Origin of the sequence: Collinsella sp. LCP19S3_C9 (genome assembly GCF_052121575.1) — a bacterium.
Lineage (GTDB): Bacteria > Actinomycetota > Coriobacteriia > Coriobacteriales > Coriobacteriaceae > Collinsella.
Genome location: NZ_JBQKDZ010000001.1, coordinates 113717 through 229059, shown reverse-complemented (window position 1 = coordinate 229059; position 115343 = coordinate 113717). Strand labels below are relative to the sequence as shown.

General features: G+C 59.0%; 87 protein-coding genes (2 of these 87 running past the window's edge). 33 read left to right on the top strand and 54 right to left on the bottom strand.

From position 1 onward, the window contains the following. The 5 genes from ACTQXI_RS00960 to ACTQXI_RS00940 form a co-directional block, all read right to left on the bottom strand. On the bottom strand, window positions 1-958 hold the beginning of the coding sequence (locus ACTQXI_RS00960) for a DUF6020 family protein (protein WP_441548134.1). 1226 nt of this gene lie to the left of the window's left edge; the window shows 958 of its 2184 coding nt (coding positions 1-958); the start codon lies at window positions 956-958; its stop codon lies off the left edge, out of view. A gap of 146 nt (window positions 959-1104) precedes the next feature. Next, the gene (gene lgt / locus ACTQXI_RS00955) at window positions 1105-1926 is read right to left on the bottom strand and encodes a prolipoprotein diacylglyceryl transferase (protein ID WP_441049051.1); all 822 of its coding nucleotides are present in this window, start codon (window positions 1924-1926) and stop codon (window positions 1105-1107) included. Between the two features lie 109 nt (window positions 1927-2035). Beyond that, the gene (locus ACTQXI_RS00950; RefSeq protein ID WP_427718265.1) at window positions 2036-2314 is read right to left on the bottom strand and encodes a NifU family protein; all 279 of its coding nucleotides are present in this window, start codon (window positions 2312-2314) and stop codon (window positions 2036-2038) included. A 188-nt stretch (window positions 2315-2502) separates the two neighbouring features. Beyond that, window positions 2503-3027, bottom strand: a complete 525-nt coding sequence (locus ACTQXI_RS00945) for a deoxycytidylate deaminase (RefSeq protein WP_154514829.1) — start codon at window positions 3025-3027, stop codon at window positions 2503-2505. Window positions 3028-3116: 89 nt separating this feature from the next. Beyond that, a complete protein-coding gene (locus ACTQXI_RS00940) occupies window positions 3117-3968 on the bottom strand; it encodes a type III pantothenate kinase (RefSeq protein ID WP_427795555.1) in 852 nt (283 codons plus the stop codon). A gap of 306 nt (window positions 3969-4274) precedes the next feature. Here ACTQXI_RS00940 and ACTQXI_RS00935 point away from each other — a divergent pair, with 306 nt between their 5' ends. Beyond that, window positions 4275-5975, top strand: a complete 1701-nt coding sequence (locus ACTQXI_RS00935; protein ID WP_441049052.1) for an OPT/YSL family transporter — start codon at window positions 4275-4277, stop codon at window positions 5973-5975. Between the two features lie 209 nt (window positions 5976-6184). Next, complete coding sequence (locus ACTQXI_RS00930; protein WP_441015161.1) at window positions 6185-7324, top strand: DUF389 domain-containing protein; 1140 nt, start codon at window positions 6185-6187, stop codon at window positions 7322-7324. 69 nt (window positions 7325-7393) lie between these two features. Here the strand turns inward: ACTQXI_RS00930 and ACTQXI_RS00925 are convergent, their stop codons facing one another. The 4 genes from ACTQXI_RS00925 to ACTQXI_RS00910 form a co-directional block, all read right to left on the bottom strand. Then, window positions 7394-9130, bottom strand: coding sequence for an aryl-sulfate sulfotransferase (locus tag ACTQXI_RS00925; RefSeq protein WP_441049053.1), 1737 nt, complete (start codon window positions 9128-9130; stop codon window positions 7394-7396). Between the two features lie 304 nt (window positions 9131-9434). After that, window positions 9435-10394 (bottom strand): 3-hydroxyacyl-CoA dehydrogenase, encoded by a 960-nt coding sequence (locus tag ACTQXI_RS00920; protein WP_154514839.1) that lies wholly within the window; start codon window positions 10392-10394, stop codon window positions 9435-9437. Between the two features lie 281 nt (window positions 10395-10675). Further along, the gene (locus ACTQXI_RS00915; protein ID WP_441548133.1) at window positions 10676-15457 is read right to left on the bottom strand and encodes an acyl-CoA dehydratase activase-related protein; all 4782 of its coding nucleotides are present in this window, start codon (window positions 15455-15457) and stop codon (window positions 10676-10678) included. A gap of 11 nt (window positions 15458-15468) precedes the next feature. Further along, window positions 15469-16179, bottom strand: a complete 711-nt coding sequence (locus tag ACTQXI_RS00910; RefSeq protein WP_427728052.1) for a TetR/AcrR family transcriptional regulator — start codon at window positions 16177-16179, stop codon at window positions 15469-15471. 186 nt (window positions 16180-16365) lie between these two features. Here ACTQXI_RS00910 and ACTQXI_RS00905 point away from each other — a divergent pair, with 186 nt between their 5' ends. From ACTQXI_RS00905 to ACTQXI_RS00890, 4 genes are all read left to right on the top strand, one after another. Then, window positions 16366-18513 carry a hypothetical protein gene (locus ACTQXI_RS00905; protein WP_441548132.1) on the top strand — a complete coding sequence of 716 codons (2148 nt, stop codon included), beginning with the start codon at window positions 16366-16368 and terminating at the stop codon, window positions 18511-18513. Window positions 18514-18678: 165 nt separating this feature from the next. Continuing rightward, on the top strand, window positions 18679-20811 hold the full coding sequence (locus ACTQXI_RS00900; protein WP_441548131.1) for a hypothetical protein: 2133 nt from the start codon (window positions 18679-18681) through the stop codon (window positions 20809-20811). Window positions 20812-20813: 2 nt separating this feature from the next. Beyond that, a complete protein-coding gene (locus ACTQXI_RS00895; RefSeq protein ID WP_441548130.1) occupies window positions 20814-21887 on the top strand; it encodes a hypothetical protein in 1074 nt (357 codons plus the stop codon). An 8-nt stretch (window positions 21888-21895) separates the two neighbouring features. Continuing rightward, window positions 21896-22930 carry a hypothetical protein gene (locus ACTQXI_RS00890; protein WP_441548129.1) on the top strand — a complete coding sequence of 345 codons (1035 nt, stop codon included), beginning with the start codon at window positions 21896-21898 and terminating at the stop codon, window positions 22928-22930. A 115-nt stretch (window positions 22931-23045) separates the two neighbouring features. Here ACTQXI_RS00890 and ACTQXI_RS00885 read toward each other — a convergent pair whose 3' ends face one another. The 3 genes from ACTQXI_RS00885 to ACTQXI_RS00875 all read right to left on the bottom strand — a co-directional run bounded on the left by ACTQXI_RS00885 (window position 23046) and on the right by ACTQXI_RS00875 (window position 26643). Further along, on the bottom strand, window positions 23046-24308 hold the full coding sequence (locus ACTQXI_RS00885) for a hypothetical protein (protein WP_441049059.1): 1263 nt from the start codon (window positions 24306-24308) through the stop codon (window positions 23046-23048). Window positions 24309-24704: 396 nt separating this feature from the next. Continuing rightward, a complete protein-coding gene (locus tag ACTQXI_RS00880) occupies window positions 24705-25484 on the bottom strand; it encodes a hypothetical protein (RefSeq protein ID WP_441548128.1) in 780 nt (259 codons plus the stop codon). A 61-nt stretch (window positions 25485-25545) separates the two neighbouring features. Next, window positions 25546-26643: an RtcB family protein gene (locus tag ACTQXI_RS00875; protein WP_441049061.1), complete on the bottom strand. Its 1098-nt coding sequence runs from the start codon at window positions 26641-26643 to the stop codon at window positions 25546-25548. Between the two features lie 276 nt (window positions 26644-26919). Between ACTQXI_RS00875 and ACTQXI_RS00870 the strand changes: the two genes are divergently transcribed. Together ACTQXI_RS00870 and ACTQXI_RS00865 are read left to right on the top strand one after the other, a co-directional pair. Continuing rightward, on the top strand, window positions 26920-27876 hold the full coding sequence (locus ACTQXI_RS00870; protein WP_441548127.1) for a helix-turn-helix transcriptional regulator: 957 nt from the start codon (window positions 26920-26922) through the stop codon (window positions 27874-27876). A 7-nt stretch (window positions 27877-27883) separates the two neighbouring features. After that, window positions 27884-31171, top strand: a complete 3288-nt coding sequence (locus ACTQXI_RS00865; protein ID WP_441548126.1) for an ATP-dependent helicase — start codon at window positions 27884-27886, stop codon at window positions 31169-31171. A gap of 24 nt (window positions 31172-31195) precedes the next feature. Here ACTQXI_RS00865 and ACTQXI_RS00860 read toward each other — a convergent pair whose 3' ends face one another. From ACTQXI_RS00860 to ACTQXI_RS00840, 5 genes are all read right to left on the bottom strand, one after another. Beyond that, entirely contained in the window at window positions 31196-32053 is an 858-nt protein-coding gene (locus ACTQXI_RS00860; protein WP_441049064.1) for an HAD-IIB family hydrolase, read from the bottom strand. Window positions 32054-32137: 84 nt separating this feature from the next. Continuing rightward, window positions 32138-32476 carry a P-II family nitrogen regulator gene (locus ACTQXI_RS00855; RefSeq protein ID WP_441049065.1) on the bottom strand — a complete coding sequence of 113 codons (339 nt, stop codon included), beginning with the start codon at window positions 32474-32476 and terminating at the stop codon, window positions 32138-32140. Between the two features lie 152 nt (window positions 32477-32628). Next, window positions 32629-33906 (bottom strand): ammonium transporter, encoded by a 1278-nt coding sequence (locus tag ACTQXI_RS00850; RefSeq protein WP_441049066.1) that lies wholly within the window; start codon window positions 33904-33906, stop codon window positions 32629-32631. Between the two features lie 198 nt (window positions 33907-34104). Continuing rightward, window positions 34105-35124, bottom strand: coding sequence for a putative ABC transporter permease (locus ACTQXI_RS00845; RefSeq protein ID WP_427795541.1), 1020 nt, complete (start codon window positions 35122-35124; stop codon window positions 34105-34107). Between the two features lie 3 nt (window positions 35125-35127). Further along, window positions 35128-35664: an HD domain-containing protein gene (locus tag ACTQXI_RS00840; protein ID WP_441049067.1), complete on the bottom strand. Its 537-nt coding sequence runs from the start codon at window positions 35662-35664 to the stop codon at window positions 35128-35130. Between the two features lie 227 nt (window positions 35665-35891). Here ACTQXI_RS00840 and ACTQXI_RS00835 point away from each other — a divergent pair, with 227 nt between their 5' ends. The 6 genes from ACTQXI_RS00835 to ACTQXI_RS00810 all read left to right on the top strand — a co-directional run bounded on the left by ACTQXI_RS00835 (window position 35892) and on the right by ACTQXI_RS00810 (window position 42538). Next, entirely contained in the window at window positions 35892-37673 is a 1782-nt protein-coding gene (locus ACTQXI_RS00835; RefSeq protein WP_441049068.1) for a 1-deoxy-D-xylulose-5-phosphate synthase, read from the top strand. A 543-nt stretch (window positions 37674-38216) separates the two neighbouring features. Next, on the top strand, window positions 38217-39212 hold the full coding sequence (locus ACTQXI_RS00830; protein WP_427718227.1) for a glutamate ABC transporter substrate-binding protein: 996 nt from the start codon (window positions 38217-38219) through the stop codon (window positions 39210-39212). Window positions 39213-39350: 138 nt separating this feature from the next. Beyond that, entirely contained in the window at window positions 39351-40010 is a 660-nt protein-coding gene (locus ACTQXI_RS00825) for an amino acid ABC transporter permease (RefSeq protein WP_441015196.1), read from the top strand. Continuing rightward, a complete protein-coding gene (locus ACTQXI_RS00820) occupies window positions 40007-40840 on the top strand; it encodes an amino acid ABC transporter permease (protein WP_022094658.1) in 834 nt (277 codons plus the stop codon). Before ACTQXI_RS00825 ends, ACTQXI_RS00820 begins: the two co-directional genes overlap by 4 nt. 36 nt (window positions 40841-40876) lie before the next feature. Beyond that, on the top strand, window positions 40877-41641 hold the full coding sequence (locus tag ACTQXI_RS00815; protein ID WP_117840240.1) for an amino acid ABC transporter ATP-binding protein: 765 nt from the start codon (window positions 40877-40879) through the stop codon (window positions 41639-41641). An 87-nt stretch (window positions 41642-41728) separates the two neighbouring features. Next, window positions 41729-42538, top strand: a complete 810-nt coding sequence (locus tag ACTQXI_RS00810; protein WP_427728070.1) for a gamma-glutamyl-gamma-aminobutyrate hydrolase family protein — start codon at window positions 41729-41731, stop codon at window positions 42536-42538. A 71-nt stretch (window positions 42539-42609) separates the two neighbouring features. Here ACTQXI_RS00810 and ACTQXI_RS00805 read toward each other — a convergent pair whose 3' ends face one another. Beyond that, on the bottom strand, window positions 42610-44490 hold the full coding sequence (locus ACTQXI_RS00805) for a diguanylate cyclase (protein ID WP_441049069.1): 1881 nt from the start codon (window positions 44488-44490) through the stop codon (window positions 42610-42612). A gap of 211 nt (window positions 44491-44701) precedes the next feature. After that, window positions 44702-45499, bottom strand: coding sequence for an alpha/beta fold hydrolase (locus ACTQXI_RS00800; protein ID WP_441049070.1), 798 nt, complete (start codon window positions 45497-45499; stop codon window positions 44702-44704). Between the two features lie 236 nt (window positions 45500-45735). Here ACTQXI_RS00800 and ACTQXI_RS00795 point away from each other — a divergent pair, with 236 nt between their 5' ends. From ACTQXI_RS00795 to ACTQXI_RS00785, 3 genes are all read left to right on the top strand, one after another. After that, window positions 45736-46512, top strand: coding sequence for a radical SAM protein (locus ACTQXI_RS00795; RefSeq protein ID WP_441049071.1), 777 nt, complete (start codon window positions 45736-45738; stop codon window positions 46510-46512). 169 nt (window positions 46513-46681) lie between these two features. Further along, a complete protein-coding gene (gene map, locus ACTQXI_RS00790) occupies window positions 46682-47569 on the top strand; it encodes a type I methionyl aminopeptidase (protein WP_441049072.1) in 888 nt (295 codons plus the stop codon). A 123-nt stretch (window positions 47570-47692) separates the two neighbouring features. Beyond that, entirely contained in the window at window positions 47693-48634 is a 942-nt protein-coding gene (locus ACTQXI_RS00785) for a D-2-hydroxyacid dehydrogenase (RefSeq protein WP_441049073.1), read from the top strand. Window positions 48635-48919: 285 nt separating this feature from the next. Here ACTQXI_RS00785 and ACTQXI_RS00780 read toward each other — a convergent pair whose 3' ends face one another. Continuing rightward, the gene (locus tag ACTQXI_RS00780) at window positions 48920-50305 is read right to left on the bottom strand and encodes a M18 family aminopeptidase (protein ID WP_427793650.1); all 1386 of its coding nucleotides are present in this window, start codon (window positions 50303-50305) and stop codon (window positions 48920-48922) included. 161 nt (window positions 50306-50466) lie between these two features. Here ACTQXI_RS00780 and ACTQXI_RS00775 point away from each other — a divergent pair, with 161 nt between their 5' ends. Both ACTQXI_RS00775 and ACTQXI_RS00770 read left to right on the top strand, forming a co-directional pair. Next, a complete protein-coding gene (locus ACTQXI_RS00775; protein WP_441015206.1) occupies window positions 50467-51552 on the top strand; it encodes a carcinine hydrolase/isopenicillin-N N-acyltransferase family protein in 1086 nt (361 codons plus the stop codon). A gap of 140 nt (window positions 51553-51692) precedes the next feature. After that, window positions 51693-52772 carry a 6-phosphofructokinase gene (locus ACTQXI_RS00770; protein ID WP_154514896.1) on the top strand — a complete coding sequence of 360 codons (1080 nt, stop codon included), beginning with the start codon at window positions 51693-51695 and terminating at the stop codon, window positions 52770-52772. 513 nt (window positions 52773-53285) lie between these two features. Here ACTQXI_RS00770 and ACTQXI_RS00765 read toward each other — a convergent pair. Together ACTQXI_RS00765 and ACTQXI_RS00760 are read right to left on the bottom strand one after the other, a co-directional pair. Next, window positions 53286-56051, bottom strand: a complete 2766-nt coding sequence (locus tag ACTQXI_RS00765) for an FtsX-like permease family protein (protein WP_441049074.1) — start codon at window positions 56049-56051, stop codon at window positions 53286-53288. 5 nt (window positions 56052-56056) lie between these two features. Further along, on the bottom strand, window positions 56057-56758 hold the full coding sequence (locus tag ACTQXI_RS00760) for an ABC transporter ATP-binding protein (protein ID WP_427718202.1): 702 nt from the start codon (window positions 56756-56758) through the stop codon (window positions 56057-56059). 315 nt (window positions 56759-57073) lie between these two features. Between ACTQXI_RS00760 and ACTQXI_RS00755 the strand changes: the two genes are divergently transcribed. Next, complete coding sequence (locus ACTQXI_RS00755) at window positions 57074-58309, top strand: chloride channel protein (protein WP_441049075.1); 1236 nt, start codon at window positions 57074-57076, stop codon at window positions 58307-58309. Window positions 58310-58515: 206 nt separating this feature from the next. Here the strand turns inward: ACTQXI_RS00755 and ACTQXI_RS00750 are convergent, their stop codons facing one another. The 3 genes from ACTQXI_RS00750 to ACTQXI_RS00740 all read right to left on the bottom strand — a co-directional run bounded on the left by ACTQXI_RS00750 (window position 58516) and on the right by ACTQXI_RS00740 (window position 62425). Continuing rightward, the gene (locus ACTQXI_RS00750; RefSeq protein ID WP_441049076.1) at window positions 58516-59094 is read right to left on the bottom strand and encodes a methylated-DNA--[protein]-cysteine S-methyltransferase; all 579 of its coding nucleotides are present in this window, start codon (window positions 59092-59094) and stop codon (window positions 58516-58518) included. A 696-nt stretch (window positions 59095-59790) separates the two neighbouring features. Continuing rightward, window positions 59791-60816: an aspartate-semialdehyde dehydrogenase gene (locus tag ACTQXI_RS00745; protein WP_154514908.1), complete on the bottom strand. Its 1026-nt coding sequence runs from the start codon at window positions 60814-60816 to the stop codon at window positions 59791-59793. 220 nt (window positions 60817-61036) lie between these two features. Beyond that, window positions 61037-62425, bottom strand: a complete 1389-nt coding sequence (locus tag ACTQXI_RS00740) for an aspartate kinase (RefSeq protein ID WP_441548125.1) — start codon at window positions 62423-62425, stop codon at window positions 61037-61039. 103 nt (window positions 62426-62528) lie between these two features. On the opposite strand from ACTQXI_RS00740, the gene thrC reads away from it, so the two are divergent. Both thrC and thrB read left to right on the top strand, forming a co-directional pair. Further along, entirely contained in the window at window positions 62529-64046 is a 1518-nt protein-coding gene (gene thrC / locus ACTQXI_RS00735) for a threonine synthase (protein ID WP_441049351.1), read from the top strand. 203 nt (window positions 64047-64249) lie between these two features. Then, entirely contained in the window at window positions 64250-65131 is an 882-nt protein-coding gene (gene thrB / locus ACTQXI_RS00730; protein ID WP_154514914.1) for a homoserine kinase, read from the top strand. Between the two features lie 395 nt (window positions 65132-65526). Here thrB and ACTQXI_RS00725 read toward each other — a convergent pair whose 3' ends face one another. From ACTQXI_RS00725 to ACTQXI_RS00655, 15 genes are all read right to left on the bottom strand, one after another. Beyond that, window positions 65527-66159 carry a helix-turn-helix transcriptional regulator gene (locus tag ACTQXI_RS00725; protein WP_441048671.1) on the bottom strand — a complete coding sequence of 211 codons (633 nt, stop codon included), beginning with the start codon at window positions 66157-66159 and terminating at the stop codon, window positions 65527-65529. Between the two features lie 31 nt (window positions 66160-66190). Next, window positions 66191-66886 (bottom strand): DUF3990 domain-containing protein, encoded by a 696-nt coding sequence (locus tag ACTQXI_RS00720; RefSeq protein ID WP_441548124.1) that lies wholly within the window; start codon window positions 66884-66886, stop codon window positions 66191-66193. An 87-nt stretch (window positions 66887-66973) separates the two neighbouring features. Next, complete coding sequence (yihA, locus tag ACTQXI_RS00715) at window positions 66974-67564, bottom strand: ribosome biogenesis GTP-binding protein YihA/YsxC (RefSeq protein ID WP_055252447.1); 591 nt, start codon at window positions 67562-67564, stop codon at window positions 66974-66976. Between the two features lie 42 nt (window positions 67565-67606). Then, window positions 67607-68344 (bottom strand): 5'-methylthioadenosine/S-adenosylhomocysteine nucleosidase, encoded by a 738-nt coding sequence (gene mtnN, locus ACTQXI_RS00710; protein WP_441548123.1) that lies wholly within the window; start codon window positions 68342-68344, stop codon window positions 67607-67609. Between the two features lie 79 nt (window positions 68345-68423). Further along, window positions 68424-69257, bottom strand: a complete 834-nt coding sequence (locus ACTQXI_RS00705; protein WP_441548122.1) for a serine hydrolase — start codon at window positions 69255-69257, stop codon at window positions 68424-68426. A 512-nt stretch (window positions 69258-69769) separates the two neighbouring features. Further along, window positions 69770-70588 (bottom strand): pyruvate formate-lyase-activating protein, encoded by an 819-nt coding sequence (gene pflA / locus ACTQXI_RS00700; RefSeq protein WP_427748367.1) that lies wholly within the window; start codon window positions 70586-70588, stop codon window positions 69770-69772. A 186-nt stretch (window positions 70589-70774) separates the two neighbouring features. Further along, the gene (locus ACTQXI_RS00695; RefSeq protein ID WP_441048675.1) at window positions 70775-71629 is read right to left on the bottom strand and encodes a DegV family protein; all 855 of its coding nucleotides are present in this window, start codon (window positions 71627-71629) and stop codon (window positions 70775-70777) included. 277 nt (window positions 71630-71906) lie between these two features. Next, the gene (locus tag ACTQXI_RS00690; RefSeq protein ID WP_441048676.1) at window positions 71907-73349 is read right to left on the bottom strand and encodes a glycoside hydrolase family 32 protein; all 1443 of its coding nucleotides are present in this window, start codon (window positions 73347-73349) and stop codon (window positions 71907-71909) included. Between the two features lie 101 nt (window positions 73350-73450). Next, window positions 73451-74902, bottom strand: coding sequence for a PTS transporter subunit EIIC (locus tag ACTQXI_RS00685; protein ID WP_040358954.1), 1452 nt, complete (start codon window positions 74900-74902; stop codon window positions 73451-73453). Window positions 74903-74947: 45 nt separating this feature from the next. Further along, window positions 74948-76330 carry a family 43 glycosylhydrolase gene (locus ACTQXI_RS00680; RefSeq protein WP_148346449.1) on the bottom strand — a complete coding sequence of 461 codons (1383 nt, stop codon included), beginning with the start codon at window positions 76328-76330 and terminating at the stop codon, window positions 74948-74950. 184 nt (window positions 76331-76514) lie between these two features. Beyond that, the gene (locus ACTQXI_RS00675; protein ID WP_050766109.1) at window positions 76515-77525 is read right to left on the bottom strand and encodes a LacI family DNA-binding transcriptional regulator; all 1011 of its coding nucleotides are present in this window, start codon (window positions 77523-77525) and stop codon (window positions 76515-76517) included. A 300-nt stretch (window positions 77526-77825) separates the two neighbouring features. Next, entirely contained in the window at window positions 77826-78077 is a 252-nt protein-coding gene (gene grcA3 / locus ACTQXI_RS00670) for an autonomous glycyl radical cofactor GrcA3 (protein WP_055252439.1), read from the bottom strand. 85 nt (window positions 78078-78162) lie between these two features. Continuing rightward, window positions 78163-80214: a formate C-acetyltransferase gene (pflB, locus tag ACTQXI_RS00665; protein ID WP_427718174.1), complete on the bottom strand. Its 2052-nt coding sequence runs from the start codon at window positions 80212-80214 to the stop codon at window positions 78163-78165. Between the two features lie 468 nt (window positions 80215-80682). Beyond that, window positions 80683-81705, bottom strand: a complete 1023-nt coding sequence (locus ACTQXI_RS00660; RefSeq protein ID WP_441040829.1) for a 2-keto-3-deoxygluconate permease — start codon at window positions 81703-81705, stop codon at window positions 80683-80685. A gap of 108 nt (window positions 81706-81813) precedes the next feature. After that, window positions 81814-82563: an SDR family NAD(P)-dependent oxidoreductase gene (locus ACTQXI_RS00655; protein ID WP_427728112.1), complete on the bottom strand. Its 750-nt coding sequence runs from the start codon at window positions 82561-82563 to the stop codon at window positions 81814-81816. A gap of 250 nt (window positions 82564-82813) precedes the next feature. Here ACTQXI_RS00655 and ACTQXI_RS00650 point away from each other — a divergent pair, with 250 nt between their 5' ends. The 4 genes from ACTQXI_RS00650 to ACTQXI_RS00635 all read left to right on the top strand — a co-directional run bounded on the left by ACTQXI_RS00650 (window position 82814) and on the right by ACTQXI_RS00635 (window position 88819). Further along, a complete protein-coding gene (locus ACTQXI_RS00650; RefSeq protein ID WP_154514934.1) occupies window positions 82814-83263 on the top strand; it encodes a MarR family winged helix-turn-helix transcriptional regulator in 450 nt (149 codons plus the stop codon). After that, the gene (locus ACTQXI_RS00645) at window positions 83260-85626 is read left to right on the top strand and encodes an ABC transporter ATP-binding protein (protein ID WP_441048678.1); all 2367 of its coding nucleotides are present in this window, start codon (window positions 83260-83262) and stop codon (window positions 85624-85626) included. The genes ACTQXI_RS00650 and ACTQXI_RS00645 overlap by 4 nt, the downstream gene beginning before the upstream one ends. Next, window positions 85626-87482: an ABC transporter ATP-binding protein gene (locus ACTQXI_RS00640; protein WP_441048679.1), complete on the top strand. Its 1857-nt coding sequence runs from the start codon at window positions 85626-85628 to the stop codon at window positions 87480-87482. The genes ACTQXI_RS00645 and ACTQXI_RS00640 overlap by 1 nt, the downstream gene beginning before the upstream one ends. Before the next feature lie 305 nt (window positions 87483-87787). Next, complete coding sequence (locus ACTQXI_RS00635; protein ID WP_427794434.1) at window positions 87788-88819, top strand: 3-deoxy-7-phosphoheptulonate synthase; 1032 nt, start codon at window positions 87788-87790, stop codon at window positions 88817-88819. A 462-nt stretch (window positions 88820-89281) separates the two neighbouring features. Here ACTQXI_RS00635 and ACTQXI_RS00630 read toward each other — a convergent pair whose 3' ends face one another. The 3 genes from ACTQXI_RS00630 to ACTQXI_RS00620 form a co-directional block, all read right to left on the bottom strand. After that, window positions 89282-90487 (bottom strand): agmatine deiminase family protein, encoded by a 1206-nt coding sequence (locus ACTQXI_RS00630; protein WP_441048680.1) that lies wholly within the window; start codon window positions 90485-90487, stop codon window positions 89282-89284. Between the two features lie 225 nt (window positions 90488-90712). Further along, complete coding sequence (locus ACTQXI_RS00625) at window positions 90713-92917, bottom strand: FtsX-like permease family protein (protein ID WP_441548121.1); 2205 nt, start codon at window positions 92915-92917, stop codon at window positions 90713-90715. Then, entirely contained in the window at window positions 92907-93692 is a 786-nt protein-coding gene (locus ACTQXI_RS00620; protein ID WP_441048682.1) for an ABC transporter ATP-binding protein, read from the bottom strand. The genes ACTQXI_RS00625 and ACTQXI_RS00620 overlap by 11 nt, the downstream gene beginning before the upstream one ends. A gap of 262 nt (window positions 93693-93954) precedes the next feature. On the opposite strand from ACTQXI_RS00620, the gene vsr reads away from it, so the two are divergent. Further along, complete coding sequence (gene vsr / locus ACTQXI_RS00615; protein ID WP_441048683.1) at window positions 93955-94944, top strand: DNA mismatch endonuclease Vsr; 990 nt, start codon at window positions 93955-93957, stop codon at window positions 94942-94944. A 696-nt stretch (window positions 94945-95640) separates the two neighbouring features. On the opposite strand, the gene ACTQXI_RS00610 is transcribed toward vsr, so the two are convergent. After that, window positions 95641-96498, bottom strand: coding sequence for a class II fructose-bisphosphate aldolase (locus ACTQXI_RS00610; protein ID WP_022095149.1), 858 nt, complete (start codon window positions 96496-96498; stop codon window positions 95641-95643). A 334-nt stretch (window positions 96499-96832) separates the two neighbouring features. On the opposite strand from ACTQXI_RS00610, the gene ACTQXI_RS00605 reads away from it, so the two are divergent. After that, window positions 96833-97636, top strand: a complete 804-nt coding sequence (locus tag ACTQXI_RS00605) for a DeoR/GlpR family DNA-binding transcription regulator (RefSeq protein ID WP_441048684.1) — start codon at window positions 96833-96835, stop codon at window positions 97634-97636. A 65-nt stretch (window positions 97637-97701) separates the two neighbouring features. On the opposite strand, the gene ACTQXI_RS00600 is transcribed toward ACTQXI_RS00605, so the two are convergent. Continuing rightward, window positions 97702-98862 carry an FprA family A-type flavoprotein gene (locus ACTQXI_RS00600; protein ID WP_427793971.1) on the bottom strand — a complete coding sequence of 387 codons (1161 nt, stop codon included), beginning with the start codon at window positions 98860-98862 and terminating at the stop codon, window positions 97702-97704. 129 nt (window positions 98863-98991) lie between these two features. Further along, complete coding sequence (locus ACTQXI_RS00595) at window positions 98992-99978, bottom strand: LacI family DNA-binding transcriptional regulator (RefSeq protein WP_441048729.1); 987 nt, start codon at window positions 99976-99978, stop codon at window positions 98992-98994. A 383-nt stretch (window positions 99979-100361) separates the two neighbouring features. On the opposite strand from ACTQXI_RS00595, the gene ACTQXI_RS00590 reads away from it, so the two are divergent. Next, on the top strand, window positions 100362-101567 hold the full coding sequence (locus ACTQXI_RS00590) for a galactokinase (protein ID WP_441048685.1): 1206 nt from the start codon (window positions 100362-100364) through the stop codon (window positions 101565-101567). Beyond that, window positions 101558-103186 carry a UDP-glucose--hexose-1-phosphate uridylyltransferase gene (locus ACTQXI_RS00585; protein ID WP_441048686.1) on the top strand — a complete coding sequence of 543 codons (1629 nt, stop codon included), beginning with the start codon at window positions 101558-101560 and terminating at the stop codon, window positions 103184-103186. Before ACTQXI_RS00590 ends, ACTQXI_RS00585 begins: the two co-directional genes overlap by 10 nt. 269 nt (window positions 103187-103455) lie before the next feature. Here ACTQXI_RS00585 and ACTQXI_RS00580 read toward each other — a convergent pair whose 3' ends face one another. The 7 genes from ACTQXI_RS00580 to ACTQXI_RS00550 all read right to left on the bottom strand — a co-directional run bounded on the left by ACTQXI_RS00580 (window position 103456) and on the right by ACTQXI_RS00550 (window position 110014). Then, window positions 103456-104391 carry a hexose kinase gene (locus tag ACTQXI_RS00580; RefSeq protein WP_427793974.1) on the bottom strand — a complete coding sequence of 312 codons (936 nt, stop codon included), beginning with the start codon at window positions 104389-104391 and terminating at the stop codon, window positions 103456-103458. A 56-nt stretch (window positions 104392-104447) separates the two neighbouring features. Next, window positions 104448-105329, bottom strand: a complete 882-nt coding sequence (locus ACTQXI_RS00575) for an aldose 1-epimerase family protein (protein ID WP_427748000.1) — start codon at window positions 105327-105329, stop codon at window positions 104448-104450. 378 nt (window positions 105330-105707) lie between these two features. After that, window positions 105708-106232, bottom strand: a complete 525-nt coding sequence (gene lacB, locus ACTQXI_RS00570) for a galactose-6-phosphate isomerase subunit LacB (protein WP_346981957.1) — start codon at window positions 106230-106232, stop codon at window positions 105708-105710. Window positions 106233-106295: 63 nt separating this feature from the next. Next, window positions 106296-106724, bottom strand: a complete 429-nt coding sequence (lacA, locus tag ACTQXI_RS00565) for a galactose-6-phosphate isomerase subunit LacA (protein WP_006234830.1) — start codon at window positions 106722-106724, stop codon at window positions 106296-106298. A 310-nt stretch (window positions 106725-107034) separates the two neighbouring features. Next, entirely contained in the window at window positions 107035-108045 is a 1011-nt protein-coding gene (locus ACTQXI_RS00560) for a hypothetical protein (RefSeq protein ID WP_441048687.1), read from the bottom strand. A 411-nt stretch (window positions 108046-108456) separates the two neighbouring features. Beyond that, entirely contained in the window at window positions 108457-108795 is a 339-nt protein-coding gene (locus ACTQXI_RS00555) for a PTS lactose/cellobiose transporter subunit IIA (protein ID WP_006234827.1), read from the bottom strand. A 214-nt stretch (window positions 108796-109009) separates the two neighbouring features. After that, complete coding sequence (locus ACTQXI_RS00550; RefSeq protein ID WP_441048688.1) at window positions 109010-110014, bottom strand: LacI family DNA-binding transcriptional regulator; 1005 nt, start codon at window positions 110012-110014, stop codon at window positions 109010-109012. 357 nt (window positions 110015-110371) lie between these two features. On the opposite strand from ACTQXI_RS00550, the gene ACTQXI_RS00545 reads away from it, so the two are divergent. Next, a complete protein-coding gene (locus tag ACTQXI_RS00545) occupies window positions 110372-112147 on the top strand; it encodes a PTS lactose transporter subunit IIBC (protein ID WP_427718986.1) in 1776 nt (591 codons plus the stop codon). A gap of 66 nt (window positions 112148-112213) precedes the next feature. After that, on the top strand, window positions 112214-113653 hold the full coding sequence (gene lacG, locus ACTQXI_RS00540; RefSeq protein WP_154514977.1) for a 6-phospho-beta-galactosidase: 1440 nt from the start codon (window positions 112214-112216) through the stop codon (window positions 113651-113653). Window positions 113654-114011: 358 nt separating this feature from the next. Here lacG and ACTQXI_RS00535 read toward each other — a convergent pair whose 3' ends face one another. Continuing rightward, entirely contained in the window at window positions 114012-115013 is a 1002-nt protein-coding gene (locus ACTQXI_RS00535) for a LacI family DNA-binding transcriptional regulator (protein ID WP_441048730.1), read from the bottom strand. 283 nt (window positions 115014-115296) lie between these two features. Here ACTQXI_RS00535 and ACTQXI_RS00530 point away from each other — a divergent pair, with 283 nt between their 5' ends. Further along, window positions 115297-115343, top strand: the beginning of a protein-coding gene (locus ACTQXI_RS00530; protein ID WP_441048689.1) for a PTS lactose transporter subunit IIBC. It continues 1711 nt past the right edge of the window; the window shows 47 of its 1758 coding nt (coding positions 1-47); it begins with the start codon at window positions 115297-115299; the stop codon falls past the right edge of the window.

Sequence of the window (115343 nt, the reverse complement as noted above, 5' to 3'; positions counted from 1 at the left end):
GCAAGATGACGCCGCGGACCGGCAGGCTCACGCCCAGCTTGCGCAGCGACGATATGGAATAGGCCACGCAGGCGGCCGTGATGACAAATTGGGCGCAGGTGTAGATGGCAAGACCCGCATTGGCGCTATTGAATAGCGAAAGCCCCAGTTGCACACACAAGCCGATGATGGCCGTGTGTACCACCGGATGATGGCCGTTGAGCAGCGCGTTGGGGTTAAGCAGGCGCAGGTAGTCGCTCGTGCCGTTGGGGTAGTTGAACCATTGGCGGATCTGCGCGCCCGTATCTCCCATAAAGAGGCCGGGCAGCGAGGCGATAAGCGTGGGCGCCCAGACAATCATGAGTACAAGAAACGGCCCAACAAAAGGATGGACCGAGAGCACGGCGTGGGTAACACGCCACACGCGGCCAAAATGCGCCTCCGAAAACGGAATGCGGCGAGAACTCAACCAATCCAAAAACTCAAAAGCCAGATAGAAGGCCACAATCGCCAGAAGCATCCAGCCCGCGCCGCCAATCCAGGCGCAGATAACGCGCGCCTTGTCGCCCAGCACAATCTCGGCCGAATCGGTGAGGTCGTAACTGCGGCCGAACACCATGCAGACGGCAAAGAATAGCGACGGCAGCACGACCGAGGGGCGCCAAGCGTCACCGCGGCCAAAGAACACATAGCGAAACGGCAGCGTGAGCAGGCAGGCCAGCGCGAGCAGCATCACAGCGTCGGTATGGCCGGCAAATGAGAGGAGTACCTCGTAGCACACGTAAAGCATGCCCGAGGCCTTTGGATCGATCGCCAAGACCGCGTTGCTCGACACCGGGGCGGGATCGATGGAAAACGCCGTGGTCGCCAGCAGGGCGAGCAAAAATGCGACGAGCGTCTGCTTGGCGGGATAGCGCTTAAACCAAACGATGCGGGCGGCGTCGCGCGCAGCCGTTGTGGAGAGATCGGAATCCTTCACAGTCCGAAAAGCCTTTCTAGAAACCTGCCAAAAAGGGACAGGTTTATTTTGGCAGGTTTTATCTGGGGAAACGTTACGGTTCTGTCATCGTTGCCTGGCAAAATCGCCACAAAGGTGCCTGTTCCCTTTGTGGTGGTATATGGTGGTTAGGCGTCGAGATAGATGCGCTGGGGACGGTTGCGGCGGAGGGCAAAAATGATGAGCGCCAGGCCCGCAATCACGAGTGGCAGACTCAGCAGCTGACCCATGGTGATGACGCCGCCCAGCAGATAGCCCAGCTGGGCATCGGGCACGCGCACAAACTCAATGAGGAAGCGGACGATGCCGTACCCCATCACGAACACGCCCATAAACGCACCCTGGGGCAGCAGCGGTTTTTTGCGGCTGAGCACCTGCAGAATGCAGAAGAGCACAATGCCCTCGAGAAATGCCTCGTAGAGCTGGGATGGATGGCGCGGTATATCGCCCGCGGTGCCGCCAAAGATCACGCCCCAGGGCAAATCGGTCGGCTTGCCCCACAGCTCGCCGTTGACAAAGTTGGCGCAGCGCCCCAGGCACAGGGCCAGCGGAGCACCGATAACGGCAAGGTCGGCGATGGTCCAGGCGTCGAGCTTGTACATGCGGCACACGAGCACGCCGCCGATGATGCCGCCCACCAGGCCGCCATGGAAACTCATGCCGCCTTCGTTGGTGGCAAAGATCTCGAGCGGATGCGCCCAGTAGTAGCCGTCACCGTAAAAGATGACGTAGAACAGACGGGCGCCAATGATGAGGCCAAAGACCACACCAACCACGACACTCATCAGGTCGTCGACCGTAATGTCAAAACCCCAACGACGCTGCGTGCGGTACATGACGACCGCCGTGAGCAGAGCTCCGACCACATAGGCCAAGCCGTACCAGTAGATGGTGATGGGCCCCGCCGAAATGGCGACAGGATCAAGCATATGGTAGAGGTCGTTGAGCATATCGGTCCCCCTGTTCCCTACATACAAATGCGGCCGCGGGCCTTTCGCTCGCAGCCGCACATTTGGGCATGACGTCTATGCGGAGCACATCGCCCGCAGCTTTCGCTTCTCAGAACGGCGCATACTCGTCGTACAGATCCTCGACCTCGCCGGAGGCATTGACCTGCTCGACACGCGTAACGCCGGGCACGTGCTCCTTGAGGATACGCTCGACGCCCATGGAAAGCGTCAGAGCGCTCATGGGGCAACCGGCGCAGGCGCCCTGGAGCTCCAGCTTGACGACGCCCTCGTCATCAACGCCCATATACTCCATGTCGCCGCCGTCGGCCTGCAGGTTGGGGCGAATCTCTTCAAGAACCTTCTTAAGCAGCTCTTCGTTAACAGCCACAGGGGCTCCTTTCTCACAATAACGCGGGCGCGCCCGCGGACAGAGCTATGTTACTACAGCCATGTACCCGCTCGCGAGCCGTCCATGCGCGCGGACACGACTTTCACGAGCAGTTAATTTGACAGTCAATTTGGAACGGGGCTTAATTAGCCGCTTTTGCCAACGCCCGGCGCTCGTACACGCTGCCGCTACTGCTGCGTTTGTTCCCCGGTACCAATGTGGACATCGACGATAACCTGGCGGAAGCTAATGCCACAGGAGTCGAGAATGCGGCGACTGATGCGGCCGTCGTCGGTGTCGGCGTACTTATTGTCCAGATAGACAACCTCGCCCACACCTACCTGCGCCAGGATTTTGGCACAGTCGTGGCATGGGAACAGCGTGACGTAGACCGTGGAACCCTCAAGGTCCTTGAGCGAGCCGCGGTAGTTGAGCACGGCGTTGGCCTCGGCATGAACTACGTAGTTATGCTTGTCCTGCAGCGGGTCATCGCTCGTGCCCCACGGGAAAAAGTCGTCGTTGAGCGCCGAGGGCGTACCGTTGTAGCCCACCGAAAGAATGCGGTGGTTGGTGCTGGCGATGCACGCGCCCACCTGCGTATTAGGATCCTTGCTGCGGCGCTGCGCGGCGATGGCCACGCTCATAAAGAACTCGTCCCAGCTAATAACGTCGCGGCGCTTGCCCGACGCGGTTTGATGAAGATCGTCCGACATGGCAGACACCTCCGAAATCGAAATAGTTTGGCCCATTGTAGCAGGTGAAAGGTGGGACTGTTTCCTCCCCCCCGCCGACGTTCTTGGCTTTATGCGCGGCGAGGCTTTTGGTTGATGCGGTACAGCTCGGCGAGACCCCGCAGCGTCAGCGCGTCGTCTACCGTCAGGCTGTGGCCGACCAACGCCGCGAGCGCCTCGGCATCGTCGCCGGTGATGACAATGGGCACGGTGCCCTCGCCTGCCGCCTTGGTCGAGCGCATCTCGGCAAGCACCATGTCGAGCATGCCGTCGATACGGGCCACCTCGCCCAAGACCACGCCCGAGCGCATGGCCTCGCGCGTGTTGCGACCGATCACATGCGTGGGTGCCGAGGGCTCGACTTGCGGCAGGCGCGCCGCAGCGGCCGAGAGCGAGCGAGCGCCGAGCGCCAGCCCCGGCGCGATAACACCGCCGACAAAGGTTCCGCGTGCATCGATGACCTCGATATTGGTCGTAGTGCCCAGGTCGATCACGATGCACGGAGAGCCGTAGACGGCACGGGCCGCCACGGCGTCGGCGATGCGATCGGGACCGATCTCGGCCGGGTCGTCGTAGTGCACGGGCATGCCGGTCTTAAGTCCCGGCCCCACGGTGAGCACGCGCCCCGTGCAGGTACGGGAAAGTGCCGCCTTCCACGGGCGCTCGAGCGCCGGCACCACGCAGCTCAGCACTGCTGCCGCGGGAACGAGCACACCAGGCATGCCCGCATCGGCTGCCAGTGCGCCCATGACCCGCGCGAGCCTCATGCGCGCCTCATCGGCCGTAATGCTCGGCGGCGTCGTGATCTCGCACGTCGCAAGCGGGCATTCCTGCGCCGCGGCCGAATCCTCGGCAAACAGACCAAAGCGAATGAACGTGTTGCCCACATCGACCGTCAATATATATGCGCACCCATTAAGCATCGTCGGCGCTCCTTTCGTCTGCCCAGCAGTATATCGCCTACCCGAACCAGCCATCCCAGGTAGTCATTTTGGGACGGGGCTATTTTAGCTACCCCAATATGTCGGTTGATATTTGCCCCAATCCCAGATAATTCGTCGACTGTCAAAGGGTAGCTAAAATAGCCCCGTCCCAAAATGACTACCTTGCCGCTATACTGATGCGCGGTCGTGCGCGAGCTCACGCGGCGGCCCTTGGTAACCCGACTTCCCGCGCCGTATCCGTAGCGGCGCTTTCGGGGGAAGCGGATATACGCAAAGGAGTTCTATATGGGCAATCCCTCGAACCGCACTTCTATGCGCGGTCAACTTACGCTGCGCGGCGTCGTCATCGGCGTCCTTGGCTGCGTGATTATCACGGCAAGCTCGGCCTACACGGCCCTCAAGATGGGCGCCCTCCCCTGGCCGATCATTTTCGCTGCCGTCATCTCGTTGTTCTTCCTTAAGCTCATGGGCAATGCCAGCCTCAACGAGGCCAACGTTACCCACACCATCATGTCCGCGGGTGCCATGGTCGCCGGCGGCCTGGCGTTTACCATCCCGGGCGCCTGGATGCTGGGCTATGCCGACCAGATCAGCTGGCTCGACATGTTTATCGTGGCGCTCGCCGGCACCATTTTGGGCCTTCTGGCAACGGCGCTCATCCACCGTCACTTTATCGTGGACGCCGTGCTGGAGTTTCCCACCGGCAACGCCGCAGCCCAGACCCTGCGTGCTACCGAGGCCGGCGGCAAGACCGGCAAGCAGCTCTTTGGCTCCATGGCCATCGCAGGCATCTATAGCGTGCTGCGCGACGCCCTGGGCGTGGTGCCCAGCATGCTGTGCACGCTCAATATCCCCGGCGTGACCTTTGCCATCTACAACTCGCCCATGCTGCTGTCCATCGGCTTTTTGGTGGGCTTTGCCCCCGTCGCCTTCTGGTTTGCCGGCGCGCTGCTGGGCAACTTTGGCATTATCGTCGGCGGCACCGCTGCCGGCCTGTTCGATATTGTGACCGCGCAGGGTATCGTCAAGTCCTTAGGTATGGGCCTTATGATGGGCTTTGGCGTCGCCGTCGTCCTTAAAGACATCCTGCCGCAGGTCGCCGGTATCGTTCGCGGTCTTGCCGCCGACAGCTCCACCGACACCGACGAGCAGTCGCTCATCTCGGGCTCGCTTAAGCTCGACGCCGGCATCATCGGCCTGGGCACCGCCGCCATCGCCGTGATCATCGCCATCGCGCTCGACCTTGGCCCCGTCCCAGCCGTCATCGTCACGCTGTTCACCTTTGTCACCACCATCATGAGTGCGCAGAGCTGCGGCCAGACGGGTATCGACCCCATGGAGATCTTTGGCCTCATCGTCATGCTCATCGTAGCGGCCTTCGCGCAGCTTGCGCAGGTCAAGCTGTTCTTTATCGCCGGCATCGTGGCCGTGGCTTGCGGCCTTGCGGGCGACGTCATGAACGACTTTAAGGCCGGCGCCGTGCTGGGCACCAACCCGCGCGCACAGTGGATCGGCCAGGCCATCGGCGGCATCGTGGGCGCACTGGTCGCTGCCGCCGTCATGGTCGCGCTCGTCACCGCCTATGGTCCGGACGCCTTTGGTCCCGACAAGAGCTTTGTGGCCGCGCAGGCAAGCGTAGTCGCCACCATGGTCTCGGGCATCCCGAGCGTGCCGTGGTTCGCAGGCGGTTTTATCGCCGGCATCGTCATGTATTGGCTCGGCATTCCGGCCATGATGATCGGTCTGGGCGTGTACCTGCCGTTCTACATGTCGCTCACGGCCTTCTTGGGCTCCTGCGCCAAGCTCGCCTACGACAAGTGGGCAGCCCACCGCGACGCCGCCGGTCTTTCGGGCAAAGAGAAGGCTTCCAAGGATGCTGCCTTCCAGGAGCAGGGCCTGGTCGTCGCAAGCGGCCTGTTGGGAGGCGAGTCCGTCGTTGGCGTTATCCTGGCGTTTGTCTCCGTCGGCCTGAGTCTGCTGGGCTAAACCCAACAACAATGTACCCGTACAGAGCGCGGGGCCGGAGACCATCCGGCCCCGCGCTCTGTATCTGTCGAAACACTCGGCCGCAACCGCATTTGACGTCCCCCTTACCTGCTCGTCTAAGTTTCACGTCAAGATGACCGCCCCGCCCGCCACGGTGTAGAGTACATGCTGCGAGCGCACCCGCGTTCCTGCGGCAATACGAGGTGGACATGGAACTCGACAAACAACAGATCAAGCGACTACGCAAACGCCATCACCGGCGCCACGGCATTCGACCTGCCCATAGTGAGGCCCTGGAGAACACCGGCCGCTTCCTAAAGCGCGCATTCAACATTCGCGAGGGTCGCGCACCCTATCACGTGATTCGCAAGCGCTTTGTAAACGGGGCGCGGCTGACCGGCTCGCACTTATGCATCCTCATCATCGCCATGCTCATCGCGAGCATCGGCCTCGATATCGACTCGGACATTGCCATCGTGGGCGCCATGCTCATCTGCCCACTCATGGGATCGGTCCTTGCCATGGCATATGGCATCGCCACGCTCGACCGCGAGATTGCCGTCGAGGCCGTCGCCGGCCTCGCGCTACAGATGGCCTTTTGTCTGATCACGTCCACGCTGTATTTTAAGCTCTCGCCCCTTGGCACCACCACGGCCGCCATCATCGACAACTCGACGCCCACTGTGTGGGACCTTGCTGTCGCGCTCGCGGGCGGCTTTGCGGGCGGGCTGGGCAACTCGCGTGACCAGGAACCTGCCACGCTTATCGCCGGCGTGGCCGTGGCGACCGCGCTCATGCCGCCCCTGTGCGCGGCGGGCTATGGCATCGCCATTGCAAGCGGGTCACTGTTTCTCTCGGCGCTTTATGAGTTTGGCATCAACGTGGTCTTTATCGCACTGGCTGCCGAAGCCGTGCTGCTTCTTTTGCGCGTGCCGCTCAAGCGCGACCTGAACGGCGACGGTATTGTGACTGCTGAAGAAAACGCCGAGGTCAACGAGCTATCGCGCAAGGTGCGCCGCCGCATCATCGTGGGCACGGTGATCTTTGCCATCCCCTGCATTATTATGACGGCGGGGTCTATTGGCTCGGCGCAGGCCGGCGTGCAAGACGGCTACGGCGTCACTGAAACCACGCGCGAACTTGCGGCGGTGCTGCCGGGCTTTAAGGATTACACCGTCGCCGTCGAGACCTCGGCTACCGAGGGCGACAAGGAGGGCGTTGTCGAGCGCCAGACTGTCGCTCGCGTAACGACAAGCGAGACGCTCGGGGCGCACGACCGCCGTGTTGCCCGCAAGCTCATCGACCTCAACGTACCCGAACTCGATCGCGTGGAGTTTGACGTGAAGTGATGCGGAACGTGAGGTAGGCCCGGTACGAGCGTGCGCAGCCGCGGGGCACAGGCACAGCCAAGCGCAGCGCTACAGCTCGTACTTGTACACGCGGTAGATGTACTTCTCGGCTTCCATCTCGTACGTGGCAATGGGCAGTCCATAGCGATCGTACTCGGCAAAGGTCTTGGCTATGCCCGATGCCACAAGCATGCTATTCGAATCGCCGACGCGCTGCGCACTACTTACGTAACCTGAGAACGGCACTGCGATCTGGTCCACAAGCTCGTAGGTGCGCGCGGTCTCGTCCACCGTAAAAATGCGCCCAAACGAATGCGTTCCCTTGCTGTAGTCGGTCACGACCGCAGCGCCCAGCTGGCCCCAGTCGAACTTGGGATAGCTCTCGGCAGCACCAAAGTTGTTGTCGTATAGCAGCACCTGGTAGCGACCAGTCGCGGTCGTCTCGTCGTTTGGCAGATAGGTCACACTATGCTGGCCTGCGTTGAGCGAAAAATCGCCTTGAGCCTGCAGCAACTTGTCCTCAAAGCCCGAGCCGGCCCAAAACTCTGGCGAGCCCATAAGCCAATCGACCGTAGGCGTACCGTAGATATCCGTGAGCTTGATGACCGTTGAGGTCTCGCGCGAGCTGAGCAAAACGGTGCCGCCGCCGAGCCACTGGATCGTGTTGATGTGAATCCAATCCAGGTCGCCGTCCGAGGCAACCTTGGCGCTTGCCTTGAGGTCGGGGAACATATCGCCCAGGTCCACGACGAGAGAGACGTCACCTGTTGTTATGTCGACCTTAATGATGAGGTCCTCTACATTAACGCGATCGTCCTTATCTTTTTTGGCAGCCGCGCGATCGACGTCCAAATCGGCTTCGGAGCCGGCGTGACTCGCCAGCACCAGCAGGTTGCCATCGTCATCGAAAGCGTAGTCGTGGTGTAGCTCGTAGTCGCCCGTGCTCCAGACGTTTACCACCTGGCCGATGGCGTTGATCTGGGCCATCTTGGTAGTCGAGACGCTCATGATCATGCTGCCGTCGCCCGGGAACAGCAGGCGGTGGCTGCGGTAGCCGACAATCGGCACCTCGCCGCGAATCTGGCCGTCGTTGTCGTAGAGGTACATAAAGTCGAGCTTGGACGAGTCGTTGCCCAAGATGGTAAAGAGACCATCGGCAAGCGGCGTATTGGACTCCCCCGACGTAACGGCAAGCTGCTCTTCTTCCTCGCCTTTGAGAGCCGGCGTCTTGACCGTGAACGTCGAGGTGCGGCTGATACCATCTTGTGCCGTGCAAGTGATGGTTACCGTGTTTTTGTGGTTGGGAATGAGGCCGATGACCTTGAACTCGTGTTCCGTGGCCGGCGCGTCGCCGCCGTGGGGCGTATGGGAAAACGCGGCGACCTTGGGCGTGTCACCAGTCTTTTTGCGACCGGCGACCTTGTAGGAGACGGTTACGGAATCCGTTGTCGCAAAGCGAACGTAGCAGCTCAGGGTATCGGTGCCAAAGGGATCCTGCGCTATAAATGGAGTGGTCTCGTTGTAGCCGCCGTCAGCGTACTCGGTATCGAGCCGCCCCTTAATGGCCGCCTGCTTCTCGACGTCGTAGGTCGCGACAATCTGCTTGTGGAGTTTCTTTTGCTCGTCAGTGAGCTCGTTGCTCGAAGTAGATGCGGCGCCCGTGCCGGCCCCGCCGACCGAGCAGCCCATGAGCCCTGTCCCGGCAAGCGCCAGCGTGCCCGCCGCACCCGCAAGAGCCGCTCGGCGCGAAAACAGCCTGCTGTCCTTGTCACTCAATTCCATATCGTTACCGTCTTTGAATACCATTGTTGTTCCCTCATATACCACGGCGTTTTCCCAGCCCTGTCTAATTATGACTCGCAGTTTAACAAACGCCCCTTAATGCAAGTTAAAGCTTGTAGCGATACGGAAACGCGGGGCGCGAAGGGAATCCGCAACCCTTCCGCTCCCAAGTGATCAATCGGAGCGGCCGCGATGGTGCTCGATCCAGTCCACGGCAAAGTCGACAAGTTCGCGTTGGCGCATAAAGCGGATTGTCCCGTTGCCGAGCGGCGCTGCGGCGCACTGACACTGCAAATGATACGTTTCTCAATGTTGCCGAGGAATCTTTTTAGTACTTGAAGAAGCCCTCGCCCGAGCTTTCGCCCAGCTTGCCTTCGTCGAGCATCTGCTTGAGGACGGATGCCATGGCCTTAAAGTTGTAGGGCATCATCATCTTTTTGAGCAGCGGGCTCACCAAGCCCGGCACCTTCTGATACTGCATGACGATGTTGTAGGCCGTCTGGATACCCACGGTGTCGAACACGCGGAACGGGCCCTTGGGCGCGCCAGTGCCGCGCGTCCATGCGAGGTCGATGCTCTTGGGGTCGCTGACGCCCGAGACGTACAGGTCAAGGCCCGACAGCAGCCACGGTACCAGCATGGAATTGAGCAGATAGCCGTTCTTTTCCTTGTTGACGGGCAGGGCAAGCATACGGATATCGCTGGCAAAGTCGACGAGCTCATCGAAATAGCGCTTGTCGGTCTGGTCCTGAGCCATGACCTCGGTCATGTTGTTCTTCCAGATGGAGTTGGCAAAGTGCAGCGACAGGTACTTCTCGGGGCGGCCAGTGTACTTGGCAAAGGTGCTCGGCAGCAGCGTGGAGGAGTTCGTCACGACAACGGTCTTTTGCGGGAGAACCGGGGCGAGCTTCTTGTAGAAGTCGATCTTTGCCTGGGTGTCCTCGGCCATCGACTCGATAACCAGATCGGCGTCGGCCACTGCCTTGGCAAGATCGAGCTCTAGCTTGAGTGTGGAGTAGGCACGCTCGACGGCGGCGAGCGCCGCCTCCTTATCGAAGGGCTGGTCGCTATCGGCGATACCGGCACACCACTCGCCCGTGCCGTCCGCCATGCCCTCGATAGCCGCGATGTACTCCTCGCGCACATGATCGATCTTGGGCTGAGTGCGGCCGATGCTGCCCTCGCTGCGCAGCCAGATCGTCACATCGAAGCCGCAGTAGGCAGCCTGAAAGGCAATCTGGCTTCCCAACACGCCGCCACCGGCAACACAAACGGTCTTGTAGCTCATAGGAACAGTCCTCTCTTACGTAATTCCATGGATGTGTATTTATTCAACCGTAAGGATGACACGCGCTAGAGGTGGGTTCCATAAACGGACGGTAATTTGCGGCGAACGGCTACATATGTTCATTATCTCAGGGTTCCAAGGGCGATTTTTGGTGCCACTGACACGTAGCTTTCGGAAGAGGTGATAGTTGGGGCGTTTACGCAGCATACGTCCAGCAAAAACGGGTGGTAGCCGATACGGCTACCACCCGTTTGTCTCATATCTAGCACATAGCAGGCCAACTACTTCTTAATGCCACGTCCCAGACGCTTGGCGACCGATGCAACGGCCTCCTCGCTGGCCGAGCCACAGCTCACGCAGCCATCATGGGCACGCATCTGGCCAGTGACCTCGTCCATCGCGAGCGGCGCCACCTTCTCGAGCTTAAAGCCCTTACCGGTGCGCATGTTTTCCTTGGCCACGCTGATCATGAGCTTAATGCGGTTGAGCTGGTTGACCTCGGACGCGCCGGGGTCGTAGTCCACCGCGACAATGTTGCTCTCGGGGTGCTGACGGCGCAGCTCCTTGATCACGGCCTTGCCCACCACGTGGTTAGGCAGGCACGCAAAGGGCTGCGTGCAGATGATGTTGGGCGCGCCATGGTCAATCAGGTCGAGCATCTCGGCCGTGAGCAGCCAGCCTTCGCCCATGTTGTTGCAAACCGAAAGCACCGTACGGGCCTTGTCCGCCATGGTGCCGATGCGCTCGGGCGCCTCAAAGCGGCGGGACTTTTGGAGCAGCTCCTCCACCGGCGTACGCATCCAGTCCACGAGCTTGATGAGCGCCTGCATACCAGCGCGCGTGGTTGCAGAGCTTCCGAGCTCATCCTTCTGCAGCTCGGCGTTGCTCATAGAGTACAGGAAGAAGTCGAGCAGGCCCGGCACCACGGCCTCGCAGCCCTCGCGCTCGATAACGTCGACCACGTGGTTGTTGGCTGTAGGGTGGAACTTGACCAAGATCTCGCCGACCACGCCCACGCGCGGCTTGGTGCCCTCACCCACGAGCGGCATGGTGTCGAACGCGCGGATGGCCTCGCGGCACAGCTTGGTGTAGTTGTGGCGGTTGAACTTGGGCGCCAGCTTGCGGGCGCGCGCCATGTACTCCTCGTAGAGTGCGTTGGCGGCACCGGGCGTAGCCTCGTATGGACGACAGCGATAAAGCATCTGCATCATCACGTCGCCAAAGAGCACCGCGTAGACTGCCTGCTTAAGCAGCGCCGGCGTAATCTTAAAGCCGGGGTTGTCCTCACCGAGCGCCACCGCCGAAAGCGAGATCACCGGGATCTCGGGGTGGCCGCTCTCGCGCAGGGCCTTGCGGATGAGTGCGATGTAGTTGGTGGCACGGCAGCCGCCGCCGGTCTGGCTGATAACCACGGCCGTCTTGGACAGGTCGTACCGGCCGCTCTCGATGGCCTCCATAATCTGGCCGGTCACCAAAATGGACGGATAGCAAATGTCATTGTTCACATAGCGCAGGCCGGCCTCGACGGCGTCGTGATCGGTCGAGGGCAGCAGCTCCAAGTTGTAGCCGGCACCGCGGAACACCTCTTTGACCAGGTCAAAGTGGATCGGCGCCATCTGCGGGCACAGGATGGTGTAGCCCTCCTCGCGCATCTGCTCGGTAAAGGGCACCTTGGGCCACGCGGTCGATGCGCTCTCGCGCTGAGCCTCGAACGTGTACTTGCGGCTCGCGAATGCGGGGGCATCCGTGGAGGGAGCCACCGGCGCGGCATCGCCCTGCTCGTAGGTCTCGCCCGCGGCCGCGGCCTCGGCCAAGCGCTCGGCCTCCTGGTCCTTAAGCGCGGCCATGAGCGAGCGGATGCGGATGCGCGCGGCGCCCAGGTTGGACACCTCGTCGATCTTGAGCACGGTGTAGATCTTGCCGCTGGCCTCCAGAATCTCCTGCACCTGATCGGTAGTCAGAGCGTCCAGGCCGCAGCCGAAAGAGTTGAGCTGGATCAGGTCCAGGTCGTTGCGCATCGTCACAAAACGGGCGACGGCGTACAGGCGGCTGTGGTACATCCACTGGTCGACGACGCGGATGGGGCGCTCGGGCTTCACCAGGTGCGCAAGCGAATCCTCGGTAAAGACCGCAAAGCCAAAGCTCGAGATAAGCTCGGGCAGGGCGTGGTTGATCTCGGGGTCGTTGTGGTAGGGGCGACCGGCGAGCACGATGCCGTGACCGCCATGGTCCTCGACCCACTTAAGGGTCTCCTCGCCCATGGTCTGGATGTCCTCGTGGAAGCGTGCATCGGCCTCAAAGGCAGCGTTGACGGCGGCATCGACCTCGGAGCGCGTGATCTTGGGACCGCGCACGCGGCCGCGACCAGCTTGCGCATCGGCCACGCGGTCGACGGCGAGCACCTGGTACAGACGGCGCTTGAGCTCGGTCTTGTCGTGATAGGGCACAAACGGGTACAGGAACTCGATATTCTGCTCACGGATCTCGTCGATGTTGAGCGCCAGCGCCGTGGGGTAGCTCATGACGATGGGGCAGTTGTAACAGTTGCCGGCGGTCGGATCCTCCTTGCGCTCCCAGCGCACGCACGGCATCCAGATAAAGTCGACATCGCGGTCGATAAGGTTCATCACGTGGCCGTGGCTCATCTTGGCCGGATAGCACACGCTCTCGGACGGCATGGACTCGATGCCCGCCTGGTAGGTCTTCTTGCTCGACTGGTCGGACAGCTGCACGCTAAAGCCCAAGCGCGTAAAGAACGCGTGCCAGAAGGGGTAGTTCTCGTACATGTTGAGTGCGCGCGGGATACCCACGGTGCCGCGCGGGGCCTCGTCGGGGCTCAGCACCTCGCGATTAAAGAGCAACTCGTTTTTCTTTTTGAAGAGGTTAGGGGCCTCGGTCTTTTGCTTTTTGTGGCCGGCGCCCTTCTCGCAGCGGTTGCCGGTAATGAAGCGCCTGCCGCCGCCAAAGTCGTTGACGGTGAGCTGGCAGTTGTTGGAGCAACGGCCGCAGCGGACGTGCTTTTGCGTCACAGTGAGGTGCGCGATGTCCTCGGCCGAAAGGATGGTCGAGGTGCCGTCGGCGCCAGCGCGATCACGGGCGAGCAAGGCCGCACCATAGGCGCCCATGCAGCCGGCGATGTCGGGACGCACGGCGTGAACGCCGGTGAGCTGCTCAAACGCGCGCAGCGTGGCATCGGACATAAAGGTGCCGCCCTGGACGATCACCTGGCTTCCGATCTCCTTGGGATCGCGCAGCTTAATGACCTTGAACAGGGCATTCTTAATGACGGAATAGGACAGACCGGCCGCGATGTCGCCCACCGTGGCGCCTTCCTTTTGCGCCTGCTTAACACGCGAATTCATAAAGACCGTGCAGCGACTGCCCAGGTCCACCGGAGCCTTGGCATGGATGGCGGCGTCGGCGAACGCGCGCACGTCCATGTTCATAGAGACGGCGAAGCTCTCGATAAAGCTACCGCAGCCCGACGAGCAGGCCTCGTTGAGCATGATGTGCTCGATAACGCCGTCCTTGACGCGCAGGCACTTCATGTCCTGACCGCCAATGTCCAGGATAAACTCGACGCCGGGCAGGAATGCCTTGGCTCCGCGCAGGTGCGCGACGGTCTCGATCTCGCCGGAATCGGCCTTGAGGGCCTCGATGAGCAGCGCCTCGCCGTAACCCGTGGTGGTCACGTGGCCGATGGTGCAGCCGGCGGGGATGTGGTTATAGAAATCGGCCATGATGACCTTGGCCGTACCCAGGATGTCACCGTTGTTGTTGCCGTACCAGGTATGCAGCAACTGGCCGTCCTCACCCACAAGCGCGGCCTTCATGGTGGTGGAACCGGCGTCGATACCGATGAACACGCGACCGGTGTAGCCTTCGAGCTTGCCCTTGGGAACGACCTCGGTGTCGTGGCGGGTCTTGAACTCGGCAAAGTCCTCGTCGGTGGCAAAGAGCGGATCCAGACGCTCGACCTCGGCGCCCTGTGTGTCACCCAGGGCATCGATGGCCTCGATGAGCTGCGGGAACGTGCTGAGCTTATTGGACTCGTGCGCCATGGCGGCACCGCTCGCCACAAACAGGTGAGCGTTTTGGGGCACGATTCGGTGCTCCTCGTCCAGGTTGAGCGTGAGGTAGAAGCGATGGCGCAGCTCGGAGAGATACTGCAGCGGGCCGCCCAGGAAGGCGACGTTACCGCGGATGGGACGGCCGCACGCCAGGCCCGAGATGGTCTGGGTCACGACGGCCTGGAAGATGGAGGCGGCCACGTCCTCGGGGCGGGCGCCCTCGTTGAGCAGCGGCTGGACGTCGGTCTTGGCAAAAACGCCGCAGCGGCTGGCGATGGGATAGATGGTGGTGGCGTTGGCCGCGAGTTCGTTGAGGCCGCTGGCGTCGGTGTGCAGCAGGGTTGCCATCTGGTCGATGAACGCACCCGTACCGCCGGCACAGGTGCCGTTCATGCGCTGCTCGATGCCGTTATCGAAGTAGATGATCTTGGCGTCCTCGCCGCCCAGCTCGATGGCGACATCGGTGGCCGGGATGAGGGTCTCGACGGCGCGTTTGCTGGCGATGACCTCTTGGACAAACTCCAGGTCGAGCCACTGGGACAGCAGCAGACCGCCCGAGCCGGTAATGGCGCAGGTCATCTGGGCCGTCGGCAGCACAGTCGCGGCGCCCTCGAACAGATCGCGGGCGCAAGCGCGAACGTCGGTGTGATGGCGCTGGTACTTGGCGTAGACGATCTGGTTGTCATCGTTGAGCACGGCGAGCTTGACGGTGGTGGAGCCAACGTCGATGCCCAGGTGCAGATTGCCGTGGGCGTTGTCGGGGTTGAAGATCGCGCCTTCGGGGGCGTGGGCGGCGGCTGCGGGCTCGGCGGCGGTGGCGGGCTCGCTAGCGACGGACGTCTCCCCTGCCGCGTTCTTGGCATCGGCAACTGCCTCGGCAACTTTCTCGGCAGCCGCGGTCGCGGCCTTCTGCGCGGCGTCCACCACGGTGGGCGCAGCCTCGCGTGCGGCGGCGACCATGCGGTCCTTGATGCCCTCGACGAGTTTGCTCATTGTCTCTCCTCTTAGTTGTTGGACTCGACGGTTGCGGGGGTGTCGGCCGCGTCCTCGAGCTGCAAGTTCAATAGCTTCATGCCGTACTCCGGCACGTTGATATCGATGGGTTGGCCATACAGGTCACCAGGGCGCACAAAAGCGAGCACCGTCATCATACGCGCCATGGCCTCGGGCGATTCGGTGAGCCCGCGCTCAAACCAGCGCTGAATCATGCCGACCTCGGCACTCACGACGTAGGTGACGTAGTAGTCAAAGAACGTGCCCAGCGCCAGGCCCAAAATGCCCGTCTGCGCACGCGGCACCACAGCCTCACGCGCGGTGTCGATAATCCTTTTAATGAAGGCCTGGTCGCCGCCCGGACCCAGCAGCGCACCGATCAAGTCGCGGTTGGCCGCAAGATAACGCAGTAGCTCAACCGAACCGGGCGCCGGCTCGAGCTCATCGATGTTGTGATAGAGATCGGGCAGCCGAGCTGCGGTGATGAGCTCAATACGCTCACGGATCTCGGCCAGCAAGCCGTCCTCGATTTGATTGATAAAGTCGGGGATATCGCGGTAGTGCGAATAGAACGTACGGCGCGTGAGGCCAGCACGCTCGGTGAGCGAAGCGACGTTAATGCGCGAAAGATCGCCGCTTTCGGCTAGTTCGCTGGCAAGTGCCTGGCGAAGGGCACGCTGCGAGCGAAGGGACCGGCGATCGCATTTCTCGAGCTGGGACAAGCGTCCTCCTTGTTACTCTGCCTGTGCGCTATTGCACAGTGCGAGTATTATTGCACACCGTGTGCATCAACACGTAAAGGCAATATTTGAGATGTGACAAAGGGGCAGTCCCTTTGTCACATTCCATTCTCTCCTGGTACCGTTAATGGGACCAACGGCCTCCACACCAGTTGCATCATGCCGGTAATGATCGATAAGGAGACCGACATGAACAATCAGGCATGCGATGGCATCACCGATGCCGGCAAGGACCTCGTCCTCAGCTGCATCAAGAGCCAAGAGCTGCGCGACCACATGCGTAAATACCTATACTGGCCAGCGCCAATCATCGCCGGCTCTCTTAAGACGCTTGATGAAAAACGCACCATGCTCGAGCAACTCCGCAAGGAGGTTTCGCCGGAGCTGGTCGAAGATATCGATTCGCATCTCGCCCAGCTCAACAGCGCACTCGATATGCTCCACAACATCGAGCGCGACCGCGGAATCCTCCTACTGCACGTCATGGTCTACAACGAGGAGGAGCGCGACGCCGACGCCCTCGACGGTCCCTTCCCCACCGCATCGTGGGAGGCCGCGCAGGCACTCATGAAGCGCTACATCGAAGAGTATCCTGAAGACGACTGGTCCGAATCGTACTGGAAGATCGACCTATACACCCCGGAAGACCTTCACGAACATCAAATGGCGCAGTCCTCCCTGGCGTTTGCGGCAACCAAGGATGGCGAGCTTATATTTCTCCGCGATCAGCGCAATAACCGCACTCGCAAATCGTATGTCGAAAGCGCCTGGCGAAACGATAGCAGACGGTTCTGCAACAGCAACGAACCCATCTATACGCCGTGGGTCCCAGGCGACATCCTCAAAATCGACGGTCGCCCCTTTGATCACGGGCCTCGCTTTGCCATTGTGCTCGAAAACGACTACGAGCACACGCTCCGGGGACAGATCTGGTGCGCAGGGCCTAGTAAAGATCACGGCGTTAAGGAGGGTTCACTTTCATCCGGCACCTACAGCGACAGTCTCCTGGACCCCTTCATCCCCTCCGCCCTCTACACCGCCGAGTGCTACACCGGTGAGCTGCCGGACGACTGCGCTTTTATGCTCGAGCTTTCGCAGATGCTGCACGACAGCCCCGACTACGGCAAGCAATGGTCCGAAGGCTCGGTCGGACATGACTGCCTTCAGCCGTATCGCAAGCCCGCCAACCAAAGCGAGCTGGATATTCGTCCGGACATCTTCGAGTTTTTAGACTCGCACAGTATTAAGGAGCATCTTCAACGAATCAACTACGAGCTCACCACGCCCGTAGCGGCTTTCATTGTCAATTGCTCGCATAAAGCAACGCTGCAGCAAAAGCTCGAAGGCTGGCAAAAGATCATCGACAATATGCCCAATTGCACCATGAACCGCAGAAACGACACGGTCGTCATCCCGGACTTCCATGCCTTTCTGCGCAATGTCATCAAACAGGAGAAACGAAAACTCGCGCACCTTAAAAGGACGGACGGTCAAAGCCTGTACTTCTTTGAGGACTACTCGTGGGACTGGCGCGGGCAGGTCGGCTATCTTTACGGCCCGTACAGCAGTTATCAAAAGTGCTTCGATGCCATCTGGAAAGAGCTCGACGGTGACGATCCCAAAGCCATCAGGATCACCCGTCGTCCCATCGACCCAGAAGAAGACCACTATGCCGACGACATGGTCTTACTCAATGCGAACGGCGAAGTAATGTCTTGCGATTACCGCAACAAAAGCGAGTGGGACGAGGCGGGCACCGCCAGCGATTTCGAGGACATGTGGTTTGATATCCCGACGCCTTTCCATGCCGGAGACATCGTCTGCAACCTCCAACGCCCCGACAAGCCGATGGTGCTGTTTGACCTGCAAACTTGGGGATCCGAACGAGTCGACAAAGAGCTGGCCTCCTCCGTCTACAAAGAGCGCCTCGTTCAAAAGGCCGACAAGCTATTGCGCTGGCACCGATATGACGGCGACACCAGCGACATGTACGCCTACGGCTGCCAAGTCTCATCCGCCTTGCATTTCCCCTTCTACATTGGGGAGCCTGAGGGCTTTCTTTTGGACATCGACTATTACCGCAAGCCGCTCAAGTCAGAGAAGCGAATCCTTTACGGCGTCAGGGCATATGTCAAAGGCGACCTGGCGGTTGATTCGCTCGCCGCAATGGCCAGCGCATGCGAGCTACAGGCGCTGGCGGAGAAAAAGGCGCGTGGCTTCGAGGATGCAGACGGTTGGCTCAAGGACCGCTACCCGGAGCTGTTCGATGCGACGGCCGATCCCTTCTTAGAGGGAGGTTGCACCAGTTACGCTTAGTTTTTGAAACGCCACTACCGATTGTCCTTTCAGTACGCGCACACTCATGTACCAGTGCGTTTCCAAAAGTATGTTTGACGCGAGATTCATATCAGACCCGTTAATGGGATCACAAAGCACAGCCTCTGATGGATGCTAACGGCAACGACCGAATTGGAGGTTGCTATGGACAGCCAAGCAGATACCGTGATCACCGATGCCGGCAGGGAGCTCGTTTGCAGTTGCATCAAGGACGATGAGCTGCGTGCTCATATGTTCAAACACATGGGAATGGCAGATGGCTCCCTCTGTAAAACCATCGGCGGCTCCCTCAAGACGCTCGACGAAAAACGGACCATGCTCGAGCAGCTTCGCAAAGAGGTCTCATCGGATTACGCCGAGACGATCGACTCCGGCCTCGAACAACTCGACACTGCACTCGATATGCTTTACAACGTTGACCGTGACCGCGGTATCTTGCTGGTCTCCGGCGTGTTTTACAGTGAAGACGAGCGCGGGCACGACACCTTTGATGGCCCCTTCCCCGTTGCCTCTTGGGATGCCGCTCGAACCCTTATGAAGCAATACGTCGATGACGACCCCGATGAAGATTGGTTCGAATCATTCTGGCAGATTAAGCTCTATACCGCCGAAGACTTACACGACTGCCCACGCGCTCAAGCCTCGCTGATATTCGCCGCAACCATGGCTGGCGATTTGGTCTTTTTGAGTGACCGCCGGAATCAGCGGACTCCGCATCAAAGCATCAATCACTTGCCGTGGAACAATAGCAAGCACTTCTGCGCCAATGGTGAGGTCTTTTACACTCCCTGGGTCCCCGGCGACATCATCAAGATCGACGGTCGGCCCTTCGACCACGGCCCTCGTTTCGCCATCGTGCTCGAAGACGACTACGATAGTTCGTTCAAAGGCCAGGTTTGGTGCGCCTATCCGAGCAAAATCTACGGCGTTGAGGAAGGCAATCTCCGCTTGAGGGATTTCACGGACGGCTTCCTCGACGACTTCACACCCTCTGCGCTCTACACCGCCGAACGCTATATCGGCGACTTGCCCGATGATTGCTCCTTTATGCTCGAACTCTCGAAAAAGCTGCACGATGACCCCGGCTGTGGCAAACATTGGTCGGATGGATCGGTCGTACACGACTGCTTGCAGCCATATCGCACATCGGCCGGCGCCGGCGTCAACGCCATACGTTCGGACATTCTCGAGTTTCTCGACTCGCCCGATATCAGAGAGCATTTGGAAGGCATCGGCTACGAGCCCACCACGCCCGAGGCAGCGTTCATCGTCGACCATTCGAACGAGAAGACGCTGCAACAGAAGATTGAGACCTGGCAAAAGATTCTCGAAAACATGCCCAATTGTGCGATGAGCAGGCGATACGGCACGTTCAATATCCCCAACTTCCATGTCTTTCTTCGCGACGTCATCAGATGGGAGCGCAAGAAAATCGCCCGGTTCAAACAGCCTGGCAAGCACATGTATTTCTTTGAGGACAAGACGGGAAGTCCCCATGAGAGCGGGTGCAATTATGGCCCCTACACCAGCTACGAAAAATGTTTCGAGGCAATCTGGAATGAGCTTGAGGAGGAAAATCCTACCTCGATAGAAATAACGCGCCGCCCGATCGATCCGGACGAAGACTACTATGCCGCCGACAGGCTCATGCTCAACGCAAAAGGCGAAATTATGGACTGCCAGCTGAGCTGCATCGACATGGAACGCGAGGGCGAAGACCCCACTTTCGCTTTTGAGTTGATGTGGTTTGACATCCCGACGCCATTCCACGCCGGCGACATCATTTGTCGTCACGGCGACCCTGGCGACCCCATGCTGCTTCTCAATATGCAGACATGGACCACGCAGCGGGTCATAGATGAGCTTCTGCCTTCCACCTACAGGGAATGCGCTGCAAAAAAGGCCGATGACCTGCTCAGGCACCATCGGCAAAATGGCGATACGAGCGACATGTATGCCTACGGCTGTCAGATTGAATATCCCCTGGAGTACCCCGTCTATATCGGAGAGCCGAGTTGTTTTCTTCTCGATATGGAATACTGCCGTACCCCGCTCAAGCCAGAGGCGAGAATTCTGTACGGCGTGCGGGCATATCTCGACGGCAATCTGGGTCTTGACTCACTAATTGCGCTATCAAGTCTTTGCGAGCTGCAGGCGCTGGTCAAGAAAAAAGCCGAACGGTTTGAAGGGGAAGACGGCGGGCTCAAGACCCGCTATCCGGAGCTGTTCGATGATGCGATAACCCCGCCGGAGCGATTCGAAACAAAGAGGAGCTAACCATGGACATCTTGGATTTTGTGGACTCCCGGGACATTCGGGAGCATCTCCGCCGCATCAATTTTCAACCCAACACCATTGAGGCCGCCTATCTGGTTTGGTTTTCGAAGACCGCCACGCTCGATCAGAAATGCGAAGCTTGGCAGGAGATCGCCCGAACCATGCCCAATTGTTCGCTGGAGGCAACCCATGCCGGTCTTGGAAGGCCGGCCATCCCCGATTTCCATGCTTTTTTGCGCTGGACAATCGATTACAACAAGCGGTGCGTCGATGCGTTTGCGAGTGGGACGGACTACGTTTATCAGTATGAAGAGGAGATTGTGCCCGACGGGCAACTTTGTGGGGCCTTCGGCGCGCCATTCAGCTGTTATGAGAAATGTGCCGAGACGTTGCGCGGTGATGATGAACTGGCGAGCCGTCCAGAGGCACGCGTACGCATCTCCCGGTGCCCGCTCGATGCCGACGAAGAACATCGCCGGGAAGATTGGCTCCTAGTGAACGGCAAAGGTGAGGCCCTTTCCGTTTATTGCCCTTCAGCCGGCCCCATTGAGAACGATTGGGGGATCGCGTTCGAGTTCATCTGGGTCGATATCCCCACGCCGTTCCACACCGGCGATATCGTCTGGACGCCGCAAGGCAGTGCCCGTGAGCCGTTCACGCTGTTCGATCTGCCCACGTGGGACCGGACAAAGCTCGAGGCAGAGCTTCGGCAGGCAGACCGTTCTGACGAATGGCTTGATCATGCGCAGCAGCGCCTCGAGCACTATCGCCATGCAGGGGATATCAGCAACATGCGTGCCACTGGCTGCTCGATTACCTACAACGAGACGTTTCCCCTCTACATCGGCGAGCCAGACCCGCTTTACCTGAATCTTGAGTACTATCGCAAACCACTCGAAGACGAGCAGCGAATTTTATTCGCCGCCCAGGCCTACCTGCGCGGCGACCTGTATGTCGACTCACTCATCGCGTTTATCGACACCATAAGGATGGAGTCCAAGGCAAAGCGCAACCTGGAAGAGCTGCGTCTGGATCAGGCGCCGCTCAAGGAGAAGTACCCGCAGCTATTTGAATAAAGGTCGTCATGCCCGAATCCACAAGAAGTCGCACCAACAACTCGGAGACTATCGTGCACGAAGAAATAATCAACTTGATCGACTCTCCGGAGCTGCGAGAGCATTTGCTGCATAATCCGCAGCTCCTGAGCGGCGACCATTACATGCAGATTGTCGGTGGAGCACCGGTTGAAATTACCCGCAAACGAGAGCTACTCGGCAGACTGGTTGCTGGCGGGTGTAACTCGTCAGACGACACCCCTTACTGGCACTATCGGCAGATTTGCTTCGACTACATCGATGACTGCATGAACGCGCTAAAGGCCGTCGACGGGAACAGGAAGGTACTGCTTATTAGCGAAATTAGCTTTGTCGACAACAAAGTGGGATCTGCCATCACGCATGGCCCCTTTCCCGTGGCATCGTGGCAGGCCGCCCTTGCGGCAATGAAGGCATACGCAGACAAGTGGAGCGAAATGACAGACTTATCGTCCTCATACTGGATGATCGAGCTGTTCAACCTTGCCAACGACCCGAGCTGTTCATATCCATACGACGGCTTTCTACAGCCAGACTACACTTACTACGCAAACGCCTCCGGCGAAATTCAATACATCTGCAGGGAAGAAGAGGGCGAATGCGGCGAGGTGCTCGACTGCATTGTGGGTGGAATCTTTGGCCCGTGGTTCAAGGGGGCATATGTCGACCTGCCCACGCCGTACAAAAAGGGCGACATTCTCGAGATTGACTGCAGGCCATGGGCGCCGGGACCTTGCTATTGCCTGGTAGCAAACTCGAAATTGGACTGTCTGTATTCCGATGGCGATGGGCAGATCAGATGTGGCTCTATCCCCTACGGCAGCTGCTTTGCCGGATGGGCGTATACGAACTTGATGCTGTCGCCCGTGTTTAGAGCGAAGAAAGTAACGCAGCCCTTGCCAGAAGAATACGCAGCCTTGCAAACGATCGGGTCTGACCGGATAGATGACTTGCTAGAAGCGTGCGCCGACAACAAAGAGGAAGAGCCTATTTGGCTGGATATATATCGGCATCGAGTTCAATAACGTCTGTTGTGAGCGCAACTCCAAAGACAGCAGGTGCTCCATAGTTTTAGAGAAAAAAGCTGCGCCGAAAAAGGCGCAGCTCTGAGAAACTGCCTGGGGCCGTTCGAACTTATAGCTACATATTACAAGGCAGCTTTTTCCAATTCTTTAACAGTCCCTTTGCCTTTTCCTTTCGCCATTGATTTTTAAAGAAATACCAGACAAAGCGATCGAAACTGCAGTAATCCAACTTCTCGTATTGATCATCATTCAACTGATGATCAATTACATTGCCTTGACTGTTTGGGCAAAGCCTCCATGCGTCTCTCCATCTATTGATGCCATCGAGAGTCGCATCATACAGATTTCGATAGTTCTCATATCCATAGCCTTCGCCTTTTTCGGAAGCATCTTGAGCCGATAGCTTCTTCCATGCGTCAATTTGCTCATATACTTTCTTATATCGTTCATTAAAAGTTGTGTGCTCCGGTTTGAACCCACAAATTCTGCCAAGGGTATCTGCTTCTATATATTCGCACGCGTAATAAGGAAGAAAATCGTGGACAACCGAATCGTAAATACAGTATTTACCAGCTCCGCCACTTATTCCTCTGCATGCATGATGGCAGAATTTGGTCGCAAAGGAATAATTGTTTTTAGCGACCTCTTTTTTCCCTAGCTTAGAAGCCGCTGCCTGTAGAGACTCCCGTCCCAATGCATCGTTGACCGCGACCTCAGCGGCGTGAGCAATCTTATAAACTAAATCTGATTGGCCTGCAAGAAGTGCCTCGCGAAACGCGTTGTCATTGCCATGGGAATCATCGCCAGAGGCAATCATCTCCATTATTGCCACCGCGGTAAGAAGAGACCCCCCAGTCAGAATCTTCTCGTTCTCGGCATTCTTCTTGCCACCGCCATTTTTCTTGCCAACTTTTTTTGCTTCAGCTTTTACCTCCTCTATTGTTTTTCCATCGACACGCATCCCCGCTGAAATACCAAGCAACTTAATAAGTTCAGCCTGAGTCGGTTTTCCAGCTGAATCGTTTTTGTCGCTGTTGGACAGTGTCGGCAAACTGGTCGAATTATCTCTGTTGACGCGATAAACCGCACGTCTTATGTTCGTTTGCCGGGTACTCCATGAACCTGCATCAAACATTCCCTTAAAGATGCTGGCCATCTCTTTTCCGTAATCACTTTCTATTACCCCGGCATATGACACATCGTTGTTGATCAGCAAATTCAGCAACGCAATGTTCTTGTCCGTGAAAACTGGAAGGCCATTTAAATCAACATCAAACATTTGGTGCTGGAAAATCAGAGAAAGCCCGGCGGATTGAACAGGACGCCCTTTAACATCCATCAGTTTTTCCTTATCAATTTTGACGTTTTCCCAGCTCATTACATTTCTCCTTCTGATATCCAATCGTCCCAACTGTTACCTCAGAACAATGCTAGTATGCCAAGTCTCATTAACGACCATTCCTTACGCTAATGGTCGAATTTCACAACGCAGTGGTCTTTCTATAAAAAGAACGGTTCTAGAAGAGAGACCTCCTCACTAAGACCGCCATGTCTCAAGCTATAGGACGGACGCTATCCTTAGAAAACTGAGACGGCATCGTGGCCATGGCTTTCCTCTTACGAACGCTGACGATGATTTACCATCGAATCAAAATCCGAGGCGGGCATAAAGAAAATGCGGGGGCATCTGGCTGTTCAGCAGACGCCCTTCGCTAAATAGTCAGCCCGCAGCGCAGGCGCACCACGGACTGAGCTGTCGTTATTGGTTGCGGCTTTAGCCGAAAACTCGCGCGGAAGATGGCTCCATGCCATCGGAGCTCATGCGGACCAGGACGTCTGCATTGCAGTGGGTCTCGGCAAAAGCCGCATCGTTGCCGCCCTCTGCCGCAAAGCAGCCTGCCAGGATGGCGGATGTTGGGCTGAGCATGTTGCGCAGGTCGCGCAGGGCTGCATTCACGGGGCGGTTATCGTCGAGCATTTCGAGTCCGTCGATTACGACTACGACGTCCTTTAGTACTGCCCTGTTCCACGTTTGATCGCCGAGCAACCAGCTCGTTAAAAGGTCCATGGTCATGTTGTCCTCAACAAAAATGCCTAGGTTGCGCTGCTTGAGGCGCATCGTTGCGCGAATCGCCTCGACCTGTCGTTCCTCAGGATCCTCTGACACCTTGTCATCCATCTCGGCGCGAATAAGCCGGGCGATCGCGTCCTCTTCACACTCCCGAATCGGCATGTAGAGCACGGCGCATTGCTCAATCAGACGCAAAGCCGCATACACCAGCACGTTCGAGACATCTTCATGCTCGCCGCCAATCACGCTGAGCTTGCCCAACCCAACGCCGCCACCTAGGGCATCATCGACCGACATACCGGTTTTCAACACACAAGGAGTTTCAAAAAGCGACGTCTCCATACGGCGATCGAGCCCAGAAACCAGTCGATTGCGAAACCCGCTGAGGTCAAAAACCTCGTCATCACGCTCTTTGCGATTCCCACTACGCTGATTCGCGGGCGTCGGCGGCATCACGCCTGATGGGCCCAGCATCTCGCCCATGCTCACAGAGTGTCCAATTCGGTCGTCCCTGGAGTCCATCTTTAACGTCATCGCAACCCTCCTAACGCCTACCGCGCTTACCAGTAGCCTTAAAATTCCAGATCGGCTTGAGTCGGTGAATAACATCAACCGTCGGGTCCATGAGTCTCAGTACATCATCCGCAGGCTTATACGCTTCGGGCGACTCATCGAGCGTCGTCTCGCATGCGCTCGGACAGTAGATGCCGGCATCGCGCATCTCGTTAACGAACGACCTGGTGTCGAGCGTTTGGAACGCTTTGGCGCGGCTCATCGCGCGACCCGTCCCGTGCGGCGCCGAACAGTTCCAGTCCTCGTTTCCCTTGCCGCGTGCAATAACGGCACCGTCGCGCATGTTGAACGGAATCAGCACCATCTCGCCCGCATGAGCGCTAATGGCGCCCTTGCGAATCATGCCGCCTTCCGAGATGTAGTTGTGCATGGTGGTAAAGCCGTCTCCGTCGAGCCGAATTCCCGTACGCTCAATAATCTGTGCGACAATCGCCTTGCGGTTCTGATTCGAGAAGCGTTGGCAGTTATGCATATCGACGAGATACTCGGCAGAAAGATCTCCCACGAGATACTTAAGCTCGTCGGGGATATCTGCCGTGCACGTCTTCTGCGCCAGCGCCTGATGATGCTCCGCCGTCTGCTTGCCCATGTTGCGCGAGCCGGTGTGCACGACCAGATATTGGCACCCATCCTCGTCCTCGTCGAGTTCAATGAAGTGATTGCCGCCGCCCAGCGTGCCCATGGAGCGCTCAACCTTGCGCTTGTCCTGAAGCCAATCGCGCGACTCCATGTCAAAGTCCGCGAGTACGCAGGCAGGATCGCGATGAAGGCTAAAGCCCGTGGGCACCGCGCGCTTCACATCGCGATTGAACTGAATGAGGTCGTCGCGCGCGATGGTTTCCGCAAGCGGCACGCAGTACATCCCGCATCCGATGTCGACCCCAACCAGGTTGGGAATCACCTTGTCGCCCAAGTTTGCCGTAAAGCCAATCACGCAGCCCTTGCCCTTATGGGCATCGGGCATGATGCGGATCTTGGCGCCTTCAAACGCCGGGCAGCTGGAAATCTCCTCGATCTGCTCCTTGGTTGAATCCTCAAGATTCTCGGCAAAGACTTTGATGTCTGCCATCGCATTTCTCCTGTTCTGATTCTTGTAAACCGGAATCGGCCCCAAGCCAATAGAGCGCATGTCACACCTGCCAGCCAAACCGCCGATTTCCGTTTAACCACCTTTCGCCCTATTCGAGCTCTTATTGCTGCGAATACTACGGTCGCGCGGACTACAATGAGTCCCAATAACGGGTCTTGTTTTGTATCTCCGGTTGGTACCCTGCCGGCGAAAGGAGACAACGTGGCGAACAGACCAAATCAAAAGCTCAGGCTTCTGTTCCTGCTTAAAACCTTGATGGAAAAGACCGACAGCACGCACGGACTCACAACGCAGCAGATCATCGAGAAGCTCGCCTATCACGACCTCGAAGCCGAACGCAAGGCCATCTATCGCGACCTGCAAACGCTTCGCGACTTTGGGCTCAACATCGACCAGCGCGGTGGCAGGGAATGGGCCCTGGTCTCACGCCCGCTCGACCTGCAAGAGCTCATCATGCTTGTTGACGCCGTGCAGAGTTCGCCGTTTTTGACCGATGAGTTGACCGACCACCTCATCGGCAAGCTGCAGAGCCTCGCCAGCCTGGGCGAACGCGAACTGATGCACAAGCGTGTCGACGTGCCTTCGCGCGTGAAGATGCAAAACTCTGATGCCCTGCTCAACATCGACTTGATTCAGCAGGCTATGCGCGAAAAACGCAAGATTCGGTTTCGTTACTTCCACTACGACGCCGCCAAGCAAAAGGCCCTTAATCATGACGGAAAGGTCTACGAGCTCACACCCGTGCGCCTTATCTACTCCGACGAACTCTATTACATGATTGGATTTAGAGATAAATGGGCTAATGCCGGCTCGGGTCATCAGCCGTTCACGCCCTACCGCGTCGACCGCATGCTCGATGTTGCGGTGTCCGAGGAGCCCGCAACCAAGGATCCGCGTATCGCGGGCTATGTGCTCGAAGATCACGTTTCGCCGTCGTTTGGCGTTTACGCGGCCGACAAGACCACCGTCGTGCTGGAGCTCGACGACCGCGCGATGAACCCGCTCATCGACAAGTTCGGGCTCGACGCCGTTGTGTTTGAGAACCAGGATGGGCGCCTGTTAGCTACCGTCAAAGCCCCGCTGTCTCCGCAGTTCTTTGGCTGGCTGCTGCAACTCAGCACCTTCATTAAGATCGTTCAACCTCAAAGTGCCATCGATACGTATCTTGACTATCTCGATAGCACGCGTGCGCTCTACCAGGAAGACAGGTAATACTGCCATGAACATGACCCCCAACTTTAACGTATCGTTCGAGCGCCTGAATCCCGAACAGCGCGAGGCCGTCGAATGCCTAGATGGTCCGTTGCTCGTCATTGCCGGCCCCGGCACCGGCAAGACGCAGCTGCTGAGCCTGCGCGCGGCGAACATCTTGGCCAAACGCGATGCCGCCCCGCGCAACATCCTCTGCCTCACCTATACCGAGGCGGGCGCGGAAGCCATGCGCAAACGTCTGATTGAGCTCATTGGACGCGACGCCTACGGCATCGAAGTCAGCACGTTTCACGGATTTGCAAGCAGCATCAGGTCGCGCTATCCCGAGTACTTCATGCGTCCTTCGACCGACACGCTTGTTACCAGCCTGCACCAGCAAGAGATTTTTGATTGGCTGCTCAAATCGCTGCCTTTTGGTTCTCCGTTAGGTGGAGGGTCACCTGATATGCCCGCGCAAAACATCGGTAAGATGATCGGCTTTGTCTCCAAAATCAAACGCAGTGGCCTGGATTACGACACGCTGAGCGCCATCGCACAGCAGAATATCGACGCCGCCACCTGGCTCACTGAGCATTCCAGGCTGCTTATGCTCGTCTGCGAAAGGGCAAGCACAGCGTTGGCTGAACGCTTTGAGGAAGAGATCGAGCGTGTCTGCGCCATGGCACCCACATCGCTCACTCGCCCAATTGACTGTCCCGCCGGCACGTACGTGCCGTACATTCTTGAGTTGCGCGACACCGTTCGCCGCACCGAGCTCATCGATGAGAAGGGCAAATCCTCGGGATACACCAAGGTGCGCGATGCCTTCTTTGGAGGCAGCAACTCTCAGGGGCGCACGTTTAAGATTGCGGAGCAGAGCGAGCGACTCAAGACCGCTTGCGACGTCGCGCGTCGCTACCAGAGCGAGCTCGACCAACACCATCTCTACGATTACGACGACATGATCGGCGACTTCGTTAACGCCGTCGAGCACAACGACGCGTTGCGCCAAGTGCTCCAGGACACCTATACCTATATCCAAGTTGACGAGTTCCAGGACACCAATGGTGCCCAGATGCGCATCATCGAGCTGCTCTGCGACGGCGTTGATGCGCCCAATATCATGGCCGTTGGCGATGACGATCAAGCCATCATGCGTTTTCAGGGCGCCACGATCGAATGCGCCAACCAGTTTGCGGCCGAGTTCTCGCCCCGGAGCATCGTGCTCAAGACCAACTACCGCTCCACGCCCGCCATCGTTGAGCTTGGTCAAGCTATCGCACGGCAAATTGAATATCGCCTCGACGCCAGCTCGAATAAGTCAATCGAAGCCTTTAAGCCTCAAGGCGATCAGGTCAGCTTTAGCGAGAACGTCTACACCGGCAAAGCCGAGGAATACGCCGCCGTTGCCGCGAGCATTAGGCAGAGGATTGATGCTGGCTACCTCGATGACTGCGAAGATCCCAACGAAGGAATTGCAGTCATCTCTGCCAAACACGCCGCATTGCGTTCGCTGATCCCCTTCCTCGTTAAGGAGAACGTGCCGTTTTCCTATCGTGAACGGCAAAATCTCTTTGCTTCCGAGCGCATGCAGACGACACTGGCGCTGCTGCGCTGCGTTACCGCGCTCGCTCGCGGGCAGCAGGAGCTCGCCAGCAGCTATCTTCCGCAGATTGTCTGTGCCGCCGAGCTGGGCGGCGACCATCCATCGTCCGTGACGTTTGCGCTCAGCGCCAAGCGCGAGCATCGCGGCGACTGGATGGCCGCCATGTGCGAGAGCAATAGCGCCCGCGTCAAAGAACTGCACGACGACCTTATGCAGTGGGCAGCCGAAGCCGGCGCCTCCCCGGTCAGAGCGCTGCTCTTTAAGATTGTCGAACGCAGCCTTGGCTATTATCAGGATTGCAAGGAACAAAATCCGCTGGGCGCAGCCGAATTCAATGCCGGCATCCGCGCCCTGCTCACCTTTGCCGAAGGTGAGATGGGAGACGCGCGCCGTATGGGACGTGCGCTTCGCCTGCCCGATATTGTCGACAAGCTCGATGCCGCTCAAAAGTTTGGCGTGAGTATCGACGCATCGATCGACCTTGGCACGCCGGGAGCTGTTCGCCTCACCAGCGCCCATAGCTCTAAGGGCCTGGAATTCGACTGCGTCTACCTGCTCGATGCCGACGACTCCACTTGGCACAAAGGCGCTGGCGGCATGAGCTTGTACCCGTCCAACCTGCTTATTCGCGATGAAAAGGATGATGACGACGCGCGCCGCCTGTTGTTTGTCGCCATCACGCGCGCTAAACGACACCTCGAGCTGTACCGTGCCGGCGGGTCGGCACTGCAGGAGCTCACGGGGCTTATCGACTCTTGCGAAGTTTCTGCTGAGGCAGACCAGCTCAGCGTTGCAATCGAAACCGAGTGGCGCGACAACTACGTGTTTGATACGCCCGAGCTCCGCGCGCTTCTGGAACCTCATATCGACGTGAAGTTTCTTTCTGCCACAGCGCTCAACAACTTTGTGACGTACGAGCCTGGATGCGCAAATAGTCTGCACTTCCCTGAGAAGCAGATTGTGCGCCTGCCCACGGCGCCCACGATCCAAACCGAATTCGGCACCATCGTTCACGCGATGTTCGAGGAGATCGTTAATAGAATGGCAGCCGATGGCGAGGCGGCGATTGAGACAATTGAGGCCGAGTATCGCCAGCAGATTTCGTGGCTCGATTATGCCCCCGAGGACGTCCATCGCTATTCGGAGCGCTTCGAACGCATTTGTCGTGCATTCGTCCCCTGGCTTGTCGAGCATGTGCATGGCTATCGCTGCGTCACAGAGGCGAATATGCAGTGCCTGACCACCGAAGGAACTCCGCTCTTTGGTTTTCTCGACCTGCTCCTCGTTGACGATGCAGCTAAAACGGTAAAGATCGTTGACTACAAGACTGGCTTTGGCAAAGAAGTCCCTACAGGCTACCATCGTCAGCTCAAGTTCTACAAACTGCTGGTCGAAGCATCGCCCGAGTTTTATGGCTACACCGTCACTTCCATGGGCGACTACTATGTAGAACCCGACAAGACAACGGGCGAGCTCCGCCCGCCGTTCGCGACAACCGCCAACGCCGACGACATTGCCGAGCTCGAACAACTCATCGATGCCGTATGGTCGCGCATTGAACACGGCGCTTGGGATACCAGCGCTTTTGAGCAAAGCGATGCCTATGAGCTGGCCATCGAGGAGCAGAAGGGCTGCCGCAAAAAAGCCGACAAGGCCGAGCTCATGCAACGCGCCTACGAGCATTGGCTAGTCGAGAACCCCGGAATGTGACAAAGTGACAGTCCCTTTGTCACATTATTCGATGATGGTGCGGGAGTTTTGCTTACGCATGGTGGCGAGCATGTGTTTGGGGACGGCGTGGACCATGCAGCTGCCGATAGTCGCGCTCGCGGCGGCCTTGGCCGCGTCACTGCCGTTTTTGGTCGCGTAGCTGTGGCGGAAACGCTTGAGCATGGCGATGTCGTTGCCGCCGTCGCCGTAAACCGCGACCTCGTCCTCGGCAATGCCGTAGTAGCCCGCCAGCCAGGCCACACTCTCACCCTTGTTGCACGCCACGTCCGTGATCTCAAACATCACCGGATCGAACGGCGCGTTGACCACGCGGTCCGAGCGCTCGGCCAAATACGCCTTAAGGTCGCGCTCCAGCTCGGGCGAGGTCACGCGACAATTGATCTTGCATACGTCATGGCGCAGGATGTCACCGATCGACTGGTCGAAATACTGCTCCTCGTGATACCCGCCACGTGCACGCATGCCGCGCATCACGATGCGCTTGATAGGACTGTCCTTTTTAAAGCCCGCCTGGTGCATCTCGAACGATCCGCTCGAGAACATGCCATCGGGCGTGGAGCAGTCAAAACAGATGTCCGGGAACGCCTTGAGCAGCTCCTCGGTAATCTGCGGGTCGATGGTCCAGGTCTTGAGCACCTCGCCATGGCTGTTGCGCACGATGGATCCGTTGGAGCAGCAGGCGTCGAGTGCCAGACCTGTAAAGCCATGCTCGCCAATCGGCAGCGTCGAGCGCCCGGTTGCGGGAACCACATGCAGGCCAGCCTCGGTCAGCTCGCGAATGGCACGGCGAATGGTCCCGTCTGCCTCGTGCAGGGCGTTCAGCAGCGTTCCGTCTAAGTCGCTCGCAAACATCTTGATCATGGGCATGCCTCTCCTTCGTCTGCACGATATTGTAGACGAGAACGGGCGCGCCCCAAGAGAGGCACACCCGTCAGGCGGTCGATTCTACACCGCGGCGGGGCCGTGTTCGCCGGTGCGGATGCGGATAATTTCCTCGACCGGCTCAACCCAAATCTTGCCGTCTCCAACGGCACCGGTGCGAGCGGCGTTGCAGATAATCTCGACAATTCCGTCGACATGTTCATCGGCGCAGATGAGGGTGAACTGCACCTTAGGGATCGTGTTGACAAGCAACTCATTGCCGCGCACGTATTCCTTCCAGCCATGTTGCGCACCGCAGCCCTGCACCTGGTTGATGGTCATGCCACGAACATCGGCAGCAAACAGCGCGTCTTTAAGAACCTCAAGCTTTTCCTGACGCACGATAGCCGTGATCTTTTTCATAGTGAATTCCTCTCAATAAAAGAAATGAATTGCCATTCAACGACGCGGGTTTTCGAGGTGCCCGAGATTGCCCCGAAAGAGGAGCGCCGCGTACTTCGGTACGCAAGCGACGGTTTGAGGGGTAAGGTCGGGTGCCTGGGAAAGCCGTGCTGCTAATCGAGCCCGGAGAACGAGGGATACGCGCTCTCGCCGTGCTGACTCGCATCCAGGCCCAGCGCCTCGTCTGCCTCGTCCACGCGCAGGCTGCCGCGGAACAGCGCCTTGACCACCGCAGCGATCACCAAGTCGAGCACCAGTACAAGAGCGACCGTCACCACAATGCCCAAAATCTGCGAGATGAGCAGCGACACGTCGCCCGTGTAGAACAGGCCGCCCTTACCGGTCCACGAGAGCTCCGGCACGCAGAACAGGCCCGTGAGCACGCCGCCCAAGATGCCGCCGATGCCGTGGCAGCCAAACGCGTCGAGCGCATCGTCGTAGCCAAACTTGGTCTTAAGATGGCTAATGGCCAGGTAGCAGACAGGTGATACGATCAGGCCCATGACCAGCGCCGCCCACGGCTCGACAAAGCCCGCACCCGGCGTGACCACCACAAGGCCCGCAACCAGACCGGTGCTGGCACCCACCAGCGTGGGGCGACCGGTATGCACGCGCTCGACGACAAGCCACGAGACCATGCCCGCCGCGCTGGCCGTCACGGTGTTGAGGATGGCGAGCGCCGCCACGGCGTCGGCCTTAAACTCGCTGCCGCCGTTAAAGCCAAACCAGCCAAACCAAAGCAGGCCGGCGCCCAGCGCCACAAACGGCACGTTATGTGGGCGGTAGCTCACCATGCCAAAGCCGCGACGACGGCCGAGCATTAAGCAGAGAATCAGGCCCGTCAGACCGGACGAGATGTGCACCACGTCGCCGCCCGCAAAGTCGAGCGCGCCGATGATGTCGCCGATAAAGGAACCCTCACCGCCCCAGACCATGTGAGCGAGCGGCGCATAGACCACGAGCAGCCAAATGCCCAGGAAGGCCGTCATGGCACCAAACTTAATGCGGCCGGCCAGGCTGCCCGTGACGATAGCAGCCGTGATCATGGCAAACGCCATTTGGAAGGCGATGTTGATGATTTGAGGGTAGACGGCACCGTCCGCAGCATTGCCCTCGGCCGCCTGCAGCACCTGGTTGAGCACCGGCAGGCACAGCAGCTGGTCAAGGCCTCCAATAAACGGGCTCGAGCCGTCGCCACCGTAGGCCAGCGACCAGCCGGCGACAATCCACAGCACACCGACCAGACCAATGGTGCCAAAGCACATAAGCATGGTGTTGATGACATTTTTGCGCCTGGACAGGCCGCCATAGAAAAACGCCAGACCCGGTGTCATTAAAAACACGAGCATGGTGCAGATGAGCATAAACGTTGTCGATCCCGTATCGTACATTCGCTCCCCCTTGGTCACATGAACGTTGTCGGCGCCCATAATGCGGCCGAGGGGCAACTGGTGTAGACCAGATACGGCGTTGTTAAACGCTGCGTTGTCGAATGGAAACGGTGCCGCAATCTTGGAAACGGCGCGGCAACGGACGCGAAACGAACGGGAAATACGCGAGCAAGGGAGCCGTGTGCGCGCCCATCCCGGCTAGCGCCGAAACAGCTCGTGGGCGCGGTCGCGGAGATTAGTTGCTCGAATGACGCCCTCGTAGCGATTGATGCGCAAGCGCGGGAAAGCATTGAAGAAGCGCAGGTCGCGACGGCTGAGCGACACACTCGGCACCGGACGGCTCATGCGCTTACCGGCAAGGCGACGACTGAGCGACGGACGCGGCATGCTCGGCGCAGCATCGGCCACGCGGCGGGCGGCAAGCGCCAGGCCGCGAGCACCATCCGAGATAAACGTCGGCATCGAAGCCTTCTCACGAAGGGCATCGAGCGCCGCGTCGCCCAGCTCGGCCAGCCACGCGTTAACGGCGCGGCTACGGATATGCGTCTGCGCTACCGAGTCAATCGTCGAATCGGGAATACGTTCGAGCATGGAGTCCGAGGCATCGGCAAGCGACTCATTGATGCGGTCGGCAAGGTCGGCGCGCACACGCTCCAGCTGATCGGACAGGCGACGCCAACTGGCCAAAGAGAACACCGCGTCGACCATCATCGCAACCGCGACGATAAAGGCGGACAGCCGCACAATCAGCACCGGCAGATGGCCAAGCAGTCCCAGCAATGCCGGCTCCACTAAACGACAAATGCACAACGCGCCCAGGCCAAACGCGCAGGCCCAGTACAGGCAGATACGTCCGTGCAAGTTAAACGGCAGGTGCGAGTAGTCCCAAAAGCGTGCGCCTGTTGTCTTTTCCAATAGAAGGCCCACACTGTACTCGATTACGCTGCACACAAGCGCCGCGGCGACAAATTGGCTCGAGGCATCCGGAATCCCGCGCAGCAAAAGCCAGCAGGCTATGCCGCCCACACCATAGATAGGGCAACACGGCCCCAGCAAGAATCCGCTGTTGGCAAAGCGTCCTTGGTTGAGCATGGCGCAGACTGTCGACTCCCATGCCCAACCGCAAAACCCGTAAAAGGCAAACGAGAGCACCAGTGCCGAGAGCGGACAGGCGGCAAGCGTCGCGCCGTCAAATGCCATGTCGATCGCGGTCCCCACCGTCTACCCTCTCCTCTTTTCGCTCGATTCTTCACTCACGCCATCGTCTGCCTCGTCCTTGCGCGGCAGACGGCCGGCGACCGTCTCGCGCAGAGCACACCATTTATCCGCCAGGCACACAATCCATGCCTCACGACACGTCGGCGGCACCGGCACCAGCGGAAACATATGCCGCACGATAATATTCCGCTCGCGCGACGTCAGCTCAAAATCTTCCTCCGCACGCGCCAGGGCAAAAAACGGATGCCGAAAGCCATGCAGCCGATGGCTTGGGTCGGGATCGTGCCAATCGTAGAGAAAGTAATCGTGCAGCAGGGCCCCGCGCAACAACGAGTCGCGGTCGACGGAGATACCGACACGGCCCAGGCGCTCGGCAAAGGACAGGCTCGCCCGCGCCACCGAGGTCACATGCGTATACACTGTCACATCGCCATGCTGGATAAACTCGCGCGTCAGGTCCAAGCGGCCCGCCTGGGCGAGCTGACGGGCGGCATAGTCGACCTCGTGCGCGATTTTCTCGGCACGAACGACATCGGACATGCTGCCTCCTTCCAGCGACTCACGGCGGCAAGCCACGGCCTGCACGCATTGAATAAATCATCATCGAATCTACCAGTATGGCATCGGACAAAACGTTTTGCCCCACCAGTTGGCGAATTACCGCGCCGCCGTCACATATCAAACGCCAAAATGTGCGAGACTGTTTTGTGCAATTGTGCCGGCCGAGGGAGCGCCGGCGCTCGATTCGCATGGAGTAACCCACAACGATGCTGCTTACGCAAACGACAACGCCCGAGGACGTCAAGGCTCTCGACCGCGCCGAGCTTCCGCTGCTCTGCGGCGAGATCCGCCAGGCAATCCTCGAAAGCTCCGCCGTCGTCGGTGGGCACGTTGCCCCCAACCTGGGCGTCGTTGAGCTTACGGTTGCGCTTCATCGCGTGTTTAACTCCCCAATCGACAAGATTGTCTTTGACGTTTCGCACCAGACCTACGCCCACAAGGCGCTGACTGGGCGCGCGTACACCTATATCGATCCGGAGCGTTATGGTGAGGCTTCTGGCTTTGCCAATCCCGACGAGTCCGAGCACGACCTGTTTGCCATGGGCCATACCTCCACGTCGGTGAGCCTGGGCTGCGGCCTTGCCCACGCGCGCGACCTAGCGGGCGACGCGTACAACGTCATTACCGTTATTGGCGACGGTTCGCTTTCGGGCGGCCTGGCGTTTGAGGGCTTTAACAACGCCGCCGAGCTCGACAGCAACTTGATCATCATCGTCAACGATAACGACCAGTCCATCGCCGAAAACCATGGCGGCCTGTATCGCAATCTGGCCGAACTGCGCGCCAGCAACGGCGCCTGTGAGCGCAACGTTTTCCGCGCGATGGGGCTCGACTACCGCTATCTGGACACCGGTAACGATGTGTTAGCCCTCGTCGACGCGCTGCAGGAACTACGCAATATCGATCATCCCATCGTGCTGCACGTCTCCACCGCCAAGGGCAAGGGCTTTGAGCCGGCCCAGAGCGACCCCGAGCGCTGGCACCATGTGGGTCCGTTTGACATGGCAACCGGGCGCAAGCTCTGCCCGGGCCATCCGAGCGAGCCTGCGCCGCGCACCTATGCCGACATTACGGGCGAGGCACTCAGCGCCGCCATCGAGCGCGATCCGCAGGTCGTGGGCATCACGGCCGCCACGCCCTACATCATGGGCTTTACACCCGAGCTTCGCGCCGCGGCCGGCAAACAGTTCGTCGATGTGGGCATTGCCGAGGAGCACGCCGTGACCTTTGCCACCGCGCTTGCGCGCTCGGACGCCAAGCCAGTCTTTGGTGTGTACGGCACGTTTTTGCAGCGCGCCTACGACGAGCTGTGGCACGACCTGTGCCTCAACGACACCCCCGCAACCATCCTGGTGTTTGGCGCGTCGATCTTTGGCACCACATCCGAGACGCACCTCTCGTTCTTTGATATATCCATGCTGGGCGGACTTCCCAACATGCGCTATCTGGCACCGGCCTGCATGGAGGAATACCTGTCCATGCTGAGCTGGTCGCTCGACCACCGCGAGCATCCCGTGGCGATCCGCGTTCCGGGCATTGGCCTGGTTAGCCGCCCCGATTTGGCGCCCGCCGAGGACACCGACTACAGCGCCGTTCGCTACGACGTGGTGCGTCAGGGCCGCGACGTTGCCGTGCTCGCGCTTGGCGATTTCTTTGAGCTGGGCGAGCGCGTGACAAACCGCTTGGCTGCCGAATACGGCATAGAGGCCACGCTCGTCAACCCGCGCTTTGCAACCGAGCTTGACCGCGAGTCTCTCGATGGCCTTGCCGCCGAACATCGCGTTGTCGTCACCCTCGAGGACGGCATCTTGGACGGTGGCTGGGGCGAGCGCGTCGCGTGCTACTTGTCCTGCACGCCCGTGCGCACGCGCACCTTTGGCATCGCCAAGGGCTTTCCCGACCGCTACGACCCCAACGAGTTGCTTGCTCAGAACGGCATGACGGTCGAGAACATGGCCGCCGAAGCAGTACGCCTGCTGAACGAGTAGAAAAACCTCCGCAAGGGAAGCACCCCTGAGGAGGTTTTTGTTTTCCCAACTCAATTGTCTCGATCTGTAACACCTAGAGGACAAATCCTCGCCCAATTGTTACAGATCTAGACAAACCGTCTTTGCCCCTGTTGTTTGTCTCAATCTGTAACAGATAGAGACCTTTTGTCCATCCAGATGTTACAGATCGATACACTCAAATCCCCCTAAAGAGAAAATCTCAATCTGTAACAGTTACTCGGCAAAAATGGCTGCAGATGTTACAGATTGAGACAAAACAGCGAGGCAGGCCGCCATATGTCGCGTTGCCGCCATTATAGCGACCGCCGCGAGCGACCATGCTGTCCGCAAAACGCTATCTCAGCTGTAATAATCGACGTTTGCCCAGATAAAACCTGCCAAAATAAACCTGTCCCTTTTTGGTAGGTAGAATTACCCATAAGGTAAGTATGTTTCTGAGTTATTTCGTGTTGACCCATTTGAGCGCGATAGGGTATAACTCTATTCAACCGCTAGGGATTTTATTGAGAAAGGTGTTCTACCATGAGCAAGAACCTCTCCCAGCAGGTCGTTCTCGACCGTCGCGGCTTCATCGCCGCCACCTTTGCAACCGTCGCCGGCCTTGGTCTTGCCGGCTGCTCCGACACCAGCGCCGAGGCCGACAAGGGTTCCGCCGCCGGCTCCTCCAAGAGCCCCGAGGACACCGAGGCTTCCACCACGCTCGATGCCAAGGCATTCGACAAGCTCGTCGACAACGGCCCCAAGGCCGATGATGACGCCATCGCCGCCAGCACCTGGGCCACGGCCGTCAAGGACGCCGGCGTCTTTAAGATCGGTGGCGTTCAGACCTCCACGCTCTTCTCCCTCCTCAACGAGAAGGACGGCAAGACCCGTGGCTTCGACGCCGGCATCGCGCAGCTCCTGTCCAACTACATTCTGGGCGAGAACAAGGTCGAAATCACCCAGGTGACCTCGGACACGCGTGAGTCCGTCCTGCAGAACGGCCAGGTCGACGCCGTCTTTGCCACCTACACTATTACCGATGAGCGCAAGAAGCTTGTCTCCTTTGCCGGTCCCTACTACTACACCCAGCAGGCTATCCTGGTGCTCGCCGACAACGACGACATCAAGAGCGTCGACGACCTGGCCGACAAGAACGTCGCCGTCCAGTCCGGCTCCAACGGCCCCGCCATCCTGGAGGAGTTCGCCCCCAAGGCCAGCCAGCAGGAGTTCAAGACCGACGAGGAGGCCCGCCAGGCACTTCAGCAGGGCCGCGTTGACGCCTACGTCATCGACAACAACATGCAGCAGAGCGCCCTGGTCCGCGAGCCCGGTAAGTACAAGATCGCCGGCAAGCCCTTCGGCAGCAAAGAGCCCTACGGCATCGGCCTGCCGCTCGATTCCGACGGCGTCGCCTTTGTCAACGACTTCCTTAAGAAGATCGAGGACGATGGCACCTGGACCGAGCTGTGGCAGATCTGCATCGGCGATCGCACGGGCGACACCAACGTTCCCGAGCTGCCCGAGATCGGCGCCTAGACAGCGAGCCCAGTAACGGCCGCTACGAAACCATACGGAAACGCACGATGCGCTTTATTGCGCTAAACTGTTTCCACACTGAGTTGTCGGGGTTTCCGTACACACGGGAGCCCCTTTCCTTATCGGCGGGAGGTCCGCATGAGTCTCTCCGAGCTCTGGTCGCTCTATGGCCAGAACTATATCGACGCGCTGCTAGCAACCTGGGGCATGACGCTTGAGTCGTTTGCCATCGCCATGGTGCTGGCCGTCGCTGTCACCGTGATGCGCGTGTCGCCGCTCAAGCCGCTGCGCATTTTTGGCGACCTGTATGTTCAGGTCTTCCGTAACATCCCCGGCATCGCGCTGCTTATCATCGTCGTCTATGCGCTGCCGCCGCTCAAGGTCGTCCTGCCCTACCGCACCTGCGTTATCGTCGCCACGGTCCTTTTGGGCTCGGCCTTTGGCTCCGAGAACTTTATGAGCGGCATCAACACCGTCGGCGTCGGCCAGGTGGAAGCCGCGCGCTCGCTCGGCATGAGCTTCAGCCGCATCCTCGCCAAGATCGTGATTCCGCAGGCGCTGCGCTCGAGCGTGCTGCCCATGACCAACCTCTTTATCGCCGTCATGCTCACCACCGCACTCGGCAGCCAGGTACCGCTTCAACCGCAGGAGCTCACCGGCGTGGTGAGCTACATCAACACGCGCTCGCTCGGCGGCGTCGCCGCGTTCTTTATCTCGGCGCTCGGCTACCTGGGCACGGCCTTTGTGGTGAGCCACGTTGGCAACTACATCGATAAGAAGGTGAGGATCCTCCGATGAGCAAGCATTCCACCTCCGCGCTCACCATGCGCGATGCGCTCTACGAGGCCCCCGGCCCCAAGATGCGTGCCAAGATTCGCATCGGCACCGCCATCTCGCTTGTTGCCGTCGCCGCGCTCGTCGTCCTCGTGTTGCAGCGCTTTTATGTGACCGGTCAGCTTTCGGTCCACTATTGGTATTTCTTTACGCACCTCACCACCTGGAAGTTCCTGCTTGCCGGCTTTGAGGGCACCGTTAAAGTCGCACTCACCGCTGGCGCCATCGCGCTGGTGTTGGGCCTAGCCCTTATGCTCGGCCGCACCAGCGACATTAAGCCGCTGCAGCTGGTCTGCCGCGTGCTCACCGATTTCTTCCGCGGCGTACCGAGCCTGCTGTTCATCTACTTCTTCTTTTTGGTGCTGCCTCAGTACAAAATTGCGCTGCCGTCGTTTTGGATGCTCACGCTCCCCGTCGCGCTCGCTGCAGCCGGCGTGCTGGCCGAGATCTTTCGCGCGGGCGTCAACGCCGTGCCGCGCGGGCAGGTCGAGGCAGCCCAAGCGCTCGGTCTCTCCAAAGCTAAAATCACCTTTAAAATCGTGCTGCCGCAGGCGATTCGGTTTATCATTCCGTCGTTGATTTCGCAGCTTGTGGTCGTAGTCAAAGACACCACCGTCGCTTACGTGGTGAGCTACCCCGACCTCATGCAAAATGCCCGCGTGCTCATTACCAACTACGACGCCCTTGTGTCGGTCTACCTGGTAATCGCGGTCATCTACATCCTCATCAACGTCGCGATCAACAAGGCCGCTGTCTACGTTTCGCACAAGACCGGCGCGACCATCATCCGCTAACGCTTTACCATTTCCAGTCATAAGGAGCCGAGCACCATGGCACAGAGCACCTCTTCCACCGGCAATCAGCCGCTGATCGAGCTCAAGCACGTCGATAAGCACTATGGCGATCTGCACGTCCTCAACGACATCAATCTCTCGGTCGACCGCGGCGAGGTCGTCGTCGTGATCGGCCCCTCGGGCTCGGGCAAGTCGACCATGTGCCGAACCATCAACCGCTTGGAAACCATCGACTCGGGCGAGATCCTCATCGAAGGCGAGCCCCTGCCGCAGGAAGGCAAGGACCTTGCCCGTATGCGTGCCGAGCTGGGCATGGTGTTTCAGCAGTTCAACCTGTTCGCACATATGACCGTGCTGCAGAACGTCATGCTGGGACCGGTCGACGTGCTGGGCGTCTCCAAGGACGAGGCCCGCGAGCGCGCCATGGACCTGCTGGGCCGCGTGGGCGTTGCCGAACAGGCCGATAAGGTGCCCGCACAGCTCTCGGGCGGCCAGCAGCAGCGCGTAGCCATCGCCCGCTCGCTTGCCATGCAACCCAAGGCCATGCTTTTTGATGAGCCCACGAGCGCCCTTGACCCCGAGATGATCAACGAGGTGCTCGAGGTCATGGTCCGTCTGGCCCAGCAGGGCATGACGATGATCGTCATTACGCACGAGATGAACTTTGCCCGCCGCGTGGCCGATCGCGTCGTGTTTATGGCCGACGGCCAAATCGTGGAAACCGGCACGCCCGACGAGTTCTTCGACCACCCCCAGACCAAGCGCGCCCAGGACTTCCTCAACTCCATCAAGGGCCACTAACCAGCAACTCCTTGGGACAAATCCATTGAAAGTGTTGTCCCACGTCTCTCATGCGCCCTGTCACCTTCAGATTCGAAAGCAGCACCCATGATCGGAACACGTACTTCCTCGTCCTATACCCCGCACGTCGACGTTGCCCCCGCCGACCGCCCGCTCATCCTGGTGGCGCCGCGCTGGGAAGAGGCAAAGCCGTTTTTAAGCGAGACGCTCTCCCCCAACGAGGAAATCGCCAGTGTCTTTGTCGATGCCATCCTTGCCGCCGGCGGCCTGCCGCTGCAGATGTCCATCACCGAGGACATTGATGTCATCCGTCATTACGTCGATATCGCCGACGGCATCGCCATTCCCGGCGGCCCCGATGTCAATCCCAAACGTTGGGGCGATGATCGACCCTACGACCCCACCCTCTGCTGCGAGATCCGCGATAGCTTTGAGTTTAAGCTGGTCGACGAGGTACTCCGCGCCAAAAAGCCGCTCTTTACCACCTGCCGCGGCACGCAGCTGCTCAATGTCGCCACCGGCGGCACCCTGTGCATGGACGTACCGAGCCTGGGCGCTCGCGAGGGGCGCACGCAGTGGCGCCATACCCACGTGCTCAACGACCCCGTGCATCCCGTCGAGGTCGTGCCGGGCTCGCTTCTGGAGCGCGCGGTTGGCGGGCACAGGCTGATCCAGACCAACTCCGCACACCACTGCTGCGTCGAGCGTCTGGGTAAAAGCACGCGCTTGGTCGCCAAGGCAACCGACGGCGTTCCCGAGTGCATCGAAGTCGAAGGCCAGCCTTTCTGCCTGGGTGTGCAATGGCATCCCGAGTACACCTGGCAGACGCTCGAGACCGACTTTAACCTGTGGAAGTCGTTTGTCGAGGCGGCGGCCAAGGTAAAGCAGGCCCGCTAGTTCGCGAACCGCACAACAGATAAGGACGCCCCGCCGGCCACATGGTCCGACGGGGCGTCCCTTTGCCTAGCTTAAACCGAAGGGAACGCGACAACGTCCGCAGGGCGCTCCAGCGTCTCGGCAATGCGATCGCGCACTTCGAGCAGACACTCGATAAGCAGCGGATTGAAAGCGCCGCACTCACCGTCCAAAATCATCCGAATCGCCTCTTCTTGCGAAATGGCGTCCTTGTACACACGTACGCTCGTCAACGCATCGTACACATCGGCCACCGAGACCACCTGAGCGGCAATGGGGATATCGTCGCCCTTAAGACCGTCAGGATAGCCCGTACCATCCCAACGTTCATGATGCCAGCGGGCGATTTGGTACGCATAGTCCAAAAGGGCACTTCCTTCATGGTGTCTGTCCAGATTGCGCAGCATGTCGGCGCCAATGGTAGTATGCGTCTTCATTATTTCAAACTCTTCGGGCGTCAGACGTCCGGGCTTGTTGAGAATCGCATCGTCGATCGACATCTTGCCGATATCGTGCAGCGCCGACGCCAACGCAATCGAAGAACGCTCCTCGTTGCCAAGAGAGTACTTGTCGCTCCGTCGCGCCAAGTCGCCAAGCAGCAGCTCAGTCAACTTCTCGATATGCGTGACATGCCTGCCGCTTTCGCCATTACGTACTTCCATGACGCTCGCCATGATGTCGACGAGTATACGGCTGTTATTGACGCGCGCATTGTACTGCTGCGACAGCAGACTCGTCAGACGACGCTGTTTGGCATACAGTCGAATAATATTGTTGACGCGACGACGCACAATGCGGTCATCGAACGGGCGACTGATATAGTCCGAGGCGCCCAAATCGTAAGCACGTAACACCGCGTCGTCGGTATCTTCGCTCGAGATCATAATAACAGGTAGGCTATCGAGGGCTGCCTGACGCGAAAGCTCGGCCAGCACCTCACAGCCGCTCATGTCCGACATGACAATATCCAGCAGCACGAGCGACAACTCATCGCCATAGCGGTCGACCATGTCGAGCGCCGCACGACCGTTATCAGCCTCGAGGATGCAATACTCATCCTTAAGCATCTCGTTGAGAATGGCTCGGTTCATCTCGGAGTCATCGACAATAAGCACCAAAGGCTTTTCGCTTTGGAAGGCCTCGATGGAATCGGCATCGGTCACGACCGTACCGGCTTTTGCCTTAGCGCGGCTCAATAACTGGACGGCGCGGCCAACGCCCTCATCGACCGTCTCGCCATGAATGAGAACGCCACCAACACATGCCGTCAAGCTCGCGTACTCATGGCCCGGAATAATCGTGGCATGAACGGCATCGGATACCTGATGCAGGCGAAGGGTGAAGTCATCGGAGGGAATATTGGGCATGACAACCACAAACTTGTCGCAGCCATAGCGCACAAGCTCGTCAGTCGAACGGATTCCGCTGCGCATGGCTGTCGCCACAGCACCGAGCGCAAGGTCGCCGGCATGACGGCCAGACGTATCGTTAAAGACCCTAAAATCATCAAGGTCGATCATCGCAACGCCGGCATTCATGCGGGCGCTACGGAGCTTTTCCTCGTAATATCGGCGATTGCGCACGCCCGTCAGCACGTCGGTGTAGACAAGGTCCTCTTCTGCAGCCTCTTGCTCATCAATCGGACGCACCATCAGCAAGACGTGAGGCTCACCCTCGACCTTTAGAGGGCGCAGACGGGCGCGGTACTCAACACCATCGTTGAGCAGTTGCTCCGACACCTCACCCGAATCTGCCAAGGCCTCAAGACTCGACTGACGCAGACAAGGGCAGCGATCGCCGGCGAGCAAGCAGTTAGGCTCGCTCTTAATCTGGTCGGCCGACAGCAAACGTACCACGGGGTAGGTCTGCGCGACGCGGGCGACCTCGGCGGCAGCCTCCTCGTCGGTTAGATTTGCCTCGTGATTATTGAGCATATGGGGCCCTTTCGATAGTTTCGCATGGTAGCGATGGGTTCCAATTGTTACAAGGGTAACACCTTGCCGATGCAGGTAAGCACGTGAATGCTGTTACATTTTTATGAGTTGGCAGGCGACGCGATTGAAGCCGCAGACGTGAGGTTTTGAGCACATTTGTTAACACGGCCGAAACGTTTGCGGGTGAAGGCTGTTTCGGCTATTGCAAGCGCTAGAGCCCCAGGATGCCACGAACAGTCTGGGCAGCCGCTGCCGGGCGATCGCGCAGGCCGTTGTGCGCGCCGGGAACCATTACGAGTGGACAGTCCAAAAGCTCAGCCGCCATCCTCGTGCCCGCCTCGCGGGGCGTGCCAATCGAGAGTTCACCCAAGAGCACGGCGGCCACCGTTTTCGACGCGCGAACGCTATCCCAATCGGGAACGCAGGTCATAGTAATCCCGTATTCGTTTGCCATGAAACTGCGGCCGTTGCGCAGGGCATGCTTGGCTTCTGCCTCGGTTAACTTGGGGGCCTCAGGGTCCGAATCGCCGATGGCGCCAAGGAAGGCCCGTAACGCCCTGGAGACCTTTCCCGCAGCGATCATCTCGAGCAAAACCGGGGCCGCGCCCAGGCCGGCGCCCTCATCCGTCACGGCCGGCTCATGCAAAATCGCAGACGATACTGCCGCCGCATCCGCATGAAGGAGTTCAAGGGCAACGAGCGTGCCAGCGCTGTGCGCGAGGACATTTGCCGGGGCGCCGGCATGTTGGATAACAGCTCGCAGGTCGGCAGCCTGAACTGCCAGATCGTAGCGCCTGTCTGCCGCATCGTCGCTCTCGCCGCAACCACGGCGGTCATAGGCAATGACGCGATAGCCACAGGCGAGCTCGTGGGCGATGCCATCAAAAAATGTGCCGTCGACGCACGCACCGTGCACGCACACCAAGGCGGGCGCATCGGACGACACATCCGGGCCGGCATATTCGCGACAGGCAATCGTGGTGCCCGCATTTTCGACCGTAAAATCCATGTTGTGATCCTATCGTCAACGCCATCAGGCCGCACCGAGGTGCGACTTGGACAGTCTGGCGCCATGTTGCGCATACTTAAATGCGTTTACTGTACCCGACTCGCACCCTTTCATGATAGGGTTCCGAAAACTCACCAGGCTGCACAGTTTCGGCTTAGACAACAGTGTCCAGACCCGCGATTGGCACGGGGGCCAATGCTATGCTTAAGTACAACTGTCCCGAGGAGCATATGCCTATGTCTACGTTTTTGAATGCCAGCCCCATCTTTGGGCCCGTCCGCAGCCGACGCCTTGGACTCTCGCTCGGCGTCAACATGATGCCTGCCAGCGGCAAGATTTGCACCTTTGACTGCATTTACTGCGAAAACGGACTCAACGCCGAACGCCCCTGCCACGAGCCACACAACACGGCTGCCGTGGTGCTCGACGCACTCGAAGCCAAACTACGCGAGATGAAGGTCGAGGGTGAGCTGCCCGATGTAATCACGTTTGCCGGCAACGGCGAGCCCACCGCCGCACCGGAGTTCCCGCAGGCTATCGCCGGCGCTGTCGCGCTTCGCGACCAGTTGGCCCCGAACACCAAGATTGCCGTGCTTTCCAACGGCACGCGCGCCGACCGTCCCCAGGTGCATGATGCGCTCATGATGGTCGACGACAACATCCTCAAGCTCGATACGGTCGATCCGGCATTTATCCAGCTGCTCGACCAGCCCGTTGGTCCCTACGACGTCGAGCACCAGATCGAGACGTTCGCGAGCTTTGAGGGCCACGTTATCATTCAGACGCTATTCCTAACCGGCGAGTACCAAGGCAAGTCTATTGACAACACGGGCGACGAATACGTCGGCCCTTGGCTTGCGGCGCTCGAGCGCATTCGTCCGCAGGAGGCGACCATCTACACGGTGGCGCGCGAGACACCAGTCGCCGGCCTTGCTAAAGCGGCTCCCGAGGCGCTCGACGCGATTGCCGCACGCGTGCGCTCCCTCGGCATCCCCTGCCAGGTGAGTTACTAGCACCCGTCTGCCCAAGAGCAGCTAATTTGGGACGGGGCTTTTTTGACTGCTTTTGGGAGCGATATGGGCGGCGCAAGGCCGCGCGGACAAAAGCAGTCAAAAAAGCCCCGTCCCAAATTAGCTGCTCTGCGGGTGGGCTATACTAGCCTCGGATGAAAGGAAGTTAGCCATGTTTGACAATGGACCCGTGCCTGGCCGCAACGACGCTTGCTGGTGCGGCAGCGGCAAAAAATACAAGAAATGTCACAGCTCCTTTGATGAGCGCCTCGAGCGCCTGTGGGAAGAGGGCTGGAACGTCCTGCCCCGCACGCTCTATAAGACGCCTGCCGATATCGAGGGCATCAAGCGCTCGGCCGCCATCAACGTGGGCGTGCTCGATTATGTGGGTGAGCATATCACCGCGGGCATGACCACCAACCAGATCGACCAGATGATCTACGACTACACCGTCGAGCATGGTGGAACGCCGGCCGACCTCAACTACGAGGGCTACCCCAAGAGCGTGTGTACCTCGATCAATGACGTAGTCTGCCACGGCATTCCCTGCGATACGGACGTACTGCACGAGGGCGACATCATCAACGTGGACTGCTCAACGATCTTAGACGGCTATTTTAGCGACTCGAGCCGCATGTTCTGCATCGGCAAGGTCTCGGCCGAGCGCCAGCGCTTGGTCGACGTCACCCGCGCCAGCGTGGAGGCGGGTCTGGCAGCCGTCAAGCCATGGCTGCCGCTCTCCGTGATGGCCGAGGCCGTACAAAAGACGGTCGAGGACGCCGGCTTTAGCGTGGTGCGCGAGTACGGTGGCCACGGCATTGGCAAGGAGTTCCACGAGGACCCGTTTGTGGGCTTTACCACCGAGGCGCCCGACGTGGACACTATCATGGTTCCGGGCATGGTCTTTACTATCGAGCCCATGGTCAACGCCGGAACACCCGACATTAAGATTAGCAAGGGCGATGGGTGGTGCGTGCGCACCAAGGACGGCAGCGACTCGGCCCAGTGCGAGGTACAGCTCGTGGTGACCGAGGACGGCTACGAGCTGCTGAGCTGGTAGCCGTAGATGCGCCGGATGCTGACGGGCACGCTCGTCTTGCATCCGGCGTTTTATTTGAACGTTTTGCCAGATAAAACCTGCCAAAAAAAACCTGTCCCTTTTTGGCAGGTTGAGCGGAGAGGAATGCTTGTGAACATCCTGGTTTTGCTGCCCGTCAACGACCGCCATCGTGCAATTCTTGAGTCGAGCGCTCCGGGCGAGGATTTTATCTACACGAGCGCCGGCGATATCACGCGCGAACAGGTCGCCGATGCCGACGTGATCCTGGGCAACATCGACCCTGACATGCTCACGGCATGCGACCATCTCCAGCTGTTGCAATTGCAGACCGCCGGCTATGACGACTACCTTGCCGCCGGCACCGTGCCGGCTGAAGCCAAGCTGTCTTGCTCGATCGGCGCCTACGGTCAGGCCGTGAGCGAGCACATGTTTGCCATGGTCCTTTCCATGATGAAGCGCCTGCCCGGCTATCACGACTTGCAGCGCGAGCATCGCTGGGAGGATTTGGGGCCGGTCGCCTCGCTCAAAAACGCCAACGTGCTGGTGCTGGGCGCAGGCGATATCGGCGGCCACTTTGCCACGCTCTGCCGCAGCATGGGTGCGCATGTCCGCGGCATCAAGCGCCATCCGCTCGTCTACCCCATTGTGTTTGAGGACATGGACGGCATGGATGCCCTGTCTGAGCGCCTGGCAGAGGCCGACATCGTTGCATCCTTTATGCCCAGCACGCCCGAGACCCGCGGTCTGGCGAACGCCGAGTTCTTCGCCGCGATGAAACCGGGCGCGTTCTTTGCCAACGGCGGCCGCGGCGATCTTGTGGTCGCCGACGACCTGGTTGCCGCTCTGGAATCGGGACATCTCGCCGGCGCCGCGGTCGACGTCACCGATCCCGAGCCGCTGCCCGCCACAAGCCCGCTGTGGGATGCACCCAACATGCTCATCACGCCGCACGTCTCCGGCTGGTTCCACCTGGCCGCCACGCTCAATAACGTGGTCGACATCGCCGCGGAGAATCTGCGTCACCTGCTGGCCGGCGAAACTTTACGTTGTTGGATTGAGCATTAGGTTGTTCCGGCGTTTTACCAAACGCCGGAACCCCTCGACGCTGCGAGCCCGCCGTTTGGCCAATCTGCCGTTCAATTTCAAAGGCGCGACCAGAAGGTCAGCGCCTTTTCATTTCACGGCACCTTGGCTCAAACGGCGGGCTCTCGCTGACTTTTGCTCTACCTGCGGCGGTTCCGCTGGCGTCGGCTTCATCTGCAAGCCTTAGCAGCTCCGTCTTACCGTTGACATTGCGGCATTTGCCCAGATAAAACCTGCCAAAATAAACCCGTCTTTTTTTGGCAGGTTTTAGAGCTCCACACTTTCGGCACCGTTGATGTTTAGGTCGCGCTCGTAGAAAGCCGTGAGGGCACGAATCGCGTACATCACGTCGCGCACACCACCGGTCTCGTAGCTCGAGTGCATGGCCAGCTGCGGCAGGCCCACGTCCACGGCGTGCATACTCGCCTGCATATTGGACAGATTGCCGAGCGTGGAGCCACCCGCCATATCGCTCTTGTTGGCAAAGGCTTGCGTGGGCACGTCTGCGTCATCGCAGATGGCCTGGAACACTGCGCGGCTAAAGGCATCGGTGCAGTAGTGCTGGTTGGCGGCTTCCTTGATGACGATACCGCCGTTGAGCACGACCTGGTTGTGGGCATCGCACTTCTCGGCGTGGTTGGGATGCACGGCGTGCGCGTTGTCGCAGCTCACGAGCATCGAGGCGGCAAGCGCACGGTGGTACGACTCGTCATCAAAGCCCAGCGACCCGTTAATGCGACGCAACGCATCGGCCAAGAACGTCGACATGGCGCCCTGCTTGGTCTCGGAGCCAACCTCCTCGTTGTCGAAGCAGCAAAAGACCGAGATGTCATGCGCATTCTCGGCGCCCAAAAATGCCTGCAGCGAGGTGTAGGCGCAGGCTAGGTCGTCGAGCTTGGGCGTCGAGATAAACTCGTCGGCCCAGCCCCAAATGCGCGCGTCCTGACGATTGACCAGGAACAGATCGCGGCCCAAAATCTGCTCGGGCTCGACGTCCAGTTCGTCGGCGATCAGAGCATCAAAGTCGCCCTGCTTAAGCTCACCGGCGCTGATGAGCGGGCACAAGTCGACGGCGCGGTTGGGTGCAAAGCCCTCATTGACGCCGCGGTTCATATGGATAGCAAGGCTCGGAATGATAGCGACCTCGCGCTCGGTGGCAAGCAGGCGGCTCTCAATACGGTCGCCCTCGCGCACCAGCACGCGTCCAGCCAGCGCCAACGGGCGATCGAACCAGGTGTAGTCGATCATGCCGCCGTAGGCCTCGGTGTTCAGGCGCAGCGTCTCGCCCGCGCCGTCAAGCTCGGGCACGGCCTTGACCTTAAACGTCGGAGAATCGCTGTGCGACGCCGTGAGCTGAAAATGATAGTCACCGGCAACGCCGTCCTCGCCCCACGTCGCGGCCAGGTCCTCGCCCACCTTAAAGGCGATAACGCTCGAGGTGTTGCGCTGCGTGTAATAACGCCCGCCCGGCTCGATGTCCCACGCCGCATTCTCGGGCAGGTAGGTAAAGCCCGCCTCGTCGAGCTCGGCCATAATGGTCGCCGCCGTATGGAACATGCTGGGGCACGCCTCGATAAAGTCGATAAGGTCGTTGGCGGCCTCGATATCGTCGGCCGTCACATGCGCGCGTTCGGGCGTTTCCTGATCCGTCATGCTCTCCCCTTTCGCTGGGTTGATGGTCCCCTCCAGCATACCCCGCCACGCCAGCGCCGCACTCTTCATTCCATGTTTAATCCCGTGCCACTCACCAGGTTGAGCCATCATGCCCGCGCTCCTTTTGCGATAATTACGCTAACAGGACGAGAGGAGCCGTCATGAAGCCACGTAACATTGCCATCGCCTGCGGTGTCGCGGGAGTCGCCGTCGGCCTTGCCGCTGCCACCGGTATCGTTTACCGCAAGCAAATCAAGTCCGCCGCGTCGCTCAAACGCTTGACCGGCTACGCGGATGGCTATGACCTGTACGCAATCGACATTGCCTACGACTACGATCTTGATCGCATCATCGCCGCTGGCGTGCGCGACGACCAGGCCTACATCGATGCCGTGGTGGCGCAGGTGCTGCCCGGTGTGCCGGCACATGTCCAGGCTCCCCAGTTTGCCTGCAGCGCTTTTGTCGCCGTAGATGCCGAAGGCCGCGTGCGCACCGGTCGCAATTACGACTTTAAGGACGACACCTCGGCGCTGCTGGTGCGCAATCACCCACGCGGCGGCTATGCCTCCATCGGGTTTGCCGCCCTTAACAACCTGGGCGATAACACTCCGCTTGATTCCGTCGCCGGACGCGCCGCCGCACTCATGGGTCCGTTTGCCCAGCTCGACGGTGTTAACGAATGCGGCGTGTCCGTTGCCGTGCTCACCCTGGATTCCAAGCCCTGTGACCAGGACACGCAACGCCCTGTCATCAATACCTCGCTCGCCATCCGTCTGGTACTCGACCGTGCCGCCACCACGCAAGAAGCTGTCGACCTGCTTTCCGCCTACGACATGCACGCCATGGCAGGACGCGATTATCACTTCTTTATCAACGACGCCACCGGTGACGCGCGCGTAGTAGAGTGGGATCCGCACGATCCGGACCGCGCTTTCAAAGCGACTCCTGTACGCCAGGTTACGAACTTCTACCCCTGCTATGGCGACGAAGTGCTGCCCAACCAAAAGAACGGCGAGCTGGGCCATGGTAAAGAGCGCGCCGTCGCAATTGCCGATGTCCTTGACGCCCATGTCGGTGCCCAGGACGAAACGATTGCCTGGGAAGCCCTGCGCGCCGCAGCGCAAGAGCCCAAACAGGGAGACATCACCAGCAATACGCAATGGTCGGTCGTCTTTGACAATACCGAACCCGCCGCCGCTATTACGCTGCGCCGCCACTGGGGCGACGTCGACGCCTTCGCACTGTAAGGAGCCAGGCCCGTCGACCTTACGCTCGCCTGACGTTGTTTACATTTCTATACGCTTGAGCTAACACGTTTTACCCCCGTATCAACAGTGTGCGGGGGTAAACTTATGCGCATGTTATAACTTGCCCGGAAGGATTCATCATGCTTAGGATCGGTCTTCTTACCAGCGGCGGCGACTGTCAGGCGCTCAACGCCACCATGCGCGGCATCGTCAAAACGCTTATGACCAATAGCGAAGAACCTATCGAGATCTATGGTTTTGAGGACGGCTACCAGGGCCTTATCTACAGCAGGTTCCGCGTCATGACGCCCGCCGATTTTAGCGGCATCCTCACCCGCGGCGGCACCATTTTGGGCACGAGCCGCACGCCGTTCAAGCGCCTGGACATTCCCGAGGCCGACGGTGTCGAGAAGGTGCCTGCGATGGTCCACACCTATCACAAGCTGCAACTCGACTGCCTGTTTATGCTGGGCGGCAACGGCTCCACCAAGACCGCCAACCGCCTGCGCGAAGAGGGCCTCAACGTTATCGCTCTGCCCAAGACCATCGATAACGACACCTGGGGCACCGAAATGACGTTTGGCTTTACGAGCGCCATCGACGTCGCCACCAAGTGCATCGACGACATCCACACCACCGCCTCGAGTCACGGCCGCGTGTTCGTTATCGAGATCATGGGCCACAAGGTTGGCTGGATCCCGCTGTACGCTGGCGTCGCGGGCGGTGCGGACGTCATCCTGATTCCCGAGATTCCCTACGACATGGGTAACGTCATCAAGACCATCGAGCATCGCATGGAAACCGGCAGCCGCTTTACGATCGTGGCCGTCGCCGAGGGCGCTATCTCCAAGGAGGACGCGGCGCTGCCCAAGAAGGAGTACAAGAAGAAGCTCGCCGAGCGCACGAGTCCGTCGATTGTCTACGACATTGCCAAGGAAATCGAGGCCAAGACCGGTCGCGAGACCCGCGTCGCCATCCCCGGCCACACGCAGCGCGGCGGTCAGCCCGACGCCCAGGACCGCATCTTTGCGACCCAGTGCGGCGTTGAGGCGGCACTGGGCTGCCTACGCGGCGAGTTTGGCTACATGATTGCCCTGCGTGACGGCAAGATGTGCCACATGCCGCTCGAGGAGGTCGCCGGCAAGCTCAAGTTTGTCGATCCCCAGAGCGACCTGGTACGCGAGGCCAAGGCGCTGGGCATCAGCTTCGGCGACGAATAGCCTCGGCCGAAATCCATCCCATCGGGCCCTCCGACCCCGCCCAACGTATTTCGATTTGGCTCCTCCCTTGACTCCGTCAAGGGTCGCCAATCGAAATCGTCGGTCGGGGTCGGAGGGCCCTGCGTTTACATGCTCGCCGAGGCTATTCGTCTTCTTGCTGCGGGTGCCTAGGGCAGGAGGCGCCGTGCATTTTTGGGAGTTTTCAGCAGCCGAGGGTGCCTGCATACTGAATTTTGGGCGAAAGGCAGGCGCCATGGGCCGTATCTTGTAAAAACGAGCGGCTCTTGAGGCGTTGGGAGCTCAGAATCAGGGCTTTCAGCGCAGTTTTGTGCGCCCGCTCCCATACTCGTGGACTCCGGAATGCTGAATTCTCCGGAATTTGCACGCCGCCCCTGGGGGTACCTGCGGGTAAAAAGCAACCGCCCCGCCAAAATATGCATTCAGCGGGGCGGTTTATGCAATAAAGCGACTGCGACACGTCACAGCTCGCTACAACTTGAATCCAAGAACAGGTTACTCGGCGCTCTTGAGGGCACCGACCATGTCAATCTTGTTGAGGGTTCGGTTGGTGGCGAGGTTGACGATAATCGTAAAGCCAAACGAAAGCACCACAGCGAGCGCGAAACTCAGCGGCTCGACCTCAACATCAAAGTACAGCGACGGCATCTGAAGAACGTACGTAAAGCTCTCGGCAAGCAGGCCACCCAGCGGCACGCCCAGTGCGGTGCCAATCGCCGTAAGGATCAACGTCTCCTTATTGACGTAGTGGTGCACCTCGCCACGGCGGAAGCCCAGCACCTTGATGGTCGCCAGCTCGCGTTCGCGCTCCGAAATATTCGTATTAGACAGCGTAAACACCACCACAAACGACAGGCACGCCGCCATAAAGGTCACAAGCACTACGACCGAATTGATAATCGTAAAGTTCGACTCATAGTTCTCCCAATGCTCGGCCGTACTCGAAATCGTAAGCCAACCGTCACTCTTAAGCTTCTTGCTAAACGCAATCTGGTCGGCCGACGAGCCCTTAAGCAGCACAAAGATGCCGTTAAGACGCGCGCTTCGGCCGAACGCGCGCTCATAGGTGCCCTGCGTCATATAAAGCGTGTTGCCCAAATAATTGAGCGAGATATCGCTAACCTTGACCTTGGTAACATTGAGCGACGAATCCTGGACCTGCGCCGTATCGCCCGGCTGAATCCCCAGCACCAGCTGTGAACTCTTGCTTAAATACACGTCCCCGTCACGCAGGGCGAGCGGTTCTTTGGACTCATCCTCCAGGCGCACGTAATCGTCCAGGTCATTCGTGCGGTCGTCGGGAATCACGATGAGCTGTACGGTCTCGCTCTTACCGCCAAACGTAAAGGTGACGTTGTCGGTCATAATCGGCAGGGTCGAGGTCACGCGTACGCCGGAGTCGCTGGCCGCGCTACGCTCTTCCAGCGCCGCACACGTCTGAGCATAGTCATCGGGATTGGCGACCGCCAGCAAGTCATAGCGCGTGATATGCCCGTACTGTTTGGGCGAAAGCGCCACCGACGTATCGCGGATGCCCATACCGCAGATCACAAGCGCCGTGCAGCCGGCGATACCGAAGATGGTCATAAAGGCACGTTTTTTGTAGCGGAACAGGTTACGCGCTGCCACCTTGTTCAAAAAGCCCATGCGGCGCCAAATAAAGCCGATGCGCTCAAGCAAGATGCGCGAGCCGGCTCGCGGGGCCTTGGGACGCATAAGCGAGGCTGGGGTCTCGGCCATCTCGTGGCGGCAGGCGATAATCGTGGCACCCACCACGCCCACGGTAAACAGCGCCACCGAGACGATCGAGGACACGATGTCGTACGAAAGCAGCATCTGGGGCAGTGAGTACATGTCATCGAACACCGTAAACAGGAACAGCGGCAACCCCACAAATCCGATGATGTTGCCGAGTACGCCGCCGAACAGACATGCCCACAGCGAGTAGTCCACGTATTTGGACAGGATTCGCCCGCGTGAATAGCCGAGCGCCTTGTATAAGCCAATGAGCGTGCGCTCCTCCTCGACCATACGAGTAGCGGTGGTAAGGCTGATGAGCACGGCTACGACGAAGAAAATAAATGGGAAAACCGTGGCGATGGCCTCAATCGAAGAGCTGTCGCTCTCGACGCTTGAGTAGCTTGCGATGTTACCGCGATCCTGGATGTACCAAGTGCATTCGCCCAGATCGGAAAGCTCGGCGCGTGCATCGGCAAACTGCTGGTCGGTGGCGGCGCGGCGCTGGTCCAAATCGGCCTGAGCCCGAGCGCGCTCCTCACTGCCCTGGGGCATGCGGTTGATGTTGTCCTGCTCAATCCCAAAGAGCATATTCGCCTGGCGCTCGGAGGCATCCAAGCTTGCCGGCGCGTCGACCGTCAGCTCTTGGGCGCGCACCTTCTCACGCTCGTCGCGAATCTTCTCGATATTACCCTTGACCTCGTTGATCTTTGTCGTGTAGGTATCTGAATAGGAGTTGAGGCTCTTGGCTCCCTCGACGATCACGTGGACCGCGGAGTAGGAAGAAGATGTCGCGGCATCCTCGCTCACATAGAACTTATAGTCCGCAGCCGAAGCAGCGCGAAAGGCGTTGACTGTCGAGTCGGAGCTCACATCAGTAGGATCGAGGACCTCGGCCGTAATGGTGTAATCACCCGCGGCAAACTGGTCCTTGGCGCTTTGGTTCGACGAGCTCGCGTCATTGGCGGCAAAACTCACCGTGTCGCCGAGCTTTTTGCCCGAAGCCTTCAGGAACTTCGAAGTCACCGCGACCTCGCCGGCGCTCTCGGGCAAATCGCCGCTCACCAGCACCGGTTGATCGATATTCTTCCTGGAAAAGCTCTGCACGACTACACGCTCGCGCGTGGTACCCACGGCGGTGTAGGCGGTCTCGGTGTAGATGCCCTCGGCCGTCTCGACGCCGTCGACCTCTTGAATGGCCGCAAGATCGTCGCGCGTAAGGCCATAGGTCGACTGCACGTTAATGTCATAGACATTCTGCTGGTCAAAATAGACGTCGACCGAATCGCGCAGATCCTCGCAGCCCGCCTTAAGACCGCACATCACGCTCACGCCGAGCGCGGTAATGACCACGATAGATAGGAAGCGCTTAAGACTGCCTCGGATTGTGCGGGAGATGCCACGGCGAAAAACCGTCGGCGCCATATCATTTGAGCTTTGAGCGGTACGGTAGGTCGCGAACTCCCGATCGTTACCCACGTGCTCCGTATCGTGGTTTTGGCTGTTTTGGCGATCTTGGTCCATGGGCGCTACCACTCGATCGTCTCGATAGGCACGGGATTTTGCTGGACCGTCTCGCTCTCCACACGACCGCTCTTAAAGCAGATCAGGCGATCGGCCATGGGCGCGAGCGCGGAGTTGTGCGTGATGATGATGACCGTAATGCCCTGCTTGCGGCAGGTATCCTGCAGCAGCTGCAAAATCTGCTTGCCGGTTTTGTAGTCGAGAGCACCCGTGGGCTCATCGCACAGGAGCAGCTTGGGGTTCTTGGCCAGTGCGCGGGCGATGGACACGCGCTGCTGCTCGCCGCCCGAAAGCTGCGCGGGGAAGTTGGCGAGGCGCTCGCCCAGGCCAACCTGGCGAAGCGTTTGCTCGGCATCGAACGAATCGGGGCAGATTTGCGCCGCAAGCTCGACGTTTTCGAGCGCCGTCAGGTTGGGAACCAGGTTATAGAACTGGAAGACAAAGCCGACGTCGGCGCGGCGGTATTCCACGAGCTGCGCCTCATTGGCGGAACTCACGTCGCGCCCATCCACCGTTACGGTGCCGGAAGTCGCCGTATCCATGCCACCCAGAATGTTGAGCGCCGTGGTCTTGCCGGCACCCGAAGCACCCAGGATAATGGCGAGCTCACCGCGCTCGACCGTAAAGCTCGCGCCATCGAGCGCGTGAATGCGGGCGTCACCCTCGCCGTATGCTTTGACGACGTCTTTGAATTCGATATAAGCCATCGATTAATTCCCATCTGGTCGGATAACTCTTTAGTATTACCCATTTCGCACCGACCAAAAAGGGACAGGTTTATTTTGGCAGGTTTTATATGGGGAAACGAGGGGTGCGGGCAGGCACCAGGACTGTCCACGGCAACCATTTGACCCAAACCGTATCCACCGCTATGATGCCACTGCGGAATGAATGTCTCCGTTGGGTGCGCCAGCCAAGCTGCCGCGTTACCCTAAACCGCCTTGTTGCTGATGACTTCTGCTGTTACGTGATGCCCCTAGGCATCACGCTGCGGCAGGAGTCTTTTTTGTTTTGGAGGAGAAGTGTCGGAAAGCAGCGCATCGAGCAGAATCAAACGTCTGCTCAACACCTATAGCGGTCTTGTGCTTATGGGTGCCGTCGGAATCCCCGTCGGTATCATCGTTGGCGCCATCTGCGCGCTCTTTGGACGCGTGCTTTTGGCGATCGGCGCCTTCCGCGACGAGCACATCACCCTGCTCCTCCCCTTCCTCGCCCTTATGGGCCTTGCCATCGTGTTTGCCTACCGCGCTTGGGGCAAGGGCACCGACCGCGGCATGAGCCTGGTATTCGACGTAGGCCACGGGCGTGAGGACGCCATCTCGCCGCGCTTGGTGCCGCTCATTATGCTGAGCACGTGGGGGACGCACCTCTTTGGCGGCAGTGCGGGACGCGAGGGTGTGGCCGTGCAGATCGGTGCAACCGTCTCACATTGGATCGGCCGACGTCTACCTTTCCGAGACCCCGGCAACACGTTTTTGCTTATCGGCATGGCCGCCGGCTTTGCCGGGCTCTTTCGAACGCCCCTTGCTGCCACGGTCTTTGCTATCGAAGTACTGGTCGCAGGACGCATGGAATACCGCGCGCTGTTTCCCGCGCTTACAGCCTCGCTCGCCGCAAGTATGGCCTCCGGTGTCCTGGGACTCGAGAAGTTCGCGGTCGCCGTTGTCGCCTCATGCGCGCTTGACCTCCCCGGTCTTGGACGGCTTGCGGTACTAGGCATCGCGTTTGGTATGGTAGGTGGAGCTTTTGCCTGGTGCCTTGCCCATACCAAGACCCTTGCGGCGCGGCTGCTCCCCAACCCCTATGCGCGCATCGCCGCTATCGGCATCGCGCTATCGGCGATTCTGTTCGCACTGTGGCAGGGTCGATACTGCGGCCTTGGCACCAACCTGATATCGGCGGCGCTCAACGGTAACGGTAAGGTCACCATCATGCCTTGGGACTGGGCGCTCAAATTCGTACTCACCATCGCCACACTTGCCGCAGGATATCAGGGTGGTGAGGTGACGCCGCTGTTTTCCATCGGAGCCAGCCTGGGTGTCGTACTCGCCGGGATTCTCGGCATGCCCGCCGAGTTCTGCGCCGCGCTGGGCTACGCAGCCGTCTTTGGCAGCGCCACCAATACGCTGCTCGCACCCATCCTTATTGGCTGCGAAGTCTTCGGCTTTGGTAATCTGCCGATGTTCTTTATTGTCTGCGTCGTGGCTTACCTGTTCAACATGGATAAGTCGATCTACGCCCTGCAAGAGCGAGCGTAGAAAGATGTCCAAGCAGGTGGTCTCAACCGGAAACGACGTCCCACTCTGAGGCTGTATTCCGGGACACGGTTTCCGCTTGGGACGCCATTCGGAAAGCGCATCCCGCTTTAAAACGGAATTCCGGGACGTGGTTTCCGTCTGAGTCTCCATTCGGAAAGCGTGTCCCGTTCTTTCACGGCATCTTGGCTATGCAAAGCGCTCGAACGTTATTCCTCGTACGCGCCCTCAAGCCGAAGCAGCCACTCCTTGCGATCGAGCCCGCCGGCATATCCGTTAAGCGAGCCGTCGGCGGCAACCACGCGATGGCACGGCACGATAATCGAAATAGGGTTGCGAGCGACCGCAGCCCCCACCGCACGAGGAGACACAACGGGGTCCTCGTTCCCCGGCACCCGATGGCGGGCGGCGACACGAGCCGCAATCTCGCCATACGTGGCGACCTCGCCACGCGGAATAGAAAGCAGCTCAAACCAGACTTCACGCTGAAACGCCGTACCGATCATATGCAACGGCGGCGTATACAGAGGCTCCTGCCCTGCAAAATAAGCATTCAGCCAAGCCCACGAACGCTCAAGCACCGAAGAAGCCGCACCATGAGCCGGACTCGCCGACGACAAGCCACCAGCACCGGAAACCGCATCGGCCCCTTCAACATGTTCGGAGTCTTCCCGGAGAAGCGTGGAGCCAAAGTGCTCCTGCCCCTCAAACCAAAGCCCCGTCAGACCGCGGCCATCAGCGGCAAGCAGGATTTCGCCCAAAGGCGAAGCAAACGTCGTCGTGACCACCAGCGGCTCCTTTCAAAACTCCGCACCATAATACCGCGAATTGTGCAGACGACTCCGCAGATACGTCTGGGCAGGAACGCAATTGCTTAAGCGAGGACACTTTCCCCAATCAAGCGGAGAAGACGCGGGGCTTCGACGCCAAAGCGGTACCCCTACCAGCTGAGCTCTAATACTTTTCCCGAGAAGTGAACGAGTAAAAACGAGGCCCCGGAGCATCCACACTTTTTGATTACAAAACCGCAGGATTCGCGCAGCAAAGCCGCAGGAAATAGCGGTCAAAATATGCCAATGCTTCGGGGGTCCAAAATAGGTCGTTCACTTCTCGGGAAAAGTATTCAACTTCAATTCACCCCAACCCCAAAGTCGCCTCAGGCAGCAGGCGCGAAGCGCCGCAGCTGCCGTCACGGACCCGCAGTCCCCAAAGGAGGCAGGCGCAAAGCGCCGAGACCGCCGCCGGGACCAGGGCCCGCAACGGCCACGCGCCCTCACATCAGCCCAGCGGCCCCAACCAACAACGGCCCCATCGCAGGCCGCTCGCAGCCGAGTCACCGCAGGCGGGGCCGGGCTCAGCTTTCAGAACACTCCGCAGACCAGTGCGGCGCCTTGTCCGCGGCTCCGAAGGAGCAGGACAAGGCGCCGCACATGATCGAGGACGTTCTGAAAGCTGAGCCCGGCCCCCGCCGGACAGTTCCACCGCTACTCGCAGAGCAGCTTGGCGATCTGGACGGCGTTGGTTGCCGCGCCCTTACGGATTTGGTCGCCACAGCACCAGAAGGTGATGCCACGCGCGGCCTCGGGGTTCGAGATGTCGCGGCGCACGCGACCGACCCAAATCAGGTCCTGGTCGGAGGTGTCCATCGGCATGGGGAATCGGTCGTGCGCATCCTCGGCACCCAGGTCGTCGACCAGCTTGACACCCGGGGCAGAAGCCAGCGCAGCACGGGCTTCCTCGACCGTAATGTCGCGCTCAAACTCGAGCGTAATGCTCTCGGAGTGCGAGCGCAGCACAGGCACGCGCACACAAGTGCAGTTCACGCGCAGCTCGGGCAGGTGCATAATCTTGCGACCCTCGTTTTGCAACTTCATCTCCTCGGAGGTAAAGCCCTCCTCCTTGACGCCGCCAATCTGCGGAATCAGGTTGCTCGCCAACTGGGCGGCAAATGCGCGCGGCTCGGGAATCTCCTCGCCACGACCCAGGGCGGCCAGCTGGGCCTCGAGCTCGGCCATACCGGGAGCACCAGCGCCCGAAGCCGCCTGGTACGTCGAGACGATCATGCGCTTCACGCCGGCAAGCTTGTGCAGCGGCCAGGTGGGGACCAGGCCGATGATAGTTGCACAGTTAGGGTTAGCGATAAGGCCGTGATGCCACTTGATGTCGTCGGCATTGATCTCGGGCACGACGAGCGGCACCTCGGGATCCATGCGGAAGGCGTGGCTGTTGTCGACCACGACGGCGCCACGCTTGACGGCCTCGGGCAGCAGCTCCTTGGCGATATCGTCGCCGGCAGCGCCGAGTACGATGTCGCAGCCCTCAAAGGCCTCGGGGCAAGCCTCCTCAATAACCACCTGCTCGCCGCGGAACTCGACGGTCTTGCCCGCAGAACGCGCGCTCGCCAGCAGCTTGAGCTTGCCAACCGGAAACTCCTGCTCGTTGAGGCACTCGAGCATCTGGGTGCCCACGGCCCCCGTCGCGCCCAAAATAGCAACCGTGTACTGTTTCATGCTTCCCCCTTTGAAGGTTGTGGCTTTTGCCCGCACGCCGAGCAGGCAGGATATTCTTGCCCAGTGTATACAAGAACGGGGCGGACACGAAACCCACCCCGTCGAAACGAAACCGAAACGAAACGCCCCGCGCTAGATTTTTTGGAACATGCCTCAAAACCCACTCATGCGCCAAAAGGTAGATTTCTAGACATATCCCAAAAATCTACCGGAATGGTCGCTATTTGTGGAGGGCAGCCAGGGCGGGTTCAATCGGTGCAGGAGCCTCCAGATCGGAGACCTTCACAATGCCGTTCTCGTCGGAGAAGGCACGGTAAATGGTCTGAATCGCCAGGTCGAAGTCCTTATCCTCGACACCGATAATGATGTTGATCTCGTCGCAGCTCTGCGAAATCATGCGCACGCTCACGCCAGCCTGGCCGAGCATGCCAAACAGGTGGCCGGAAATACCTGCGCGGCCGCGCAGGTTACGACCGACGGTCGCGATGAGCGCCAGGCCCTCGACAACCTCAATCTCGAGCGGCTCAACCTCCTGCTGGATGTCGCCCACGAGCGAGTACAGCGAATCGTGCACATCCTGCTCCTGCACCACGGCGCCAAAGCGGTCGACGCCGGTGGGCATGTGCTCGACGGAAACGTCATAGCGCTCGAAGACCGAAAGTGCACGGCGCATAAAGCCGACGCGGGGCTTGGTGCGATCGCGGGCCACGTTGATGGCGACAAAACCGCGCTTGCCGGTCACGCCGGTAATGATGGGCTCCGCCTCGCCCTCATCAGCCGTCTCGCTAATGATGGTGCCGGGGTCCTGCGGCGCATTGGTGTTCTTGATGACCAGCGGAATACCCGCCTCGCGCACGGGGAACACGGCCTCCTCGTGCAGGACGCTTGCGCCCATGTACGAAAGCTCGCGCAGCTCCTCGTAGGTAACGCGCGCAATGGGCTGAGTCTCGGGAACAATACGCGGATCGGCAGAGTAAAAGCCCGAGACGTCGGTCCAGTTCTCGTAAAGGTCGGCGTCCAGACACTTGGCCAGGATCGAGCCCGAGATATCGCCGCCGCCACGATCGAGCAGCTTAATCTGGCCCTCACGCGTCGCGCCGTAGAAACCGGGCATAACAAAGCCGCCCTGCTGACCGTACTCCTGCACCAGCTCGGAGGTGCGGTTCATGCTGAGCGTACCGTCGTGATGGAACGCCACAACCGTCGCGGCGTCCAGGAACGGCAGGCCCAGGTACTCGGCCATCAGGCGAGCGGTGAAGTACTCGCCGCGGCTCACAAGCTCCTCGGTGGAGTAGCCGCCCGAGCGGGCGCGCTCGGCAAAGGCCGCGAACTCCTCACGGATGGGATAGGTGAGCTCCAGCTCGTCAGCGATATCAAAATAGCGCTGGCCAATGTCCTCGAGCAGCTCCTCACACGACACGTGATACTTAACGTGCGCGTTAACCAGGTAGAGCAGGTCGGTCACCTTGGTGTCGCCCTTAAAGCGGCGACCGCAGGCGGAAACCACCACAAAACGGCGGGCCGGGTCGGCATCGACGATGGCCTTGATCTTCTTAAAGTGTTCGGCGTCGGCGACCGACGAGCCGCCAAACTTGGCAATCTTAATCATGGGCTGGAGGTTACCTTTCTAAAAGCCTCTGCGAACCTATTTTGCGCGCTCTGATACCATGGTTTCACCGATTGGGACCAAGGCATCCGAGGAGCAGTGTTATATGGGAACTTATCATAGTACACGAGGACGCACTTTATCGTGCTCAAGTAAGGTGGCAATCCGCACCGGCATCGCTCCCGACGGGGGTTTGTTTGTCTCGGACGAGCTCGGCACCCAGCAGGTCGATATCAGCTCGCTTGCAGATAAATCGTACTTTGAAATCGCTCAAGATGTGTTGGGAATGTTACTGAATGATTACACGGGCGAAGAAATTTCGGCCTGTGTGAATGAGGCATATCGCGGCACGTTCGCGAGTGAAGAGGTTACGCCGCTCGTCAAACTCGACGCTGCGCCGGGCGCTGACGCCCCTCAGACCTATGTGATGGAGCTCTTTGGCGGCCCCACGAGTGCCTTTAAGGACGTCGCCCTGCAGATGCTCCCCCGTCTCATGGCCCGCACTTCCGCCAAGGACGGCGGCGCCGAGCGCATCATGATCGTCACCGCCACGTCGGGCGACACCGGCAAGGCCGCACTCGCCGGTTTTGCCGACGCTCCGGGCACGGGCATCACCGTCTTTTATCCCGAAGGCAAAGTCAGCCGCGTGCAGAATCTGCAGATGTCCACACAGGAAGGCGATAACGTCGCCGTCTGCGGCATTCGCGGCAACTTCGACGATGCCCAGAGTGCCGTCAAGCGCATCTTTGCCGATAAGGAGCTTGCCGAGCGCTTGGAGGCCGCCGGAACGGTGCTTTCGAGTGCCAACTCCATCAACGTCGGCCGTCTGGTGCCGCAGGTCGTCTACTACTTTGCCGCCTATGCGCAGCTGTTGCGCGCCGGCGCCATCGAGGCCGGCGACGCCGTGGAGTTCTGCGTACCGACCGGCAACTTTGGCGATATCCTGGCCGGCTACTATGCCAAGCGCATGGGTCTGCCCGTCGCCAAGCTCGTCGTCGCGAGCGACAAGAACAACGTGCTGGCTGACTTCCTGACCACCGGCGTCTACGACCGCAACCGTCCGTTCTTCACGACCATCTCGCCGTCGATGGACATCCTCATCAGCTCCAACCTGGAACGCATGCTCTACTTCCTGTCCGATGGCGACTGCGAGCTTGTTGCCAGCCTTATGGAGCAGCTGGCAAAGACTGGTCACTATGAGGTTCCCGCCGACCTGCTGGCAAAGATTCAGAGCGTCTTTGGCTGCGGCTGGGCCAGCGAGGACGAGGTGCGCGCTGCCATCAAGAGCTGCTGGGATGCGAACGGCTACGTGATCGACCCGCACACCGCTTGCGGCTATCACGTCTTTGAAAAGGTCGCTCCCGCCGAGGGGGCCAAGGCCCGTGTGCTGCTTTCGACCGCCAGCCCCTACAAGTTCCCGCGTGCCTGCTGCGATGCTCTGGGTCTCAACGTTCCCGAGGACGACTTTGAGGCCATGCGCGTGCTCGAGCAGGCCACCAATACGGCCGCACCGGCACAGCTCGCCGAGCTCGAGTCCAAACCCGTCCGCTTCGAAGACGTCTGTGACGTCGATGAGATGGCAAGCTACGTCGAGTCTGCAGCAAAAAAGATGGCTACCAACTAAAACCCTCATTAGGCGCCGGCGAAAGCCGGCGCACCTTCTTTTATCAGATAACCCCCGGGATGATGACGAACGCGCACAGCGTGCCTGGCTGTTTAGTTCGTCGCGAGTTCCGCACGCAAAGGAAAGCACTTAATGTGCTTTCCGTCTTGCGCAGGACTGCCCGAGCAGCGAACTAAACAGCCAGGCACGCCAGGAGGACCCACATGATCAAAATCACCGTCCCAGCAACCAGCGCCAACTTGGGCATCGGCTACGACACCCTCGGCATGGCCGTCAGCCTCTACTCGCACTTCACCTTCGAGCGCGCTGACAAGCTCACCATCACGGGCTGCCCCGAGGAGTTCCAAAACGAGAACAACCTGGTCTACGTCAGCTTTGTCGATGCGCTGGCCGCATGGGGCGAGCCGGCTTTTCCCGTTGCCATCGACATTCAAACCGATGTACCCGTCGCTCGCGGCCTGGGTTCCAGCTCCACTTGCGTTGTCGCTGGCATTATGGCCGCCGCCGCACTGACAGGCCACACCGTCGACCGCGCTGAGCTCGTCCGCATTGCCACCGAGGTCGAGGGCCATCCCGATAACGTCGCTCCCGCCATCCTGGGCGGCGCCGTCTGCTCCTTTACGCCGACCGATTCGCTCCCCCAGTGCCTGCGCTACGAGGTGAGCGATCGCTTGCGTTTTATTACCGTGATTCCGCCCTACGAGGTTCACACGAGCGAGGCGCGCAAGGTCGTGCCGCAGGAGATTCCGCTCTCCACCGCCGTATGGCAAATGGGCCGTATCGCCGGCATGACGCGAGGCCTGGAGGCTGGCGACCTCGACCTGATTGCCGCCGCCAATGACGACCGCATCCAGGAGCCCTATCGTCGTCGCCTGATTCCCGACTACAACGCTGTGCGCGACACCTGCCTTAACGGCGGCGCCAAGACCATCTGGATCAGCGGTTCGGGCTCTACCCTTATGGCTGTGACCGACGACACCATCGTGGCAAAATTCCTGCAGGTCAAGCTGCGTGAGCAGTTCCCCAAGTGTGAGACGCACATTCTGACGTGCGACACCGAGGGCGCTCAAATCGAGTACCTGTAGCGCCCTGTCTCATTGCTCTCACCGGTCTCCTTGGGGCTTCCCATAAAAACGACCACGAACAACAAGGCCCCCGGGGGGCGCTGCGCCCGCCGGGCCAATTCGATCTGCGGATTGTTTTCAGGGGAAGCCCCAAGGAGACCTACGCGACCTCGACAGGATAATCGCATTCGCTGATTTAATATTGCGCTCCTTCGGAGCTGCGGATAAGCGGGCCTCGTGCTGCGGAATGTTTTTAAGGGGATGCCCCCGGGTGGCCCTATGGCAACGTGGCTAGCGATGTCTATAGGGACCCACGCTTTGAAAGGGCGCCGGGCTGAAATTATGGCCCTTTATTGATAGGGGCTCTTGCTAGGCTGTAGCACTTACCAGCAACAGGCTTCGACTGTGTGCTTGGTTTACGCCGCACTGGGTTCCTTGTATTCGAAGACTGGTTCTAGGAGATCTTCGATGTTGCAGTGGAGGGCTTTTGCTATGGCTCTTACGCTTGTTACCGAAGCTTCATTGATGTTTCTCTGGCGCTGCTCGTACATTTGGATTGAGCGGAGTGACACACCCGATTCGTATGCTAGGTCTTGTTGGGTTTTCCTAAGCTTCTTTCTTGCTAACGCAAGTTTGGTTTGCCTGGACGCTTTTTTCGCCATATCGCAGACGAGGCGAGCCACACGTTCCTCCGATGCTTCGTGCCAGGGGTAATACAGACTGCGCAGCACATCAAATGGAACGACATGCAGCAAATCTTCGAAAGACTCTCCTAGGCGCCACTGCAGGTATGCCAGCATCCAGCCCGCCCAATATTCCGGCGTCTTCTCAAATCGATAGGTGCAGTCCGGTATAGGCCTGTTTTGATAGCCCGACCTTTCAGCGATAAGCGCGAACAGCTCAACACCCGATTTTCCCGACACTACCCATGCGTTGCCGCGTTCAAACTCGCGAGCAACCCCGCTCAGGCAAAAGAATTCAGCAACTTCAGATCCTTCTGCTCCATAGTCATTGACGGCATAGTCGAAGCAGTCGCCGAGGTTGTTCATTGCGTCCTCGAGGTAGTAGACGGGATATGTCCTACTCGGCCCACGATCTGTTAACTCTTGGATCATTTAAATCAACCCTCCCTGCCATTAAATCCCTAATGTCCATACCTTCGGAATCGAAGCCATTGACCGTATCCAAGTATTTGCGTCGAGCATTCTGCTCTCGCTCAAAACGCTTGGGATAAAACTCAGACCCCGAAGCCCGCTTCCAATCGCAGAATCTAATCATCGAAAATGCGCGCTCGCTCATAAGGGCATATTGGATACCCAAATCACCCAAGCACATGATACGTTGCAGCTGTCTGAGCGATATCATGCCGCTGACAAACTGTCTTGCAAACGAAAAATAGGAGTCGTCAGCACGATAGCCTCGAATAACGTCATAAGGAGATGTATCAATTAAGCAGTTATCAAGTAGATAGCGAAGCCCTTCACGCGCCAATGGCGTCGAAACATTGAACTCTCTGTTATTCGCCAGAATTGCAAGCCAATTGAGGATTGAAAACTCCCCAGACTCCAAATCCAAGACCGAAAGGCCATCTAAATCAAGCTCATATCGATTGGCAACGCCATCAGACTCGGTCCGGCATGCCCATTCCATCGCCATTTCCTCATGTGGCGTGCAATAAAACCCGCGCCCATAGTCATTGAATTGTCTGCATTTATCCAACGACGGACGTTCGACAACAACCTCCGACCCGTGCCAAAGCTCCATATCGACCTCCAAAAAAATATCACCCCAGTGATAGTGTACCAACAACTATCACTAGGGTGATATAGATAGATGAAAACTATTGTCTGCCAAGAGCCCCTACTAGAGGCAGGCCTCGGCAATGCGGCGCTTGAGCTCGTCGATGCCGGTGCCGGTCTGGGAGCTTGTGATGATTACGTTTTCGGCCGGGACGTTGAGTTGCTTTTTGATGGCTGCCGCTTGGCGTGCCTGCTGGGTGCGGCTGAGTTTGTCGGCCTTGGTGAGGCAGACGATAAAGTTGAACTCGTTGCCCTGCAGGTAGTCGATCATGTCATGGTCGAGCTTGCTGGGGTCATGGCGAATGTCCACCAGCGACACAACCAGGTTAAAGCTGCGCTCGGAGTCGAAGAAGTCGCCGATGAGCTCGGCCCAGCGGTCGCGCTCGGCCTTGGAACGACGGGCGAAACCGTAGCCCGGCAGGTCCACAAAGTGCACGTCGTCGGCCTCGAAGAAATTGATATTGCTCGTCTTGCCCGGCGTGCTCGAAACCTTGACCAGGTTCTTGCGGCCAAAGAGCTTGTTCATGATGGACGACTTGCCCACATTGGAGCGGCCCACAAAGCTCACCTCGGGACAGGTGGACTCGGGGATCTGCGAAACCTTGCCGTAGCTGGCGACGAACTTGGCAAGCTGGTAGTTAATGGAATCGGCCATGGATACTCCTTGGTCGTAGGTTCTTACAATAGGGGTGCACGATTACGCAGCGGCGATGCAGCGGACGATATCGAGTGTAATGCCGCTCGCGGTGCGGGCGTACTCGTCCAAATCGAACTCTCGCTCGCAAAACGCGTCATATGCCTCGTCACAATTATCGCTGATAGCACGCAGCACCAGACAATCGACACCGTTCTTGGCTGCAATATGGGCAATCGCAGCACCTTCCATCTCAACGCAATCGGCATGCGTCGCCTCGATGGCGGCGGTGCGCATGGCGTCGCCCGTTACAAAGCGGTCGCCTGTAGCGATAGTGCCAACCAGGAACTGTTTAGGGTCCTTCTCCGCAGCGGAATCGGAAGCGTCAGCATCGATAAACCCATGTTCGGCAAGCACGGTGGTGGCGATGTCAACCAGAGACGGTGTCGAGGCAAACTCCTCAAGCTCCGGCGCCGACTCGGCGATGAGCGCCGTGTCGGTATCCAGATAGCGCAGGCACTTGCCAATAACCACGTCATTGATATGGAGTTTGGAGTTTAAGCCACCCGCAATGCCCGAAAACACAACGGCCTGCGGAGCATATCTGCTGATGAGATGCTGTGTTGCACCAGCGGCGTTTACGGTTCCCATGCCAGCGGTCGTGGCGACCACTGACAGACCGTTGAGCTCGCCGCTTACAACGCTCAAGCCCGCCTCTTGCGACACATGGGCACCGTTCAGTTCTTCTTTAATCTGCGCAACCTCTTTTTCGAGTGCACCGATGATTGCGATGGTAGGCATACCATCCCCCAAACCTGTGAAAACTGTTTATCCACGGTATGGTACCAGCATTTTGACTCAACCGCGCAATACGAAGCCGTTAGGCCAGCGTAGCGCGGGTATCGTAGAGCGCCTTGGCGATGGCGGCCACGGCCTCACTCGAACGGTCACTCCACGGCATCGATGACATGATGCTCATAATGTAGGTGTCGCCATCGACATCGATGAGGCCAGCATCGCACGTCGCATTGCAACCTGCCTCGCTGATCCAACCGGCCTTGTTACGCACCATGACATGGTCGTCCGCAATGCCGTCACGGATAAAGGACCGGGTCGTAGAGGCCAGAAGGCCCGACAGCCATTGCGACGTCTCGCTCTCGCGGCTCAAATACTCGCTCATCTCGCGCCACAACTTGGCCGAGGTGCGCGGGCAGTAGGTTGGGAAATCGCTCATTGGATCGAGCGCGACCTCGTCTTCGACGCCGAGTGCGGCAATCCAATCCTCGTAGCCATCTTGATCAAACGTTGCACGCAACGCGATAAACGAGTCGTTATCCGAGTTGACGACCGAGGTCTCGATCAGGTCGCGAACCGTCAGCCAGCCCATACTGTAGCCGCCATAGGTGCCCAGAGTATCATCGAGCGATACTTGCCCTGTCTCGACCAGTAACTCGCAGACGTAGAGTACATAGAGCGCCTTGTAGCTGCTCGCACCGTACACCTCGGCGTCCGCGTTATACGTCACGCCCTTGCCGCTCGACAGATCGTAAAACACCACACCCACGTCGCCCAATTCCCGGGCCTGATCAAGGGTATCTTGGAGCGCGGCGAGGCTCTCATCCTCAAGGACGGGGATCTGGTCATCAACCAGTGAGAAGGTCTGCACGGTATCGCCTGAGGGAATATCGTTAAAGTCCGCCTTCGAAAGCCTCATCTTGAGGCTCGCTGTCGACAGGGTTTGACTTGTGGTGGCTTTAGATTTAGAGACCTTTTTGTTTTGCGTCTGTACCGTTGACGCATCTGAGTGTGCCATTCGCTCCGACGCGTAGGTTTTAGCGGTAATTCCGAGGATAATAACCGCCAACGTTAGCATCCCAATGGCGGCAATCTTCGTCACGCGGATGCGAGCGTCGGCAAGGCCACGCGAAGACGTGCCCTTCGTCTCATATCTGCTGCTATGCTGCGGCACATGCTCGTCCCGCGATGCGTTGTTTCGCACGTGGTCTCCTGATTGCTCCCGTTCATATACGAGCAGCATAATACCGAGCAGGCATTTCTTTCCAAAGATATTCAGAAGCGTTTAAGGTGTCTTTAAAGAAACCACAAGCGTATTTATCCAAATGGCACGATTCTGTTGCGCATCTCACCGCAACCCAGAGAGCAGTCTTTTTAGGACGGGGCTCTTTTAGCTACTTCTCCACCCTACCGGCCCCAAATGAGCTACCCCTAGCCGATGGCGTTTTTGAGTTCCGCGCGGCGTTTTTTCATGCCCGTCATGACGGCGTTGCGCAGCTCGGGCATGCGCGCAGTATCCATCTGCGGAACGCCCTCGAGCTTATAGGGAATCCCCAGCTGCTCATACTTGACGACGCCCATCGTGTGATACGGCAGCATTTCCAGGCCCACCACGTTATGCCACGGGGCAATCAGACGACCGAGTGCCTCGCACTCCTCTGCCGTGTCGGTAATGCCCGGTACTACCACGTGACGGATAACGACCTTGATCCTGCGACGCGCCAGCTCATCGCCAAACGCCAGGATGCGCGCAGGATCGCAACCGGTCAGCTTTTTATGCTCGACGGGATCGGCGTGTTTAATGTCGAGCAGCACCATATCGGTCTCGTTGAGTACGGCATCGAACTTCTCGGGATGCGTGGGGTCGAACGCATAGCCGCAACTATCCAAGCAGGTATGTACGCGACCATCGGGGTTGTTGTGCATTGCGCGGAACAGGTCGGCCAAGAACTCAGGCTGCAGGAGCGGCTCGCCGCCGGATACCGTAATACCACCGCTGCGGTAAAACTCATGGTTGCTCTGGAACTCGTCTATCAGGTGCTCGACGGTCACCATGGTGCCGCCGTTAACCGACCAGGTATCGGGGTTGTGGCAATACGCACAGCGCATGGGGCAGCCCTGAACAAACACCACAAAGCGGATGCCGGGTCCATCGACCGTTCCCATCGTCTCGATCGAATGCACGCGGCCCAGGGCAAACGCGGAGTCCTCAGGACGAGCGTCCATGCCCTCGAGCTTCATCTCAGCCATTCCCGCTACCTTGCCTCTCATTGGTTTTAGCTACATAAATGCCAGAGTCATTCTAGCCTATATGCTTGATGGCGAAACGGTTTAGCGGTCAATTGGATTGTCCTATTTGGCCCCATGCAAAAGCGGCGGGAAGGTTGTCGCAACCCGCCCGCCGCCGAGGCAATAGAAATCGATAGACGCCAGGCGTTACGCCTTGAGCGTGAGCACCACGCCGAAGGCGGTCGGGCCGCAATGGCTCGAGATGACGCCGCCGACCTGAGTCCAGGTAACGTCCTTAAAGCCCAGGTCGTGCGCATAGACTTCCATGTCGTCGCGCAGCTCCTCGGAAAGGCCTACCGAATACGCCAGGCCAATGTGCGAGTAGTCAATTTCGCCCTTCGCAACCATGTGGTCAATAAAGGCGCGGGCGCACTTGAGCATAGAGCCGCGGAACTTCTTGGTCGCCACGAACTTGCCACCCGTTACCTCAATGCAGGGCTTAATCTTGAGCAGATGGGCGCCTAGGAACGCGACGTTGGACAAGCGACCGCCCGCCTTAAGGAAGGCAAGGTCGGTAGGAACAAAGCCCAGCAACACGCGGTCCATAACGGAGCTCGCGAAGGCGAAGATCTCGTCGACGGTGGCATCGGGATGAGCCTCGATGTATTTGGCGGTCTCGACGACAACAAGCGACTGGCCCACCGAGACAAAACGCGTGTCCATGGAGAACACGTAGTCGCGCCCCTCTGCCGCAATCTTCGAGGACTGATGCGAACAGGTCGTGGCCTCGGAATACGCAAGATGCAAAATGGTCGCGTCGGGCTGTTCGGCGTGAATGCGGTCGTACACGCGAGAGAAATCTGCCGGCGCGCAGCCGCTGGTCTTGGGCATCACGCCAAACTCGTTGCAGCGCGAATAGATCTCGAGCGGATCGATCGAGCCGTCCTCGACGGTCTCGTCACCAATCGTGACATGCATGGGCACACGCACGATGCCGTAGCGTTCGCAGAGCTCTGGCGTCACATCCGAACCAGATTCAACCACGATTACGTACTTGCCCATTCTTATCACGACCCATCTCGACGTTGACTTTTTAATATGTGACGCACGTCCGCCGTCCTGCTACAGAACGGCCTCCAAGCGCCAAAGAGACGCCGTCCCTTGCACAAAACAAAGGACAGCGTCTCCCTGGAAAACTCCGTTCTTAACTGAGATTTTACACGGTTTATTACTAAGTGTTACTTACTCCGCAAACGGTAGCTATACGCGATAAACGGTAGTTGGCCGCGGTAACTGCGACACATTCCGCCCAGCAAGTCCAATCGTACTCCATGCACGGTTAATGCACGAGGCGGTAGAAATTCATCGATGCCGCACCCTCGGCATGCAGCTCCATCGCCGGAACCGCCGGCGAATAGGTACGGCTCGTAAGTGCCGCCTCGCCGCCATTTGCAAAAATCTCGACCATCGTAGTGTCCGAAAGCACGCGCAGGTCGCGAAGCTCACTGAGCTCGATCGACCTCTGGTCGCGCCCATAGCCTTCGTCACCCATGTCGAGGGTAAGCATCCCGTCTGCATAGCGCACAAAGACACCCTTGCGGATTTCGAGCTCGATCACCTGGGCGCCCTCACAGGAAACCACAAGATCAAACAGGCGGCCCGGCTCCTCAACGGTTTCACCGCCTGTCGCGCGAACGCAGTCGCCGCGCATCCTCTCAATCTCGTGCGCCGGCTGCTGACAGAGCTTACCATCGCGCATGCTCAGTTCTCTCGGCACCGTCAACGCGCACTGCCACCCGCGTGCCACCGTCGGGCTTTTTGCCGTCGCATCGGGGCAACCCGACCATCCGATCATCAAACACCGACCCGCAGCATCCTCAAAGGACTGCGGTGCGTAGAAATCAAAGCCGGCATCAACCATCGGGGGCATGCCCTGCCCGGTGATCTTAAAACTCGGTGCCTCCCAATCGGCCTCGATGGGAAACCACACGCACTGGTGCGGATTGCGGTAACGCCAACCATCGGCGGGCACGCCCTGCGGACAGCAAACGAGAATAAGCTCGCCATCAAGCTCAAACAGATCAGGGCACTCCCACATAAAGCCAAACTTCTCGCCCAGCTCAATGCGCGTCGCATAGCTCCAGTCCTCTAGATCGCTCGAGGTATAGACAAGCACGCAGCCGCAGTCGTCTTTCGTACGAGCGCCCAGAACCATGTAGTAGATACCATCGTGTTCAAGGATTTTGGGATCACGCACGTGCGTACCGATATCGTCGGGGTAATCGACCGGCCCAACAGCTATGCGCTTCTCGCCCAATTCGTCGGGGTTCTCGGCAACCATATGAATCTGGTTTTGCTCACGGCCCGTCAACACGTAGTCGTAATCATCGCGGTCAAAATGCTTGACGTTGCCGGTATAGAAGTAGTGAATCTTGCCGTCGTGTACAAAGGCAGAACCAGAATACGCTCCGCTCGAATCCAAATCGGAATCGGGGAACAGCACAGGGCCGCGATTCTCGTACGTCACAAAATCCTTTGTTGTCAGATGATTCCAAAGCACTGGACCGCCATGCGCAGCATCGAATGGATCGTATTGGTGATAGATGTGATACGTATCACCGATCTGCACCAAACCGTTGGGGTCGTTGAGCCAGCCAAGCTCAGGCTCCACATGGAACAGGAGCCTATCGGGGTCGGACGCGATGCGACCCGCCGTCTCATCCTGTCCGGCACGCCACTGCTCATAGTCCGCGCGTGTCACCTTATTTTTTTGATTAAACATCGCAGTTGACTTTCTCGTCTATGGGGAAGGACGCTCGACTCACACGAGTCGAACGCCCTTCCCCAAATGGACTTATCCTCAGATTACGCTGAACGGCTCAACTAGAAGCTGACATCGAAACCAGCACCAGCACCCTCTTCATCAGTGGTCGGCACGCCCTTTGCCTTGTTGTAGGCAAAGATCAAGACGATCGGCACGATAAAGGCGATGAGATTGCCAGCCACATACCACACGAGCGTCTCGGGCGTGACGATGAGCAGGCCAAGCACGCCGGTCAGACCCTGACCGATGGCGCGCACCTCAAAGAGCTTCACGAAGGCACCGCCGCAGCCTGCACCGATGCAAGCGCAGATGAACGGGATGATCGAGTAGCGCATGTTTGCAGCAAAGATTGCGGGCTCGGAGATACCGACCAGCGTCGGGATAAAGGACGACATGCAGATGTTGCGCTCTTTGGAATGCTTCTTGTGAATGAGGTACATGCCGATGGCGCCGCCGCCCTGGGCGATGATGGAAACCGACCAGATGGCCTGGATGTAGTTGAAGCCAGTCGTGGCGACGAGGTTTGCCTCGATACCCTGGATGAACTGATGCGTACCGGTAACGACGAGCGGCTGCAGGAATGCGGCAAAGACAAAGGCACCGAAGACGCCCATCCTGTTGTACAGGATATCGATTACACCGGCGAGGACGTCGCCGATCAGGTTGCCGAGCGGGCCGAACACGGTGAACAGGGCGACGTTAGCAAGAATCAGGGTAACGGTCGGGACAAAGACGAACGAAACGACCTCGGGGATGTACTTCTGGGCAATCTTTTCGACCTTGGCCATAAACCAGGCAGTCAGGATTGCAGGGAACACGCCGCCCTGGAAAGCAACCATGGGAATGGAGAGCGGACCAAAGTTCCAGTACTCAGCACCCGTCGGGTCCATAACGAACGTGTTGCGGTTCATAAGGCTCGGGTGAACCATGACGATACCGACGAGGATGCCCAGAATCGGGTTACCGCCAAAACGCTTCACCGCGCTGTACATAACCAGGACAGGCAGGTAGTCAAACGTGGTGGCGATAATGGCAAAGAAGCTTGCGAGGTTCTTGAGGAACTCGCTGTGGTCGGCAAGGCTGCCCTCCATGCCAAAGAGGCCGTTGGCAACGATCAGCGACTTAAGGCCGATAATGATAGCAGCGCCGACGAAAGCGGGAATGATGGGGATAAAGATATCCGAGAATACCTTGAGGACCGAGAAGAACTTGCCCTTCTTGTCCGCCTCGGCGCCCTTGACCTCGGAAGCGCTGATCTCCTTAACGCCCGTCAGAGCCATAAACTCATCGTAGACCTTGTTGACGGTACCGGTACCGAAGATGATCATGAGCTGGCCGCTGTTGTACAGCACGCCCTTGACGCCATCGATGTTCTCGAGCTCGGCCTTGTTGTACTTGCTCGTATCCTTGAGCACCAGACGCAGACGCGTAACGCAATGCGTGGCGCCCTCGATGTTCTCCAGACCGCCGACGTTATCGACGACTTGCTGAGACACTACTTTGTAGTCCATGTTCCTCTCCATTCCCTTACGAAATCATAAAACGTTTTGATGCCATTACAGAGACGCGATCGTTGCATTTGCGCACTTGAGCGTACCGTCGGTGACCGTCAGTGCCACACCCTGGCCCTGCTTATTGCAGAAGCGCGCGTTAAGCGCAACATCATCGACAAAGATGGTCGCGATATCGTCGTCAACGACCAGGCGCACATGATGAGTGCCCTCGCCCTTAAAGAACAACGGACGCTCGAGGCCCATGTTGTTGACCTGGAACCACGGATACTGGGGGGCCGCCGTAAACTCGAGCTTGCCCTCACGCAGGTTGGCGCGGAACTCATAGGCAAGACCGGACTCGGCGTCCTCGGCAAGCTTCACCGAGAAGCCGGCAGCGTCACCGGCGAGCTCGATGTCGGCATCGAGCATATAGGTGGAACCGGCATCCGCGGCGAGCACCTGCTCGACCTTGCCCGACTCGCAGGAAAGCTCAAAGGCCTCGACTGCCTTAGCCTCGCCAAAGGCGCCAAGCATGCTGTCAGGGAGCTTGGTGCCGAGCGTTCCGTCGGCACGCTGAACGATCTCGAGAGGCATAAAGGTGCCACCCCACAGGTAAGAGCTGGGATCGCCACCCTCGTCACGCGTAGGAACCCAACCAAAGAGAACGCGGCGCTCGCCATCAAATGCGGTACGCGCGGCATAGTACGCGCGGCCATCGAATGAATCGTCAGCAGGAGTGATCCAAGGACCGTTGATGGAGCGAGACATGCGGTAACGGGTCTTGTTGCCATCACTGTACTCGGAGAACACCAGATACCACCAGTCGCCCATCTTAAAGAGATCAGGCATCTCGAACATGGTGTAAAGGCCCGGATTCCACCAGTCGCCCTGGAACTCCCAGGTATCCAGGTCCTTGGAGGTGAACTTGACCAGACGCCCGGTCATCAGACGCTTGTCCTCGCCCACGCGCGTGCCGAGGATGAGCATGTACTCTTCGTTCTCCTCATCCCAAAGCACAAAGGGATCGCGCCAGTTGCGGTCATCGTAACCTTCCTGGGGCGGAAGCAGCGTCTCGGCGATGTTCTTCTCCCACTTGACGGCGTCGTCACTCGTTGCGTGAAGAAGAACCTGCTTCATCAAGCGTGCGCGGACCTTATCGCGATTGCAACCAGTGTAGAGCGCATGGTACTTGTCGCCCACCTTAAACACCGTGCCGGCATAAACATACTGGTCGACTTCCTCGTCGCCGCCACGCTCAAGGCTCTCGCCAAAGTCCTTGTAGTTGACGAAATCCTTGGTCGTCGCGAGTGCCCAACCAAACGGCTCTCCGAAAGGGCCGGGGTTTCGCGTGTCACGCTGGTGATAGAGATAGAACGTGCCGTCCTCGCCGTACGGCATGATGTCGCCTACCCAAATTCCCTCAGGCTGGTAATACACCTTGTGCATCCGAGACTTCCTTTCCCACAAGATACTAACTCGGTACAACTGCAAGATATGTCAATCGTTTTCATATGTCAAACGTTTTCACACTAATACGTCTTTTCGCAGTTCCAGTCGTCGGCAAACGGTTGACATATGCCGGCGAACGGTCATCAGAGGCGTTTGAGGAATTCTTTTGGCACGGGATGAACTACGCGGTTTTGCCCTCAATGAGTTCAACGGGGAGCTTGGTATTCGATTCGGGCTTTTCACCGTTAACAAGAGCGATGATGGATTGCGCCGCGAGCTCTCCGATGCGATCGATATCTTGACGAACGGTTGTTAAGTCAGGCATAAACGTCATAGTGCGGCGGGCGCCATCCGCGCCCACGACCTTAATATCGTCCGGAGCGCTCAAGCCGCGCCGCTTCATCACATTGAGGCAGATGGCCGCCATCGTGTCGTCTCCCGCAAAGATGCCGTCAATATCGGGGTTCTCATCGAGGATCTTCGCAACGACCGCACTCTTTTCGTCGTCGGACTTAACGAACTCGACCTCACGGACAAGCGCGGGCAAACCGGCCTGCTCCACAACATCGTGGTAGGCATCGGTACGCTTATTGGCAGGCATACGCATGCGGCTATTGTTGCGCAGGCACAAGATGCGCGAACACCCGTCATCGATCAGGCGACGCGTGGCAAGTTCGCCGATGCCATAGCTGTCGCTCGCAATCTGAACAGAGGTCTCGCCAAGGTCGCAGTCGATACCAACCAGACTCAAGCCCATCTCGGCATACGCCTCGGCACCGATATTAAGCGAGTTGACGATGACGCCATCAACCATATTGCGCCGAAGCATATCGATATAAGAACGCTCAAGATCAGGTCGATTGGCGCTATTGCACAGCAACATCTTAAAACCGTTTTCGGCCAGGGTACGCTCAACGGCTTGGACCGCTTGGGCATGAAACGGGCTGCTGACATAGGGGACGATCATACCTATTAGATTCAGGCGACCGTTGAGCATGGCACGGGCGATATCGTTGGGCGTATAGTTGATGCGCTTCATCGCGGCATGGACCTTATCGCGGGTCTCTTGGCTAATATAGCCGCGATTATTAAGCACGCGAGATACCGTAGTAGGCGAAACCCCCGCCACCGCTGCAACTTCCTTGATGCCAGGCTTAGCCGAATCCTTAGAACGAGCGCCCTCGCGAGCCATAGCACCCTCCCCCATCAACATGTCATACGTTTACATACGAACAAAGCATACCCCAACAAGAGCGGGAAGACGGTAACAGTACAAGTAAGTAAACGACTCATCCAAATAATTAGGAGAGTTCCGCCTAAAGGGTGACTACACAGGACCCCAGCCGGGGCTGTTTGGGCTACCTCCCAAAACATTCCGCAGGACGCGAAGAGGCTCGCCGCACGAAGTGCGCAGCGAGCCTCTTTGCATGTCCGAGGACGTTTTGGGAGGTAGCCCAAACAGCCCCGGCGATCCTGCGGGAGTTAAACCCCTTTAGAACTTGTTGTGGAAGGTACGCGAAATGACCTCGTCCTGCTGCTCCTTGGTGAGCGTGTGGAAGTTCACGGCATAGCCGGAAACGCGGATGGTCAGCTGCGGGTACTTCTCGGGGTGAGCCTGAGCGTCGAGCAGCGTCTCACGGTTGAAGACGTTGATGTTCAGGTGGTGGCCACCCTTCTCGGCGTAAGCGTCGAGCATGTGGACCAGGTTGTCGGCCTGAGTCTCGGAAACTTCAGAAACCTTCATAATGTGTCTCCTTCAATCGATAGGCGCCAGCCGAAATCGGCGCACTAATCAGTAATCGTTATTGTTAGTATAGCACTAACAATAGTTACTCGCCCAGCTGATCAAGGTCGATATCACCAAAGAACACCTGGTCCTCCTTGCCGAGCGCGCCCGGGATGATGGAGAAGGTGTTGGAGATGCCGTCCTGGGCATCGCGGAACGGGAGCTTGGAAACCGAAGACAGCGAAGCGATGGCGCCCTGGCTATCGCGCTTGTGCATGGGGTTAGCACCCGGGGCGAACGGCTGGCCAGCCTTGCGGCCGTCGGGCGTGGAGCCGGTCTTCTTACCGTACACGACGTTGGAGGTAATGGTCAGAACCGAGGTCGTGGGCACGGAGTTGCGGTAGGTGTCGTTCATGCGGATGTACTCCATGAACTGGTGCACAACGTCGTGAGCGATCTGGTCGACGCGGTCGTCGTCGTTACCGTACTTGGGGAACTCGCCCTCGGTCTCGAAGTCGACGATGATGCCGTTCTCGTCACGGACGGGGTGAACCTTGGCGTACTTGATGGCGGACAGGGAGTCAGCCACGACGGAAAGGCCAGCGATGCCCGTAGCGAACCAGCGGTGCACGTGCTTGTCGTGCAGAGCCATCTGGATGCGCTCGTAGCAATACTTGTCGTGCATGTAGTGAATGATGTTCAGCGAGTTGACGTACACGCCAGCGAGCCACTTCATCATGTCGTTGTACTTGGCCATAACGTCATCGTAATCGAGCGTGTCGCCCTCGACGGCGCGATACTTGGGGCCGACCTGCTTCTTGGAGACCTCGTCAACACCGCCGTTGAGTGCGTACAGCAGGCACTTGGCCAGGTTGGCACGAGCGCCGAAGAACTGCATCTCCTTGCCAATGCGCATGGAGGACACGCAGCAGGCGATGCCGTAGTCGTCGCCGTGGTAAACGCGCATGAGGTCGTCGTTCTCGTACTGGACCGAGGAGCTGGCGACAGAAGTCTTGGCGCAGAACTTCTTGAAGTTCTCGGGAAGACGGGTCGACCACAGAACGGTCATGTTGGGCTCGGGGCTGGTGCCCATGTTCTCGAGCGTGTGCAGGTAGCGGAAGCTCATCTTGGTAACGAGCGTACGGCCGTCAACACCCATGCCGCCGATGGACTCGGTGACCCACTGCGGATCGCCGGTAAACAGGGCCTGGTACTCGGGGGTACGGGCAAACTTGACCATGCGGAGCTTCATGATGAAGTGATCCACGAACTCCTGGATCTGCTCCTCGGTGAAGGTGCCGTTGGCAAGGTCGCGCTCAGCGTAGATGTCGATGAACGTAGAGGTACGGCCGATGGACATAGCGGCGCCGTTCTGCTCCTTGACGGCAGCGAGGTAGGCGAAGTACATCCACTGGATGGCCTCCTGCGTGTTGGTAGCAGGTTTGGAAATATCGAAACCATAGGTCTCGGCCATCATCTTGAGCTCGCCGAGGGCGCGGATCTGCTCCTGCAGCTCCTCGCGATCGCGGATGTTGTCGGCGGTCATGACCGTCGGGGTGGAAGCCTTCTGGGCCTCCTTATCCTTGATCAGGTAGTCGACGCCGTACAGGGCGACACGACGGTAGTCGCCGATGATGCGGCCGCGGCCATAGCCATCGGGCAGACCGGTGATAATGTGAGCCGAGCGGCAAGCACGCATCTCGGGGGTGTAGACATCGAAGACGCCGGCGTTGTGGGTCTTGCGCTCGAAGGTGTAGCGCTCGACGACGTTCTCGTCGATCTTGTAGCCGTGCTGGCTGGCAGCCTGGCAAGCGATGCGGATACCACCGTTGACGTGCAGAGCGCGCTTGAGCGGCTTGTCAGTCTGGAGGCCGACGATGGTCTCCTTCTCGCGGTGGGCGTTATCGATGTAGCCAGCGGGGTGGCTCACGATACCCGTGACAGTCTTGGTGTCCATATCGAGGACGCCGCCCTGCTCGCGCTCCTTGAGCAGCAGGTCGAGGACCTCGCCCCACAGCTCCTTGGTACGCTCGGTCGGACCGGCGAGGAACGATTCGTCGCCCTCGTAGGGGGTGTAGTTCTTCTGGATGAAGTCTCGGACGTCAACCTCTCCCGTCCAGATGCCTTCCTTGAAGCCTTCCCATGCCTCCTGCATTGTGTAACCACGCTCCTAGTTACGTATAATGCGGCGCTCTCTCACACCGCTGCTTATTGAATTCTTGAATGTTCGGGTTGAATGACCGGCTTCATTCGCCTTCCATCGCGCGTTAGCACAGGGAAAAACGTTTGTCCACCTTGGAACTGCAACCCAAAACCCAAGATTTCACCCGTCTGAGAAGGATAACATAGCCACCCCCTTCATCAGGGCTGTTATATGTTTCTTTTTTTATACCATTAGGGCGTTTTTAACAAATCCGCAGGAAATGCGAGCGTGAACAACTACCGTTCACCGATTTGTTTGGTATTTTCCTTGCCTTTGTACGACGTTCACTCTAGCTGTTATGCCAGCTTTAGCAGGGTAAAGTGCCCCAGAGACCCACAGAAACTGCAGGGCGGCCACGGGATTTCCCCCGGGGCCGCCCTGTGGCGTGGCTAGTTATTTAGCTTTGATTGCCGCTTGGCATTAGGCGGCTGCGGTGACCCTGTCGGCCGCGGCCTTTTTGCTGTCGCCGTGACCCTGGCCCTCAAAATGCTTGTAGCACCAGCTGGTGACCAGCGGGGTCAAAATGGCCGTCACGATGGCGCACGCTGCAACCTGCGCCGTAGCCGTCGCGAGCACGGCGCCACCGTACATGGCCTCGTTGACACTCGCCATGGCGGCAGGCGTGGCCACATTGGCTCCGGCGCAGCTCGAAATGGCCGCACCTGCGACACCCGTACCGCCCGTGAACTTATCGACCGCGATGACGGGAATTGCAAAGACCACCGAGCAGATCACGCCGAGCAGGATGCCGGGAAGACCGCCGTTGATGAGCTGGCCAAAGGTCATGGTCGAGCCCATGGCAAAGAAGACGAGCACGATGATGGCGGAAAGTGCCGGAGCCATCATCTTCTTAAAGCTCGGGAAGAGGTTACCCAGAATAATGCCGACGACGATCGGCAGGATGGCGCCCACGAGCGACCAGCCGATCGGAGCCTGGCCAGCAGCGCCGAGCACGATCATTGTGACCGGAGGGCCGACAACGAGTGTGGTGATGGCGACGGCGCCACGTTCGGCCTCGTTGCCCATGGTGCCCATCAGACCAGCGTACATAGCGTTGTTGGCGCCGGTGCAAGCCGCCAGCATCACCATGGCAGAGATGCCAAACAGGTTGTCGTTGAATACATAAAGGATGAGCAGCGACACGGCAACGACCACGATCTGCTTGACAGCGATGATGATGGCGCCGCGTGCAGCGGCGGCAGGAGCACTTTTAAACGAAATCGTCGTACCGACGATGAGCAAAAAAGCGCCCACGAGCGGGCTTGCACCCTGCTGGGTCATGCCAAGCGTAAAGCTGCCGAGCGTTTTGAACAGGTCGGGGAATAGCGTGTTGAGCAAGCAGCCCAGCAAAAGCGGCACCAAAATATTGGCGCCCGGGATGGAGGACATCTTAAAGAACGGCTCCTTTGCAGCCGGCGCCTCCACCGCAGTCGATTCACTCATATATATCTCCTTTGGATGCATGCGAATCGTAGCCGCACGCGCCTATGTCAGAAAGAAGGCGACAACCCCGATTCTCCAGGGTCGCCGCCAAACGATTACCGCGGGGTATTACCCGTCCAGGACGATGCCGCCGTCGCAGTCACCGATCTCGCCGTTCACGAAGCTGGCGAGGTCGGAAGCGAAGAACAGCACCATCTGCGCAGGCTCGCTGGCCTGGGCGGCGCGGCCCAGAGGAATACCGTTGATGATGCGCTGAGAGTTCTCGTCAGAAAGGATCGACGTCATGTCGGTAAGCGTGAGCGACGGGCACACAGCGTTGCAGCGGATGCCGAACTTACCGCCCTCCTTGGCGACCGCCTTGGTAAGGCCGTTGACACCGGCCTTGGAGCTCGCGTAGGCCGCGGTGCCGAGCAGGCCGCCGCCGATCTTGCCAGCAACGGAGCTCACGTTGACGATAGTGCCGGCATGTGCCGCCTTAAAGTGCGGGTACACGGCATTCATCATGGTAAAGGTGCCGTTGAGGTTGATGTCGATGGTGCGACGCCACTCGGTGTCGTCGATCTCGTCAAACTTCTTGGTGCTGATGACACCGGCGCAGTTGATCAGGATGTTGGTTTGCGGCAGGTCCGTAAAAATCTGCTCGACGGTCTCGCGCGCCTTGGGCGCATCGGCGACATCGAGCTGATAGAACTTGTTGCCCTCGCCAAGCTCGGCCACAGCCGCCTCGCCCTTAGCAGCGTTCCTTGCGATGAGCGCGACGTGTCCGCCGCCCGCAACGATACCCTTGGCAATCTCGAGGCCAATGCCCTGAGTGCCACCGGTAACGATCGCGGTTTTACCCGTGAAGTCAAATGCCATGACTCCAACCCCCTTGATTCAGATGTCTCCTTGCGGGAAGTTGGAGCATCGCACATGGCGATAAATGAGTCCCAGTCGTCATGGTGGTGACAACCCCTCGCCTAACCGCGGGCATGATAGTTCTTTGAAACGCTTCAGCAATTGAATTATTTTAAGTCTTTATGCGCTCTTAATATTGCCCACTGCATGAGGCCCGCATATGGGGGTATCATCTTCTACCAAAAATAGTTTCTAGTGTTAGGGGTTTTCGGTGAAAGATACCGATTTCCGTGAACTTGGGCGTCAGCTCCTTACCGAGTTCGGCAGTATGCATCAGCGCATTTCGCGCTTTGCGGACAAAGCCCTCAGTGGTGAGATGGCCGTCATGCGCGCCCTCATGCTCGCTGGCGGTTCGCTCACGCCAAGCGAACTCGCCGATCGTGCCTGGGTCTCGAGCGCCCGCATCGCCAATATCCTGCGCGCTCTCGAAGCCAAAGGCTGGGTCGAGCGCGAGCACTCAAAGACCGACCGTCGTCGCGTACACGTCACGGTGACCGACAAGGGATTCCATGATCTCGAAATCAAGCATCGGGAATTCGAGGACCGCACCGCGGCCTTCCTCGAGCAGCTCGGCGAAACAGATACCCAAGAGATGGTGCGCCTTCTTAGGCGTGCCAACGAAATTATCGACCGCAATCAAGAAAGGAGAGATGCCGAGTGAGGATTCTCAAGCTCTTTAAAAAGCATGTCCTGGCACTGTTCGCAGCTATCGTACTTATCGTAATCAGCTGCAACGCCGATCTGGCGCTGCCTACGTATATGAGCGACATCGTCGACGTGGGCGTGCAGCAAGGCGGTATCGCCTCGCCCGTACCTGACACCATTCGCACCAAATCGCTCGACGACCTCGAACTCTTTATGAGCGATAAGGACGCCAAAGCTGTGGAGGCCGTGTTTAGCAAGGCGGATAATAACGGCATTCGAACGTACAAGGGCACCGAGGAGGAGCGCGCCGACGGCGGCAAGATTGCCGACATCGTGAGCCTGCCCGAGACCGTCGTCCTTTCGTTCAACCAGGGCATTGACGCCAACTCCATGGATGACATGATGGGTTCGTCCAGCGAGAATAACAACAACGCCGCCCAGGCCATGCCCACCCCCGAGCAGATGGCGGCAATGACGCCCGAGCAGCTCGCCGAGATGCAGCAGAAGGCCGCGGCGGCGCAGAACATGCAAAAGCAGATTGATACCGACGGCGGTAAGATCACCATGAAGAGCCTGCGCCTAGGCGTTGAAGGCGGCCTTATCGACCAGGGCAAGCTCGTCGAGGGTGCCAACGATATGGCGGACAAAATGGGCTCCATGTCGGGTTCCATCGTGACCCAACGCGCCGTGAGCTATGTACAAGACGAGTACAAGGCGCAGGGCATCGACCCCGCCGACGTGCAGAACGCCTATCTGGGTCGCATGGCAACCACGATGTTTGGTCTGTGCCTGATCTCGCTCATCGCCACCATCCTGACCGGCGCCGTGGCCTCGCGCACCGCCTGTTCCATCGCACGCGACCTGCGCCGCGAGACCTTCAACAAGGTTATGCACTTCTCGCCGGCCGAGGTGGGCAAGTTTAGCCAGGCCTCGCTCATCACCCGCTGCACCAACGACATTCAGCAGATTCAGATGGCCGCAACCCTGTTTATCCGCATGTGCCTGATGGCCCCCGTCATGGGCATCGTCGCCGTCATGCGCGTCCTGGCCAACCACACCGGCCTGGAGTGGACCATCGCCGTGGCCATCATCGCGGTCTCGGCCGTCGTCGGCGTGCTTATGGGCCTCACCATGCCCAAGTTCAAAAAGATGCAGAGCTTTGTGGACCGCGTGAACCTTACCGCCCGCGAGCTGCTCGACGGCCTTATGCCCATCCGCTCGTTCAACCGCGAGGAGCATGAGCTCGAGCGTTTTGACAAGGCTTCGCTCGACCTAATGACCACGCAGCTCTACACCAATCGTGCCATGAGCTTTATGATGCCGCTCATGATGCTCGTCATGAACTGCATCACCGTGCTTATCGTCTGGTTTGGCGCGCAGGGCGTGTCCGATGGCGTGATGCAGGTCGGCAACATGATGGCGTTTATCTCCTACACCATGCAGATCGTCATGGCGTTTATGATCCTCACCATGGTTTCGGTCATCCTGCCCCGCGCCGAGGTCGCAGCCGAGCGCGTGGAAGAGGTCATCACCTGCCCCACGAGCATCAACGACCCCGCCTCGCCCAAACTGCCCGCGGCCGGCGCACCGCGCGGTGAGCTCACCTTCCGCGACGTGAGTTTCCAGTATCCCGATGCCCGCGCTGACGTCATTAGCGGCGTGAACTTCACCACGCATGCCGGTCAGATGCTCGGCATCATTGGTTCCACGGGCTCGGGCAAGTCCACGCTCGTACAGCTGATTCCGCGCCTGTACGACGTCACGGGCGGCAGCATTTCACTCGACGGTATCGACGTGCGCGATATGACCCTTTCCGAGCTTCGCCGCCGCATTGGTTACATCCCTCAGCAGGGGCGTCTGTTCTCGGGCACCGTGGAGAGCAACCTTAAGTTTGCCGGCGACATGGTAAGCGACGAGAACATGCACGAGGCCGCGCGCATCGCCCAAGCCGAGGACTTTATCGCCGAGCGCGAGGGCGGCTACGACTCCCCCATCAGCCAGGGCGGCTCCAATGTCTCGGGCGGTCAGCGCCAGCGTCTGGCCATCGCCCGCGCGTTGGCAAAAAAGCCCGAGGTCCTGGTGTTCGATGACTCGTTTAGCGCCCTCGACTACAAGACCGACGCGCGCCTGCGCGAAGAGCTTGCCAAAAACGTTACCGACGCCGCGCTCGTTGTCGTAGCCCAGCGCATCGCGACCATCATGCACGCCGACCAGATCATCGTGCTCGACGACGGCCACGTGGTGGGCACTGGTACGCACGAGGAGCTGCTGCACAGCTGCCCGGCGTACCTGGAGATCGCACAGTCGCAGCTTTCCGCCGAGGAGCTGGGGCTCACTCAAGAAGAAATTGCAGCCGTTATGGAGGGAGGCGAGCACTAATGGCAGACGAGACCAAGACTCAGATTCCCAAGCCCACCCGCCAGCGCGGTCCCATGGGCCGCATGGGTGGCATGGGCCGCGGCGAGAAGGCCAAGGACTTTACGGGCGCCATGCGGCAGTTGCTCGGCTATATCGGTCAACACAAGGTTGCCGTGCTTGCCGCCGTCGCCTTTGCCGTGTGCTCGGTCGTCTTTAACATTGTGGGACCCAAGGTGCTCGGCCAGGTTACGACCAAGCTGTTCGAAGGCCTGGTCGCCAAGGTCAACGGTACCGGCGATGTCGACTTTGCCTGGATCGCCAAGACGCTCGGCTTTTTGCTCTGCCTGTATCTGGCAAGCTCTGTTTGCAGCCTCATCCAGGGCTGGCTCATGACCGGCGTCACGCAAAAGATTTGCTACCGCATGCGCAAGGAGATCGCCGCCAAGATCGCTGTCGTGCCGATGAGCTACTTTAACGGACACAGCAAGGGCGATGTGCTCAGCCGCATCACCAACGACGTCGATACGCTGGGTCAGTCGCTCAACCAGAGCGTGACGCAGCTCATCACGTCGGTGACGCAGATTATCGGCGTGCTCGTCATGATGCTGTCGATCAGCCTGCCGCTTACCGGCGTCACCGTGCTCACACTGCCGGCCGCCGCGATTATCCTGACCGTGATGATTCATTTCTCGCAGCCGTACTTCCGCGAGCAGCAGCAGGTCCTGGGCACCGTCAACGGCATTATCGAGGAGGACTTTGCCGGCCAGAACGTCATTCAGGTGTTCGACCGCGCCGAGGCCTCAATCGAAGAGTTCGACCGTCAAAACGACCGCCTCTTTATTAGTGGCTGGCGCTCGCAGTTCCTGTCGGGCCTGATGATGCCGCTTATGAGCTTGGTGGGCAACATGGGCTACGTGGGCGTCGTCGTGGTGGGCGCACAGCTCGCGCTGACCGGCAATGCCACGCCCGGCGACATCCAGAGCTTTATCCAGTACGTTCGCAACTTTACGCAACCCGTGCAGCAGCTGGGCAACGTGAGTAACACGATGCAGTCTATGGCCGCTGCCACCGAGCGCGTCTTTGAGTTCCTGGCCGCGCCCGAGGAGGAGCAGAAGGCCGACGCGCAGATTCCCGAAAAGCGCCCTGGCCATGTGGAGTTTGACCACGTCAAGTTTGGCTACACGCCCGACAAGACCATCATCCACGACTTTAGCTGCGAGGCACAGCCCGGCCAGACCATCGCCATCGTCGGTCCCACCGGCGCCGGCAAGACCACGCTCATTAAGCTGCTACAGCGCTTCTACGACGTGGACGGCGGCTCGCTGCGCGTCGATGGCGTCGACGTACGCGATTGGGACCGCGCGGCACTGCGCGGCGAGTTTGCCATGGTGCTGCAGGATACGTGGCTGTTTAACGGCACCATCCGCGAGAACATCCGCTACGGACGCCCCGATGCAAGCGATGCCGAGGTCGAGGCCGCTGCACGCGCTGCACGCTGCGACCACTTTATCCATACGCTCGCCGGCGGTTACAACTTTATGATCAACGAGGAAGGCACCAACCTTTCGCAGGGCCAACGCCAGCTCGTGACCATTGCCCGCGCCATTTTGGCCGACCGCCCGGCGCTGATTTTGGACGAGGCGACATCCAACGTCGATACCCGCACCGAGGAGCTTATTCAGCGCGCCACGGATGCGCTGATGCAGGGCCGTACCAGCTTTGTTATCGCACACCGCCTGTCCACGATCCGCAACGCCGACGTGATCTTGGTAATTCGCGACGGCGACATCGTCGAGAAGGGCACGCACGACGAGCTGCTCGCCCAAGGCGGCTTCTACGCCGACCTGTACAACTCGCAGTTCGACGAAGCGGCGTAAATTCTGCCGCAGGGAACGAATAACACCCGAGAACGGGGGCGCAGGACAACCTGCGCTCCCGTTTTTTGTTCTGCGACCCTCAAACCGCCTCCCCTGGGACCAAATTGACGACCTCTTCCAAGCCACGTGGCATCATTCCATTCCAGGGCCAGCCAACGTTTACCCAGATAAAACCTGCCAAAATAAACCTGTCCCTTTTTGGCAGGTTTTGGGGTGATGAGGGCTTGCACTTTAGCGTGCGACAGCGGATAATGCCGAGCATTCGACAATGCACACTTTGTCTTATTTGATTGAGGAGGCCCCGTATGGCTATGGAATTCAAGCGCAGGTTGCCGATCCCCATGGAAATCCGCGAGGAAATGCCGCTTTCCGCCGATCTTACCGCCAAAAAACAGGCATTCGACGCCGAGGTCGCCAAGGTCTTTACCGGCGAGGACGCGCGCAAGGTGCTCATCATCGGCCCGTGCTCTGCCGACCGCGAGGACTCGGTGCTTGAGTACATGAGCCGACTGGCCAAGGTCGCCGAAGAGGTCAAGGACAAACTCATCATCATTCCGCGCGTCTATACCAACAAGCCGCGCACCAAGGGCACTGGCTACAAGGGCCTGCTGCACAACCCCAACCCCGAGGCTCCCGACGACCTGCTCGAGGGCGTCAAGGCCATCCGCCATATGCACCTGCGCGTCATCGAGGAGACCGGTTTCTTTACCGCCGATGAGATGCTCTACCCGTCCAACTACCAGTACCTCGTCGACCTGCTGAGCTACGTCGCCGTGGGCGCGCGCTCGGTCGAGAACCAGGAGCATCGTCTGGTGTCGAGCGGCATTTCGGTGCCTGTGGGCATGAAGAACCCCACCGCCGGTTCCACCACCGTCATGCTCAACTCCATCTACGCCGCCCAGGCACATCAAAGCTTCATCTTCCGCAACTGGGAGGTCGAGTGCGACGGCAATCCGCTCGCGCACGCCGTCATGCGTGGCTACATTGGTCTCGACGGTCGTACCTACCCCAATTACCACTACGAGCATCTGGAGCGTCTGGCCGAGCGCTATACCGAGCATGCCGGCTACGCCAACCCGGCGGCGGTCATCGACTGCAACCACGACAACTCGGGCAAGCGCCCGCTGGAGCAGCACCGTATCTGCAAGGAGGTGCTCGACAGCTGCCGCCGCAACGAGTCCATCTCCAAGCTGGTCAAGGGCTTTATGATCGAATCCTACCTGGAGGACGGCAACCAGTCTGTCGACGGCGGCGTCTTTGGCAAGTCCATCACCGACCCGTGCCTGGGCTGGGAAAAGACCGACTACCTCATCCACGAGATCGCAGAGCGGGTGTAGGTTACGGCGTTTTACCAAACGCCGTAACCGGCCGACGCTGCAAACCCGCCAGAGCGGCAATCTGCCTTTCAGCTTCGACGGCATGACCAAAAGGTCAATGCCGCCTCGCTTCAAGGCACCTTGCTCGCGTGTACGGGTTTTCGCTGACGTTTTTCGACCTGCATCGTTGCCAGGGTTGGCACCAATGACTAATGCGGTAACAAGCTGCGTCGGTCCGATTGATCGGCTGGGTTTTCGAGGTGCCCCAGGTCGCCGCGAAAGAGGAGCGAAGCGTACTTTGGTACGCGTGCGACGGTTTGAGCGGCGAGATGGGGTGCCTCAGGAAGCCAGACGATTAAGCGTCGGCGTGATTGGCTGGGTTTCCGAGGTGCGGCAGATTGCCCTGAAAGAGGAGGGCATAGACCTTAAGGGTCATGCCCGACGATTGAAGGGCAAGGTGCCGTACCCCGGGAAGACAGACAATTACGCCGAGGGCTCCTGCTGCGTGATGCAGTGGATGTTGCCGCCGCCGTAGACGACCTGGTCGGACTTGACGCCCACGCACTTGTAGACGCCCTCGCCCCAGACCTCGTCGTAGATCTCCTGGAGCGTGTCAACGGCCAGCCGGTCGTTCTCGTCGCCGTACTGCGGGACGATAACGCCGTGGTTGGTGACCAGGTAGTTCATGTAGGAGGCGATCAGCGGCTCGTCGGCGACGCGCGGCTCGGCGTTCTCGTCGGCGTCGATGGTGTCGCAGGAAGCCCGATCCATGAACAGTGGGTTCACGGGCATGCAGAGCTTGTAGACCTTCAGCTTGCGGCCCTTGGCGTCAACGGCGTTGGAGAGGGTCTCGTAGGCGGCGTGGCACTGCTCGTAGAACGGGTACTCGGGGTCGTCAGTCCAGATGCAGACCATGACGCCCGGGGCGATGAAGGTGGCGACGTCGTCGATGTGGCCGTTGGTCTCCTCGGGGTCGATGCCCTCCTTGACCCAGATGACCTCCTCGACGCCGAGGTAGTCCTTGAGGTGCTCGGTCATGTACCCGCGAAGCTCCTCGCTCCAGGGCTCGAACTTCTTGCGGTACTTGGGCCAGAGGGACTCGGGGTCCTCCTCCTCCTCGAGCACCGCGGAGCAGGTGCGGCCCGGGGAAAGCAGGCACTGGTCGGTCACGACCACGGTGCCCTCGCCGTCGACGGTGATGGAACCGCCCTCGAGGATCATGTCGTCGGGACGATAACGACGACAGCCGGAGAGCTCGGCCATCTTGAGGGCGATCTGCTCGTCCTTGTCCCACGGGAAGTAGAGGCCGTCGATGAGGCCGCCGTAGCCGTTGAAGTGCCAGTGGTTGGCGCGCTTCTCGCCCTTGCCGTTGATGACGTAGGTGGCGCCGGTGTCGCGGAACCAGGCGTCGTCGGTGGTCATCTCGACGACGGTGACGTTCTCGTCGTTCTCGAAGACGGCCTTGCAGTTGGCGTAGTCGACCTGGTTGGCGCACATGTAGACCGGGGTGAACTCGGCGATGGCGCGGGCGATGGCGGCATACTGCCTCTGGGCGGGCTTGGCGCCGTGGGCCCAGGTGTCGGTGCGGTGGGGCCAGCCCATCCACACGCGGTCCTGGGGGGCGAACTCGGCGGGCATGAAGAAGCCGTCGGCCCTCGGGGTGGACTCGGACTCGGTAATCGTGCGCATAAGGCTTCCTCCAAATCAAACGACCGATGTCTCGATCTGTAACATCTAGGGGCCGAATCCCCGTCTTGTTGTTACAGATCGAGACAAACCGTATGGCTCGAGATAAACAATCTCAATCTATAACAGATAGAGGCGATTTTGCCAGCCATATGTTACAGATTGAGATAGACGTAAAAACCACCACAAAGGTACCTGTCCCCTTTGTGGTGGTTCTGGACTAGAAGGTTACTCGCTGTAGCGGGTGGCTATGGCTGCTCGCACCATTCCGGTACTCATAAGGTAGGTCACCAAGAAGTAGCCACCGTATGCTGCCAGGAAGATTGCACAGGTGAGGCCCACGGTGCCGCCGATGCTCATATTTCCGAATATGCTCACCAACTCGATAATCACGTTAAGTGCCACAAAGGAGTGCGCCAAGCCCACCGCCAACGGGAACAGGAAGAACACCGCTTGTTGTGCCATCACCGAATGGCGAATCTGGCGGTCGTCGCAGCCGATCTGTGCCAGCACACGATAGCTGCGGCTGCCGTCGGCCACGTTGGAGAGTTGCTGGATCGATAGAATCGCCGCGCATGCAACAACCAATACAAAGCCGATGTAGATGGCTAGGTAGCTAATAAGACCGTTCATTTGCGCTGCTTGCGTGTACATCTCGGAGCGTGTGATGAAGGCTCCCCAAAACCCCGGCTCCTTGCCGTCAACGAGCAGATTGTCGAGCAGAGTGTATTTAATGCTCTCGTCTGCCTCGGTCGTATCCATCCCCTGTTTGTAGTTAACGAGCAGGCTACTGGAATACGGCTGCAGATTAAGTTGGGACAACAGTTCGTCGGCAACGACGACGGTACCCGGATTACTGCCCATCGCCGAGTTGGCGATGGCCGCCGTATCTTCGTCCGACTTATCAGTTGCGGGTTTGAGCGTATGCCCGCCCAAGGTAAGGGCATGGCCGCCAGCCATATACTTGGTGTACAGGTCGACCAGCTCGCCGCCCATATCACACGTGAGCAGATATTGGTCGCGGCCAATGCTCACCGGCTCCTCGCCCATCATCTGGCGCAGTTTGTTGTACTGGCTCGCCGGCGTCACAAACAGACCCATCGTATCGGCATTGCTACCCCCGAACGCCTTGGGAAGCTTTTCGCCCATGGTCTTGCACATCTCACTTGGAGTCACCGAAGGATCCGAGCCGCCAAGCGGGTAACTCAGATACGAATCGATCTGCACATGCTCACCGGCAACATCGGCGATATTGACCTTCTTGCCGGTCTCGTCGTTGCTGTCCGCCGACTTGCCCTCGCCGTGCCATGCGGGGTACAAATCGACCGTTGTATCGGCCAACGCCATGCGATCGGCCTCATCAGACGGATTGACGTACCCCTTGTAGTAGTCGAACGTATCGGGCGTGTAATAGACATACATCTGAGACACGTCTACAGGGTTATAGCGCTCCAGGTTTTCGTTCATCACATTGGCAATCGACATACCGCACGTCACCGAGGTGATGGCCAAAAACAGGAGCATCGCGATGACGCCCATCGAAAAGCACACCGTGTTGACCTTGGCCGCAAGCTGGCGCACGATAAACATGTTGAGGCCGCGCCAATACACGCCGCGCAGGCTCTGCAGCAGCTTGATAAGCATGCCCGAGAGTCCCCAGAACAGGGCAAAGGTGCCCACGGTAACCATAGCGGTCGTAATGCCAAACTGGTTCATGGCCTCTTGCAGCTTGCTGTCCGTCGCGGTTAGCGGGAACCCATCACGTAGCAGACGGTAATAGGCCACGCCCACAAGCACCACGCCCACGGCAAAGATGGCAATCGCGATCCAGGGGTTGCGTGTCTTGATGCTCTCGTTGCGACGCTCGGCACCCATAAGCTCGATGAGTTTGGTACGACGCACGGCGCGAAGGTTCAGCAGTAGCGTGAGCACAAACATTACGAGCATGCAGGCAAGGGTCAGGTTGAACGCATGCACCGAGAAAAAGAAGCGGAAATTGGCGATCTGTGTCTTAAAGAGCGAGGCCGTAAAGAACGTCATGAGCTGGGAGAGTCCCACACCCAGCACAATGCCGGCGACAAAGGCCACAACCGATACTATCACGGTCTCGAGCGCCATGATCGTGGCGACGCGCCCACGCCCCATGCCGAGTACCTGGTACAGGCCAAACTCCTTCTTGCGGCGTTTCATGATGAAGTTATTGGCATACACCATCAAAAAGGCCATGACACCGGCCAAAAAGTACGTCAGGTAGCCGAGCATGCTGCCCATAACCTGCGCCAAGCCCTCTTCATCGATTCCGGCGATGTCGACCTGCATCGAGATGGTGTTAAAGGCATAGAAGACCGTGACGCCCAGGGTGAGCGTCAAAAGGTAGACGAGGTAGTCGCGGCCGGCGCGGCGGACGTTGCCCCAAGCGAGTTTACAGAGCATCGGAGCCCTCACCGCCCATCATGGCAACGACCTCCATAATGCGGTCGAAGAACTCGCGGCGGTCGGTGTCTCCGCGGCGCAGCTCGGTGAAGATCTTGCCGTCGCGAATAAACAGCACACGGCTCGTGTAGCTGGCGGCAAAGCTGTCGTGCGTGACCATGAGCACGGTGGCGCGCAGGCGGCGGTTAAGGGCCTCCAGGCTCTCGAGCAGCAGGCGAGCGCTCTTGGAATCGAGGGCGCCGGTGGGCTCGTCGGCCATGATCATGGTGGGGTCGGTGACGAGCGCGCGAGCCGCGGCAACGCGCTGCTGCTGACCGCCGGACATCTGGTAGGGATACTTGTCGAGCACCTGACTGATGGACAGGCGCGCTGCCACATCCTGCACGCGGGTCGAGATCTCTGCCGAGTTTGTGCGGGCGATGGTGAGCGGCAGGGCGATGTTCTCGCGTGCCGTGAGCGTATCGAGCAGGTTGGAGTCCTGGAAGATAAAGCCAAGCTCCTCGCGGCGGAACTGCGAAAGCTTAGCCTGCTTCATGCGCGTCACGTCCTGGCCGTTGATGCGGATCGCGCCGCTTGTGGCACTATCGATGGTCGACACGCAGTTGAGCAACGTCGACTTACCCGAGCCCGAAGCGCCCATGATGCCAACGAATTCGCCGCGGTTGACGGTAAAGCTGACGTCGTTGAGCGCGCGGGTCACGTTGCCCAGCACTCCGTATACCTTTTCGAGATGCACGACTTCCAGTACCGGGGTCGCCATGTGCGTGGTTTGCATACCGAGTCCTTTCTTGCGATTAGTCTACGGCATCTATAGTCGCAAGAAGCCGAGTCGGCTACCATCGATATCGCTTACGCTTGCCTTACCGTTGCGTAAGGTAGGGGTAGTCTTTTTGGGACGGGGCTTTTTTAGCTACCCTATCCGTAGCCTTCGAAGCATGAGGCCGCATTTGACATAGGGTAGCTAAAAAAGCCCCGTCCCAAAAAGACTACCCAAATGAGCTGCCTTGTCATGTGTTGATGTTAAGGGAGGACTCCTGTTGAAGACTGTTCATGTTGCCGCTGGGATCATTCGCAAGGAAGGATCCGATGAGCTGCTTGCCGTGCAGCGCGGCTACGGCGACATGCGGGGACTTTGGGAGTTCCCCGGTGGCAAGCTCATGCGCGGCGAGACGCCCGAGGACGCCGTACGCCGCGAGCTCATGGAAGAGCTGCAGGTCAAAGTCACCAACCTGCGCGATTTCTATACCGTTGAGTACGACTACCCCGATTTTCATCTCTCCATGGAGTGCTACTACTGCTCGCTGGCTAAAGAATCCGATGAGCCCCAGAAGCACGACCGCCAGCTCGATATCCGCTGGATTCCGCGCACCTCGCTTGCCACCGTTGAGTGGATGCCCGCCGACAAAGGGCTTATCGATGCTCTGATTGAGTTGAAGGAAGATCGGCTTGAGGCCAACGGCGCCGCCGATGACGCCACGCCCAACACGGCCGACAAACCCGCCACCAAACCCAAGCGCGCACCTAAGCGCCGCAGCAAAAAGCGTCCCAAACCAGGTCTGCTCGACGGCATCGATACCTCGGACCTCTCCGCTGACGAGCGCGAACTGGTGCGCCGTCGCGCCGCTATAAAAAAGTCCATGAAGGGCAACAAGCGCGCCAACACCAAACCCGAGCTGCTCGTTCGCCAGCGCCTGCGGGCAGCGGGCCTTACGGGATACCGTCTGGAATGGAAGGTACCCGGCAAGCCCGACATCGCCTTTCCCGGGCGCAAGATCGCCATTTTCGTCAACGGCTGCTTTTGGCATCGCTGCCCTAAGTGCAATCCGAGCCAGCCCAAGCGCAATGTTGAGTTTTGGGAGGCAAAGTTTCGCCGCAACGTCGAGCGCGACCGAGCCGCCATCGACGCGCTTACCCAAATGGGCTGGACGCCCATCACCGTCTGGGAATGTGAGCTCAAGAAAGACCGCATCGACGCCACCATGGAAAAGGTCATCGAACAGGTACGCGCCGCCGCACCGCAGCGCTAACAGCGATCAGTCACACGCTCCGCACGTCCGCGCCACATCCGAGCCGCAAACCTTAGAAAGCCCTTAAGCTCAAAACCTTTCAAGAGTGTTATTCGATACCTTTGACCTGCGGTTTCATTGTTATATCAAACCTGATTAAGCCTTTCTTTAGCGCTTCTTTGCAGCAGCCGCGGCATAATACTGCCAACGCACGAGACCTAGCAGCACACCCCGTGCGCAACCTTTTGGTGAACATCGAGGAGGCCGCATAAGCATGCATTCTTCCAATGACGCAGCACAGCAGCCATCCCTAAAACATGCAGGCTTTTTCTCCTTCCCCCCGACACAGAGAAACGGCCTCCTCGACTCCCCCACCACAAAAGCCAAACGCTCAACCGATCAGAATCTCAACTTGCGAATATCCTTTGATAAGCTCCAAGCATCCCTAAACAAGTCATTCCCCAACCAAACCCGGGCATACTAACCCCCACCAACAAAGCGCCCCCGCGCACCACTATTCCGCCCCAACGCCACAAGGGCGATCGAGCAGGGCCGTCCGGAAACGGAAAAGGGCCTATCTCTCAGAACATTCCGCAGGACGGAGGAAGCCCCGCAGCGCGTGCGCGCAGCGGGGCTTCCGACATGTCCGAGGACGTTCTGAGAGATAGGCCCTTTTCCGTTTCCGGACGGCCCGGTGGGATCAGAGTACCCTTGCTGTTACTCTGCTTTGCCCACAGAGTTGAGGTTGGTCATGCGGATCTTAACCAGCTCGGTGATCTCACGCATGCCCTCCTTGGCCGGCTTCTTGGGATCGAAGCAGGCGGGGTTCTCGGCCATGTAGGCCATGAAGCCCTTGGTGTAGGCCTGACGCAGCTCGGTAGCGTAGTTAACCTTGCAGATGCCGTTCTTCACAGCCTCGGCAACCTGCTCATCGGGCACACCGGAAGTGCCGTGCAGAACCAGCGGCACGTCGACGGCGTCGCGGATGGCCTTGACCACGGACTGCTCGATGTGCGGATCGCTCGTGTACACGCCGTGGCTGGTGCCAACGCCAATGGCCAGCGAGGTGCAGCCGGTGCGCTCGACGAACTCCTTGGCCTCGGCAGGATCGGTGTAGGGGCTCTCGCCCTCAACCGCGGGACCGTCGTCCTCCTTGCCGCCAACCTTGCCGAGCTCGGCCTCGACGGGCACGCCCATGGCGCGGCCAGCGTCAGCGACGGACTTGGTCAGGGCAATGTTGTCCTCAAAGGACTCGTGCGAGCCGTCGATCATGACGGAGGTGTAGCCCGTGCGGAAAGCCTGCATGCAGCGGTCATAGCCATCGCCGTGATCGAGGTGCAGAGCGACGGGCACGGAAGCGCGCTCGGCAGCGGCCTTCACCATGCCGTAGAAGTAGTCCAGACCAGCGGTCTTGATGGTGCCCGGGGTGGTCTGCATGATGACGGGGGACTTGGTCTCCTCGGCAGCGGCCAGAACGGCCATAACAAACTCGAGGTTCTCGACGTTGAACGCGCCGACGGCGTAGTGGCCGGCCTGAGCGTCCTTGAGCATCTTTTCGGTGGTAACAAGTGCCATGAGCGTTTGCTCCTCTCCCTCGCCCGCATCTGGACATCGGGCGTAGTTGTTCACAAGGCGTTTTACCTTGCGTTTTACTGCGCTCATTGTATGAAATTCAGCGGCTTTGCACGTGCGAGATATTGAGTCCATGCAGGCCAATACAGTCGTTTTTGAAAAGTAAACGGAAGGAATCGGAAGCGAGTGGGCGTGTTCGATATTGAATTTTGAGCGTTTAGCATCTTTCTTTTATAGAAAAGATAAGTAATCGAAAGGTGTTTTCTTACTCAAAAAGAAAATGAACGAAAATAGAGTCAACACAATTCCTGCAAATTTAGCCGAGAATGGAGCAAATATGGCCCAAGCTACCAACCGTGCTTTTGCTGACGAGCGCCGTACCGCCATTATGGAAATACTCGAGCATAACGCCTCGGTGCAGGTAGCAGAAATCGCCCAGACCTTTGGCGTGTCCTCCGTCACCGCCCGCGCCGACCTGGACGCGCTCGCCGAAGCAGGCAAGCTGCGTCGCACACATGGTGGTGCCGTATCGCTCCACAAACGCCTGACCGTCTCCACACAAGATCGCCGCATCAATGTCAACGTCGCCGCCAAGCAGGCCATCGCGCAAAGCGCCATCGGGCTCGTTAATGACGGCGACACGCTGCTCGTCGACTCGGGTACCACGGCGCTCGAATTCGTCCGACTCCTCGATCAGCGCGACGGCATCACCGTTATCACGGCCGACATTACCATCGCCGATTATATTGACGAGAGCATGCCCTCGGTCGATGTCGTTATGCTGGGCGGGGCACTGCGCAAAGGTCATCGCTATCTGTACGGCCCACTTACCATGCAGGCGCTCCAAATGGTCCACGCCGACCTTGCCGTCATGTGTCCTGGCGCTTTTGTTCCCGGCTGCGGCTTTACGACCGACTTTCCGCAGATGGCCGAGACCAAAGCGGCTATGGTCGGTGCCGCCCGTCAAAGCGTCGCCCTCATGGACGCCAGTAAGGTCAACGGACGCGGCATGTACCGTTTTGCCGAGCTTGCCGACGTCGACATCATCGTGATGGACAGCGACCCCGACGCCGCCGTCGCCACCTCAATCGCCGAGGCCGCCGACAGCGCACGTCCAGCCCTCATCATCGCCGGCGCTTAAACAAAAACCACCACAAAGGGCCTGTCCCCTTTGTGGTGGTTTTGCCCGTTAAAAGCGAAATATCGCTACTTGGAAAGCTCGTCGGCGAGGGCCTCGATCTGGGCGCGCGATGTGTCGTTGAGCGAGCCCAGGACAGTCACCTTGTTCTGCGCCAGGGTGATGTCCTTCATGCCCTCGAGTTCCTTGGTCATAACCTTGGCAGCGGCGGGCGTCCAGGAACCGGCCTCGACGAGCGCCACGGTGCGGTTCTGGTAGGCATGCTCGGCGAGCGTGTGGATAAAGGTGCTCATGAATGGGAAGATCTCGCCCTGATAGGTGATGGAGGCGAGCACCAGGCGGTCATAGCGGAACGCATCCTCAACGGCCTCGGCCATGTCGTCGCGAGCCAGGTCAAAGACGGAAACCTTCTGGCCGCGAGCCTCGAGCGCTGCGGCGAGCTCCTCGACGGCAGCCTTCAGATGTCCATACACACTCGCATAGGCAATCGTGATGCCCTCGTCCTCGGGCTGATAGCTCGACCAGGTGTTGTAGGTGTCGAGGTAATAGCCCAGATTCTCGGTAAGGACAGGACCGTGGAGCGGGCAGATGATCTGAATATCCAGATCGGCAGCCTTTTTGAGCACGGCCTGCACAAACTTGCCGAACTTACCGACGATGCCAAAGTAGTAGCGGCGAGCCTCGCAAGCCCAGCCCTCGGGATCCTCGATGTCGTTGGCGCCAAACTTGCCAAAGCCGTCGGCGCTAAAGAGCACCTTGTCGGTGGCCTCATAGGAGAAGAGCACCTCGGGCCAGTGAACATTGGGGGCTCCGATAAAGGTCAGGCTGTGGCCGCCCAGGTCGAGCACATCGCCCTCTTTGACAACCATTTTGCGCTCGGGGAAGTCGGTGCCAAAGTAGTTGACCATCATGCGGAAAGCACCCATGCTGGCCACAATCTGCGCCTGGGGATAGCGCTCCATAAAGGCGGCGATACCGGCGGAGTGATCAGGCTCCATATGATGGATGACCAGGTAGTCGGGCGTACGGCCATCGAGCGCGGCCTCGAGGTTGCCGAGCCACTCGTCGACAAAACCACCGTCGACCGAATCGGCGACAGCGATCTTTTCGCCCAAGATAACGTAGCTGTTGTATGCCATACCGTTCTCGGACACATCGTACTGGCCCTCGAACAGGTCAATGTCGTGGTCGTCGACGCCAATGTAGCGGATATCCTTGGTGATCTCCATCAGACAAAGCCTCCTAGATAGACAAAATAACTTGTCTATCATAGCACTTGGCAGCATTCCAACTGTTATCTGCCGGCATCCTTACCGATTGTTATTGAAATACGATAAATCGTCGTTTACCTGCGCAAACTATGAGCGTGGAATCGCCGTGCTATGTCGAATAATGAGCTGGCCGGGAATACGAATAGCAACGGTTTTGCCCGTCGTACCCGCCTCGGGAACCGCGTGCTCAAACACCTCGCGTCCACGCTGATGTAAATCGAAACGAACGGTCGTGAGCTCGTTATGCGCGACAAAGTCGTCGAGCGAATCGTCGACGCCCACCACGCTTACGTCCTCGGGCACGCGCAGGCCGCTATCACGCAGCGCGGCAATCGCGCCATTTGCCATCTGATCGTTTGCCGCATAAATCGCCGTCATGGTGCGATCGTGCTCGGCCAGGTACCTGCCGGCCTCGTAGCCGCTGTTGGCAGACCAGTCGCCCTCGAGCGGCGCCTGCGGCTTAATGTGCTTATGCTCGAGCGCATCCTGCCAGCCGGCGCGACGAAATTGCTCGTCGACCGAGAACGACGGGCCGCCAATATAGCGAATTTGCTCGTGCCCCAGCTCAAACAGATGATCCATAAGCAAGAGCGAGCAGCCGTAATGGTCGGAGTCGACCGTGGTCACCCGCGGGTGCGCGTACATGGTAACAATAACCGTGCCAATGCCCGGCAGCGGATCAAACGTCTCAAAATCGGGCGCCATGCGGCTCATGCCGATGATGATGCCGTCCACCGGCAGCGCAGCCATACGACGCGTGGCCTCGGCAAGCGAAAACTCCTCGGTCTTGGACATCTCGACCAGCGTGATGGCGCAATTATGCTCTCGAGCAGCGCTGGCGATGCCATCGATCATTGAGAGGTTGCCAAACTTGGTGATATCGTTGACGCACAGACCGACCGAATGGTAACGGCCGTCGCGCAGCGAGCGGCCGGCATAACTCGGACGAAAACCGAGCTCTTGCATAGCGGCCTGCACGCGCTGGCGCGTCTGCTCGTTAACGTTGGGCAAGCCGTTGGCGACGCGCGAAACCGTCTGCTGCGAAACACCGGCAGCGCGGGCGACGTCGGCCATGGAGACCGGACGCGTACCTGTATCGTTGGACGAGTGCCTTGCCACAGAATCACCTTCACCCTTGCGAGATCTGAATAGCGTGCATGCCGGCCCGGGCAGAAATATATCCCGCTCCGAGGCCCGCTATCGTCGGACGCATGTTAACGTACTCTACTTTTTCTATCTGTATCTCTTCTGCTTTATAAGTCCATACGGCGGTACCGTTCACGGCTGTAATTCTACCGACTACCAGATTCTCAAAAAGTGACAAGAGATCTGTTATGAGTACGTTAACATAGCCCGTAACGTGCGGCATCGTGAACACTTGGTTCATGCCGCTTCAAGTTGTTAACGTATTCATAGCGACGCAAAACTCACCCGTGCGCGCCAAGGAAAGGACTCCCATGACCACCCCCGACGAAAAGACACTCACCATGCTCACCAAGCTGTTTGAGGAGGAGTTTGGACCCATCGGCGACCGCCAGGTGCTCTACGTGCACGCACCCGGGCGTTCTGAGATCAGCGGCAATCACACCGATCACGAGGGCGGCCATGTTATCGCCGGCTCGCTCGATGTCGCCGTTGACGGTATCGCCGTGGCAACCGACTCCAACAAGATCCGCGTCGCCGACGAGGGCTATCCTACCTTTGAGATCACGCTCGATACGCTAGATGTTCAGGAGTCCGAGAAGGGCACGTCCGCAAGCCTCGTCCGCGGCATGGCCCACGAAATCGCTGCTCTGGGCGTTGAGCCCCAGGGCTTCGACTTCGCCTTCACCTGCTCCGTTCCCTCGGGCGGCGGTCTTTCGAGCTCCGCTGCTGTCGAGGCGGCGTACGGTCGTGCCATGGAGGCGCTCTGGGGCGCACCCGCCATCGAGCCCGTCGCGCTCGCCCAGATGAGCCAGCGCACCGAGAACAACTATTACGGCAAGCCCTGCGGTCTTATGGACCAGGCCGCCGTTTGCTTGGGCGGCCTCGCCTACATGGACTTTGAGGACCAGGCTCAGCCTAAAACCCAGAAGCTCGAACTCAACTTTGAGGATCACGGCTATGCGCTCGTGCTCGTTAAGGTTGGCGCCGACCACGTGGCCGCCACCGACGACTACGCCGCCGTTCCGCGCGAGATGCAGGACGTCGCCGCCGAGTTTGGCAAGACACGCCTGTGCGAGGTAAACGTGGTGGATTTTGACGCCAAGCTCCCTGAGCTACGCGCCAAGCTGGGCGACCGTGCCTGCCTGCGCGCCCTTCACTACTGGTACGAGAACGGCCTGGTCGATAAGCGCTGGGCAGCCCTTAGCGCCGGCGACATCGACCAGTTCCTGTTCCTGACGCGCGAGTCCGGTGCCAGCTCCGCCATGTACCTGCAGAATGTCGTCGCCAAACTGGGCTCCGAGCAACCTTCCATGTATGCCTTGGCGCTGGCCGAGCATGTGCTCGACGGCCGCGGCGCCGTCCGCATCCACGGCGGCGGCTTTGGTGGCACTATCCAGGCCTTCGTGCCACTCGATCTTGTCGACACCTTCATCATCAAGATGAACGGCTGGCTGGGCGAGGGCTCTGCCCGCCACTACGCAATTTCTGACAAGGGGGCTTACGCGGCATGGCTGTAATGACTGATGTGCGCGAGGCCGCGCAGGGCCTGATTGAGTATGCCATCCATCGATCCATGATCGGACAGGATGACCGCATCTGGGCCTACAACACCATTCTCGAGTGCATCGGCGCCACGGGTCCCGCGCTCGACATGGCTTGGGCGATGCAGAACGAGAAGCTCTCGCTCTTGCACCCCGATACGCTCCCCAATTTTGACCTGGAGGGCACGCTTGCCGCGCTTTCCGAGGACGCCGTTGCCAACGGCGCTGCCGAGGACACGGCGTCGGGCCGCGACCGCATCGCCATGCGCATCATGGGCGCGCTCATGCCGAGGCCTTCGGTTGTAAACGAGGAGTTCAACGGACGCATGGGCGTCAACGAGCCCCGCGCCGCGACCGACTGGTTCTATGGTCTGTGCTGTGACGCCGGTTACGTGCGCCGCGCCGCCATCGCGCGCAATATCAAATGGAGCACCCCCACCAACTGGGGCGACCTGGAAATCACCATTAACCTGTCGAAGCCCGAGAAGGACCCGCGCGACATTGCCGCGGCCGGCGCCGCAAAGAACACGGGCGAGAAGTATCCCGCCTGTCAACTGTGCATCGAGAACGAGGGCTACCCTGGACGCTCCGCCGCTGCCGACGGCGGCGCCCATCCCGCTCGCCAGAACCTGCGCGTCATACCCATCCAGCTCGACGGCGAGCGCTGGGGCTTCCAGTACAGCCCGTACGCGTACTTTAACGAGCACTGCATTGCCATGAGCGCCGAGCATCGCCCGATGCACGTCGACCGTAAGGGACTGACCTGCCTGCTCGATTTTGTGGACCTGTTCCCGCACTACTTTATTGGCTCCAACGCCGACCTGCCCATCGTGGGCGGCTCGATTCTGTCGCACGATCACTTCCAGGGCGGCGCGCACGAGTTCCCCATGATGCATGCCGCCGAGGTCTCGCAGTTTAACGTGCCCGGCTTTGACCAGGTCAGCGGCACCGTGTTGCAGTGGCCGCTCTCGGTGCTGAGACTGCGCTCGCACGACCGCGCCCAGCTGCTCGACGCCGCCGAGAAGATTATCCTCGCCTGGCGCGAGTGGACCGATGAGTCTGTGGGCGTCATCGCGCACACAGCCGACGGCGTGGCGCATAACACTGTGACGCCCGTCATCCGCCGCGTCGACTCTCGCGGCAATGCCGGCGGCAAGATCTACGAGGCCTACCTGGCACTTCGCTGCAACATCACAACCGACGAGCATCCGCTGGGCGTATTTCACCCGCATGCCGAGTACCACCATATTAAGAAGGAGAACATCGGCCTGATCGAGGTCATGGGCCTGGCCATTTTGCCGCCGCGCTTGGTTCCCGAGCTCGGCGCTGTCCGCGAGCACTTGCTGGCAGCCAAGGCCGATGTCAGTTACGACCTTGCCGGCGCGCTCGAGGGCGACGACCTTTGCCGCAGCCACGCCGCATGGGCCGAGGACGTCTTTGCCCGCCGCGCCGACGAGCTTACGGCGGATAGCGCCATCGATATCCTGCACGAGGAGGTCGGCATGGTGTTTGGCCACGTGCTCGACAACGCCGGCGTCTTTAAGTGGGACGAAGCCGGTCGCGCCGCCCAGCAGCGCTTTATCAACTCGCTGTAATGATCCCTTGGGGACGGAGGAAAACGGATCATTTCGTCTTCAAGACAACGGCGCCCGCCGGCAACATCGCCGGCGGGCGCCGTTTTTGGTGCAAGGGCAGCTAATTTGGGACGGGGCTATTTTGACTACTTTGCATCTAGAAGTAGTCAAAATAGCCCCGTCCCAAATTAGCTGCCTCTCATGAGAGTGGAAAATCTCCCACTCTAAGCCCGCTTGCGAGCCCAAAATGGGAGATTATCCACTCTCGTTTTGTTCGGTACGCCGTAACTCTAAAGTTCGGTTACCTCTACGCTGTTGTAGACCTCGTCCCAGCGGTCCATGACCAGGTGGCCGGTCTTGGGATCCATAGCGTTGAGCTTGCCGCAGGTATTGGCGGTCTTGAGCACCGTGACGTCGTCGGCACCAGCAGCAATGGCATGCGCAAAACCGGCGATGGTCGAGTCACCGGAACCCGTCGCGTTTACAGCCGCAATCGCGGGCGTCTTGGCGCGGAACGCGCGGCCCTCATGGAAGCCCACCGAGCCGGCAGCGCCCATCGAAACGACGACCCAGGGGATACCGGCAAAACGGTCATCGGCGGCAAGCGCCTCGCGCAGAGCATCGACATCATCGGTCGTAAAGGACGTACCCAGCAGGCCGTTAATCTCGGTCAGGTTGGGCTTTACGAGCTCGGGCTTAGCTTCGGACTCCAGCGCGGCCTCCAGCGATGCACCCGAGGTGTCGAGTAGCACCTTGGCGCCCGCCTCCTCGGCGATCTTGACGAGCTCGGCATAGTAGCCGGCATCGACGCCGCGCGGCAGCGAGCCCGAAAGCGTCACAACGTCCGCCTTCGCTGCAAGCTCGGCGAACTTGGCCGTAAAGGCCTCGAGCTCGGCCGGGGCGATCTGCGGGCCGCTCTCCAAAAGCTCGGTCTGATTACCCTCGTGCAGAATATTCAGGCAAATACGCGTCTCGCCGGCAATGGGTACAAAGTCGTTCTTGACGCCGTCGGCATCCATAAGCTCGGCCATATAGGCACCCATGTGACCGCCAAGCAGGCCAGTCGCGAGCACATCGTCGCCCAACTGCAGCAGCACACGGCTCACGTTGAGGCCCTTACCGCCAGCGGTCTTTTCGGGCGTCACACGGTTAACATCGTCGATGACCAGCTTATCGAGCTGATAGCGCGTATCAATCGACGGGTTCATGGTAACAGTCAGAATCATATTGAACTCCTGTTTCCGGGGCACGACACGCGCGACCCCAAACATACGATAGCTCGTTAAAGGATCTCGATCTCAAAGCCGCGGGTGACGGTCTCCCCCGGCTTGGCCACCAGGCAGCCGCGCTTGTGCTCCAGAATATCGTCCTCGTCGGAGCAGGTGGACAGGCCGCCCCACGGTTCCACGGCCACAAAGTCACCCTCGGGCTTGCTCCACACAATCAGGTACGGCATATCGGGGAACGTCAGGCGCACGCCCTTGTCCTCGGTCTTCTTGGTCAGCGTAACCACGCGGCTCTCGAGCACGTCAAAGATGGTCTCCGCAAAGTCAAAGAGTTCGTGGGTCAGCGGCAGGTCATGGCCAACCATCGGGTTCTTGCTGCGATGCTCAACATCAATCAGGCCCGTCGAGGGAACGGCAGTGCAGAGGTCGGTGGCCTCACGCTGCTCAAAACGAAGCTCGTAGTCGTCATAGGACTCGCCCTCGTCGAGCGGGCACTTAAAGCCGGGGTGACCGCCCACAAAGAACGGCATGTCCTCGGTGCCCTCATTGGTCACCTCGTACGACACGGCAACCTTTTCCGAATCGATCGTGTAACGAGCAACGATCTTAAACGGATACGGGTACTGCTCGAGCAACTCGGCATGGTCGGCAGAGCTTAAGCTCAGCGCAACCATGTTGTCGCTCTGTTCCTCGAGCTTCCACTCCTGCTTGCGCGCAAAGCCGTGGCGGGCGAGCTTTACCTCGCGGCCGCCCATGGTCATTGCGTGGCCGTCACGAAGGCCACCGCAGATCGGGAAGCAAATGGGGGCCTGGCCCGACCAGACTGCCGGATCACCCTGCCACAGGTACTCACGGCCGTTGGCCGCAATAGAAGTGAACGACCCGCCCGCCGTGCTCAGTGCCACGCGGATAGAACCGTTATCAAGAACAAACTCCATAGGAGTCTTCCCTTTCTTACGACAGCCCACCAAGTCAATAGGGCTGATAGAAAACCGGCCCGCGCCCCCTCACAGAAACGCGAGCCGTCAATTGAAAAGCTGCAGAATGCCGGGTACCGCCAAGAGCGAAGCACTCAAGCCAAGTAAGCAAACGTGTTATCGGAGCAGCTTACTGAACCAGAAAGCTTCGCAACAACAGCGGTAACCCCACAGGTGCCCCCAACGTCAGCGAGCGGCGATCAGGTGCCCCAGGTCGCCGCGAAAGAGGAGCGACGCGTACTTCATGTACGCGAGCGACGGTTTGAGTGGCGAGATGGGGTGCCTGGGCGTCGCGCAGCGTCGACCCGTTACGCGGTTTGGCAAAACCGCGTAACCCCACTAGTCGTGGTATTCGCCGCGGTCCCACTTCTCCAGGAACTCGTCAAAGAAGTGTGGGTCAGCCTGAGCCTCGGCGTCGGCCTTATTGCAGGCATCGATCTTGGCGATCAGGGCATCGTGCTCGGGGGTCTTCTCGTAGGGCTCCTCCAGGAAGGCAAGCATGATATCGGCCATCAGGAACTCACCGGTGATCTTGCCGCCAAAGCCCACGATGTTGGCGTTGAGCTCGCGACGGGCATACAGGGCAGAGGTCATGTCGCGAACCAGGGCACAGCGGGCGCCGGGAACCTTGTTGACGGCGTTGGTGATGCCGATGCCGGTGCCGCACAGGGCCACGCCAAAGTCGGCCTTGCCGCTGGCAACAGCCTCGCCCACGGCCTTGCCGTAGATGGGATAGTGCGTACGGGTGTGGCTGTAGGTGCCGCAGTCGAGCACCTGGTAGCCAGCCTGCTCCAGGCGGTCGGCCAGATAGATCTTCTCGTCCGTAACGATATGGTCGCAACCGATTGCGATGGTCTTCTTCATCAGAACGTCCTTTCGTCTGAATTCACAAGTTGAGGTAGAAGTTCGAGTTCTCGGTGGCTCTCGTTAGGCCATCTTGTTGAGCATGTCGACACGGATCTGGTGACGGCCGCCGGCGTACTGTGCACGCAGGAACTCGCGGGCGATCTTCTTGGCGACCTCGGTGCCCACAACGCCCGGGCCCATGGTGACCATGCGCGAGCCGTTGTGCTCGCGGGTCATGTAGGCGGAACGCTCGTCGGAAATGTTAGCGACGACCATGCCCTTGATCTTGACGGCGGCCATATAGGAGCCGACACCGTACTTATCGAATGCGAAGCCCTGGGAATCCTTGTGCTCCAGCAGGTCCTTGGCAACGGCGGTAGCGGAATCGACAAAGTCCGCGGCAGGGGTCTCGGAATAGTCGACGACCTCGTGACCATCGGCGATGAGCATCTCCTTGATGGACTCCTTCATCGACATACCGTCGGCATCGGAAGCGATTACAACCCTCATGACATCCTCCTTGAGAGATACGCAGGTGCGTTGTTTCTGTTTGGAAGTGTTGAATCTCGTTCAGGTCCGGGCATCTGAATGTGCGATTCTTCACTGTTCATGTTTATTTGAACACATTCGAACAGTAACTGCAACAACTTTTTGTTTATCTTTGTTCTTTTTTGAACAAATACCGTTCACGGATGATTGCTGACCGTTTGGACCGGGCGCGGGCGTAGCGACCATGTGTTCAACAAACAAAAGGGCGGCCGAGAACGTGTCTCGGCCGCCCTTCGGCGGTATTCCCCGGTATATACAGCTGTTTTAGCTACTAGGACTGCCCGCCCTTCTTGGCATGCTTGGACGGAGTGCCCAGAAAGCGGCCCGTCAAATAATTCGTCGGCCCGGAAATATCAATCCCCAGCAGTGTGTGCCCCAGCCACAAAAACGCCGCGAGCACCAGCAATGGGATAACGCACGAGGTCACTATCATCACAATGACGCCTTCGATCAGATCGGTCACCTGCTGCACAATCTCATCGGTCATCTGCTTGGCGCCGCTGGTCACCGTCGTGACGAGACCCGAGGCACCGTCGGCAAGCTGTTCAAGCACGTTCTTGGACTCTGCGGACTCGGTCTTTTTCTTGTTTGCTTTGGAGCTATCGCTATCTGCCGCACTCGCAGCGTCAGTCGCCTTTTGCTCGGCCGCCTCGATGCTCACTCGATACGTTTCATCAACCTTCTGCGACACCCATACGCTCGCGGGCACCAACACCATGCTAATTATGGCGACCACCAGCACACGCATTGCCACGCGACGAATGACCGTGCTCGTGCTCCAGCGTCCGTGACTGCCGAGCGACGCTGCAAAGAGCACCAGCGCAAACGGGATCAGGATGCCCAGGCCAACCGACCACAAAATCGTGAGTAAATATTTCTCTAGGTATAGCACGGCAAGCACGATACCAAGATTACCCGAAAGCTGTGCGAGCTGCTCGGCAACCGGCGTTCCCGTATCACCCGGCAGCGCGGTAATGCCCGCAGATAGGGCGACGCACGAGGTCGTGAGCGCCAATACATTGCCCTTCTTTTGATCGATGACCTCGATGGTGGAGTCCCAAGTCTTGGTATCGGCAAAATGCGGGCGCGCCACAAAGCCCGACAGCAGCGCCAGTACCACGAGCGCAACGATAAAGCCAATCTGCAGCTTTTTGTTTGCGCACACGACATCGGACAGGCTGGGCTGCAGCTCGGTCACCGTTGTTTGCTCGGTTATCTGGACAGGACGCCCATGAGCCATCTCGCTCGCGTCTCTCTTTTGAATCGATCCGTTGTCCGGCATTTGGATACCTCCTCATTCCGGCCTGTATTGCGGATGGAAGTATACCCACCCAGCGAAAAACCGAACGGCAAGAGGCGCAACAGACTGCTGCATGGCCTGCCCGCCATGAAATGGGCCCATCTACTACGTTTAACCGCCTATCTCCGACCATGCCCCGTGGCGTAAAAACAAAACCACAGGTAGAACGCTTGCAGTTTTTCATGAAACGCAGGTGTGTTCGGGGGTATCGGGTTAAACGTAGTAGATGCGCCAGTTTCGTGGCGACGCTGCCAACCGATCCCCTGGGGACGGAGGAGAACGGATCATTTTGGGCCGTCAGCCCCTATTTCACCGCAACTTGGAGGAGGACAGAAAAAGCCCTGCTGCGGGTAGCGGCAGGACTTTTGGAAGGGGCTTGGTTGTGAGGGCTCGTTAGGCGAGCTTGGCCTCGAGCTCGGCGATGCGCTTGTAGGCATCGATGGTAAAGCGGGTCTGCTTCTCCAAGATCATAGTGGTCATGAGGGTGTCCTGAGCGTGAGCCATGATGAAGGTCATCTCCATCTCGCCGCCGCCGGCCTCCTGCGAAAGCAGCTTGGTCTGCGTGTCGTGGGCGCCGATAAGTGCATCGCTGGCATCCTTGTGCAGCTGTTCGGCCTTCTCAAAGTCACCCTCGCGAGCAGCATCGAGCGCTGCAAGCAGATCGGTCTGGGCGTCACCTGCGTATGCAACAATCTCGAATCCAACCATCGAGATTTCTTCTTTGGTTGCCATATTGCGTTCCTTTCACATATGAACCAACGGAGAGCATCGCGTCCGGGCATCCGCGCTGCGCTGTGTATGACAGAAACATTAACATTCAAACAATAAAGAACAATACAAAACGTAATTTCGAGCTATGAACGGTCACTTTTAACCCGCGAACGGTTTCCAAACCATTTCGAACAATATCAAACATGATTAACGGAAACCCAAACAGGACCGCGCCCTAACGCAAATCGCGCACCGTATCGCCCTCTACGAGCACGCCGGGGATCAGCATGTGCTCCACGCCAGACGCAACTCCCTCGGCGCCGGCGATCTTGTCGACTGCCCACATGCCGACACGCTTGTTGTCAAAGCGCACGGTGGTCAGGCGACGATCGGGCACGATGTCGCCCAGACTATCATCAACCCCCACCACGCTCACGTCCTCGGGCACACGCCTTCCGCGCGACTCGAGTCCGCGAATGCAGCCGTAGGCCATGGCGTCATTGGAGGCATAGATGGCAGTACAGGTCGGATCGTCCGCCAGAGCCTGGCCTGCGGCATATCCACTCCGCGCCGTCCAGTCGCCACGGATGAGTCGCGGCAGCTCAATACCATGCGCGCGCAATGTCTCGCGCCAGCCCTCCTCGCGCTGCATGCCCGAAAGCGAGCGTTCGGGACACGAGATAAAGTGCACGGTCTTGTGTCCCTGCCCCAGCAAGTACTCGACAACCTGGCGCGAACAATCGAACTGATCGTTATCGACCGTCGAGCACAGCGGGTGCTCCAGCATGGTAACGAGCACCGTCTGCATACCAGGCAGCGGCTCAAAGGTGCCAAAGTCCACCGGCATGCGATTCATGATCACAACCATGCCATCCACCGGCAGTGCGCTCATGCGCGACGATGCGCTCTCGAGGGTATACGGATGTCCATCTACTTTAGTGAGGGTAATGGCGTAGCCGTGCTTATCGGCGGCGGCGGCAAAGCCCTCCATACGGTCGAGGTTGCCGGTACCGGTAATGTTGAACATGGCGACGCCGACGGTCTTAAACTTGCCGCGGCGCAGCGATCGACCGGCAAAATTGGGGCGATACCCCAGCTCGCGCATGGCGGCACGCACGCGCTCCTTGGTCTCGGGGCGCACGCTGGGCGAATCGTGGACGGTGCGCGAGACCGTCTGTTCTGAGACGCCCGCGAGGCGCGCCACATCCTTAACGGAAACCGATTTTTTAACAGCGGCCATAGGTCGATCTTTCTATGTCAACGATGCCATTGGTGGCACCCTACGCAGTCAAATGAAACGTCTTCAAGTATATCTAACGCCTCCCCCACCATACGCTCACCACCCAAAACCTACCGTTCACCGACATTTTTGCTTCCCCGAACGGCTTTTATCGCCCAAATGTTAACGTTGCCATTGTGCAAACACAGAGCCACCGGGCGGCTCAAACGTTTACGCGCAAGAAATCGACGGTCCGCAGGCACAGGGGCCATCGGTTCGCATCTTATTTTGTGTCACAAAATGGCAACGTCAACATTTTGGCAACCAAACGTCAAAAGCTACCATCGTTGCTAACCCACCGACTCTTAGGAGCTTTGCATGGAGCAACTCATCGCCACCATCGAAAAGGGCCAGCCCTTTTTCAACGCGATCGCCCGCAACAAGTACCTCAAGGCGATCCGCGACGGTTTTATCTCCGTCATCCCCATCATCATCTTCTCGTCCATCTTCTGCCTGGTAGCCTCGGTCCCCAACATCTGGGGTTTCTACTGGCCCGATGACATCAACAACGCCCTGTGGAAGTGCTACAACTACTCCATGGGCATCCTGGCCATCGCCTGCGCCGCTACCACGGCCAAGCATTTCGCCGACGCCCAGAACCGCGATCTGCCCAAGAATAACCAGATCAACTTTATCTCGTGCATGTGCGCGGCCATCATCGGCTTCTTGCTCCTTTCGAGCGACACCATCGCCACGGATGCCGCCAGTGGCTTCAACACCACCTACCTTGGTTCCAAGGGCCTACTGACCGCCTTCATCGCTGCGTTTGTGACCGGCATCATCTACAAGTTCTTTATCAAGCGCAACATCACCGTCAAGATGCCCGAGCAGGTTCCGCCCAACATCTCGCAGACCTTTAAGGACATCATCCCCTTCTCCGTCTGCATCACCGTCTTTTGGGTCTTTGACATCGTCTTCCGCGCTGCCTTTGGCTTCTGCTTTGCCCAGGGCGTCATCCAGGTGTTCCAGCCCCTGTTCACCGCTGCCGACGGCTACATCGGCCTTGCTGTGATTTACGGCGCCATGAGCCTGTTCTGGTTCGTGGGCGTCCACGGCCCCTCGATCGTCGAGCCCGCCATCGCCGCCGCCCTCGTTTCCAACATGACCGACAACCTGGCTGCGTTCCAGGCCGGCCAGCACGCTTCCGCTGTCCTGACCCAGGGTGCCCAGTACTTCGTCGTCTGCATGGGCGGCACCGGCGCCACGCTCGTCCTGGTCTTTATGTTCTGCTTCCTGGCCAAGTCCCAGGAGATGCGCGCTGTCGGTAAGGCCGCCATCGTCCCCGTGTGCTTTGCCGTCAACGAGCCGCTGCTGTTCGCCGCGCCTATCGTGCTCAACCCCGTCTTCTTTGTCCCGTTTGTCTTTGCCCCGATCGCCAACATCTGGATCCTCAAGATCTTTATCGACTTCTTGGGCATGAACGGCTTTATGTACACCCTGCCTTGGACCGTCCCCGGCCCCATCGGCACCATCATGGGCCTGGGCTTCCAGCCGCTCGCCTTTGTGATGCTCGCCCTTATCCTGGTCGTCGACTTCGTTCTGTACTATCCGTTCTTCCGTGCCTATGACGCCCAGAAGTGCGCCGAGGAGGCCGAGATTTCCCAGGAGGAGCTCGCCGCCAAGAACGCCGAGAAGGCCGCCAAGCTCAACGATGCCTTCCAGGGCAAGGCCGACGCCAAGAGCGTTGCCGCCGGCGCTGCTGCCGAGGCCGTGGAAGCCGGCGCTCCCGCCGCTTCCGCAGCACCCGCTGCCGAGGCAACGGCCACCAGCGACCTCAACGGCAAACGCGTGCTCGTGCTCTGCCAGGGTGGCGGTACCTCGGGCCTGCTCGCCAACGCGCTGGCCAAGGCCGCCAAGGAGCGCGGCATCAATCTTGAAACCGCTGCCGAGGCCTATGGCAACCACGTGGACATGCTCCCCGACTTCGATCTGGTCGTCCTGGCCCCGCAAGCCGCAAGCTACCTGGCCGACCTGCAGAAGGACTGCGAGCGCGTGGGCAACAAGTGCGTCGCCTGCCGCGGTAAGCAGTACATTGAGCTTTCCCAGAACGGCGATAAGTCTCTCGCCTTCGTAAGCGAGCAACTCTCGAAGTAAGTAACGAACAGGGCCAGCCGACCATCCAAGACCGGCTGGCCCTTCGATTTAGACGATTGGATCATCATGTCCGTTAACCCTGCTAGCGTCACCAACCCGCCTGCGCAGTTTCCCGAGGACTTTGTCTTTGGCGGCGCCACTGCTGCCTACCAGGTAGAGGGCGAGACCCGCACCCACGGTAAAGGCAAGGTTGCCTGGGACGACTTCCTGGAGGCCCAGGGGCGCTTTTCCCCCGATCCCGCTTCGGACTTCTACAACCAGTACCCCGTCGATCTGGAGCTGTGCGAGGAGTTCGGCATCAACGGCATTCGCCTCTCCATTGCCTGGAGCCGCATCTTCCCCAACGGCACCGGCGAGATCAACCCCGAGGGCGTGCAGTTCTACCACGATCTCTTCGCCGAGTGCCACAAGCACCACGTTGAGCCGTTTGTCACGCTGCATCACTTCGACACGCCGCTTGCCCTCTTTGAGAAGGGCGACTTCCTCAACCGCGAGACCATCGATGCCTTTGTGGACTTTGCCACCTTCTGCTTTAAGGAGTACGCCGACCAGGTGACCTACTGGTTCACCTTTAACGAGATTTGGGCCGATGCCTCCAACACCTACATCGAGGGCACCTTCCCCGGCGGCGTCAAGGCGCATCTGGCCGAGGCTTTCCAGTGCGAGCACAACATGATGCTCGCCCACGCCAAGGCCGTACTGGCCTTCCACAACGGCGGTTTTAAGGGCAAGATCGGCGTCATTCAGTCGTTGGAGTTTAAGTATCCGCTCAACGAGAACGACCCCGCCGACATCAAAGCCGCCAACAACGAGCACGTGTTGCAGAACCAGTTCTTGCTCGACGCCACCTTCCGCGGCGACTACGCGCCCGACACCCTCGAGTGCGCCAACCGTCTGGCTGCCGTCTCGGGCGGCACCATCGAGATCCTGGACGAGGACCTCGAGATTATGCGCGAGGCCGCGCTCTACAACGACTACCTGGGCGTCAACAACTACCAGTGCCGCTTCTTGAAGGCTTACGACGGCGAGAACGACCTGCACCACAACGGTACGGGCGAGAAGGGCACCGGCCGCTGGCGCGTTAAGGGTATTGGCGAGCACGTGAACAAGCCTGGCATCCCCACCACCGACTGGGACTGGATCATCTATCCCGAGGGCCTGTTCGATCTGCTCGTCTACATTAAGCAGCGCTACCCCAACTACAAGCAGATCTTCATTACAGAAAACGGCATGGGCTACAAGGACCCCTACAAGGACGGTTTTGTGGACGACCAGCCGCGCATCGACTACATCGAGCAGCACTTGCGCTGGCTGCTCAAGGCCATGGAGGTGGGCGTCAACGTGGGCGGCTACTTCCTGTGGAGTCTGCAGGATCAGTTCTCCTGGACCAATGGTTACAACAAGCGCTATGGCTTCTTCTACGTTGACTTTGAAACCCAGAAGCGCACGCCCAAGGCAAGCGCCTACTGGTACAAGCACGTGGCGCAGACCCGTCGTCTGGACTAGCGGCTGGCGACCAGCGGAATTGCCCCGCTCACATAACCTGTCCCCATTTCTCAGCCGGGGGTGGCACGTCACACGGCGCGCCGCCCCCCGGCCTTTTGTTTTTGTTCGGCTGGGGGGCCGCTTGTCTCGATCTGTAACATCTAGCCGAGTTTTTGGTCCCTAGCTGTTACAAATTAAGACAAACCGGGGAGACGGGGCCGAATTGTCTAAATCTGTAACACTAAAACCGGTTTTGGACGTCTGGTTGTTACAGATTGAGATAAACGCACAGGACAATCCTCTCAATCTCGATCTGTAACATCTAGCCGAGTATTTCGGTCCTAACTGTTACAGATTGAGATGAACGAGCCAAGCACGTCTACGCCCGCAGGTCCTTCACGCTGGAACGCTCGACCAACACGCCCGAGACGAGCGTACGGCTTATGGAGCTCGGGGCTTCCAGACCTGCGACGACTTCGTTAAGCGCACGGATGCCCAGCTCGCGGTGGCGAAACTTCACCGACGTCAGAATCGAGTTGGGAATCGTCTTGTAGAGCTCATCGTCGAAGCCGATCACGGACACGTCGTCGGGCACACTGAGCCCTTTGTCACGTAGAGCCATCATCACGCCGTTTGCCATGCAGTCGTTAGCAGCGAGGACCGCCGTGCAATCGGGCTTATCGGCAAGCACAAGGCCCGCGGCATAGCCACTATCCGCATTCCAATCACCTTGCAGAGGCTCGGGCGGCTCAATGCCACGCGCCTCAAGTGCCGCACGCCAACCTTTCATACGACACTGACTCGACAGCGACTCTTTTTTACCAGAAACGAAATACACGTTCTTGTGCCCGCGATTTAAGAAGTACTCGCACGCCATGCGCGCACCGTCCTCTTGATCGTCACTAACGGTAGAGCAGGTAGGATGTTCCATCGGCGTGATAATCACCGTCTTGAGGTCTTTCGGCGCCTCAAAGGTATCAAAGTCATCGACCATCTGACGCAGGTTGAAGATCATGCCATCAACAGGAAGCTGCGACATCCTGCGCGCCGCTTCGGCAAGGGTCATCTTCTCCCCCGCCCGCTTTTTGATCATCGTGAGCGCAAAGCCTCGCTCTTCGGCGGCATCGGCGATTCCGTCAATCATGTCCACGGCGCCGCCCGACAAGTGGAACAGCACGACGCCGATGCACCCGTAACGGCCCAACTTGAGTGAACGCGCGGCAAAGTTCGCCCGGAACCCAAGCGCCTCCATGGCAGCATGGACCCTATCGCGCGTCGACTCGCGCACGCTATCGGGCTCGTTGATCACGCGCGACACCGTCTTGAGAGAAACACCCGCGGCAATCGCCACATCGTTCATCGAAACGTTTTTCTTGTCCATCGTTGCCACTACTTCTCCAGTCGGTTTTTCATCGCTTGTTTTTGCGTTCTAGCATACACTACCTGCCCGACTGATAAATCAGCCGTTTATCGGACGATATCGACCGTTCACCTGTAAATCCTTGTTGCTCTTCTAAAAATGTCTTACGTTGTCATTAACGAAATGACAACGTTGTCATTTCGCAATGCCTTCCTTAAGCGGGAAGGTTTCCGGGCAGTCCTGACCATCCATCGACGACCAGTTCCATCCACATGCATCGCGCAACAAGTAACAAAGGAGCTTTATGGACGCCATCGTAAAGATGCTCGAAAAGCATCAGCCGTTCTTTGA

Coding starts and splice junctions, on each gene's coding strand:
- ACTQXI_RS00830 (WP_427718227.1), top strand. CDS start 38,217: ATGAGCAAGAACCTCTCCCAGCAGGTCGTTCTCGACCGTCGCGGCTTC.
- ACTQXI_RS00625 (WP_441548121.1), bottom strand. CDS start 92,917: ATGCTCTGTAAACTCGCTTGGGGCAACGTCCGCCGCGCCGGCCGCGAC.
- ACTQXI_RS00585 (WP_441048686.1), top strand. CDS start 101,558: ATGGCTGTAATGACTGATGTGCGCGAGGCCGCGCAGGGCCTGATTGAG.
- ACTQXI_RS00595 (WP_441048729.1), bottom strand. CDS start 99,978: ATGGCCGACGTCGCCCGCGCTGCCGGTGTTTCGCAGCAGACGGTTTCG.
- lacG (WP_154514977.1), top strand. CDS start 112,214: ATGTCCGTTAACCCTGCTAGCGTCACCAACCCGCCTGCGCAGTTTCCC.
- ACTQXI_RS00675 (WP_050766109.1), bottom strand. CDS start 77,525: ATGGCTCGCGAGGGCGCTCGTTCTAAGGATTCGGCTAAGCCTGGCATC.
- ACTQXI_RS00535 (WP_441048730.1), bottom strand. CDS start 115,013: ATGGACAAGAAAAACGTTTCGATGAACGATGTGGCGATTGCCGCGGGT.
- ACTQXI_RS00580 (WP_427793974.1), bottom strand. CDS start 104,391: ATGATTCTGACTGTTACCATGAACCCGTCGATTGATACGCGCTATCAG.
- ACTQXI_RS00835 (WP_441049068.1), top strand. CDS start 35,892: ATGCTGCTTACGCAAACGACAACGCCCGAGGACGTCAAGGCTCTCGAC.
- map (WP_441049072.1), top strand. CDS start 46,682: ATGTTTGACAATGGACCCGTGCCTGGCCGCAACGACGCTTGCTGGTGC.
- ACTQXI_RS00895 (WP_441548130.1), top strand. CDS start 20,814: ATGGACATCTTGGATTTTGTGGACTCCCGGGACATTCGGGAGCATCTC.
- ACTQXI_RS00785 (WP_441049073.1), top strand. CDS start 47,693: ATGCTTGTGAACATCCTGGTTTTGCTGCCCGTCAACGACCGCCATCGT.
- ACTQXI_RS00685 (WP_040358954.1), bottom strand. CDS start 74,902: ATGGACTACAAAGTAGTGTCTCAGCAAGTCGTCGATAACGTCGGCGGT.
- ACTQXI_RS00855 (WP_441049065.1), bottom strand. CDS start 32,476: ATGAAAAAGATCACGGCTATCGTGCGTCAGGAAAAGCTTGAGGTTCTT.
- ACTQXI_RS00820 (WP_022094658.1), top strand. CDS start 40,007: ATGAGCAAGCATTCCACCTCCGCGCTCACCATGCGCGATGCGCTCTAC.
- ACTQXI_RS00630 (WP_441048680.1), bottom strand. CDS start 90,487: ATGCGCACGATTACCGAGTCCGAGTCCACCCCGAGGGCCGACGGCTTC.
- ACTQXI_RS00575 (WP_427748000.1), bottom strand. CDS start 105,329: ATGGAGTTTGTTCTTGATAACGGTTCTATCCGCGTGGCACTGAGCACG.
- ACTQXI_RS00865 (WP_441548126.1), top strand. CDS start 27,884: ATGAACATGACCCCCAACTTTAACGTATCGTTCGAGCGCCTGAATCCC.
- ACTQXI_RS00705 (WP_441548122.1), bottom strand. CDS start 69,257: ATGAGGCTTTCGAAGGCGGACTTTAACGATATTCCCTCAGGCGATACC.
- ACTQXI_RS00760 (WP_427718202.1), bottom strand. CDS start 56,758: ATGGCTTATATCGAATTCAAAGACGTCGTCAAAGCATACGGCGAGGGT.
- ACTQXI_RS00875 (WP_441049061.1), bottom strand. CDS start 26,643: ATGGCAGACATCAAAGTCTTTGCCGAGAATCTTGAGGATTCAACCAAG.
- ACTQXI_RS00880 (WP_441548128.1), bottom strand. CDS start 25,484: ATGGGCGAGATGCTGGGCCCATCAGGCGTGATGCCGCCGACGCCCGCG.
- ACTQXI_RS00850 (WP_441049066.1), bottom strand. CDS start 33,906: ATGTACGATACGGGATCGACAACGTTTATGCTCATCTGCACCATGCTC.
- ACTQXI_RS00550 (WP_441048688.1), bottom strand. CDS start 110,014: ATGGCCGCTGTTAAAAAATCGGTTTCCGTTAAGGATGTGGCGCGCCTC.
- ACTQXI_RS00610 (WP_022095149.1), bottom strand. CDS start 96,498: ATGGCACTTGTTACCACCGAAAAGATGCTCAAGGACGCTCAGGCCGGC.
- ACTQXI_RS00915 (WP_441548133.1), bottom strand. CDS start 15,457: ATGAGCAAACTCGTCGAGGGCATCAAGGACCGCATGGTCGCCGCCGCA.
- ACTQXI_RS00840 (WP_441049067.1), bottom strand. CDS start 35,664: ATGTCCGATGTCGTTCGTGCCGAGAAAATCGCGCACGAGGTCGACTAT.
- ACTQXI_RS00860 (WP_441049064.1), bottom strand. CDS start 32,053: ATGATCAAGATGTTTGCGAGCGACTTAGACGGAACGCTGCTGAACGCC.
- ACTQXI_RS00935 (WP_441049052.1), top strand. CDS start 4,275: ATGGGCAATCCCTCGAACCGCACTTCTATGCGCGGTCAACTTACGCTG.
- ACTQXI_RS00680 (WP_148346449.1), bottom strand. CDS start 76,330: ATGCACAAGGTGTATTACCAGCCTGAGGGAATTTGGGTAGGCGACATC.
- lgt (WP_441049051.1), bottom strand. CDS start 1,926: ATGCTCAACGACCTCTACCATATGCTTGATCCTGTCGCCATTTCGGCG.
- grcA3 (WP_055252439.1), bottom strand. CDS start 78,077: ATGAAGGTTTCTGAAGTTTCCGAGACTCAGGCCGACAACCTGGTCCAC.
- ACTQXI_RS00940 (WP_427795555.1), bottom strand. CDS start 3,968: ATGCTTAATGGGTGCGCATATATATTGACGGTCGATGTGGGCAACACG.
- ACTQXI_RS00620 (WP_441048682.1), bottom strand. CDS start 93,692: ATGCAAACCACGCACATGGCGACCCCGGTACTGGAAGTCGTGCATCTC.
- ACTQXI_RS00560 (WP_441048687.1), bottom strand. CDS start 108,045: ATGCCGGACAACGGATCGATTCAAAAGAGAGACGCGAGCGAGATGGCT.
- ACTQXI_RS00545 (WP_427718986.1), top strand. CDS start 110,372: ATGGAGCAACTCATCGCCACCATCGAAAAGGGCCAGCCCTTTTTCAAC.
- ACTQXI_RS00745 (WP_154514908.1), bottom strand. CDS start 60,816: ATGAAACAGTACACGGTTGCTATTTTGGGCGCGACGGGGGCCGTGGGC.
- ACTQXI_RS00600 (WP_427793971.1), bottom strand. CDS start 98,862: ATGGAGATCACCAAGGATATCCGCTACATTGGCGTCGACGACCACGAC.
- ACTQXI_RS00900 (WP_441548131.1), top strand. CDS start 18,679: ATGGACAGCCAAGCAGATACCGTGATCACCGATGCCGGCAGGGAGCTC.
- yihA (WP_055252447.1), bottom strand. CDS start 67,564: ATGGCCGATTCCATTAACTACCAGCTTGCCAAGTTCGTCGCCAGCTAC.
- ACTQXI_RS00805 (WP_441049069.1), bottom strand. CDS start 44,490: ATGCTCAATAATCACGAGGCAAATCTAACCGACGAGGAGGCTGCCGCC.
- ACTQXI_RS00810 (WP_427728070.1), top strand. CDS start 41,729: ATGATCGGAACACGTACTTCCTCGTCCTATACCCCGCACGTCGACGTT.
- ACTQXI_RS00740 (WP_441548125.1), bottom strand. CDS start 62,425: ATGATTAAGATTGCCAAGTTTGGCGGCTCGTCGGTCGCCGACGCCGAA.
- ACTQXI_RS00690 (WP_441048676.1), bottom strand. CDS start 73,349: ATGTTTAATCAAAAAAATAAGGTGACACGCGCGGACTATGAGCAGTGG.
- ACTQXI_RS00725 (WP_441048671.1), bottom strand. CDS start 66,159: ATGAACAACCTCGGCGACTGCTTCGACTATGCCGTCAATGACTATGGA.
- ACTQXI_RS00945 (WP_154514829.1), bottom strand. CDS start 3,027: ATGTCGGACGATCTTCATCAAACCGCGTCGGGCAAGCGCCGCGACGTT.
- ACTQXI_RS00655 (WP_427728112.1), bottom strand. CDS start 82,563: ATGGCATTTGACTTCACGGGTAAAACCGCGATCGTTACCGGTGGCACT.
- ACTQXI_RS00765 (WP_441049074.1), bottom strand. CDS start 56,051: ATGGACCAAGATCGCCAAAACAGCCAAAACCACGATACGGAGCACGTG.
- ACTQXI_RS00925 (WP_441049053.1), bottom strand. CDS start 9,130: ATGGTATTCAAAGACGGTAACGATATGGAATTGAGTGACAAGGACAGC.
- ACTQXI_RS00640 (WP_441048679.1), top strand. CDS start 85,626: ATGGCAGACGAGACCAAGACTCAGATTCCCAAGCCCACCCGCCAGCGC.
- ACTQXI_RS00825 (WP_441015196.1), top strand. CDS start 39,351: ATGAGTCTCTCCGAGCTCTGGTCGCTCTATGGCCAGAACTATATCGAC.
- ACTQXI_RS00815 (WP_117840240.1), top strand. CDS start 40,877: ATGGCACAGAGCACCTCTTCCACCGGCAATCAGCCGCTGATCGAGCTC.
- ACTQXI_RS00770 (WP_154514896.1), top strand. CDS start 51,693: ATGCTTAGGATCGGTCTTCTTACCAGCGGCGGCGACTGTCAGGCGCTC.
- ACTQXI_RS00795 (WP_441049071.1), top strand. CDS start 45,736: ATGTCTACGTTTTTGAATGCCAGCCCCATCTTTGGGCCCGTCCGCAGC.
- ACTQXI_RS00605 (WP_441048684.1), top strand. CDS start 96,833: ATGGCCCAAGCTACCAACCGTGCTTTTGCTGACGAGCGCCGTACCGCC.
- ACTQXI_RS00890 (WP_441548129.1), top strand. CDS start 21,896: ATGCCCGAATCCACAAGAAGTCGCACCAACAACTCGGAGACTATCGTG.
- ACTQXI_RS00780 (WP_427793650.1), bottom strand. CDS start 50,305: ATGACGGATCAGGAAACGCCCGAACGCGCGCATGTGACGGCCGACGAT.
- thrB (WP_154514914.1), top strand. CDS start 64,250: ATGATCAAAATCACCGTCCCAGCAACCAGCGCCAACTTGGGCATCGGC.
- thrC (WP_441049351.1), top strand. CDS start 62,529: ATGGGAACTTATCATAGTACACGAGGACGCACTTTATCGTGCTCAAGT.
- mtnN (WP_441548123.1), bottom strand. CDS start 68,344: ATGCCTACCATCGCAATCATCGGTGCACTCGAAAAAGAGGTTGCGCAG.
- ACTQXI_RS00695 (WP_441048675.1), bottom strand. CDS start 71,629: ATGGGCAAGTACGTAATCGTGGTTGAATCTGGTTCGGATGTGACGCCA.
- lacA (WP_006234830.1), bottom strand. CDS start 106,724: ATGAGGGTTGTAATCGCTTCCGATGCCGACGGTATGTCGATGAAGGAG.
- ACTQXI_RS00870 (WP_441548127.1), top strand. CDS start 26,920: ATGGAAAAGACCGACAGCACGCACGGACTCACAACGCAGCAGATCATC.
- lacB (WP_346981957.1), bottom strand. CDS start 106,232: ATGAAGAAGACCATCGCAATCGGTTGCGACCATATCGTTACGGACGAG.
- pflA (WP_427748367.1), bottom strand. CDS start 70,588: ATGGCTGAGATGAAGCTCGAGGGCATGGACGCTCGTCCTGAGGACTCC.
- ACTQXI_RS00635 (WP_427794434.1), top strand. CDS start 87,788: ATGGCTATGGAATTCAAGCGCAGGTTGCCGATCCCCATGGAAATCCGC.
- ACTQXI_RS00775 (WP_441015206.1), top strand. CDS start 50,467: ATGAAGCCACGTAACATTGCCATCGCCTGCGGTGTCGCGGGAGTCGCC.
- ACTQXI_RS00555 (WP_006234827.1), bottom strand. CDS start 108,795: ATGGCAACCAAAGAAGAAATCTCGATGGTTGGATTCGAGATTGTTGCA.
- pflB (WP_427718174.1), bottom strand. CDS start 80,214: ATGCAGGAGGCATGGGAAGGCTTCAAGGAAGGCATCTGGACGGGAGAG.
- ACTQXI_RS00920 (WP_154514839.1), bottom strand. CDS start 10,394: ATGAGCTACAAGACCGTTTGTGTTGCCGGTGGCGGCGTGTTGGGAAGC.
- ACTQXI_RS00800 (WP_441049070.1), bottom strand. CDS start 45,499: ATGGATTTTACGGTCGAAAATGCGGGCACCACGATTGCCTGTCGCGAA.
- ACTQXI_RS00930 (WP_441015161.1), top strand. CDS start 6,185: ATGGAACTCGACAAACAACAGATCAAGCGACTACGCAAACGCCATCAC.
- ACTQXI_RS00590 (WP_441048685.1), top strand. CDS start 100,362: ATGACCACCCCCGACGAAAAGACACTCACCATGCTCACCAAGCTGTTT.
- ACTQXI_RS00905 (WP_441548132.1), top strand. CDS start 16,366: ATGATCGATAAGGAGACCGACATGAACAATCAGGCATGCGATGGCATC.
- ACTQXI_RS00885 (WP_441049059.1), bottom strand. CDS start 24,308: ATGAGCTGGGAAAACGTCAAAATTGATAAGGAAAAACTGATGGATGTT.
- ACTQXI_RS00660 (WP_441040829.1), bottom strand. CDS start 81,705: ATGAGTGAATCGACTGCGGTGGAGGCGCCGGCTGCAAAGGAGCCGTTC.